The organism is Novosphingobium sp. NBM11 (assembly GCF_015390225.1).
Taxonomy (GTDB): Bacteria; Pseudomonadota; Alphaproteobacteria; order Sphingomonadales; family Sphingomonadaceae; genus Novosphingobium.
The window spans coordinates 451,751-567,093 of sequence record NZ_VUOG01000001.1; the positions used below are offsets into that span (position 1 = coordinate 451,751).

The following is a 115,343-nucleotide window of genomic DNA, read 5'->3' on the forward strand; positions in this document are numbered from 1 at the left end:
AGCACCTTCGACTTTGACCGGATGGTGGCCGATGCCGGCACCATGACCAGCGAAGGCATGGGCGATGCGCCAAGGTTTATAGCCTTTGCTTCGCTCTCGATGCCGCCGGCGGCGTTACGGGCAATGATCGACGACGTGGCCAAGGCCGGCGGCATCGTCGCCCTGCGCGGTCTGCCTGGCAACAGCGCCAAGGCTCTCACGGACGCATTGGCAAAAGTCGCAAAGCCCGGCGAGCAGCTGGACGGCGTCGGTATCGACCCGCGGCTTTTCCGTGCTTTCGGGATCGAGACCGTGCCCACCTATGTCGTCACCAGCAGCGACTTCGATCTGTGCGACGGGTTCGATTGTCGGACGCAGGTCCCGCCCCACGACCGGATGAGCGGCAATGTCAGCGCAGCCTACGCCCTTGAGACCTTCGCGCACGGCGGCGGCCCCGGCGCTTTGCTCGCGGCCCAGCACCTCGCCCGTCTTGAAAGGCAGGATCCATGAAACGACCAATCCTCTGTCGCGCAGGCGTGTTTGCGCTCCTGCTCACCCTCGCCGGACCGCTTCACGCCCAGACAACAACCGATGCTGCCAAGGCGGACGGCAAGGCATTCGGGCGAGACAAGGCGGCATCCGCGCAAAGTGCGGCAACCACAAACCCGGATGCCAGTCGCATCCCCAATTTCGGCGGCACACCAAGTCAGTCGGGCTATTTCGACGATCCCGACCGGATGAGCCGCGAAGCGGCGAGCCAGGCCACGACCAATACCGGTTACAGGGCCATGCGGGACTCCATGGACCGGCGGGCCCGGTTTGCGCCGCAGGATCTCGATGCGACGATCGCGCGCAGCAATGTGATCAGCGAAGATCCCCTCGCCTATACGAGCGGGATGGCGATTGGCGGCTCGCAGGGACGCTGCGTGCTCTTGCCGCCGGCCAGCGGAACCGCAGCACGCTACATGGCGACCTGCAACGTCGGCTACACCGCCAGCCAAGAAACCCGGACCTGCCCCGTGACATTGACCGCACGGGTCGAGCAACGCCAAGTCTACGGCTACTACTGCGTGGGCGGCAGCGGGGTCGACCCGACTTCGGTCTACAACTGCAACCGCTACCCCGCGCCGCAATGCACGGTCACGCAGTCCTATCCGATCAACCTGTGCGATCCCTACTTCGGGATCTACTGGGGCTGCAACTCTGGCGACCTCAGGGTTGACCTCGTCAGTTGTACCGCGCCGGTTGATGGCGCCACACCCTATACGGTGACGGGCGAGAACGTCGTAACCACCACGCGCGATGAGAGCCAATGCGCCGGCCTCGCGGCCGACAGCTCGTGCCAGCAAGACACCGAGACGTGCACCGACAGCGATCCGGTAACCCGCATTGTCGATGGCATCGCCGTGACGCAGCCTTGCTGGGCATGGAGCCGTAGTTACAGCTGCGCGCAGTTTACCGAGGCTCAGGACTGCCAGACACTTGAAGACACCCCGGGCTGCAAGCTTGTGCGCGAAGACTGTCTCGCTGGCGAGCCCTGCCGCACCTGGGAGCGGGTCTATGATTGCCCGGTTCCGGACCAGCCCGCGAACAGCAATCAGTTCATTTGCGATGGCGATGTCTACTGCATCGATGGCTCGTGCGAGACCATCCAGCGCGAAGCCAATGACGAGTTCAAGGACGCGGTTGTCGCGTTGAACGCGATGAATCAGGCCCGCCGCGAGTTCGATCCTGACAATCTAACCCTGTTCAAGGGGGCCCGCGAAAGCTGCTCGTCGAAGGTTTTCGGCATTCTCAACTGCTGCAAGGGCAAAGGCTTCCCGCTGATTCCGGGCATCCAGCTGCTCGTGGCGCTGGGCTGCAGCCGCGAGGAGATGCTGCTGCATCAGAAGGACGCGCAAGGTCTGTGCGCCTACGTCGGCACCTATTGCTCGTCCTCCTTCCTTGGCGTGTGCCTGACCAAGCGGAAGGTCTACTGCTGCTTCGAATCCAAGCTCTCACGGATCCTGCAAGAGCAAGGCCGCCAGCAGCTGAACAAGCCCTGGGGCAAGCCGAAGACTGAGCAATGCTCTGGGTTCACCATCGACGAGTTCGCCCGGCTCGACCTCAGTCGGATGGACTTCAGCGAAGTCTATGCCGAGTTCACCGACGCCGCCCGCTTGCCTGACGAACTGCAGGCCACCCAGGAAATCCAACAGAAGATCGAGGACTATTATGCCCGCGCACGCCAATAAGGCCGCGTGGCGGCTGCTTGCCGCCTGCGCGATTGCCAATGCCGCTTGCGGCCTTCCGCCCGCAAACGCGCAGATGACAACCACCCAGACCGATGCGCTGCCACGCGCCGAGACGGATGAGCGGCAGGACAGCTTCTACTGCGCGGAGCGCAGGCTTGGGTACTGGTTCTACTGCAATCGGCCCAAACCGCCGGAACAGAAGGCACCTGCGCCGGCGGCGAGCGCCACGAGCCAGCTTGACGCAATCACGGCGACCTTGCGGGAGCTCAAGGCCAAGGCGATCCTCGAGCCCACGCCTGCCAATGTGACGGCCTACATCCGGTTTCAGCGCGCCCAGCTCGACCGGGCTTCGCTCTTCAGCGACGTCTGGCAACGGGCGATCTGGCAGGATCCCGAACTCGACTACACGCTGCAGCGCCCGGTCTCGACGCTCGGCAAGCGCCAGTGGCAGGATTCGCGCAGCGCGGAGCGGAACGCGGCAATGGCCCAGCTCTCCGAGCGCTACGGTCTCTTCTACTTCTTCGCCCAGAGCTGCGGTGCCTGCGAGGTCATGTCGCCGATCGTGCAGAGCGTTGCTTCGACCTGGCACATCGCGGTGCGCGCAATTTCGACCGATGGCGGCCCATCGCGCCATTTCCCGAATTACACGGTCGAGACCAACCAGCGCACCCGCATGGGCCTGGAGCCCAAGATTACGCCTGCGGTCGTGCTCTGGGACGCGCAGACCGGCCGCCCCATCCCGATAGGCTACGGCGTGATGAGCGCCGACGAGCTTCAGGACCGGATTTACCTCCTCACATCGAAGGAAGCTGGACGTGACTACTAGGATGAAAAAGGCTGTCGCTGCGATCCTTGCAGCCACTCTTCCTCTCACCAGTGCATCGGCCGACGTTGGCAGTTCAATGGACTCGTTTCTGAACGACGTCGGAGGCGCAGCCAACATCAACGGGCCGACCGCGTTCCAGGGGCAGTCGGCTGGCTATTACAGCCTCGGCAATGTCTGGACGCGCTTTCCCCAGAAGACGACAAACATCGCCAACTTGCAGCTGCCGCGCGCCCGCGCAGGTTGCGGCGGCATCGATATCTTCGCCGGCTCGTTCAGCTTCATCAACGCGAGCGAGATCGTGGCAATGCTGAAGGCGGTCGCCAACAATGCGGTCGGCTTTGCCTTCAGCCTCGCGATCGACACGGTCTGCCCGGAATGCTCGAAAATTATGCAGGAGTTCAGCCAGAAGGCTCAGCTTATGAACAACCTCAACATCAACTCCTGCGAGATGGCTCAAGGATTGGTGGGCGGGATCTGGCCGAAGGGCGACCTTGCCGACAAGGCGGTCTGCGAAGCGATCGGCAACTCCGAGGGAATCTTCACCGACTATGCCGCGGCCAAGCACGGCTGCGGCACTAGGGGGCAGCGTTCGAGCACGACCGCGCAAGGCTCGGGCAAGTATGACGACGTCAATCCCGGCGTGCCGCGAAACTACACCTGGACGATCCTTAAGAAGTCGGCGTTCTTCTCGCCCGGAGGCCGCTTCGACAAAGAGCTCGCCGAATATGCCATGACGCTGCTGGGCACGATCATCTACGTGCCGCCCAAGGATGATGAACCGGGCAAGTTCGTGCCGATCGTCGGCGAAGCCTCGTCAACGCTCGTCACCTCGCTGCTCGATGGCACCACCAATGGCAATGTCCTGATCTTCGACTGCGACGAGACGGAGAAGTGCCTCAACCCAGGTTTCAAGTCGCTGAGCCTGCCCGCATCGAAAGCGCTGCGGCCGCGCGTCGCGGCGCTCATTGGCGGGATGGTTCAGGCGATCCGCGATGATACAGCGATCACCGAAGAGCAGAAGGAACTGCTGCAGGTCGCGTCGATCCCGCTCTACAAGATCCTGACCGTCCAGGCGGCCTATGGCCGCGGCATGCCGACCGACGACCGCGAGACCCTGGCCGAGATCGCCAGTGTCGACCTGCTGTTTGCCGTGCTCGACCGAATTGTCAGCGAGGCTGGCCGCTCAATGTCGAGCTTCATTGGGGCCGACGAAGCGAAGATCGCGATGTGGCAGAGCCAAGTCAATGTCGTGCGTCAGGCGCTGGCTGATCGGCAGGCCAACACGCATCTCAAGGTCAATGCGGTGCTGCAGATCATCGAGAAGACGGCGTTCATCGAGAACGTGCTGGCTGCCTCAATGTCTCCCGGCATGGCCGCATCGCTCGACTGGTCGCGCGGCGTCCAGAGCCGCGCCCTCACCCACTGACCGGGCCAACCACATCCAGGCGGGACAATAGACATGGTCGAGATTTTCACGGTCGGCGGCGGCGACTATCTGGTCAACGTCTTCCAGGCAGTCGCTGCCTGGACCGGCAATGGCGGCTACAAAAGCCTGCTCCAGGTGGTCATGGTGATGGGTCTTGGCCTTTCCGCCCTGACACTGGCATTCAACCAGGACTGGCGGGCGTGGATCAACTGGTTCCTGGGCGCCACGCTCATCTACTCCTGCCTGATGGTGCCGCGGCTCGATGTCCATGTGACCGACCGGCTCAATCCGAGCCTTGCGCCGGCCAATGTCAGCAATGTGCCGCTGGGCCTGGCTCTCATGGCGAGCTTTACCAGCCAGGTCGGCGATTATTTGACGGGCTCGGCCGAGGTGGTGTTCGGCCTGCCTGGCGATCTCAACTATTCAAAGAACGGCATGATCTACGGCGCGCGGCTCTACGATGCGACCCGGTCGTTGCGGATTTCCGATCCCGAGTTCGCCGCCAATCTCGATGAGCATTTCCGGCAGTGCGTGTTCTACGATGTCTTGCTCGGCCGCTACTCGATGAAGGAGCTGGCGGAGACGGGCGACATCTGGGCGACGATAGCCCCCGGCAGCCAGGCTCGCGCGCAACGGTTCCTGACACGCGATGCGACCACTGGCCAGGTGAGCTCGAACATCGTGACTTGCCGCGAGGCTTACGACACGCTCAATGCGCAGTGGGCCGGACTGGTCGATGCGATGGGTTCGGTATTCGGCCGACAGCTCTACCCCAACCAGACGGCCGCGCTAGCCAAAGCGAAGCTCTTCGCCGATCTGCCGGTCGCCTATCAGTACCTGACCGGGGTCTCGGCCAACGCGACCGAGATCTTCAAGTGCTGATTCCGACGATCCCGGCCGCCCATTCCGATCTGATCCCGGTCACTGTTCCGATATGATGCCGGCCGGGTGAAGCCAGATCGTGGGTAATTATTGGCATGCAGGTTTTGAGTGGGTCAAGCGGCTTGAGCGTGGAGATTTCGGCGCATGGATTCGCCGGAGAGTTCTAGGCGATGGGCGTTGTGAACGAGGCGATCGAGGATGGCATCGGCGTAGGTCGGGTCGCCGATCAGATTGAACCAGCTGGCTACTGGGAGCTGGCTGGTCACCAACGTTGATCGACGGCCGTAACGGTCTTCGAGGATTTCGAGCAGGTGATGACGGGCATTGCCGTCGAGCGGCTCAAGCCCCCAGTCGTCAAGGATGAGCAGGTCGACGCGCGCCAGGCTCTTCATTCGGGCCGCGATGCGGCCGTCACCCTTGGCCAGCGACAAGTCATCGATCAGGCGCGGTAGGCGGGTGTAGAGCACCGAGCGATTGTCCCGGCAAGCCTGGTGGCCGATTGCACAGGCAAGCCAACTTTTGCCGACGCCTGCTGGCCCGATAATCGCGCAGTTCTCGTGGGCGGCGATCCAGTTGCCCTTGAGCAGCATTTCGAACAACCGGCGGTCGAGCCCGCGCGCAGCGCGGTAATCGACGTCCTCGGGAACAGCGTGGTGCCGTAGCTTGGCGTGTCGCAGGCGCAGCGCGAGGCGCCGGTCGTTACGCCAGGTAGCCTCGTGATCGAGCAGCAACGCCAGCCATTCGGCGTGGTTCAGGCTGGCGGCATCGCCGTTGTTGTCGAGGTCGGCGAAGGCGTGCGCCATGCCGGTCAGGCCGAGCTGGTTCAATTGATCAAGGGTTGGGTGTCTGAGCATCATTGTTCCTCTCAATGGTAGTATTGGGAGCCCCGGATGTTGTCGTGCAGGATCGGCTCGCGCTCCGGGGCTTTGGACACGGGCACCTTGTCGAGCCCCTTTTCGAGGATCGATTTGACGGAAGGATAATTGCGCGCCTGGATCTCCAGAGCGCGGACCGCGGCGGCTTCAAGCCGATCGGCGCCGAAGCGCTTGGCCAAGCCGATGATGCCAAGGCACGAGCGGTATCCCTGTTCGGGATGCGGCCGATCGTTGATGATGCGCTCGACCAACAGCGACAGCATCGGCCCGATCCGGGCCGCCTCGTCGCGGATCTTCGCGGGCGTCCATTCCAGATAGCGCCGGTGGCTCGAGGGCATATGCTCGGGCACAGTCGTGTGCCGGCCATTTCCGCTGCCACGCATGTGAACGGCAATGCGCTCGCCGCCCAGGAAGATCTCGACAGTGCGTGCGGTAAAGCGGGCTTCTACCTCACGGCGGGCGAAGCGATGCGGCACCGAGTAGTGATGCTGCTCGAGCGCGATATGGTAGTCGAGCCCGACCCGGCAGCGCTTCCACTGGGCATGGACCCAGGGCTCGGCAGGCAGCGGTTTGAGGTTGGGCGCGTCAACCTCATCGAACAGTTCGCGCCGGGTCTTCTGGAACTGGCGTAGCACGCGCCGGTCGTTGAGATCGGCAAGGCACTCGGCAATGCCCGCATTGACCTCGGCCAGACTGTAGAAGATCCGGTTGCGCAGCCGGCCCAGCACCCATCTTTCGACGATGCCGACGCAAGCCTCCACTTTCGCCTTGTCTCTCGGCTTCCGGCTTCGTGTCGGGAGCACCGCCGTACCGTAATGGCGGGCGAGGTCGGTGTAGCTGCGGTTGACCATTGGATCGAAGTTGCAGGCCTTGATCACCGCGACCTTGGCATTGTCGGGCACCAGCAACCGCGGCACGCCGCCGAAGAACGCGAACGCGGCGTTGTGGGCCTCGGCCCAGTCAGCAAACTGCTCCGTCCAGGTCGCGCACGCGAACGACAGGCTCGAGCCGCCCAGCACCGCCACGAACAGATGCGCGGCGCGGATCTCGCCGGTCCGGCGGTTGATCACGACCGGGACAGTGTCGCCCGCGTAGTCGACGAACAGCTTCTCGCCGCCGGCATGGCTCTGGCGCATCACCAGCGACAACCGGCCTTCCCAGTTGCGGAACAGCTCGCACCAGCGACTGTACCGATAACCGTCGGGATGAGCGGCGATGTATTCTTCCCACAGGACCTGCAGCGTCACGTGCTTGCGCTTCAGCTCGCGTGCCACCACCGACCAGTCGGGCTCGGATTGCTTGCGTCTGCCCGGCTTTACCCCGGCAGGCCCATAAAGCCGGGCTTCCAGTTCCGCGTCGCTGATCTCGGCCGGAACCGGCCAGGAAAGCCCCGAGCGCTCGAAGCGGACCACCATGTCTCGCACCGTCGAGCGTGCAATGCCCATCATACGGGCCACCTCGCGCATCGGGACACAGCCTTCCCGGTGCAATCTCAATACTTCGCGCACATCGCGCATCTTCGGCCTCCTCGTCGGCATCCAGTCCTCCCGGCTCACACGCAGCCGCAAGGATGGCCCAACGATCAGGCTTCTCATCCCCCGGCAGGTGGCCGGGAATTAATCGGAATGCCGGCCGGGATCAGGTCGGAATGCCGGCCGGGATCAAATCGGAATGGTGGCCGGCATGACCTCGGAATCCGCATTCAAGCAGACGCTGACGATCAATGCGATGAGCCAGGCCATGCACTCGATGTCCGGCGGCAGCGGCGCGGGCAATGTCGACGTCTACGCCCAGACCCGAGCCGACATTCAGACCGAGCGGACCTATGGTTCGATTGCGAGCAACGCGATGAAGTGGGTCCCGCTCCTTAACGTCGTGCTGACGGTGCTGTTCTACGCCCTCTTCCCAGTGCTGTTTCCCCTATTCCTGCTTCCCAAGACGGGGCCGGTCGCACTCAAGGGCTATGTGACGGGCTTCTTCTATCTCGCGGCCTGGGGACCGCTGTTCGTCATCCTCCACATGATGCTGATGTACAAGGGCGCGGCTGACATGAGCGCGGTCACGGGCAGCAACGGCCTCAGCCTTGCTAGCTTCACTGGCATGGCAGACGTGAACAGCGATATTGGCCTGCTGGCAGGCTACCTCATCGCCTCGGTGCCGTTCCTCGCCGGCGGTGTAGCGAAGGGCGCGATGGCGATCTCGCACCATGCGACCAGCTACCTCAACCCGAGCCAGAACGCGGCGGAAGAAGCGGCCCGAGAGGCGAGCACCGGCAATGTCTCGCTCGGCAACACTAGCTTCGAAAACTCGAGTGTCCTCACCCGTCAGTTCGCCCAAGGCACTATTGCCCCAAGCTTCACCTATGGTGCACCGCAGACGCGAACGTTCAGCGACACCGGCTCGATGACAACAAGCTTCCCGGATGGCAGCTACGACCATATCCCGAACTCCAGTTATCCCTTTACGCCGACGCTGGGCCAGGAGTTCACATCGCGGCTTTCGACCATGGCGTCCCAAGCCCGCGCCAACAGTGAGACCTATGCTAATGTCGCAACGGAATCGACGACCAGCGCCGTCACGAAGTTCCGCGAGCTCAGGGACCAGTTCAGCCGAGGCGCATCCTTCGAGAGCGCGACCGGCACCTCGAACTCCGACAGCATCCAGACCGCATTCAGCGAGGTCGATCAGGCATCGACCAGTCTGCAGCGGCAATTCGGACTATCGCGCAGAGCAGCCGATGACATTTCAACGGCCTGGTTCCTCGGCGGCGAAGCCGGGGCAAAGGCCGGAATTTCAAATGGCGTGCTGTCTGGAAGCATCGGAGCGAAGGGCGGCGGGACACGTACATGGACCGACAGCGACATCGGCATCGCATCCGAAGACCGTTCCCGGATCTTTGGGAGCCTGTCCCAGATGTCTGACAGCCGCAATTGGTCGAGCACCCGCGATGGGTTCGTTCGCTCAGTGAGCACCTCGAGCAGCTCGTCGATCTCGACAACCGCAAGCGGCATGAATGCCTCTCTGACGGAAGCGCAGAGCTTCACTATCGAGGCTCGCCGAGCCGAGGAGCTTGCCAATCGTCTTGAGAGCCAGGCGTCGTTCTTTGAGGGCAACAGCGCTGCAGGCAATCTCAATCTGTCACAAGCCTACCGAGAATGGGGTCTCGCCGAGATCGAAAGCAACCGTGACTATTATGGCAACGCTCGGTTCGACGACGTCACTTTCCAGCTCAGTGCGGAAGGCCAAGCATTGCAGGCAAAATTCGTTGAAAGTTATGCCGAGCAGCTTCGCGACGGGATCGACGATCGCCTCGTACTCGCCCCCGGACTGCCCGTATCCCGACCGGCCATTTCAAGCCTGGGATCGGTGCGCGGCCGAGCACAGACCGGCGGCGGGGGTTCCGGTTCCGTACCACGTGTGGGTGCCGGCGACATCCATAAAGAGGTGCAAAGGGCTCAGGCGTCCGGTCGCCAGAAGATTGCCGGCTCTAGAGCACGTCTGGACGCGATCACCAAGGGAGCGCAAGGTGCCAGCGCCGAGGCAGCGGATGATGTGAAGGAGTGGTGACCTGCAACGGTCACCACAGGCCGAAGGACGCTCCAGCAAGAAACCCGAAAACTGCGCCAATAACGATGACGCCAATTATCGTCAGCTTTCGCCCCCATGGGTCGGCCCATGACTTCTTGATCCGATATTCCATCAGACGATTCTCGCGGAGCGCCTGATCAAGCTCCGACAGACCCTCCCAATTCCGGGAGGCAGGTCGGTTGCCAGGATCGATGTCAAAGTTGCTCATGATTGCATTCATCTCGCCGCTCCTTGGAACATAGCAGAAACGAGGACGGTAACCAGCAAAACATGCCCCGCTGCGGAGAGTGCGCAACCTCTCCTCCAATTCGTTCTAGGCCGTCACGTATCGGTGTCTTGATCGGGCAAGAGCAATATCTCGCTTCGGATGCCTGGACGGGTCATCATGTCCGCAACAGTCGGCAAACTTTGCGACATTGAATCAAGGAGATCAGCCTCGAGCGCCCGCATTTGCGAGATATCGATTTCAGGCGACTTCGGATTGTCCGAGCGACCTAACGTGTTCAATAGCTGAAGGACTTCCCAGTCTCGGAGAACATGGATCTGACCTGTTTTATCGCGCCAGGCACCTAGGATAATTTGGGTAACCGAGTGGTCCTGGCCAGTGACCTGATCCTCGACTGAGGCGACAAGCAATGGAGCGGGCAATCGCGTGCAGGTCGCCAGAGCCGATTGGAGGTTTTCCCCTTCCTTCAGCGCTCGATCGAAAAGCGTGTGCCCCACACCGACAAGACGGACTGGGCCTTCGCCATTGCCTAAGCGAGCATTGCGATCGAACAGCAGCCCCTTGTACCGATCCTGCATGGCGTAGTCTTCGTCGGCCCATTTCTCCGGCGTCAGAACGTCTAGACCATCGTCCCTCCGGAAAACGCGCCGCCCCTTCGATTCCATCATCATCGAGAAGAATCGTTCGAGATCCGGGAGATCAACCTGCGGAAGATTTCTTCCAACTTGGGCAAAGTCGAAGCGAGTGACATTGCCAAGCATGGTCTTGACCTTATCGACTAGGTCTTCTCCGCCAATCGTAGCAGATTCCCGGTCGAACCACCGATCGAGGCTTTCTCGCGGCTGGGTCTGGCCTGCAGCAAAAATCTTTTCAAAGGCGCTTGGACCAGTCATGCCAATGACGAGCTGGCTGATGTCTTCTCGCTCATCCATTGCCTCGTCCAAGGTGCGCTGGATTCGCTCGAGCTTGGCGTTCAGGAGGTCCCAAATGCGCGCCTCCACCGTGTCTGGGTTCCTCAGAATGAACACTTGAACCGGCCTTGTCTGACCGTAGCGCGACAGGCGGCCGACACGCTGATGAAGCCGCATGGGATTCCAGGGCATGTCGACATGAATGAGCGTCGCACAGCGCTCCTGAAGATCGATCCCTTCGCCCGCTGCCTCGGTTGAAACCAGAAAGCGGATCGTACCTTGGTTGAAAGCTTCCGCTGCCGCATCGCGCGACCAACTTTTCGGGCCCCGCGAACCGTCCGCCTTGGTGACTTCGTCCAAGCGTTCATCACCGTTGATGAAGCCGCAGCAACCGTGACCAAATCGAGCATGCAGGGCATCAACGACGAGAGCCTGGGTTGCTTTGTATTCGGTGAAGAGCAGCACTGGCTCGCCGGTGGGCAAATCGCTCTCGATGAGATCAACCAGTCGCTCGATCTTCCGCTCTTGCTGAATGGGTGCAGCCAACGCAAGCAGCTCATCCAGGCGAGCGATCTCGCCCTCCATCAGTTCGGCGAGCATCTTGCCCCACGCCTCTTCGTCAGCCCGCGCGCGATCGTCCAATGTCTCGTCGTCATCACCCTCCGATATGGACACAGAAGGCGTACGTGCCTGTTCAGCAACATCTGCGAGCTTGGCGCGGCGTTTGGTCAAGGCGCTTCGGATCGCAGCAATCGAACTCGCCGCAAGCTTCTGCAGCGCAATCAGCAAGAGCATTCTTGCCGACTGTGCCCGGCCATCGAGGGTCGATGCATATGCTCGCCCATCGATGATGAAGGCACTCAACGTTTCGTAGAATGCGCTTTCCGCAGCGCTAAAGGCGTACTCCCTTGTTTGCACTGTGACCGGCGTGAAAAGGCGGTTGCCTTTGAGATCGGTAACGGTCGCCTTGTTATTACGGATCATCACATCCGGAAGCTTGGCCAGTTGCTCGTCGATGTCGTGCTCAGGTCCGAACTGATCCGGATCGAGGAGGCTCAGCAATGACAGAAAGCCGAAGTCCTTGCCCCGATGTGGTGTGCCCGTGAACAGAAGAAGAGAACGAATTCTGTGCCGTTCCTCCAGCGCGCGAAGGAGCTGAAAGGAAAGGGTCTCTCCCGTGCGCTCATCCGCGTGCAAATGATGCGCCTCATCGACCACGACCGCGTCCCAAGGATCGGCCGCAAGAAACCGGCTACCTTCAGAGCGTCCGTCTGCAACTTCCCGGCGCAGCGTGTGGACCGACGCGACCACCATGTTTGCCGTATCCCAGAAATCCACAGCAGGTGTATCAACGGAGCGATCGTAGACCTGCAGGCGGATATCGAACATCTGCCGCAGGCGTTTCTGCCATTGGGGCACTAGCTTTGCTGGTGCCAATACCAGCAGGCGGCGAATTTGAGCCCGAGCAACCAGAGGCATGAGCACCAGACCGGCTTCGATCGTTTTGCCCAACCCCACGTCATCGGCCACCAACCAGCGGAACGGGAAAGTTCGATTAACCTTGTGACAAACCCAGAGTTGATGCGGGAGCAGCTGGACGCGTGATCGAGAAAACACCCCCCACTGATCGTTAACGGACCGGATTGCCATGGCGCTGGCCCGCATCAAAGTCTCGGCACTGTCGTCGAAAGTCCCGGTCGACAGCGCTTGATCTAGCGACCGAGCAAGCGTGAGTTCTGTGCGAAGAACCTGCTGGATCGTCGCGCCGAAACGCGCAACGACGAATTCTCCTGCATCGGCAATAACTTGCCCCAAGCCGTGGCGTGGGTGAGTGACTCTCGCGTCAGCGGCCAGTGTTTCAGGCATCGTCATCTTCTGCATCGTCCCAATTATTGTCTGGCCATTCGTCAACGTCTGCATCGTGAAGGATCGACACGAGGTCATCGCGGTGCTTGGCAAGTGTGATCACGTGCAATGGCAAATCACCATCGCCATCGAAATGAGCGGCTTCACCAATGCGACGCTCTACCGCTCCATACAGGGCACGTCCCTCGTCGATGCCACGCTCAAACTGGCCCATACCGAGCGTGTAAGCGAGGCGTCGGACGCGTTCCGCCGCACTCCAGCCATAAGGCATGATCTGCTCGAATTGTGCCTGAGAATAGATACCTTTGCGGCCCAATTCGCGCACAAGCCAGTTGGCGCCAATGCCAAGCGATCTTGCTAGAGGGGCAGCTTCAATGCCCATACGAGCGGCAACGTGAGAGAATGCCGGTCGCAAATGTCCGCGCAGGCTCACGTCACCCTCTTGGGCAACCACCGCAGGCAATTTGCGGAACAGTCTCTGGTAGCTTTCGAGATGCCGCGCGATCATGCATAGATCAGGAAGGCATCTGCGCCACATCAGGTAGTTTTCATCGGCATCTGGATCGCTCCAGGCTCGGAGGCGCTCGACAAAAGGCCTCAGCTCCTCGTCACAAGGGTCGATTGTCGCGAGTTCGTGCCACCAGCCATCTTGGATTGCCTTGGTAACAAACTGCCGGGATTGAGCCGGTTTAATCCTCCCCAGTGTCTGGAAGGTTGCGAGGGATAGCATGGTGAACCAGGCGGGCTTATCCCCGTCAGCGAGGGCTGCTGAGGAAAAATCTTCAGGATACACGGCTCGATCATAGGCAGCCCGCAAATCCTGGCATGATCTCCACGCTCTCCAGATTGCGGAGGCAGCACAATGTCGCGGCCAATTCCTCACCATCGAGGATATCTGAGATCGCACCGTCAGGGTGCCAGTTCGTATCTGACAGGCACAGCGCGGCCCCGGGACGCAGATGTGGAGTGCGCAGCGGAAGGAACAGCGCCATGCCCCGCTCCATGCCTAGCGCCGCTGCCTTATCGAGTAACATCTTGGCTTCGGTGGCAGAAAGCTGAGGCCAGTCGCGATGTGCCGCATTAGCTTCAGCAACCTGTTCCCATGGGTTCATAATCAGCGTTTGCGGTCGGCCTTCGCGATCCTCCACCCGGCCAAGCGCAATGAATGCGTCGCACAGATGATAGACTGATTTTTGTCCTAGACCGAACCGCCCCACTGCCGACCGTTCATCCGCTTTGCTCCCGCCGCTGGCGCGGGTGATCGCGTCCATATGCCGGGCAAGGACGGGACCATCATTTGCGATAATCAGCCCAGGGGTTCGCAACAGCGGGTTAGTCGCTTCATCGAACCCAGCGTGACCGGCCACGACCATCCGGCGAGCACCCGCGTCTTCGGCGTTCTGGAGCAGCTCCTTGAAGATCGTAAAGCCCGAGGCATACCCCTCCCGCAAAATCTGCTGTAGGCGAAGAATGTCGCTTTCAGCTGAATGCACCAAGCCACTAGCCTGTCTTATTCACCGCGGCGGGTGAGAGGGTTGGCGGGAGTGGCGTAAGCGATTGCTTTGCAGTAGGAAAATGGGTGTCTAGACCAGTCCTTCAGCGAGGCAATTTATGCCACGGACCACACCCGCCGGGAGCGATGATAGCGCACCGGGATTTTCGTTTCCAGCGGTTGGCGGCAAGAAGGTCACAACCGCGTTCGACGGTGGCCGGCTGACCTCTGACGGCGGCGTTCTGCTGCTGGCGCAGGCCGAGCGCGCGATGGGGATCTGCCGGCAGCTTGCTGCGTGCATCGCCGATCCGCGTGACCCGACGCGGGTGATCCATCGCCTCGATGACATTCTGCGTGCCCGTGTGTTCGCGATCACGTGTGGCTATGAGGACGCCGATGATCTCGATGCCCTGCGCGACGATCCGGGCTTCCGCCTGGCGCTGGGCAAGTTGCCGGGATCGGGCGCGGGGCTGGCCAGCCAACCGACGATGAGCCGCTGGGAGAATGCACCGACCACGCGTGAACTGGCCCGGATGATGGTCGCGATGATCGGCGTTTACTGTGCCAGCTATCCGGCCCCACCGGCGGCGGTGACGCTGGATATCGATGACACGTGTGATGTCGTGCACGGCTATCAGCAGCTCTCGTTCTGGAACGGACATCACGGTGAGCGCTGCTTCCTGCCGATCCATGTGTACGATACCGCGAGCGGGCGGCCGGTGGCGATGCTGCTGCGCACTGGCAAGACGCCGTCGGGTGCCGAAGGTGCCGGCCACATCCGGCGCCTGGTGCGTCATATCCGCCAGCACTGGCCCGATACCCACATCACCATCCGCGGCGATGGGCACTACGCCCGTCCCGAGATCATGGCGTTCTGCGAGGCGGCCGGGGTCGATTACGTGTTCGGCTTGCCGACCAACGCCGCGCTGCGGGCCGATCCGGCCATCGTTGCCGTCGCCGATGCCTGCGCGGTCAAGCGGGCCCAGGCCCAACATCCGGTCCTGCGCAACTATGTCGAGACCCGCTACGGCGCCAAAAGCTGGAAGAGCCAACGCCGCGTCGTCGCCCGGATTGAGGCCAGCACGCTGGGCATGGACATCCGCTATGTCGTCACCTCGCTGACAGAAGGCTCGCCCGAGCACATTTACGACACGCTCTATTGCGCGCGCGGCCAAGCCGAAAACCTGATCAAGCGCCACAAGACCCAGTTGGCCAGCGATCGCACCTCGTGCCGCTCGGCCAATGCCAACCAGATGCGCCTCATCCTGCATACCGCCGCCTACTGGCTGATGTGGCGCGTCCAGCAGGCCATCCCCAAGGCCACCTCTCTGGCCACTGCCGAGTTCGCAACGCTGCGCCTGCGGCTGCTCAAGGTCGCCGCCCGCGTCATCGAGACCGCCTCGCGCATCCGTGTCGCCTTCGCGTCAGCATGCCCCGACGCCGGCGTGTTCAAAGCCATCGCCACCAGTCTCCGGCCAGCGCCGACATAGCCAGCGCGGCTGTGCCGCACAAAGCCCGAGCCATCGCCCATCAACCTCGAAAAGCCATCGGTTTTGCTGCGGCGAAAAACGCCGCCGAAACCGCGCGCCCGGATCACGCGGCCACCGACACATCAAACCCGGCACGCCCCAGTGCAGCGGGCTCATGAATAAGCCGGGCTAGATTTGATCTCCATCTCGGCTCCGTTAGTTCCGAGTGCGTCAAAACCGGTCGCGCTTCCCTCGGTCACATGCCACACTTTGGCAACTTAGAACTTTGGTTCGGGATCACCCGCAGGACTGCTATTTTCAGCCTCCTCCCAGTCAGCGTACGTCCTACCATCCGACAGCCGCCATAGAATTCGGCCGTTAGCTGCAGCACCGGTCACAGTGGCAGCAGCGGCCGACACAGATGCAAAAATATAGTCTGATGTGAAGAGGAGGCCGTCGTTCTGTTCGACCAGAATGCCCTTAGCGAGTAGGTCGGAACGTAAGGAGGCAGTCCCCTTGGGAATTGTATTCGTAGTTTTTATCCGGGCAATAGATCCCTTCTTCACAACGAACTCGCTGCTGGCAGTGATCGACATTTGAGCAGCAAAGCCTTGTCCACGATACGCGAAAATAACATTTGAAGCGGATGGCGACGCCGGGATTTCCAATTTGTTACCATTGGTCAGGTCGCCCGAGACGACCTTGAACAGATCACAGCCGAGAGCACCAACCAGCGTCTTTGTCTGGTCGATGAACTCTTCCATGGCTGCCCGGTCCGGCAGCGGTAGCTTGCCGACCTCGCTTGCCTTCTGGGAATTAAGCAGGGTCCAACGTGGATTGAGCCCTGCATCCGCGATCAGCCTAGCTTCAACATAGCGGGCATGAGATTTGGTGAGGTTTTCGTCCTTACTGACCAAGACAATGGTCTCGGTCCAGAAGGGTTTGCTATCTACGCCTTTGTCATTACCGGCATGGTATTGCAGCCGATTGGCCACGCCCTCGGATTCGCCGATATAGGCCATGAGACGATCTGGCTGCGCCTCATCGAAGCCGAGCAGCAGGTAAACGCCCGGCCGAGCTAATTCAGGGAACGTGGCTCGAACCTGCTTCATCTGTAGTTTTCGGAACGCGATCGCCTGGATCGTCGACATTGATATCTGAGCAACCCGGATGCCATCTGGGTCGCCATCCAGGAGAAAGATGTTGATGGAGCGGGGCTTCACGATGGCCTACCGCTCGTCGGAGGAACACCTTGGACTACTAATTCCATCAGTTTCCCGTAGTCAGTAACCACATCGTACTTAACTCGAACTTCGGTAATCCGCCCGTTAATCTCATCAAAGAATTTTCGAGCACATTCGATCTTCGTCTTTTCGATTTCCCGCAGCTTCATCGAAGACATCGTGCCTTTGGTTTCCGCTACGAAGTAGATGTGTCGCACGTTGCCGGCTCTGAATGATATTGCCCAGTCCGGATTGTAATCGCCGACCGGGGTTGGAATCAGGAATCCGCGCGGGAGCTTGGCGTACACGACGACCTCGGTACTCGTGTCCAGCTCTTTAACGAATTCTCTTTCGACATCCGAATCCGTGATCGCATAGTCATAGACATGGTTCTTGAGTTTCGCAGAAGCGCGTGAGAAGTCCTGGCCGGTCTGGTTAGCAGTGAAGATGTCGACGTCGTAACGCTCCTCGACTTCGTCGTAGGCCAAGCGCTCAATGACCATGGCAGCCTTCTGCTCGGTAATGATACGCGAGGCTTCGGTGATGAAGTGTTCAGGGTTCATCTTGAACTGCCCGAATACCGCCGGCTCAGTCTGGCCAAGGATGGTTGCGGCGGTATCTCTGGTCAGCTGCGCGCTTTCGGCGACTTTTCCGACAAGGTCATATTTCACCAGTGAATGGATGGAGCCTCCCTGTTCGGTAGTCGTGGTCGTAACCGTGAAGCCATCGCCGGTGCGGAGCTGGTCGTCGGTCAGGCCGTCGTTCTGTTTGCCTTCCTGAATCGTGTATTGCAGCGGCGTAACGCGCAGTTGGCTGTCCAGCGCGTTCACGCACTTCCTGACAAGTTCCGAAGAATCGAACTCCACACGGTATACCGCTTTGCGATTGATCCGCGCCCACAGTTCCTGGAACTCCTTCTTATCGAAGTTCGCATTGAGCGGATTGGTCTTGGGCTTGCGGCCATCACCCACCTTGGGCAACTGCGCGTCGCTGAACACGCTGTCGATCAGCTGGAATACCTGATCCGCATAGGGTTTTAGCTCCTCCGGCAATTCCGCCAGCGCACCGGCGGCTTTGGCGTCGTGGTAGGTGCCTGCAATCTGGTCCGCATTGTCGGTGTAGTCATTCTTCACCAGATAGCGGTAAATTTGCTTCGCCATTGCGCCGGTCACCTCAACCGGGCCCTGCTCGGTGGTGATCGTCTTGCCCGTGAAATAGGCCTCGGTCGCCTGGCGCGGACGCGAGGACAAGGTCTCCGCGATCTCCCTCTGCAATCCTGCGACGAAATCTTTGTAGCTTTCGCTGGCCACCACGGTCAGCACGTTGATATCGTGGACCACGGCCGGGTGATCCATGCGGTCGCCATGCTGGTCGACACTCAACCGCAGTCCTCGACCGACTTCCTGACGGCGCGAAATGGTATTGTCGCTGTGCTTTAGCATGCACATGACAAAGACGTTCGGGTTATCCCACCCCTCGCGCAGCGCTGAGTGCGAGAAAATGAACCGGACGGGTTCGGCGAAGGAAAGCAGGCGCTCCTTGTCCTTCAGGATCAGGTCGTAGGCGTCCACGTCGTCAGAATCGACCGAGCGGGCCCCAACAGCTGGATCCTTGAGGCGGTTCGTCTTCTTGTCGATTGAGAAATAGCCATTGTGGGTCCTGGCCGGGTCTATGCCGGCAAGGTACTTCCGATACGCCTCATTATCGATGGCAAGCTCCGACAGGTACTCGGCCTTCAGCAACTCGTATTCTTCCTCGAAGACCCGGGCATATTCGCCTTTCTCATCGGCATGGTCGTAGTCCCGGTACTTCACCACCTCGTCGATAAAGAACAGCGACAGGACCTTGATGCCCTGGGCAAATAGCTGCTTTTCCTTGTCGAAATGCGCCTTGATCGTCTCGCGGATCTGGATGCGACGGATGTCGCGCTCAGACACATCGCCGTTGGCTTCGCCTGCATTCAGCACGATGCCGTTTGTGAACTCGACCGTGTCGATGTTGTAATCGATCTGGCTGATTGTAAACCCGCGATACTGATCCAGTTCGCCGGACTCGACGAACAGGTCGTCACGGAATTCCAGTCGCCGAATCTGGCGCTTAATCTCGCCGGACTTCAGCTTCACCTCGAGTTCGATGCGGGCGACCGGGGCCCTCTTCGAGATGTCGATCCCTTCGAGGTAGAGGTAGGCGTTGGTGCCAGCCAATCCGCGCGTCTGAATCCCGCGCACGGCTATCTTTTTCACCAGCTTCTGGTTGTATGCATCCAGCGCATCAAGGCGATGGATGCGGTTGTGCTGGGTTTTATGTGTCGCCGAATAGCGCAAGATCATCAGCGGCTTGAACTTCGGCAACGCTTCCATCGTTGCCGCACCTTCCATCTTCTGCGGCTCGTCCAGGATCAGGATCGGCCGGTTGGACGCGATGACGTCGATGGGTTTGCGCGACTGGAAGTCGTCCAACTCTTCATAGATGCGGCGGTTGTCTGCGCCGCGTGCGGCAAACGCCTGGATGTTGATCACCATGACGTTGATACCCGCATCGGAGGAGAAGCTCTCCAGCTCGTGCAGGCGTTTGGAATTGTAGATGAAGAACCGGGCTTTCTTGCCATAGGTCTCCGTGAAGTGATCGGCGGTAATCTGGAGAGACTTGTAAACGCCTTCACGGATGGCGATCGAGGGCACCATGATGATGAACTTCGACCAACCGTATCGCTTGTTCATCTCGAAAATGGTCTTGATGTAGCAGTAGGTCTTGCCGGTGCCGGTTTCCATCTCGACGTCGAGGTGCACGCGGGTCGCGGCCAGCGCGTCGCGTCGATAGGTCGCCGGTGTGGGCACGCGCTGATTGTGCCGGTCGAGCACCATGAACTCGTCCAGTCGCTGAGCGACAGGCAGGTTCTGGCGGCGTTGAACAGCCTGGATGTTTTCGAGGATCTGAGCCTCGCTCAGCGCGAAATCGGCGTTTTTGAACCCTTCCTCGAAAGCGGCCGCCTGTGCCTTCTGGCCAGGGTCGATGCGATAGGTCAGACCATCGACCTTCGGCTGGCCCGCGAAACAATCGACCACCGCTTCAACAGCATTGGTCTGGTAAGGCTGGACCTTGAATTTCAGCTTCATGGGTGCAGCCTCAGATTGCTTTGACGTCGGTTGACGGCGAGAGCTGGCGGAAGATCTGCTCAACGTTGATCTTCACCGCGTCCGAGACAAAGCCGTTGTCGCGGAAGACGACCCGCAAAGGCTCGCGCTTCGCCAACTCCTTGACCAGTTCCTCGGTCACGCCACGATCAAAACAGGCGACCAGGGCGTTGTCGTCGACGAAGAATACCGTCTTGTTTTGTACAGTTTCGCGGCGGATCGGCAGCGTCAGGTCAACGCCCCAGTCGACCAGAACCTGAAACAGCAGGTCTTCGGATGTGCGGTCTTCCTTAACATTATCGACCATGTCGAGCAGGTCGGACTGCTTCAACTCGTCAGGGCGGTAGTAGACGTCTTTCATGTTCGACGTATCCACCTTGAGCACTCGGAAGCCGACGTCGCGGTTCCAATCTGGGTGGCATTCGCCTTCGAGGACTTTCTTTCCGGCGCGACGGATGCGGTCCTTGCAAAGGTCAGCAATGGTCGAGTAGCCGGCCGCCCGAGCCAAGCTATCTTCGGCAGTATCTTCCGGAATTTGAACACTTATGCATTGGCGGTTTCCACCTTGCGTGGCGTTTGCGTAGAAAACTCCATGCGGTGTCGATCCAGAGCCTGCGAAAAAATCCATTATGATATCGTCGGGGCCGGAAAGATAATTCACTAAAAGGGAAATATCTTTATAATTCTTTGGGTTCTCAAAGACACGAGACCCGTCGAATAGCTGCTCAAACTCCAGTGTGGCGGTTTGGGCATAGCTATATCTTACGGAAGTTAAGACCTGATCATTGTTTTCAAATAGGTTTGTCCGTACTCGAGGAACTGTAGTTTCATCGGGTCCAAAAACAATACGGCCCTTATCGACCTCTTCGTCGAAGCGCTTTTTTGTTGGATACCGCCAACCGCTCTTGGGCAACTTGCACGGCTTACCTGTGAGCGGGTGCAGCACTTCGTATGTGGGTCCGCCTCCGCCCGGCCAGTTGATGTTACCATCATCCCGATATGGGCCTTTTTCATCTACCTTGGTAAAACGAGCTAACGGGAGTCTGGCGTCATCTTCCTCAAAGGTTCTGTAAAATTCTCTCAGGCCGGAGGAAATAGCGGCCCAGTCCTCCCCGTGCTCTTTCCGTAGATCGGAAAATAACTCCCTTACCTCTGCGACGCCTTCCTTCGGGGCTCGGAGTTTGATTTCGTGATCCTTAAGCTCTTGTACGGATTTGACATAAACGAGCATGTACTCGTGACCTACTGAAAAATATTTAGCATCATTCTTGCGATTGCGGTCCCAAACCAAAGCAGCGATGAAGTTTTCCTCTCCGAATATCTCGTCCATAATCCTCTTCAGGGAATGGCATTCGATATCATCGATGCTGACTGCAATGAATCCATCGTCCCGCAATAGATTTCGCGCGAGTTTTAACCGCGGATAAATCATCGACAGCCAGTCAGAGTGAAATCGGCCGTTGGACTCAAGATTCGCAACGAGCTTGTTTCCACCGCTGTCAGATTGCATCGATTTTTGGAAAAAAGTGCGCGTGTCTACTGAGAAGTCATCGTCGTAAACGAAGTCCCCACCAGTATTATAAGGAGGATCAATGTAGATAAACTTGACAGATCCCAAATACGGGACCTGAAGAAGTTTCAGGGCATCAAGATTGTCGCCCTCGACAAATAGATTTCGAGTTCGGTCGAAGTTGACACTATCGTTCGCGGTTGGACGAAGCGTTTTGGCAATCGGCGCATTCGCTGCGGCCAGAGACTCCCGTTTCCCTGGCCAGTCCAGCCGATACCGCTCCTGCGGGCCTTCCACGATCTGGTCGCTTAACTCCTGACGCAGCTGATCGAAATCCACGGCCAAACGCACCGCACCCGTCGCCTCGTCGCGCGCCTCGGTCACGCAGCCGGGGAACAGGACGCGAATCTTGGCGATGTTGTCCTGGCTCAGGTCGGGGCTATACATCTTCAGCTTATCCATGATCGTCCTCTTGGTATTTCGACGCAGCAGTGTTGGCGATCCCCGCTGTGAGCCTCTCCAGCTCCTGTTTGGCCGCGCGCAGCTCAGCATTTATCGTCACACGCTTGTTGAATTGCTTCTCGCGAGCCAGTAGCGCTTTAAATCGATCGACTTCGCGAGTTTTGGCTTTGATAGCCTCCGCCTGCGCGATGCGCGCTTCCAGCGAGATGGGTTCTTCCTGTGCGGTCGCACTGCCGGGAGTTGCCGGACTGTCGCCTGTGCCGGGGATCAGGCGGGCCGTCTGCCCCTCAACCAAAGAGCTCAGAAGCCGCTCATAAAGCGCCCCAAGGTTTAGCGCCACCGGCAAGGACGCTCGGGAGGCATCCTCGGGTAGCCAGTCACCCTCGAAATAGTCGCCCACCACCCAGCGCGAGCTGTCCGCCTCGCTAGGCGGCGTGGACAAATTTGAGCCAGTATCTGGCGGTGGCGAGATGGACCATGCCGAGGAAGCTGTTGGCAAGCTGGTCGTAGCGGGTGGCGATGGCGCGGTTGATTTTGAGATGGCCGAACATGCGCTCGATGCGGTTGCGCTGCTTGTAGAGCGTTCGATCATGCTCGATCTTGACGCGGCGGTTTGACCGGCCGGGGATGACGGCAGCAATCTTCCGCTCGGCAAGATCCGCACGAATGGCATCAGCGTCATACCCCTTGTCCGCCAACAAAGCGTCGGGCGTGCACTCGGGCAGATCGATCAAAGCATCATACGCCTTGCAGTCCGCTGCCTCGCCACCTGTTAGGTGGAAGGCAACTGGTCGTCCGAGGGCATCAGCCAAGCAGTGAAGCTTACTGGTGAACCCGCCCCGCGAGCGGCCAAGAGCGCGTCGATGAGTCCCCCTTTTCCGCCCGCTGCCGAAACGTGGGCGCGGACTGTTGTGCTATCGATGCTGTAGTGGCCGCTGTCAGCCATGATTTCGGCGAGCGTAACCGCAACGGTCTCCCAAACACCAGCCTCACTCCAGCGTCGAAACCGCCGATAGATCGTGTTCCAACTGCCGTATTTCGGTGGTACATCGCGCCACGGTGCGCCGCAACGGAGCCGCCAGAGTATGCCGTTGACGACAGAACGGTTCTGCTCCGGCCGCCTGCCTCGACCGCGATTTTCAGGCTCGATTGGCAACAAGCCCTTCAAAATTCGCCATTCTGCTTCGGTGAGATCGCCCCGGCTCAAATCTGCCTCCAAAAAGCAGGCTTGAATCAACGACTGGCCATCGCGTCAATCGCGTTCCCAAACACCATGCAGAAATCGGTGTTTTTACGGCCACCTCGCGATAGATTACGCCGCATGAGGAAAGTGACCCGACGGGATTGGCTTGCGCTATCTGCTCCGGCCGTTGTCAGTATTCTGGTGGCCTATTTTCATGGTCATCAGAAGGGATGGGGTGCTGGTATAGCTACCGGAGCAATCATGTTTTCGTTCGCCGTTTGGATATGGCGGCGACAAATCATCAAATATCCCGAAGACACTTGGAAAGCTCGCCTCTAGGCAATTTGTCCACGCCGCCTAGGACGCTTGTAGGCGGCGACCAGCTTGACGCGGTTGCCGTGGACCAACTCGAAGAGCAGCGGGAACGGGATGGCCTTGTCGATCGCGTGCAGCACATCATGGTCGAGCGTTGCCGTTCGCGCGGTGATGCGGAACACCTGAATTTCGGCCACTGACTTCGTGGCCGCCAGATTGACTGTCTCTGGCGCCAGCTTGTGTGACCAGACGATCTGATCAACCTCGCGGACGAAGAGGTCCTTCAGCGCCGTGTTGGCGCCAGCATGTTCGTAGATCTTGTTCTTGGGGATCACGCGTCCGAAAGCTGCAGCGCGAGGCCATTCGTAGAGGATCATGATCCCCTCTCGATGACCAGGAATGCGATTAGCTCGAAATCGTCGAGCCCCTTGATAGTGTGGGTGAGCGCCGTGGTCCGCCCGCCGCTGAACAGGCTGTCGATGTCCTTTTCTTCCTTCACCTCGATCATGGAGCGGATCGCGCTGGAGAGCAGGTCAGAGTAGCGGCCCATCTGGCGCCCATCATCGGTCCGCTCGTTGAAAACCCGGCAAACCTCCCGGATCGGCTCTACCTGTCCCTTACAACTGGTGCGGATCAGATCGAGCAGCCGTTTGACCTCGGTATGGTCGGCGACGATCTCGCCATCGTCACCGATATAGACCAGGTAGAATGGGTGGAGCCGGTTCTGCTGGTTCACATTCACGCTGTCATGGATGTTCTTCAAGGCGAAGATAACGCCCGAATGCAATCCAAGCTCTGGTTGTGCAGGGACGATGGCGTGCATTCCGAAGGGCACGCTCTCGAGGTCACCATACTCCTTGACGTAGTTTAGCAAGTCCATGCGGAAGTCATTCAGGCCGAGGTCGGTGATGGAAATGCCGGCCTTCACGTCCTCAAGTTCGATGACTTCTTCCTGCATCCGTTTCAGCTGTTCCTTGCGGTAGGCAATGTCGCTCGACTTGGCGGTCAGCACATTGTCGTCACCGGTCGCGGTGACGTCGGCGATCACCATCCGGTTTTCGACGCGCTCCTTGAGGTTGATATACTCGTCGAGTGTGATGTCCGGCCAATAGTTGACCAGCTGAATCTGGCTATTGGGTGAGCCGATGCGGTCGATCCGACCGAAGCGCTGGATGATGCGCACCGGGTTCCAGTGGATGTCATAATTGACCAGGAAATCGCAGTCCTGGAGGTTCTGGCCTTCCGAAATGCAGTCAGTGCCGATCAGGATGTCCAGCTCGCCCGGCTCATTGGGCAGAACAATAGCCTTGTCCTTTGAGCGAGGGGAAAACAGCGTCAGCACACCCTGAAAGTCGTAGGATTTCTTCAGGGTGGTCTTCGGTGAATCTGATCCGGTGACCTTGCCGACGTGCAGCCCCAGCTGCTGCGCGAAGGGCGCGAGATTGTCGTAGAGATAATTGGCGGTATCGGCGAAGGCTGTGAAGATCAGGACCTTGCGGTTACTGGCATTCAGCGGCGCTTCGACCTTCTGACCCATGAGCGAAAGCAGGTGCTGGAGCTTAGTGTCGTCCCCGGGTGTCACCTTATCCATCGACGCAATCAGGTCGTCGATCAGAACAAGGTCGGCAGCAAGGTCGTGCTTCCACGACGGCAAATCCATATCGCCAAGGCTGATCTGGACCTTCTTGCCGACGGTGAATTCATCCAGGCCGGCCAGATCGTCGTCTTCAGGATCAAAGGCACTCATCTCCGCGAGATGGTCGCTGACGCTGTCCGCGCGTCCAGTTCGCTCAAACTCTTCAATAGCGCTCAGCGTGCGAGAAATGTTGCTGCCGAGGGACCGCAGCGTCATTCGGAATGCCGCGACCGAACTCTCGAGGCGCTTCAGAAGATTGGTGGTCATCAGCGCCTGGAGACTGCGCTCCCGGTCTGCCTGGCGCAGTTTTCCGCGGCCGCCTTCGACCTGCGTGTCGTAGATTTCTTCGTATTTACGCAGACGGCTGGGAAGGATGTAGCTGATGGGCGCATAGACCGCGAGCTTGAGCACCGACAGCTGCGTGAAAATGTCGTTTAGCCCCATCACGTCCGGCTGCTGTGTAATCGGGCAATGGAACGATAGCGGCTTCCGGCGCTGCGGAAATTTGCCGATATCCTTCGTGTCGTAGAACGTCTCGATGTGCTTGCGGGACCGGGCAATGGTCACGGAATCGAGCAGTTCGAAGAAGTCGAAGTCCAGTGTCTTGAGGATTGACGCCGCGGTCCGCTCCTCGGGAGGCAGCGATGTCCATTCGTTGAAAGCTTTCTGAGCCCGGCGGAAGATCTCTTCAATGCTGGTGTCTGTCTTCAGGTTCTTGCTGAGGGCCTCGGACTGTCCCTCGTAGGCCAGCGCGAGCTGGTTTCGCAGATCGGTGAAGCGGTTGTTCACTGGCGTTGCCGACAGCATCAGGACCTTGGTCTTCACGCCCGCGCGGATGACCTTGTTCATCAGCTTTTGGTAGCGCGTCTCCCGATCCTTGAAGACGTCATTGTTCCGGAAGTTGTGAGACTCGTCGATGACGACCAGGTCGTAATTGCCCCAGTTCACCCGGTTCAACGGGATGCCGAAGGATTCCCCGGAGGTGCGGGACAGATCGGTGTGGCACAGGACATCGTAGTTGAACCGGTCCCTGGCGAAGATGTTGGTGGTCAGGTTGGTGTTGTAGTTGCGCCAGTTATCCGCGAGCTTCTTGGGGCAAAGCACCAGGACCGACCGGTTCCGCAGTTCATAATATTTGATCACTGCCAGCGCGGTGAAGGTTTTGCCGAGACCAACAGAGTCGGCCAGGATGCAGCCGTTGTAGGTCTCGAGCTTGTTGATGATGCCGGTCGCCGCATCCTTCTGATAATTGAAAAGCTTGTTCCAAACTACGCTATCCCGGTAACCGGTCAGGTCGTTCGGCAGGACATCTTCATCGACCTCCTCGAGGAAATCCCGGAAGATATTGTAGAGCATCATGAAGTAGATGCGCTCCGGCGCATTCTCCTGATACACGGACTCGATGTGGTCGCAGATGGCGGCTGTGACGTCCTGCAATTTCTCCGGGTCCGACCAGATCTGATCGAACAGCTGCAGGTACATCTGCGCATGGCTCGGGTCGTCGAAGCGCGTGACGAAATTCGAGACGGCATCGCCCTTCTGGTAACCCAGGTCGACCGCCGTGAAGCCGCTGATGGGCATGTAGGCCACTGCATCAGCAGCGCCCGCCACATGCATGAACTGCTGCATCGGCGCCTTTGGCCCGTTGGACCGGAACTTTGCCTTCTTGCGGATCCAGTCTGCGCATTCGCGCGCTACGGCACGCTGCGTCAGCTTGTTGCGAAGCTGGATCTCGAATTCGGTTCCATAAAGCCCGCTCTCCCGCCGAGCTTTCGGGATGAAGAACTCCCGTCGCTCCTTGGTGAGCCGATCGGTTGCACCGTTGGGAGTGAACGTAGGCGCGGTAAAAATGAACTGCAGGCTGTCGATCCTGGAGAGCTCGGACTTGAGCGCCTCGAAGGCAAAGATCGAGAAACAGGAGGCGGCGATCTTCACCCGCGACCCCTTGGTCAAGGTCTGCTTGAGGTCGTCACCCCACAGATGGGAATTGTTATCAATGATCTGCATAGATCGTCTCCCGATTTACCAGGACGATTTGCTGATCCTGTGGTGACCGGGCTGCTGGATCCGTGTCGAGGCCAAGGCGCTTCAGAGCATAGTAAAGGAGCGCCCGTCGAACCGGGATGGTCGCCACACCACCTTCCATACCGTAGTCGAGCTCGATCGCCTTGCGCTGACCAACGCTCAATTCGGGATGAGGCGCGATCTGCAGCTCAACCTGCTCTTCCCATTCGCTATCGCCGGAATGCTTAGCATCGGCCGGCTTCGATGAGCGCGTATCGGTGATGCGCGAGAGAACAAAGTCCTTGAAGGCGCTGTTGCGTGGGCAATGCGCGCGAGCATGCCATCTGAACCCGTCAAACACCAAGGCATGAGGTGCGATCCACCGCCAAGCAGGCTCGGGGGATGACATCGATTGGTAGAAGACCTCGATCGCCTCGTGCCGCTTGATCGCCGTCACCATCGCCCGCAAGATTTTGGGCGAGACACCCCGAGCAGGCGTCGGAGCGCAGGCAAAGCTTGGCACCCCCCCGATCCAACTGTCCTCGGCGGCAATGATGCCATCCGAAAGCGATCTGAGTTGGGAGAGATACTGGGCTGCGTCTGGCTGGTGGAACACGGGGCTGAAGGACGAGCTACGGACATAAGTCCTGGCGCTCTTGTCGTAGACCATGTTTGCTTCGGCTAGGCCGAGATATCTGTTCAGATCCGTCGATGCCTGATTGATCGAAACGCCGAAAACCTCGATCAGGTCACTGCGGTTGACATGGCCTTCCCAAAAGAGCCTGAATTCGATGAATTCGAGGCGGCTCTCAACTCCGCGCCTCAATCCCGATTCGCTGTCCATGCCCCGGTCCCCCAAGAAACTGGGCTAAACCAGTTTCTGTATGGGTAAGCGTAGTGGATGCTTGATGTCGAGGCAACGAGATTCGGAAATGTCCTTGCTGTTATGTTTGGTCGACCTACCCGCGGCTAACTGTCTCTGAGCTCGCCAGAAATTCCGAGACTTTCTGACAGGTTTTTCGGCGTGGCCTGCGCCCGTCCCTTAGGTCCTGAACGAAGCGAGGATCTGCCACGACGTGCCGACCGAAGGTGCTCGGCGACGTCCGTGTTTGCGCCAGATATGCCTCGATCTGCTCCAGAAGCTCCATGGCCGTAGACTCGCTTTACGCTTGCGTTCTTGATATGTTCTTACTAGGAAGGCTTCCTAGAGTCTAGGATCGATTTTCCTAGGCGCCCGCGATAGGACTGTCAGTCATGGACGACGCACGGAGAGCCCTGGACGAGCTCATTCAGAAGCGAGGCGTGAACTATTCCGCCGTGTCTCGCCTTTTGGGGCGCAATGCCGCTTACATCCAGCAGTACATTCGGCGCGGCAGCCCAAGGCAGCTGGACGAGCAGGATCGCTCGGTTCTGGCGCGATTTTTCGGGGTCGATGAGAAGATTCTCGGTGCCCCTGCCCGTCGGTCAGGCCCGGTCGTCGAACTGGTCCATGTGCCCTTGCTCAATGTCGAGGCATCAGCCGGCCACGGCGCTCTCGCGGAGATGGAAGCCAAATCCGCGCAATTTGGGTTCGACGAAAAGTGGCTACGCCGCCTGACCGCAAGCAAGGCATCAAGCCTTTCGATTATCGCCGTGCATGGGGACTCCATGGAGCCCACCCTGCACGATGGCGACGAAGTGATGGTCGATCTTGGGGATGGCCAGGCGCGCCTGAGAGACGGGATTTATGTCCTGCGAATGGACGACATGCTGAGCGTCAAGCGGATTGCCCTCGAACCGCAGGGCAAGCGCGCTTCGGTTCTGAGCGACAACCCGGCCTATCCGAGCTGGCGCGGTCTCGAGAAGCGGACGCTCAATATCGTCGGGCGGGTTCTTTGGTTCGGACGAGCACTCTAAGGGAGCCATATGATACTCGCCTTGCTTGCCGCCTCGATCGTCGCCTCCGGACAGACATTCACATGCACACCGACCCACGTCTGGGATGGCGATGGCCCGGTCTGGTGTGCGGAAGGTCCTCACCTTCGGATCGCCGGCATCGCTGCGCGGGAAATGGACGGCACCTGCCGGACCAATCAGCCCTGCCCCGCTGCCTCGGCGATTGAGCCGCGCGATGCGCTGGTACAGCTGATGGGCGGCGCTCGCGGAACGATCTCGACCGGTCATGTGGTGGTAAGGGGGCCGCGACTGACATGCCGCTCCGAGGGGGGCGCAGGCGGAAACAGGACCGCTGCCTGGTGCCGCCTGCCGTCAGGCGCTGATCTGTCATGCGCCATGATCAAGACCGGCACCGTGCTGCGCTGGGATCGCTACTGGAAAGGCCCGGCTTGCCGGTGAGCAGCAGCACGCATCTGACCGGCATCGTAGAACGCGCACCAAACGGACCAGTGCTGCGCACCGATGGTGGCGGGACCTGGGAGCTCGACAACACTCGCCAGGTACGCAAGCTTATCGGCTCTCGCGTCGAAGTGGTCGGGGAGCGTTTGGGGTTCAACGGGTTTACCTGCGAACAGATATGGCTGGCCGGCCAGCCTCGTCCGGCAGCATTCAAAATCCGCCTCGAATTCCTTCTTGTCGCCGCCTTCGTCGCCTATGGCCTCTTCGCGACGGTTAGCACGGTCGTGAGCGCGCTAGGCTGATGCTCAGCGACTGGGAACTCTGGGCCTGCGCCAACCATGTCTTGCAATCCCATGGGGACAAAGCATCCTTGCACGTCGCCGAACAGATTGGTGCTCTCGCACTTGCCGGCGACGAAGCAGGCATTCGAACATGGCAGGCTATCGCTGAGCGGATTGTCCAGCTGAGCTCCAACGCCTCTGACAAGCCACCGCATTAAGCGTCACCGACGAGACCGGCCAGGTCATCCGATTGGCGAGAGATCGCCGGGAAAGAGACAGGATTGCGCGCCTGCGCCGCCATGGCTGTCGCTTTCGATGGTGAAGCCGCGCATGCGTTCGACCAGATGACGAGCGAGATCGACCCTGGCGCTGCGTTGGGCGCGTGGATCATCGGCATTGAGACGCAAGAGCGTGTGCTCCGGCGCAACGGCCAGCGCAACTTCGAGGTGCGTGAGAAGGATATCGTCGGAGATTCGGGGCATGGGCCAATGAGAACAAATAAAGAACTTCCCGTCAACCGGCAGTGTGCGGACGCATTGGGACAGCAGGTCGCTAGATGCCAATCTCGAATGGCTTGGTGATCGACCGGTCAAGCTCTGGCGGCTTGCGTTCCGGTGCAAGATCGACACGATCTTTGGCCTGCCCTTTGGACGCAGCGTCGCGGAGGAGATCGACCGTTTCCAGCGCCGAGCGCTTCATACCGGCATTGCGCTCGACCGCGGCTTCAAGCTTGCCAGCATTGTCGACATAGAGGGTGAGGCCATCGCGGAGCCGTGTGATCGTGACCAGAAACGTCTGCTGGTTGGCCAGATTGCGCTCGCGGCTATCCATGACTGCAATTCCGCGATCGGAGGTTAGCCCCTGCGCCATATGGGCATTGAGCGCGTAGGCGAGATCGAGACGTCGAAGCATTGGATCGTCGCGTTCGAGTCTGTGCTCTGCGCCCAAGGATGTCTTCACCACGACAGCCTCTTTTTCGACTGCGACAATCCGGGCCTGGTCGGCATTGAGCAGGCCGCGCTGGTGATCGGTCTCGGTCCACCGGATCTTGTCGCCGGTGTAAATGTCGAGAGCGCGGACTTCGAATAGGCGCAGCGGATCCTGTTCACCTTGCGGCCTTATCTGACCAGGACGAAACTCGAACTGGCAGCCGCGCTCGTTCTCCAGCGTGACCCGCTCGCGAGGCACATCAGTTCCGACCACCCGGTACTCGCCTGCTGCAAGGCCCTGGCTCCGCTGACGCCGCGCGACCTCGACCACCATGCCGGGAGCATAGGTGCTCGCGTATCGAAGCTCCTCGCGGGTGACGTTAATGCGCGACAGGGTCTGGAGCCGCATGGTTTGAGGACCAAGCTCCCCGTTCGCTTTAAGGCCGGTCTGCACAGCATCGTTCACGGCGGTGCGCAAGTTTCGGCCTGAGGCATAGATTGCAGTTGCCTCACGCTCGGCTGACGAGAGCGACAACCAAGCCGCAGCGGCCTCGACAGCAGCATCATTCCCCACCTCGCTCACCTGGGATCCCAAATGGCGCATGGCATCCTCAATGCGCCCTTCTTGCGCCGCCTGTTGAGCTTCGCGCAGGCCTTCGCTGCGTGCGCGAAGATTGGTGCTCATGACGGCCGTCTCGATCCCGGCCTGCTGCATCACATCGAACGGCTTGCCGGCATCAACTGCGCCAAGCTGCTTGCGGTCGCCGATGCTCGCAAAGCGGCCGAGTTCGAGCAGGTTGGCGAGGCGCACCAGCTTTTCCTTGTCGGCATTGCCGACCATGGAGGCTTCGTCGAGCAGCACGACACTGCCGCGCATATCGGCCCGGGCCTCGGCGAGGCGGTCCGCATCGGCCCCTTCGAGGAGATCGCGGTGCTGCGCGAGAAACCGCGACACCGTCATCGATGGAATGCCCGTATCGCGTTCAAGCATCTGGACCAGCGTGTTTTGCACCGCGAGCCCGAGCACGGCCCTTCCCTCCTCGCGCAGAATGTCCGCGACGGGCTTGAGGACCGTGCTCTTGCCCGCTCCTGCGACGCCCTGGATGGCAACGATGCGGTTGTTTGATCCAAGCAGCAACCGCCCCGCACCTTCCTGTCCAGCGTTCAAGGTGAGCCCGTACTTGATCTGGGAGAGTGCCTGCAGGCGGGTCCCAGCAAGGTCGGGAGAGACAATCGCCGGAGCGGCGCCGCGCCCGTCTTCAACCCCTGCGATGATGCGCTGTTCGAGGCTGATCGCGTCGCGTGTCGTGAGCAGTTCCCGGTCAGCACCCCTGCCCTTCGCGAGCTGCCCCTGGCGGAGCAGCTGGTCGACGCGCTGCTCAATGTCTGCAAGCGATGTGGGGAGCGCAAAACCAAGTGCAGTGCGGTAGATCTCGGTGCGTGTGAATGCCGCTTCCCGTTCGCCCAGATGCCGGACAGCCGAGGCTACCGCATGAATTGCGGCGACTTGCTCAACGCTGCGATTGGTCAGCCGGGCAGGTATCAGCGGATCACCTTCCCGCAGGCCCAGACGCTCGGCAAAGGAGGTCGCGAGGGCCTGAGCATGGCGGACAAGCCCGCACATCGTTGACCGCAAGCCAGCCACATTACCAAGATCCTGTGCGCTGCGTCCGTTGGCTCTGGCAATGACGGTGGCGGGATCGAAGCCAAGCCTGGCAGACGCATCCTGCCACTGCTGCCGCAGCGCGTCGCGATCCTCGATCCGCCCCTTGTCGGCCCGGGTCATGAGGTTTGCTGCGTTGCGCGCGGCCAGCCCTTTGCCTTCCATGGTCGCCAGTCAATCCAGAATTTCCGCACGCCGTGAACTGAAGGCATCGCGCACGCCCTTGGGCACCCCTACAGCCTCGAAATTGCCGTGCTTGCCGAACTCTCCAACCTCGTAACCGAGCTTCTCCACACCCAGACGAAACCGCGCCATTGTCATAGCATTGAGCAAGGTGTTGTGCTGCCAGAGCTTGTCATTGCGCAGCGCCCGCCATTTGCCGTCAGGCCCCTGGGTCACATTGGCAACGACCGCATGGAAATGCGCATTGGGTTCCTGGTTGCGGTTGGTGTCATGCTGGAAGAGCGCGATCGCAAGGTTTCCGGTTTGGACGGCACGCTCCCGGCCGCGAACTTCCATCCGGGTCTCGGCGAGGTTCTTCTCGGCCCAGCGCAGGGTTTCCCGAACGGCCGCGGCGTAGGCATCGAGGATCCGTTTATCGCCGCCCACCAGAGCAAGGACCGACCAGCTTTTCGGCATCGAAAAGGTGAGGTCGGTCCCCGCCCGGTGCGCCCGATTGTCACTGCCAAACCGGCTACCATCCGGCAGCATTCCTTTAAGGACTGCCTCGAACTGCCGCGCATCCACGGCCCCAGCCAGCCCCAGGGTGGCAGCGCCTTTACCCAGCCATTCGCCGGAGCGATCAGCGTCTGCGCGCGTGTAGTAATTGTCGGCAGCAAAGTAATTGGCCGCGCCGCCGGCGGTGCGGACATTGGCTACCGATAGCATCGCTTGTCCCCCGAGGCTGCGGCAATCGGCGACATGATCACATCTCCATGTCGCCGAGGTCGGGACCCGGAATTGGCGGCGGTTCCTGCTCGCGCAGCCCATCCTCGAGCATCAGCTTGCGCGCTACTGCATCGCTGGGTCGTACGCTCTTGGGACCATCCTGCTTGCCGTCTTGCAGCGGATTTGCGTCCGGTGTTCCGGCTCTAGCAGTACCATTGGGAGTAGCCGGCGGCTCCTGCGTCGAGGTGGCCTCGCCGGTAGGCAAGAGCGGGCGAGCGGAGGGCCCAGCCTTTCTCGGCCTTGCATCAGTTCGGGTTTTCGAACCCTCCCGGTTGGCGCTGCCCACCTTTTCTTTCCCGGATCGGGCTGCTCGCTCCTGTTGCTTCGGCGTCTTACCCGATGTGCTTTCAACGGCCTGATGCAAGTCCTTTGCGGGCTCTTCGGGCTTCTGCCTCGGCCCGGATTGCTGCCCCTTGTCGAGAGCAAGTTCTCCCTGCTTGGGCACGACCGGCTTCCCTGCCCCGTCGTCGTTGGCCGAGGGATGCTCATTGCCCACCGATGCAGCGGATGGCTCAGACTGCTCCGCCGGCGGCCGGGGCTCAACGACGCGTGCCTTTGGCCCTTCCTTCACTCTTGCGATGAAGGTCTCCGCCCGCTTGGGACGGTCGACGGGAGTGAGCTTGACGGGCGCAGCAGGGAAACCATCGGGGAACTTGATGTACCCGGACAAGCGCGGCAGGTTCATGAGCTGGTCGGGCAGCAAAAGCGGTTCAATGTGCTTGCGCGGGGTCAGGCTGACCGCATCACGGGCGTTGTTGTAGCCGTAGGTATAGCCCTCCTCCATGTCCCGGACCTGGCGATGTCCAATGAAGTCAGAGCACCAGGTTGCCGTTTCGCGATCGGCAGTTCCGAGGATCAGTTTCGTCCGAGCCAGCGATGCCAGCGTCATCGCCATGTTCTCGCCGTAGACTTCTTTGAGCTTGGCATAGGCGTGAAGGCCAAGGACAATCGCGCCGCCGAAATTGCGGGCCGTCTGCAAGCCCTTTTCGAGGGCTGGCAGGCGATGCAATGCGCCCAGTTCATCAACGAAGAACCAGCACTTGAGATCGCGCGTGCGAGGCATCGTCATCAGCGTGTTCATCGCGGTGTCGAGCCAGAGTGTGAGCAGCTGCGCGCAAACACTCATGTCGACATAGCGGGCCGAAATGAACAGGATCGAGCCTTCGCTTCGGGTGCTATCGGCTCCGTCCTCAATCCACTCGCGGACCGAGAAACGAGGGCCTGCAGTCGGTAGCAGCTTGAGCGCCTTGGCGTTGACGTTGAAGACGGCCCGGATCGATTCCGCCATGCGCGCGGCTTCCGGCGCGGTTAGCGGATCGGCGATCGTTCCGCGCATCATGGCATGCACGCGCGACAGGTCCGCGGTCATCAGCTCGCGCGCCAGGGCATCATTGGTTGCCCTGCCCTCCGCCACGAGCTTGAGGCAAAATTCGACAAACAGGGCGCGGGCAGCGATCACCCAGAACTGGGCTTCCCCGCCCCCGTCATGGGGCACGAGGGCATCGGCAGCGGCCCAGAATTCGCCTTCGGTGCGGCATTCGTCGAAGAGACTCCACTGGGGGCAGCGCGCATCGAGCGGGTTCAAAATGATGTCGCAATGGGCGGCATGGAAGTGCTCGATGAAAGCACCGGTCAGATCGAAAACCACGCAGCGCTGGCCCTTGGCTCTTGCCTCCGCGATCATGTCCGAGATCGCCACGGTCTTGCCCATGCCGGTGGTGCCAATGAGCATCGCGTGGCTCTGTTCAAGGCGCCACGGATAAGTCACCGTGGCGATATGCGATGGCCGGTAGGGAAAGACCCGGGCGATCTCTCGCGGCAGGCTGAGCCGCCACTTCCAGCCCATCGCGGAATCGAGCTCACGGGTGCGCTCGCGCCGGTTGTGGTTTGTCAGTTCATCGACGAGCTCGGGAAGCGTGACAAGCATGGCGCCGCGCTCGTGTTTGCGTTCCTTGGAACGACCACCGAACCGCTCGGCGAACCAGTAGAAGACGGCAAAGGCAGGGACCAGCAGGAACCCCGATCGCCACAAGGCACTGGTCAGAAGATCTGTCAGCTTTTCCCACGCATGGACAACCGGTGGGTAGTGGTCGAGCTGGGCAATCGGAAACTGAATGGATGCGCCGAAGGCGGTTTCCAGCGTGATACGCTTGGCGGGATCGAACTCCATGAAACCGTACATGGCGGCATAAATCCGCATCCAGACAAGGTAGACTTCGTGGTCGGTGAGCCCTGCCGAAATGGTCCACCAGGATGTCCATGAGATCACGAGCGCGGCAACGATCAAGGGACCCTTGAGACCTGCCGCGAACATGAAGCTGAAGTGTCCGAGCAGCTGGCTGCCGCGCGTGAAATTGACGAGGTTACGCTTCATCGGAACCTCCCTCGCCGGTAGCGGTGGTGAGGCCGAGCTCTTTGCATTTGCGCACGTAAGCTTGGTGTGCCCGACCGCGCAAAGCGTGGTCGGGGTGCCCTGCCAGTAGCGCATCCACACCGACCATGAGGAACACCGAGCGGCGGGAAATGCGTTCAATGGAAGCGTCGAGCCGGCAGGCAAGATCGTCCTCGGCGCAGGCATTGGCGAGCAAGGCACGAACCCATTCGCTCATGCTGATCCCCTTGGCCTTGGCAGCCTTGCGGATCAGCGAACTAAGCTCGCTGGAGATGTAAACCTGGAGACAGATTGGCCGTGTCATGCACGGACTCCTTGTGGTCAGGAGCCCGGTTCACACTGCGAAAGGCAAGGTCGACACTAAGTCAGATTCAAGAACATGTCAAGAACATCATAAGCGGCGGAATTCCGCCATTCGCATCCCATCTTGGGTCAAATCCACGTAAGTCCTCTCGCCCACGTCATTTTTGACGGAGAAGCTGCCATTTCAGGATTCTCCCCATAACGCTCTATATTTCCGAGGGTTACTATCCAGTTTTCCTGCGATTCGTCGCGTACGGTGTGCCCAAGTGTCCCCAACTGCGAGGAGAGGAACCAGCTATTGATCCTGTAACGGATGATGCGTTTAGCGATCCCCATTCCCAGGGTCCTCGCCAGGTGGCCGATCCGCGGATCGCGATAGGCACAGACGGGATCGACGCCTATGATGCAGCCAGTATTCCGGGCAGAAAGGAGGCGCCGCATGGGCCAGGTCACATTGAGTGCAACACCGAAGGGCAACGGCTTCCAAGCGACAGTCACTTACCCGAACGGGGTGTCGATCAGTTCTTCCGAGGCTTTCCCGACTCAGGCAGAAGCCATTGAGGCCGCAGCGATGAAGGTTCTGGGTATGCCGGAACGGCTCGCCGATCTCGACCGTCCCGATACCCCCGACTGACGCTGGTAACCTGCCTCTCCGTACCGGCCGAGGGATGCCGAAACGGTCTACGAGCAAAAAGAAAGGAGGAAGCCCTGACGGACTTCCTCCCAAACCGGCGAGTCAGAATTCATCGCTGAGACGGCCCGGCACAGTATCGATGACACGGTCCAGCATGGCCTTGGGCAAGGCGCCGTAGTCGCCTTCATCCACCGCGATATAGCCTGCCTCGTCATCGGTCAGGACGTACTGTGTGAAGTAGCTGTGAAGGGACCGGGCATGGGCCTGATCCAGGGCAGCAACGAAGGCTGCCTGATCGGCGGCGGGACCAGCAGCGGCAATGTTCAGTGAAGCGTACATGATCTTTCCTCCTGATGTTCGATGCGTCGCATCAGGAGCTGCGAAGGATGTGGGTGACGGGCTGGGTCAGGGACCGCGATAGCGGCCGCGAAGCGGCGATGGGGGCAACGATTTTTGCCGGGCTTGCCCGGTAAAAATGGTGGGGCCCCGTCGTCCTTGACGCAGCCCCAAAGCCCGCATCACACTTGGTCTTTCTGCGAGAGAGACCTCTCCAACGCCTGCCCCACAAAACATTTTCCTACATGCGCCCGCAGTGCCAAGATCGGCAGCGGAGGGGACCAACGGCCAGCAAGAAGGAAGCACTATGGCCAGGTCCAAACCTACTGCCCGCGATGCCTTGAAGAAGCTGCGTGAACAGCGTGCCCAACTCGAGAACGAGGAGGCGCGTCTCCGCGAAGAAGCAGCGACCGAACTCGGAAAGCTGCTGATCGAGTGCGGCGCGGAGACGATCGATCCGGCGCAGTTGCGCCAGATCGTTCGCGCATCGATGGCGCTCGGGATCGAGGAAACGCTGAAGCGGATTGCTCCCGCGTAAAACCCATCCGGCGGCGGCAAGGGGTTCGATGCCCCGCGCCGCCGCATCGCCGGCGTACAAAAGAAAAGGCCCCGATGGCGTCTGCCACCGGGGCCTTGTCGTGAGGCAAGGACATTCAGTCCTCATCGATATCGGGAGCACCTTCGTTGCTGCCGGAGCGGCCCTTGGTGAGGAAGTCGACCTTGTCGGCGATGATCTCGCAGCCGTAGCGCTTGGTGCCGCTCTGATCTTCCCACTGGGTGTAGTGGATGCGGCCTTCGACCGTCACGAGCTGGCCCTTGGTGCAGTACTTGGCGACATTCTGGCCGAGGCCATTGAAGCAGGTGATCCGGTGGAATTCGCTGTCCTTGGCGGTGTAGCCGTTTTCGTCCTTGTAGGTCTTGCCATCCTTGCGGGCGGGACGGTCGGTCACGACCGAGATCGAGGTGATGCTGGTTCCACCCTGGGTGGTGCGGGTTTCGGGGTCGCGAGCGATGCGGCCAACGAGGATAACGAGATTGGTCATGGGCTTTCTCCTGATCGAGCAATCCGGGGCCATCCCGGCTGCAAAACCCGAGCAGAAGCGCCCCGCGGCGAAGCGCACCGAAGGGAAACCCGGAACTGGTTCGGGTGGTGCGGGCAGTCGGGCACGCAGCATCGCGCCGAAAAGTGGGAACCGGTTTTCGGCACCAGCGATGCGCAAAATCGTGCCCGGCAACTCGGCCGGACCTGATCCGGGTTGCGCGTCTCGACGGGGGGTGATTCAGGGACAGGTTTGCATCGAAGCCGGGTGGAGCTGGATGCCTAGAACAGGTTTGCCCTGCCTCGTTTTTCATCCGGTCTTGGCGGGATCATCCCTGCCCGACCTTCCAACGGAGAACCCCTTCCTAGATCACGATACTGACCGATCCTCCAACCGGTGGCTCACTCCTGGACGAAACTGCTTCACCGGAGAGAGGCATATCGATCGTCACCCCTTCAGCGCCGTCCAGAGGGTTGCCTCGAAGCATCCAGGCCTGCGGCGTGATCAAGCGCGCCCAGTCCGCAAAGGAGGGGATCGAACCCAGGTCTTCGCGTACGTGCTGTTCGCCGACCAGACGCACCGGAACGACCCGGCCATCGGCATTGACGAGGGTCACGCCGAAGAGTGTTTCGAGCATGAATATCCCCTCGGCATGGTGCCGCAGCGCGCGGTGCCGTGGGTCTGCCAGGATTGCCTTGGACTGGTCGAACCACTGGTGCAGCGGGAGATAGTCATCGACCGTGCCGCCCCATTTCCGGACCGACGAGAGGGCGTGGTAGTAGCAGTGGGCCATGCCAGGTCTCCTAGAGCTCGGTCGAGTGATCATCGGTCGCAATGAAGCGCAGACTGCAATCCAGCACGAACGTCGCCTCAGCCACATCGATCACGAGTTGGCCGCAGGCACCGTCATTAATCTCCCAGCCCGGATGGTGACGTTCGAGCGCCAGGTAGGTCAGCTGTTCGAGTGCTTGCCCGAGTGATTGCGGCTCTCCGGAACCGGTACGATCAACGCTGTCTGCTTCGCCTTCCTTGAGGGAGACTTCCGGGCACGGAATCGCAGTGCCGGCTTCATCGAGGCACGCGCATTCTTCAATGGCACCGCTGTCGCCGCATCCGTCGAAACGGATCTCGACCCGAGCAATCTCAGCGTCCTGCAAGCGCGGAAGAATGGCGACCTTGAGCTGCTGGATTTCTTCGGCCACTTGCACTTGCCGCTCGGCCTGGCGAACGGCAAAGTCGGCCGTCACAGCCTCGATATCGATCATGGAATGCCTCCTGGTAACTGAAGCCAACGGCAATTTGCTGGCTCCCATCGACAGGCGCGCGCCTTTCCTCTAACGGACGACGCCAGCGCCGACCCGGCGCTGGCGCGAGGACCGGCATGACCTCAGTCAGTGCCTGCCGAAGTGCTCTTCGGATTGGTGCCAAGGGGCCCGCGACGATCGACCACAGTGATCCGCCGGGCCTTGGCTTCGATGACCAGACGTTCGAGCACGCCATTGCCCGGAAAGGCGATGACATAGCGCGGATCGAGGGAGAGCATCCGCTCGTTGCGCTTGAAGCCGGCACGGGCGCCCAGCCGCATGTCGAGCGAGAACGTGACCTGCGGGATGCCGCGGCGTTCGGCCCAGCTCGATGCCAGGCGGTCGACGCCCTTGGTGTCGCCGCCATGGATGAGCACCATGTCGGGCACGCGGTCGCGGACCTTGTCGAGGGTGGCCCAGACGTTGTTGCCGAAGGTCAGTGCATCGTCTTCGGTCGCATGACGGGTGCGCCCGCCAGCGAAGACGACCGGGGTTCCTTCGGGCACGGCTGCACGGCGTTTGGCCTCTGCAAGGGCGCGCAGGAAATCGCGACCTTCGACGAGCGCAGAAGTCATCATGGCGCTGTGATTGAAGCGCGAACTGGAGACCGGCTTCCACGATGACCCGAACTCGTTGAGGTACAGGGCTGCTGCGACCTCGCGCATCTCTTCAAGCGCCAGCATCGCACTTTCGGCGCACTGCGCCCGCTCGACCTGGGTCTCAAGGTCATGGGTGTGAACCTCGGATCCATCGGCCGTAGCAATTAGCGCGCGGACCTCGTCGGTCGCCCGGTCAAGGGCCGTCGATTTGCGTTCCGCCGAGCGGTGGAAGATGTTGACGAAGGCCCAGCCAAGATCCTCGGCGTCGGCTTCAAGAGCGGTCCCGGACACCATGGCGAAAAGATCGGACCAGACTGCTTCGAGGGTTTGGACAACAGCCTCCCGGACCGGGAAATCGCTGGTCGATACGGGAGCGGGTCCAATCGAGAAGCCGGCGAGATCGAGCCCGGCGAGTTGATCGGCGAATGACGTGTGCATGGGGTGTCCTCCTGACTGGCGTGAGGCCGACGCACCCTTTCATGGCTGCGCCAGCGAGAGCCCGTCAGGGCCAGCATTCAGGCAGGGTTGCGCACCCGTGAGGGGAAACCCGGCTTGGCGGGCTGGCGCGGGCAGGCCTTGAGCCCTAAGGGCCAAGGCCCACACGGGCCCGACCAAGCCGGGTTGCGCAAGACTGGCGGCTGGCCCAGGGCCTCTCTCGCATGGCACCAGGCCATGGGCGGTCGGAACAGATCCATTGGCAGGGGTGCGCCCTATGCCTCATCCATGCACCGCCCCGGCTCGGCTCAAGCCGCTCGCTTGGCGTAGACACCCTCTCCGTTCGACATATGCCCGAGACAGTCATGTTCGCCGAACATGGCATCGAAGCGGGCTGCGATCTGGGACAGCCAGCGCTGTGCCCGCGGTGAGCGGGCCGTGCGCCAATCAGCGTCCCAGTAGGCGCCGTCATCGCGCTCGACGATCCAGACGGCCACCAGCCCGCCGTAGACCGATACGCCGAAATCTGCGTAGGCATTGCGCATGAGGATCCGGTCTTCTCGGCCGCGCCATCCGTCATGCGGGATCAGCGACGGGAAGGCTTGGGCGGCCCGCTCGCACAGATCGGCACGCAGCCATTCATACTCAAATTCCCAGTCGTCCTCGGCTTCGACCTCGAGAACCGTGAATGCGACGATTGCGCCGCTGGGATAGCTGACCGATCGGCCCATGGCATCCTCCCTCAGGCCGCGAGCGCCGCGTCGTCTGACGCGTCGTCAAACTGGTCAGGGGTGACCCTCCCGCCGAGCTTGAGCAGCAGGCTCGCGGCTTCTTCGGCCTTGGCTGCAGCGGTTAGGATGGCGCGGTCATCGTCCTTCAGCAGCTTGAGCCAGTGCTCGATATAGCTGGCGTGATTGTCGAGATGCGTGACCGGCAGACCCAGCTCGGCGCCCAGCATGGCGCTGGAGAGTTCGGCGACATATCCTGACAGTCCAGCGCTAATGTGAATTCCAGCGCCATTTTTGCGAACCTGTTTCACGCCGCCATCTCCTCGGCCTGGGGCTGCTGGGCATGCATCCAATCGGCTGCGGCCTGGGCCTTGCTGGCGGCTGTGAAAATGGCACGTGGGTCATCCTTGAACACGCGCAGCCAGGACGCGACGTAGGCGGCGTGATCGGGCCGTGGGTGATGGGCGATGCCGAGATCGGCGAGTACGAACGATGCGGTTAGCTCGGCGCAAATCTCCTCGATCGCAAGGCTGTCGCGCTTAAACCGTTCGGCAAAGTTGCGGTCGAGCCGATGCTTTGCGCCAGTCGCGTGACCACATTCGTGGGCGAGCGTGGCGTAGTAGTGATCGAAACCGTTAAACAGGCTGGCCGGAGGCATCGTGACGCGATCCGCAGTCGGCTCGTAATAGGCCTCGCAGCCCTGATGGCGCAGGTTGACGGGGATGGCGGCGAAGAAGGCGTCGAGCTCGGCCTCGCGGCCTTCCGGCTCGACCAGTTCCAACGTCGCGGCCGGATGAAAGCGCTCGGGCAGACCTTCGACCTGATCGGCATTGAAGACCGGATAGGCCTTGAGCACCCGGCGGGCTTCGTCGGTCTTTTCGCCGGTATCCGGCGCTTCCACCTCTTTGGTGTAGCTCTTGTAGAAAATCGCGATGGTCGACTTCTCGCCCTTGCGGACCTGGGCTCCGAGCGACTTTGCCTGGTTGTAGGTCATCCAGAATGGCGAGGCGTAGCCGCACATGTCGGCGACCATCCACAACCAGAACACGTTCATGCCCCGGTACGGAATCCCGCACGCCCGCAAGGGCCGGGAGACCGGGACACCGCGCCACGGCTTGATCCACGGCTTCGTGCCTGCTTCCAGACGAGCGATGATTTCCTGGGTGATGCGCGTGGCGGGCGACACGCCGCTGCCCTGCCGCTTGCGATAGGCCATGATGGTTCTCCTGATTGAGGCATCTGGACAGTCGGCGACGGGTTCGCCGGTCAGTGCCACAGGTTCCCGAGCCCCCTCTGCTCTGCTTCCAAAAAGGAAGCGGCCCTCCGGCGGAAGCCGAAGGACCGCTTCTCGAGGTGCGAGTGGCCTTGCCTGTCAGGAGGAGGTCAGGCGGCCAGCTCGCGGGGGGGATGAATTTCGCCGTCGACAACAACCTCAGCGTCAGCTGCTTCGATCTCGGCTTCCCCAACCTCCGGTGCAGTGCAAGCGAAGCACATGACCTCGGGCACCCAGGCCAGAGCCTTTTCGCGGACCTCGACCTCGGTGATGTAGGTGCCGGCGAAGACGCGCTCGGCGCTCATCGCCAGGTCACCCTTCTTGACCGACGCAAAGCGCGAGGAGAGCTCGAGACCGCCGACATCGGTCAGCGCATCGAGGATCACCTGCTTCGACACCCGATCAAAGTAGTTGGCCGCCGTCGGGCGCCACCACTGCGCCATGTCGATGCCGACCAGGCTTCCGAGATGATCTTGGAATGGCAGCTGACGCTCACCGGCCATGTTGAGGCTCGCCTCGAGCGACCGGGCAACGACATAGCCAAGCCAGGCCGCGCGGCTGTCATCGGGCAGCGCCCGAAACAGATCGAAGCGGGAGATCGCATCGTCACCAGCGCGCCAGCTTTCGTCGAGACTGGAGCGGAACTCGGCAAGCCCGCTGCTCGCCGGAGCATCCTTGGCTTCGAAGCCGATGATCGGGCCTGCCGGAACAGGCGCGCGCAGCGTGCTCGCAGCCCGCGCCCGCCAGTCGTGGGTATCGGCATCGGCAAGCGTGAAGACCATGATGTCGAGCGCCAGACCGGGGTCAGATGCAACGTGCAGTGCCAGGACATCCCGGCGCTGCATCGCGAGCTCGTCAACCAGGCGCTTGGACAAGGTCGTCCGGCGCTTGTCCGAACCTTCCTCGCCAGCAACTACTTCGATCCGATCGTCGGCTTCGACGGGTTCAGCCTGACGCTCGCCGTAGAACACCGGCTGGAGAACCGGCGTGCCATCGCGGGAGAGCACCAGCACCATTCCTGCCTCGGCTTTGAGCTCGGGCGCGATAACCGGCGGTCGGGCCCGGATTTCCTGGCACTCGCGTTCGATGGCCTCGATTGCCGCTTCGGCCGCAGCCACAGCCTCCTCGGCACTGTCCTCGTCTTCGAGGATCGCCGCATGTTCGTCATAGGAGGTATCGAGTTCGTCGAGCCTTGCCAATTCGGCTTCGGTCAGCGGTGCCGGTTCGGCGTGAAGCCGGACGAACCCTTCGACCAGATCGTGGCTGGCATAGGGATCGAGCGTGGGCTTGACCCAGGCAAGACCCTGCTCGGCGGCGAGAGCTTTCGCTTGCTCTTCCATTTTCGCGGCGGCGAGGTTCTCGAGCAGCGCGACATCGACCCAAGATTCGCTGTTGTCGTCATCGAACAGTTCGCGCTCGATCCGGCCACCGGCAGCGACGTAGGCGTCGCGGCCTACAAGTCGGGCCCGGGGATCGCTGCCCCGGACAGTCCCGGAGAGGACCATGCGCCGGATGCTGTCGGGATTGGGCGCGTAGTAGGCCGAGGAAACCTGCTCGAAGACACGGGCCTGGATGTCCTGATCAGAAATGGCGCCGAAGGCTTTGGCAATGTCGAGGGTGATTTGGCCAGATGCCAGTGCCTCGAACACAACGGGCGCGAGCGTCGCGAGACGCAGACGGCCCTCGACGAAGCGGACAGTCAGACCGAAGCGGCGAGCAACGTCCTCGACAGTCGCACCGCCTGCGACAAGCGCGGCAAAGGCCTGGGCTTCATCAGCAGGGTTCATGGCCAAGCGGTGGAAATTCTCCGCGAGGCTGGTCTCGACCGCGGCTTCGGCACTGTCTTCGAGCACGAGGCACGTGACTTCGTGATCGCGGGCAAGGAGCTTTTCGTCCGCGAGCGCCAGCATCGCGCGGCGGCGGCGTTCGCCAGCTTCGACCTCGAACTTGCCCTTCCCCGCGGGCCGGACAATGAGATTCTGCAATAGTCCATGGGCTGCGATGCTGGCTTTGAGCTCGGCATCGGCAGCTGGATCACTGTGACGGCGGACATTACGGGGCGACTGAACGAGCTTGTTCAGTGGAATCGACTTGATCATGTGACACGCTCCTGATGTGAGCCCGGCACATCGACTATCGACGCCCAACTGGCTCAATCAGGGCAAAGCCCACTCCCCTCTATTGCGTTCGCAGCAAATCTCCCAATTGCAGCGGGCTATGACGAATGACCATGGTTGGGACAATGCTGCCGTTCGACGTGCGCCGCTCAAACGGCAGACTTCGCCGCAACCCGCCTTAGCTAGCGTGAGATGGGGCGGATGGGGGTCTGGGGCAAAAGGTTTCCGGCTCAGGTGTCAACACCGGGACAAAAAACGGGCCAGGCTGTCAAGACCGGTCGACAGCGAGCACTGGCGCACTTCGGTGATTACCTCTGCGGTCGGGGATCCCCGAGTCCGAAGGCATACTCGCTAATCAGCGAGCCGCAGACACCGTTATTCCCGCTACATCATCTAGTGGAAGCTATGCACCACAATCATTGCTGGCGACGTCACCGACACGCTGGATCTGGCTTTGCCCCATACCACCTGCCCCCACGAGTTGCACAGTGGCAAGTGGTATGGCTAGCCGCTCATCCTTTAGGTTTCAGCGTCAATGGAAGGCCGGCGAACATTATGACTGCCTCTTCAACCACTGCCGCTATTTCCTGATTGATGCGGCCCGCAACATCGCGAAACCTTCTGGCAAGGGCGTTGTCGGGTACAATGCCCAGACCCACTTCGTTGGCGACCAGAATGACCGGCCCCCGTGCGGCTGAAAGCGAGCGCGCCAGTCCTTCCGTAGCGGTAGCAGTATCGCGTTCCGCTAGCATCAGGTTCGAAGCCCACAACGTCAGGCAATCGACCAGCACCACCGTTTCCGGCGTGCTATATGCCGTGATTGCCACCGCCAGGTCCAGCGGTGCCTCGACAGTTGACCAGCGCGGACCGCGATCGGCGCGGTGCAGCGCGATTCGTTCGCGCATCTCATCATCGAAGGCCTGGGCTGTCGCCAGATAGACCAGTTTACCTGTCAGGGTCTCTGCCCGGCATTGGGCAAAGCGGCTTTTGCCCGAACGAGCTCCGCCCAGCACCAGCAAATGGGGCAAGGCACTGCTCATGCACTGTCTCTCGCTGGGACGGAGGCGGGGCGTTCCGCCATCGCCAGCGCCACCAGCGCGTCGATATCGAGATCCTCCTCCAGCGCGACTGCGATCTCGTCAAGCGCCGCCTCGACGGTGAAGCCATAGTCCACGCCCCCGGCTTCTACATCCATGCGCGACAGTAGTGCCCGGCGCAGCTCCGCATCGGCCAGCAGGCCGTGGACATAGGAACCAAACACCGTTCCGCCTGCATTAATCGCGCCATCGCAGCGTCCATCGGAAAGCAGGGCGAAGGGCCGCTGCGTGTCCGGCCCGCTGGTTTGCCCCATGTGCATTTCATACCCCTGAAAAGGCGCGTCCATCGCCAGCCCGCTGACCGGGCGCAACGCCTTGTGGGCGTGCAAGGTTGATTCGACATCAAGCAGGCCAAGGCCGCTGGCAGCGCTGGCCGGACCTTCAATCCCATCGGGATCTGCGATACTTTTGCCGAGCATTTGGTAACCACCGCAAATCCCAAGGATCAGCCCGCCACGCCGGTGATGCGCCAGAATATCGATGTCCCAGCCTTCGTCGCGCAAAGCGGCCATATCGGCAATGGTCGCCTTTGATCCGGGCAGGATGATGAGCGCGGCTTCTGCCGGAATCGGCTGACCGGGCGGAACCATGTGCAGTTCTACCTCGTGTTCGAGCTTCAGCGGATCAAGATCATCGAAATTGGAAATGCGCGGCAGGATCGGACAGGCGATCATGGTGCGCCCCCCTGCGCGCATCTTGCCGCGTTCCAGTACCACGGCATCCTCGCTTGGCAGACGCGCGGTGGCCCCCAGCCACGGGACAACACCTAAACCCCGCCAGCCTGACAAGCTTTCGATCTGGGCATAGCCATCGGCGAACAAGGCGGGATCGCCCCGGAACTTATTGATGATGAAGCCCTGGATCATCGCCGCGTCGGCCGGGTCGATAATCGTTTTCGTGCCAACGATGGCGGCAATTACTCCGCCGCGATCAATATCGCCCACCAGCACGACTGGCACGCCTGCCGCGCGCGCAAATCCCATGTTGGCAATGTCGCCTGCGCGCAGGTTGATTTCCGCAGGAGATCCTGCGCCTTCGACCACGACGATGTCGCAGGCCTGACGGAGCCGCTCATAGCTGGCCAGAACTTCGCCCAGCAAAGCGCCCCGTGCCTGCCGGAAATTGCCCGCGCCCAATGTGCCTCGCACCCGGCCATGCACTATCAGTTGCGATGTGCGATCCGCCTGCGGTTTCAGCAGCACCGGATTCATGTCGGTATGCGGCTCCACCTTGCAGGCGATCGCTTGCAAGGCCTGCGCCCGGCCGATCTCGCCGCCATCGCTGGTGACGGCAGCATTGTTCGACATGTTCTGCGGCTTGAACGGCAAGACCCGCAAACCCCGCTGCACCAAGGCGCGACACAGCCCCGCCACCAGCACGGATTTGCCCACATCAGAGCCGGTGCCCTGAAGCATTATAGCGCCCATGCTGCACCTCCTGCAATTCCGGCCGCTATCAACCACAGGCACAGACATGCACGGGCGTAGATGCCCAATCCGCGCTGAATATCCTCTGCCCGGGCCGGGCGGTCTCCCTCCCCAATCCAGAGCTTGTCCGAAAGAATCCCGTCATAAGCGATTGGCCCCGCCAGACGCAGCCCCAGCGCCCCGGCCATCGCGGCCTCGGGCCAGCCCGCATTGGGCGAGGCGTGCCTGGACGCATCGCGCCATACTATCCGCCAGCCACCCCCGCCGCACAGGCAGATCAGCAATCCCGCGAGACGCGCTGGCGCGAGATTCATCGCATCGTCGGTGCGGGCCGCAGCCCAGCCATAGGCGCGCCATCGCTCCTCGCGGTGCCCAATCATGCTGTCGGCGGTGTTGATCGCCTTATAGGCCCAGATACCGGGCAGCCCCAGCACCAGCAGCCAGAACAACGGCGCGACCACCCCGTCGCAGAAACTTTCCGCCAGACTCTCGATCGCCGCTCGGGCAACACCCGCTTCATCAAGCGCCGCCGTATCACGGCCAACGATCATGCCGACTGCGGCGCGCGCGCTGGGCATATCCTGCCGCTCCAGCGCATCGGCAACGGGGCGCACGTGGTCGTACAGGCTGCGCTGCGCCAGACCCGGCCAGGCCAGCACAGCGATCAGGGGCCAGGCCCAAGGCCCGGCGATTGCCACGAGCAGACTTTGCAGCACCCAGCCCGCACCGCCCGCCACACCCAGCAGGAGCAGGACGGTGACCGCCCCGGCCATGCGCCGCTGTCCATCGGACCGCGAGGGGACATTCCAGCGCCGTTCCAGCGCGGCGATAATCCGCGCAAAGATGCCCACAGGATGGCCGATCCGGCGATACAGCGGCTGAGGCCAGCCCACTGCCGCGTCGAGCACCAAGGCCAGGAAAGCAGTCAGATCAATCATCAGCCAGCGCCGCATCAAGGCGATCCAGCGCCTCTCGGTCGGCGGGCAGGCCCAGGCGCAGCCAGCGCGGATCGTAATCGAACGGCCGCGTCAGGATGGCATGGCGCGCAAGGCGTTCGAACAGCGCGGCGGCATTGTCCGTTTCGATCAGCCGGAACAGCGGGCAGGCACCTATCGCGCTGAAACCTCGCCGCGCCAGCACCGCGTCCAGCGCATCCGCCTGTTCAAGCAAGGCCATCCGCATGGCGGCTGTCCAGTCCACATCCTGATATGCCGCCGTGCCGATGGCCAGCGCCGCTGCCGATAGCGGCCAACTGCCCAACCGCTGCCGATATTGCGCGATCAGCGCGCGCGGTCCCAGCACAAAGCCGAGCCGCACCCCGGCCAGCCCGAAGAATTTGCCGAACGAGCGGAAGATGATCAGCCGCTGTTCGTCCTGCACATGGGCGGCAAGGCTGCTGTGCGGGGCGGCATCGGCAAAGGCTTCGTCCACGACCAGCCACGCTGCGCTGTCGCGCCGCGCCTCCAGCCAGCCCAGCAGCGTCGCGGGCGGGGTGATCTGCCCATCGGGGTTGTTGGGATTGGCGATGATGAGGGTCGCTTCCTCTGTCCCCGCCAATTCGGTCAGGGCTACGGGACGGCTGCGGGGAATCATCTCGCCATGGGTGCGATAGCTGGGCTGGGCATGGATAGCGGGGCCGGGCAGGATATCGCCAAGCATGCGCAAGCCGATCTCCGTGCCCGGAACAGCGCAGACATGGGCAGGGTCCGCGCCGAAACAGGCGGCGGCGGCGGCCTCCAGATCGTTCAGCGCGCCGGTGTCGGGCAGCGCCTGCCAGTCCACTGCCAGATTGTCCGCGCCGGGCCAGCCATGCGGATTGATGCCGGTGGACAGGTCGATCCACGGCGCCTTGCCCATGCCGAACTGCGCCATGGCATCGGCCAACCTGCCGCCGTGAAAACTAAAACTGTTCATGTCGTGTGTATCCATAGGCCCGTGATTGCCACGCTCAGCAGCAAGCCGGTTTCGATCAACTCGATGCCTGCACCATGGCCATCGCCGGAAATCCCGCCCAACGCGCGGCGCACGTGCCTCCCCCACCACAGAACGAGCAATGGTGTGACAAGCAGCGCCGGAGTGAACCACGCCGCCGCTGCCAGCGCGGCCGCCCAGCCCGCAAGATCGATCGCGCCGATGGCGGAACGGAATCGAGCCGCCAGCCCCTGATGCAGCGGCATCAGCCACCATGTCCACACCAGCGGGCCGATGCGCGCGGCAAACGGCACCAGTACCAGCGCGCCAAACGCCCGTGCATCCACCAGCATATCCAGCAGCACCAACTTGCTCAGCAGTTGGAGCACAATCGCGACAACGCCGAAGCTGCCGACATGGGGATCGGCCAGAACGGCCAGCAGCCGCTCGCGATCTTTATGCGCCGCGCCGCTGGCATCGGCGAGGTCGGCCAGGCCATCAAGGTGCAGCGCGCCGGTCACGCCCACCCAGACGATCAGTGCGGCTAATGTGCCCAGCCGGTGATCGACCAGCGCGCCTGCCCATGCGGCTCCCGCAACCGCTGCACCAATAACCAGGCCTACAGCGGGAAACCAGCGCATCGACCGGGCAAACGCGGCATCATCCACGACTATTGTCCGCAGTGGAGTTGGCATAGGCAGCCGCGTCAGGAATTGCAGGGCGATGATGAAGCCCCTCACGGATAAAGCCCCGCGATCTGTGCCGTGGGGGTTGCTCCGGGCCAGACGCGCAACGTCAGCAGGCAATTGTAGGGCAGGTCAACGGCCCACGTCTGGTGCATGTCAAACCCGCACAACACCGCCAGCGCCGCCCGCATCGCGCCAGCGTGCGTGACGATCAGCGTTGGCCGCGCGGCCAGATCGTCAATGGCAGCGGACACACGCTCCACCAGCGCCGACCAGCGTTCTCCACCGGGCGGCGCATGGCCATCGGGATCGTCCCAAAACCGCGCCAGCGCCGCGCCTTCGACATCGCCCGGCGCCATCCCGTCCCATGCGCCAAAGTCCAGCTCGCGCCAGCGCGGATCGATTGACAGCGGCACATCGGTCGCCAGCCCAATGGCCTCGCCCGCCAAACGCGCCCGTGACAGGTCGGACGCGATCAGCACTTCCGCCGCCAGATCCCGCGCCTGATCGGCGCAGGCCGCGATATCGGCGGCCGTAGGCGGCGCATCGGTGCGGCCGATCAGCCGCCCCGCGCCTTCCGGTTCGCCATGGCGCAAGAGGTAAAGTGGAAAGCTGCTCACAAGCCGTCTGCCACCCCGGCCTCGGCAAATGTCGCCATACCATTGTGCGTGGCCAGCGCTGCCCGGATTACCGACACCGCCAGTGCGGCGCCGCTGCCTTCGCCCAATCGCATCCCCAGCGAAAGCAGGGGATCAAGGCCCAAATGCCCCAGCAGTCGGATATGCCCCGGTTCAGCCGAACAATGGCCCGCCAGGCAATGATCGGTGATCGCCGGAACGGCGGCGGCCAGCGGCGCCAGCGCGGCGCAGCTGATGAACCCGTCCAGCACCACCGGAATACGCAGACGGCGCGCCTCCAGCACGGCCCCGGCAATCGCGGCGATTTCGCGCCCGCCCAACCGGCGCAGGATTTCAAACGGGGTGTCCGGCGCATTGGCATGACAGGCCAGTGCCTGTTCCACCACCGCCACTTTGCGCGCGATTCCGCCCGCATCAACCCCGGTGCCCGGCCCGACCCATTGCGCGGGCGTGCCGCCATAACTGCGCGCGCAGAGCGCGGCGGCGGCGGTCGAATTGCCAATGCCCATTTCGCCGACGACCAGCAGGTGCAGCCCCGGCTCCACCACCGCCGCTCCGGCAGAAAGTGCAGCAAGGCACTCTGTCTCGTCCATTGCCGCAGCGACAGTGAAGTCCGCCGTGGGCCGGTCGAGATCGAGTGCAACCACCCGCAGATCCAGTCCGGCCGCCCCGGCCAGTGCGTTGATCGCCGCGCCGCCAGCAGTGAAATTGCCGACCATCGCGGCGGTCACGCTGGCGGGAAAGGAGCTGACCCCGTGGACGACGAAGCCATGATTCCCGGCAAAGATCGCCGCGCGACCCTGTTCGATCACCGGCTGCGCCGTGCCCTGCCATCCGGCCAGAAACACGGCGATGTCTTCCAGACGCCCTAGCGATCCGGCTGGCTTGGTCAGACTGGTCTGCCGCGCGCGCGCAGCGGCGATGGCGTCCGCATCAGCGATTGGCATATCTGCAAGGGCTGCTTCAAACGCGGCCAGCGTGGCAAACCGGCTCATTCCGCGACGAAGCCCGGCGGCGGGGTGCGCGTGATGAAATGGCCCTTCACGCCTTGCGGCCATTGCTTGAACGGCACCCGGCCATGCTCGCTGGCGGCATAGTGGACCGCATAGTCCAGAATGGCGGTAGCGGCGTCCTCGTCCGGGGCGAAGCGGCCCAGCACATAGCCGACCTTGCCCGGCGCGCGCAGGTGGATGGTGCAGAAATCGGTGCAGGCAAACAGGCAGGCCATTTCCTGCACGGCAACCCCGGCATAGCGCGCGTCGCTCTGCTGAACCGAGCGCAGCGCGGCAACAAGTTGCGCGCCGCCGCGCGTTCCGGCGGCGTCCTCACGCGCATCGGCACTGTGGCGGCAGGTGTTGCAGGCCACGATAGCGGGGCCGTCCTCCACGGGTATCAGCATGGTTTTCTGGTCCTTTGATTGATAATCATCGTTCGAACACCCGGTCGGCCCACGGTTCACGCGGCTGCCAGCCGCGCTGTTCCAGTTCGGGGGTGTCGGAAATATCGGCTGGGTAGCCGATGCACAGCAGCGCGATCAGCGACCAGGTGGCGGGAACGTCCAGCAGGGCATGGACCGCCGGGGGATCGACAATCGACACCCAGCCAAGGCCAAGTCCGCGCAACCGTGCCGCCAGCCACAGATTGTGGATCGCCAGCACGCAGGAATAGCGCAACATTTCGGGCATGGTGGCAATGCCAAGGCCGTGCCCCGCCTCGGGCTGTTCGTCACAGAACACCGCGATCAGTTCGGGCGCCTCACGCAGGCCGTGCAGCTTGAGCGACAAGTAGTGATCGTGCCGCTCCTGCCCGGCATAACGCTCTGCCGCATGGGCGCTTTGCCCGTCGACATGGGCGGCCAGCGCCTTGCAGATGTCCGGCGTCCGTATGCGCACGAACCGCCACGGCTGGGCATTGCCGACCGATGGCGCCAGCGCGGCGCAGGCCAGCAGCGCGCGCATGTCCGCTTCCGCCACAGCGCGGCGATCGAATTGCCGCACATCGCGCCGCCAGCGCAGCAATTGCGTGAATTGCTCCGCAAATTCCGCGTCGAACACAGGCGGGGCGTCGCTCAGAATTCGATCCCCGCCTGCGCCTTCACGCCCGAACGGAAGGGGTGCTTCACCATGGTCATCTCGGTGACAAGGTCCGCCACCTCGATCAGCGCGTCGGGCGCGTTGCGACCCGTAACGATCACATGCTTCATGGCATCGCGCGCGGTCAGCACCGCCACCACTTCATCGACCGGCAGATAGTCATACCGCAGCACGATGTTCAGTTCGTCGGCCAGCACCATGTGATAGCTGGGGTCGGCGATCATGCGCTTGACCTCGTCCCAGCCGGCGCGGGCGGCCGCGATATCGCGCGTGCGGTCCTGTGTGTCCCAGGTAAATCCCTCGCCCATCGGCTTGAATTCGACATTGTCCGGAAAGGCATCGAACACGGCCTTTTCACCCGTTTTCATCGCCCCTTTGACGAACTGGACCACCCCCACTTTCATGCCGTGGCCAATGGCGCGAACCACCATGCCCAGCGCCGCGCTGGTTTTGCCCTTGCCCTTGCCGGTGTGGACGATCAGCAGGCCCTGTTCGCGGGTCTTGCTGGCCATGATCTTGGCCTGCGCGGTCTGCTTCTTGCGCATCTTTTCGGCGTGGCGGGCATCGCCGCCTGCAACTTCTACTTGGTTTTCAGGTTCCATCGGCCAATTCCCTTCGCATGAGATAGACATCCATGATCCAGCCATGGCGCGCGCGCAGTTCCGCCCGGCGCAACGCGATCCGGGGACCGGCTTGCGCCAGGGGGCCCTGTTCCAGCGCCTCGTGCGCCATGCCCAGATAAGCGCCCCACCAGATGGTGATGCCTTGCGGTTGCAGCCCCTCGAACGCGCCGCCGCTATCGAGCATGACGACAATCGTGTCGGCTCCGGCAGGCCAGCCATGGGCGCGCAGCAGCCGCCCGGTGGTGATCGTCACCGGGCCGGCCAGCGGGTTCAACGGCATGGCATGGGCGGCGGTCAACGCCTGAAGGCTGGTGATGCCCGGCACCACCCGCACGGTGATTTCAACGCCCGCGCTGCTCAGCCGATCGGCAATGCGCAAGGTGCTGTCATACAGCGAGGGGTCGCCCCAGACGAGCAGCGCCAGTGTGCCGCCACCGGGCAAATGCTGGGTGATCTGCGCCTGCCACGCATCCGCGATGGCATCATGCCAGGCATTGACGTCATCCAGATAAGTGGCCCCATTACCGCGCACTGGCCCACCTCTTACTGGCAGGTCAAATTCCACAATCCGCGTTGGCCCCGTCAGAACCTGCGCGCAGATCTCCCGGCGCAGGTCGATCAGGTCGGACTTGGCCTGCCCCTTGCGCGGCAACAGGATCAGGTCAGCTTGGTTCATCGCCGCCACGGCCTGCGCTGTCAGGTGATCGGGGTTGCCCGTGCCGATGCCGATCAGGTGGAGGTCGATCATTGGGCTTCTCGGCACGAAGCGGGCGCGATCATGTGGAAATAGCTGCCGGTGACATGGCCGCGATGCGATCCGCTTTCGGCCACCGCCGCGCCTTCGGCATCGGTCACAAGCGCCAGCGGCGCGTCGCTTTGTTCAACGATGGTGGAATAGTGGAACTCGTGCCCGCGCAGTCTGGTCCCGGCGGCAAGGCCCGATATCGGCACCAGCAGTTCGGCATGGCGATAGCCAAGGTGCATCTTGCGCTGGGCATGGCTGGTGACCAGCCCCAGCAGCCCGGCCATCCGGTGCCGTTCACCACTCTTGTCGATCAACCCCTGCCCCAGCACCATATAGCCGCCGCATTCGCCGTGAACGGGCCGCGTTTCGGCATGGCGGCGTAGGCCGGACAGGAATGTCGTGGCGGCGGCGATGGTCCCGGCGTGCAATTCGGGATAGCCGCCAGGCAGCCACACCAGATCGGCATGGGCGGCGGGCGCCTGATCGGCCAGTGGCGAAAACGGCAGGATCTCCGCCCCGGCGCGCCGCCAGCCTTCGATCAGATGCGGGTAGACGAACGAAAAGGCGGGATCGCGCGCCATGGCGATCCGCTGGGCCGGAGGGGCGGGCAGCTTGCCGCCGTCGGCTTGTGGTGCGGCACCAGCGGCAAGGCGAATAGCGTCAAGATCGACATGGGCGCGCAGGAACGCTGCAAACTCGGCAATCGCGCGATCAAGATCGGGATGCTCCACCGCCTGAACCAGCCCCAGATGGCGTTCGGGCAGGGTCAGGTCGCCGCGCCTTGGCAGGGCGCCCAGCACGGGGATGCCCACCGCCTCCATCCCCTTGCGGACCAGCCGTTCATGGCGCGGACTGGCCACGCGGTTCAGGATCACCCCGGCAAATGGCAGCCCCGGATCAAGGCTGCTGAACCCCAGCGCGGTGGCGGCGGCGGACTGCGCCTGCCCCGACACATCCAGCACCAGCACGATCGGCCAGCCCATCCGGCGCGCCATGTCGGCGCTGGCACCATTGCCCGACGCACCCTTGCTGGCCACGCCGTCAAACAGTCCCATCGACCCTTCGGCCAGCACCATGTCCGCACCCCCGACCTGCGCCGCAATGCCAGCGATCAGATCGTCCTCCATCGCCCAGCTATCGAGATTGAACGACGGCCTGCCACTGGCCGCGCGGTGAAACGCGGGGTCGATATAGTCCGGCCCGCTCTTGAACGGCTGCACAGCCAGCCCGTCTTCGGTCAGGGCGCGCAGCAGGCCCAGCATCACCGTGGTCTTGCCTGTGCCCGATGCGGGGGCGGCGATCATCAATCCCGGAGTCTGGTGGCGCGCGCTCATTCGACCGCACCGGCAAAGCGTGACGTGGCATCCTGCGGACGATAGCGGCGGTCATAACCGGGCGCGTAAAGGCTGCTTTCGGCAAAATCCTGTGCTGCCAGCACCCGCCCGACAAGGATCAAGGCGGTGCGCTCCATACTGCCCGCCACGGCCTGCTCGATCGTGTCGAGCGTGGCCCGGACAATCCGCTGATCGGGCCAACTGGCGCGCCAGACCACGGTGACGGGGCAATCTGCGCCATAGGCCGGCGTCAGGTCCGCCACCACTTGCGCCAGATTGTGGACCGACAGGTGAATGGCCAGCGTCGCGCCGGTCATGGCAAAATTGGTCAGGCTTTCGGCGGGCGGCATGGTGCTGGCGCGGCCCGGCGTGCGGGTCAGCACCAGCGATTGCGACAGCGCGGGCAGCGTCAGTTCTGCCTCCAGCGCAGCGGCGGCGGCGGCGAACGCCGGGACACCGGGCGTCACGGTAAAGGGAATGTCCAGCGCGCGCAGGCGGCGCAATTGCTCGCCCATCGCCGACCAGACCGAAAGATCGCCCGAATGCAGCCGCGCCACATCGTGCCCAGCGGCGTGGGCGGCGGCGATCTCGGCCATGATCTGGTCCAATTCCAGCGGCGCGGTGTTCACGATCCGCGCGCCCGGCGGGCAGTGATCCAGCACGGCCACCGGGATCAGCGACCCGGCATAAAGGCACACCGGGCACTCTGCGATCAGGTCGCGTCCACGCAAGGTCAAAAGGTCGGGCGCGCCGGGACCGGCGCCGATGAAATGGACGGTCATGTTGGGATTTCCTGAAGGTTGACGCTGGCAGCAATGGCGCACGTCGCCATGCGATCGGGGGAGATGTGGCGCGGCGACAGCAGGCGCGCACCCGCGCCAGCAGCGGCAAGCGCGGACGCTTCGGCAACGCTGCCGACGTGACGAGCGTTCAGGCTGGCGATGGAGCGCGTGGGGGTGGAAACGGCGGCCAGTGCATCGGACGCCACGCCCATCAGCGGCAGGTCCAGCACTTCGGCCAGCGGCACCAGCGCCGCAAGCTTGTCATGCGCCGCAGCCAGATGGGTGACCGGCGGCTGCCCCTGCCCCGCCAGCGCGAACGCGGCGCGCAGCGAACACAGGCTGACGCCCGACCGAAAGCCGAAGCCCGCGACAATCACAGCACCGCGCTCCATTGCACCACCGGATAGCGCGCGCGCCAGCCGTGGCGGCTGCCCAGCGGCGCGGCGTCGGCCAGTTCGATGCGCAGGAGGCTCCCGCCCGTCTGGCCATGCCACCGGGCAAGCAGCGCTTCTGATTCCAGCGTCACCGCATTGGCTACCAGCCGCGTTCCGGCGGGCAAACGCGCCCACAGCGCGTCCAGCAAAGCATCGGACAATCCACCGCCGATGAACACCGCATCGGGCGATGGTCCCGGTGGCAAGGTATCCGGCACCGTCCCGACGACCACCTTCAGCCGGTCAACGCCCAGCGCAGCGGCGTTGGCCCGCACACGGTCCGCGCGCACCGGATCCGCCTCTATCGCGCAGGCCCGGTTGGCCGGGTGGGCCAGCAGCCATTCGATCCCGATCGATCCCGATCCCGCGCCAATATCCCACAGCAGCTCACCCGCACACGGGGCCAGCGCCGATAGCGTCAGCGCGCGTACCGGACGCTTGGTCAACTGCCCGTCGGACGCAAACCAGTGATCCGGTCGGCCCGCCGTCAGCGGCAAGGACGGGCCATGCCCGGCACACTCGATCCCGGCCGCTACCGGATGGGCGATGTCGGTGAAAGACAGCCCCTCGGCGCGCGCGGTGCGAACCCGTTCGCGCGGCCCGCCCAGCGCTTCCATCACATGCAACGCTGACGCGCCAAAGCCTTGGCCGGTCAGATAGTCCGCCAGCGCGGCCACCGCCGCGCCATCGCGCAACAGTGCAATGACGCGCCGCCCTGGTGCCAGGTGGGGCTTGAGCCGATCTAACGGCGCGGCATGGAGGCCAAGACAGGCCACATCCTGAACCGGCCAGCCCAGCCGCGCAACCGCCAGCGTGAAGGTGGAAGGCGCGGGGATCGCAACCCATTCGCCCGGATCAAGCAGGCTCGCCACACTGCTTCCCGCCCCGAACCAGAACGGATCGCCCGATGCCAGCATCACCACCCGCTGCCCGCGATGTTGCATCAGCAGGGCAATGCCATCGGCAAAGGGTACTGGCCATTCGATCATGGTACAGGTAATCGCGGGCAGCAGCGACAGGTGCCGTGCCGGTCCCATGACCAGTCCGGCCTGCGCCAGCGCCGTGCCGGCGGCGGCGGAAAGGCCGTCCGGCCCGTCCTCGCCAATGCCGATGATCGTCAACCACGCTTCAGGAGCCATATCAGCCATGCCCAACGTCCTCCTGCTGGGCGGCACGACAGAGGCCAGCGCGCTTGCCCGCCTGCTTGGCGCGCGGGGCATTGCGACGACGCTCAGCTATGCCGGACGGACCGAAAACCCCCGCGCTCAACCGGTGCCGGTGCGTGTCGGCGGGTTCGGCGGTGTGGCGGGGCTGGCCGATTATCTGCGCCACCACCGCGTGACTCATCTGGTGGACGCGACCCACCCCTTTGCCGCAACGATGAGCAGCCATGCCGTGGAGGCGGCCCGTCTGGCCGGAGTGCCTCATGTAGCGCTGACCCGCCGGGCGTGGCAATCGGTCGCCGGAGACCGCTGGACCCGCGTTGCCAGCATCGACGGTGCGGTGGCAGCGCTGGCAGGCCCGACCCGCCGCATCATGCTGGCGCTGGGCCGGATGCATGTGGCAGCCTTCGCTGCCCAGCCGCAGCATCATTATCTGTTGCGCTTTGTCGATGCGCCAGACCAGCCGCCGGGCTTGCCCCATCACACCCTGATCGTCGATCGCGGGCCGTTCACCGCAACAGGCGACAGCGCATTGATGGAGGCGCACGCCATCGATCTGGTGGTGTGCAAGAACGCTGGCGGGCAAGGCGCTGAGGCCAAGCTGATCGCGGCGCGGTATCTGGGCTTGCCGGTCCTGATGATTGATCGCCCCGTCGTTCCGGACCGGGCCGAATGCTATCGCCCTGAAGATGTGCTGGTGTGGCTGGGTCATGATGCCGAACCCAAGGCCGAGCGGGGCGTATAGAGGATGGGGCTAGGCTTTCGCGCACTTGGGCGTTCGATGATCCGCGTCAGGCTTGATCCGACGATCACCATGGTCCGCATGTCGGCCATGTCTGCACGGGCCTGACCCAGCGGTACGATCCGCAATTGCTCGTCCGGCGTCGATACGGCGCGGGCGAACAGGATCGGGCGATCCGGGCCGCACACTTCGCGCAGCAGGTCCAGTACACGTTCGAAACCTTCGGGCCGGGCTTTTGACCTCGGGTTGTAGAAGGCCATAGCAAAGTCCGCCTCTGCCGCCAGCCGCAACCGTTTTTCGATCAAATTCCACGGCTTGAGATTGTCCGACAGGTTGATCGCGCAAAAATCATGACCCAGCGGCGCCCCCGCCCGCGCGCTGGCGACCAGCATCGCGGTGATGCCGGGCAGCACCCGGATGTCGAGATCGCGCCAGTGGGCCGGGCCTGCCTCCAGCGCCTCGAACACGGCGGCGGCCATCGCGAAAACGCCCGGATCGCCCGATGATACCACCACCACGCGCCGCCCCTGCGCCGCGAGGTCCAGCGCATGGGCGGCCCGGGCCAGCTCCACCCGGTTATCGGACGGATGCAGTGTCAGCCCGGCGCGCGGGGCGATCCGGGCGACATAGGGAATATAGCCGATGACATCGCTTGCCCCGGCCAGAGCGGCGGTGACTTCGGGCGTAATCAGCGCCTCGTCGCCCGGCCCTAGACCGGCGATGGCCAGCCAGCCGCTCATGGCCCCGGCACTCATGGCCGGCGCCCCTGGCCGTGAATCAGCAGGATCGAGAAATAGGGCGTGACCGTTTCGGCCTCGATCAGCCGCGTGACCCGCTGACCTGGCATGGCGGCATGTTCGACCAGCCATGCCGCATCCTCGCGCCCGGCAGCGGCCACCGCGCGGCGCAGTTTGGGCAGGTTGCGCCCGATCTTCATCACCACCAGCGCATCTGTATCGCGGATGCGTCGCACCAGTTCATCCTCGGGCAGGGTCGCCATCGCGATGGTCAGCACATCGTCGCCCCAGGTGATCGGGATGCCGGTTGCGTTCCACGCCCCGGCCATGCCGGTGATACCCGGCACCACTGCCACCGGAACCGTGCCCGCCAGCCGGGTGTGCAAATGCATGAACGAACCGTAGAAAAACGGATCGCCCTCACACAGCACGACCACGTCTTCGCCTGCCTGCGCCAGCATGACCAATCGCTGCGTGCATTCGGCATAGAAAGCGGAAAGACAGTCGTTGTAGCGCGGGTCGGATAACGGAATCTCGGTCGTCACCGGATATTCCATCGGGATTTCGATCACGTCGGGGCGGAGCATTCCTTCAACAATCCGCCGCGCCTGACCCGGCCGCCCGGCCTTGCGGAAATAGGCCACGTGGCGGGCGCCGCGCACCAGCCGGTCGGTGCGAACGCTCAACAGATCGGGCGCACCCGGACCCAAACCCACGCCGTGGATCGTCCCGCAGGAAAGGGCCGCGCTCATTCGTTGCCGCTCGCCAAAGCGTTGATCGCAGCAACCGTGATCGCGCTGCCGCCCAGCCGCCCTTCAACGATGCAGCACGGCACCGGCGGCGCGGCCCATAACGCGGCCTTGGATTCCGCCGCGCCGACAAAGCCCACCGGACAGCCGATGATCGCCGCAGGGCGCGGGCAATCGGGATCTTCCAGCATATTCAGCAGATGGAACAGCGCGGTTGGCGCGTTGCCGATGGCCACCACCGCGCCTGCCAGATGCGGCCGCCACAGTTCCAGTGCGGCGGCAGAGCGGGTGTTACCCATTGCCCGCGCCATGTCGGGCACTTGCGGCGCATTCAGGGTGCAGATGATCTGATTATCAGCAGGCAGCCGCGCACGGGTGATCCCTTCGGACACCATCCGCGCATCGCACAGCACCGGCGCGCCAGCGGCCAGCGCCGCCCGCGCCGCACTGGCAAAGCCGGGTGAGAAGCGGATATGCGCGGCAAGGTCCACCATCCCGGCGGCGTGGATCATGCGCACCGCCACCGGTTCCTCATCAGCGGAAAAGGGCGCCAGATCGGCTTCGGCGCGGATCGTGGCGAAAGACTGGCGATAGATGGCCGCGCCATCGGTTTCATAGATATGGGGCATCAAGCGGCTCCGAAATGGGCGAGAAGCTCGGCTGGGCTGAGCGCAGAGCGAACTGGCAACGCACCGGCGGGTGCGTTCAGGGAAAGATCGAACAGGCCATCGCGGCCGGTCAGCGTGACATCGGCGGCGCGCTGGCGGGCGCAGCCCTTGGCACAGCCCGAAACATGCAGCCGCCCGGCGACATGCGGTGCAAGGCGGCGGGCAAGATCGCGGGTTTCAACCGAGGCCTGCGGGCAGCAGGGCGCGCCGGGGCAAGCATCGACATGCAGCAGCGGGTCGGCAGGATTATCGATCAGCCCACCGGCGCAAACGGCAGGCGCGCCTTCCACCAGCAGCACACGCCACGGCGTGATCCGCACCGCTGCGGCGGGCGATGCTTCCACCATCCCGGCCAGTATCCGCGCCTCTATCCGGCCAAACGGCAAGCCATAGGCCCAACTCCCATCACGGAGGCCCAGATCATGAAGGCCCGGCACGATGCAAGCAGCCGACGGCGCGGGCAGAATGTCGCCACAGGCCCATTCGGGCAGGACCAGCCGGTGTCGCGCCATGCGCCCCGCTTTCGCGCCGCCGCTGGCCGCAAACCAGTGGGCGAGCGCGATCAGCGCGTCCACTTCCCTGCCAGCAGCAACCGCCATACCGGTGGCGCGGCCATCGGCGCGCAGGATCAGACCGCCATCGCCGCCGCGCTCAATGCGGAAATCGCCCGCCTCGCCACCCAGAATGCAGGTCTGACCGGCATCGATGGCAAAGCACACTTTACCGGGCAGATCGGGCAACTCATCCAGCCGGGTCAGCAATGCGCCCGCAATGCGGTGGCTGTCATCACCGGCGCGCCAATCCGGCGCGACCAGAATGTTGCGCCGCTGTTCGATGACAGGGTCAGGGTCCACCAGATCCAGCACAAGCAACCGGTCGAGCAGCGCCTGCCAGCCAGTTTCAGGCACCCCGCGAAGCTGGAGATTGGCGCGGGCGGTCATGTCGATCAGGCCATTGCCGTGCACCACGGCGGCATCGCACAGGCCCAGCACTTGCGCCCGCGTCAGGCGGCCAAGCCGAGGCTTTACCCGCACCAGCAGCCCGTCGCCCGCCATCATCGGGTGCCAGGCATCGGGGCACCAGCCCTTCACCGCAAAACTGCTCATGCCCTGTCCTCAAGCCTTGGCAGGCTGGCGAGGATGGAATTGCGCCGGGTCTGCCACAGCCCGGCGGCATGGAGCGCGGCAAAGCGGGCTTCCATCGCCGCCAGCGCAGCCGGATTCTCGCGTTCAAGAAATGCGCGAACATCGGTCTGGCCCAGTGTCGCGTCGTGATAAAGGTCGAACAGATGCGGCGGTACGCTGCCTGAAAGGTGCGCAAAGGCACCCATATGGTCCAGCGTCGCGGCCAGTTCTGCCCCCCCGCGAAAGCCGTGCCGCATCATGCCCGCCACCCAGCCTGGGTGCGCCGCGCGGGCGCGGACCACGCGGGCGATCTCTTCGGTCAGGGTGCGCGCAACGGTGCGCCCCGGATCGCGATTGTCGAGGTGGTAGAGCGCCGCCGAACCACCGATCAGCGCCTTGGCAGCGGCAAAGCCCGCCTCGTGCGCGGCATAATCGGCGGCCAGCAGCAGATCGGTTTCGGGCAAGTCCTGAAGATGGACAAAGGCGTCCGCTCCTTCAACACGCTGGCGCAGGCCGTCAGGATCGGCAAAGGTTCCGATCGCATCGGAGGCTGCGTCAAACGCATGGTCCGATGCCGCCAGCCATGCCTCACCAGCAGCGCGCCGGGCCGCTTCAGTATAGACCTCGGCTGCATCGCCAAGACCCAGTCCATAGCTGCCGGGGGCCGGGCCATAGACGCGCGGTGCCGCAGCCTGCCCTGCAAACGGGTTCCAGTCCGCCGGTTCATCGCGCAAACACAGCGCGCGCACCGCTTGGCCAAACAGTATCGGCAGCGCAGGAAAGGCATCGCGGAACAGGCCGGAAATCCGCAACGTCACATCGATACGCGGCCGGTCCAGCAGCGCCAGCGGCAGGATTTCGATGCCTGTTACCCGTTCGGACGCGGTGTCCCACAGCGGCTTTGCGCCCAGCAGGTGCAGCGCCATGGCGAATTCCTCGCCCGCCGTGCGCATCGTGGCCGATCCCCACAGATCGAGCACCAGCCCGCGCGGATAATCGCCGTGATCCTGCAGATGCCGCCGGATCAGCTCCTCTGCCAGTGTCACCCCTTGGGCATGGGCCGCGCGTGAAGGCACGGCGCGCGGGTCTATCGCATAAAGGTTTCGCCCGGTTGGCAGCACATCGCTGCGCCCGCGAAAGGGGGAGCCGGAGGGACCGGGCGGAACGCGGCGTCCGTCGAGTGCCGCCAGCAATCCGGCCCGCTCGGCTGCGCCCTGATCTCCCCGCCCGAACACATGCAGCCCGCCACCGAACTGGCTGTCCTTTACATCGCAAACGAAGCGGTCGATCCGGGTGATCGCCTCGACCAGCGTGGCCGCGTCATCAAGGCCCAGTTCCGCCTCAAGTCCCAGCACGCGCGCTTCGTCGCGGATGTTCACTTGCAGACGGTCGCGGCGGGCCGGGTCCAGCCCGCCAGCGTTGGAGAATTCATCCAGCAGCGCCTCGATCCGGGCCAGCCCCGCACCGCTTTGCGTTTGCACCAGTGGCGGGGGAACGTGCCCGATCGTAACCGCGCTGATCCGGCGCTTGGCCTGCGCCGCTTCGCCGGGATCGTTGACGATGAACGGATAGATCACCGGCATCGCGCCGGTCAGCGCCTCGGGCCAGCAAGCATCGGACAGCGCGACTGATTTGCCCGGCAGCCATTCCAGTGTGCCATGTGCGCCGACATGCACCAGCGCGTCCACGCTTCGCTGGCGCAGCCACAGGTAGAACGCCACATAGCCATGGCGCGGGCAGCGGGACAGGTCGTGATAGTCGCCGTCGCGATGGGCGCGCTCGCCGCGTTCGGGCTGCAAGGCTACCAGCGCGTTGCCGATGGGCAGCGCGGCAAAACGGAACGCGCCATCGGCGGCGGCAGCATCGGCTTCCGGCTCGCCCCATGCGGCGAAAAGTTCAGCGCGCAGGGTATCGGGCAGTGCTGCCAACGCCTTGCGGTACTCTGCCAGCGGCCAGTGCTGATGTGTGCATTCAAGGAGCGCTGCCAGTCCGGCCTGCGCGTCAGTGGCATATCCCGCCTCGGCCAGATCGGCCAGGATCGCCTCGGCAGAAGCCAGCGCATCCAGCCCCACGGCGTGGGCGATCTGGTATGCCTTGCCGGGATAAGTCGACAGGACCAGCGCAACCCGCCGCTCGGCAACCGGCGTTTGGGCAAGTGCGATCCAGCCCGCTACCCGCGCGGTGATCGCTTCGATCCGGCCGGCATCGGCGCGATGGATGGTACGGGCAAAGCCAAGCGCGGGATCGCGCGTCCCCGCCTCCTTGAAGCTGGCGATGCCTGCAAACACCCGCCCGTCAATTTCGGGCAGCACCACATGCATGGCAATGTCTGCGGGGGAAAGCCCGCGCGACGCCGCCGCCCATCCCGCGCGCCCGGACGTGGCCAGCGCCAGCTGAAACACGGGAACGCCCGCGCCATCAAGCGGGGTGGCGCCGTCCTCGCCCCGCGCGGAAAAAGCGGTAGCGTTGATGATCGCTACCGGGCCAAGTCCGCGCACCCAGCGGTCCACCTGTTCGCGCACCTGCGGGGCTTTCAGCGAGGGGACGAAGATCGACAATGCATCGAAACCGCGCTGCTCGAACGCGGTATGCAGGGCGGCAAACGGGTCCAGATCGTGGGCGGTCAGGTAAGAACGATAGAACACGATCAGGACCAGCGGCCTTGCCGGATCGCGCACAAAGGCTTCAGGATCGACCACGCCAAAGCCGGGATGCCAGCCTCCCGCCATCGGCAGCGGATCGCATGTCCGGGCGGGGGCATCAATCAGCCCCGCCAGCTGCGACAGCGCGGCAAGCGCCGCCTGCGCCGCCCCTGCACCGCCAGCATCGCACCACTGCGCAAGTTCGCGCAATGCAGGCACCGGCACGGTCGAAACCGCATCCAGCCGCGCGTCCTCCCAGCCGTCGCCGGGCAGCACGGCCAGGGCGATGCCGCGCGACCGGGCCAGCGCCTCGACCTGTTGCAGCCCGTAGCTCCAATAGGGCGTGCCGCCGATCAGCCGGATCAGGATCGCCTTTGCACCCGAAAGTGTCCGCTCGACATACGTGTCGACCGACAGCGGATGCATCAGCGCCGCCAGATTGGCGAGCCGCAGCGAAGGGAACGCCACATCGCCCGCGCGGGCCTGATGCCATGCCGCCGCGAATGCGCCCAGGTCGCTGTCCGAAAAGGACAGGACCACCAGATCCGCAGGCTCTTGCCCCAGATCCTGCGGGACGGCGGTTTCCTCCATCCCGTGCGTTTCGCGGAAAATGACGTGCATGGCCCGCGCCTTACGCCAGCAGCACCGCGCGAATGGCGTCTGCATCGACATGATCGTGCTCGGCAATGGCGACCAGCGTGGTGCGGCGCGGCTCGTCAGGCCGCCACGGGCGGTCGTACTGGTGGCGCACCCGCGCGCCTACCGCCTGCACCAGCAGCCGCATCGGCTTGCCCGCAACGGCGGCATAGCCCTTCACGCGCAGGATATGGTGATCGCGCGCCAGCGTTTCGATCCGCGCCACAAGCACTGCCGGATCGGCGATCTCGCCCCATGCGATGACGGTGCTGTCAAAGTCGTCGTGCTCGTGGTCGTCATCTCCATCATGGTGCGATGGGCGCGCGGCGATGTCGTCCTCGGCAGCGGCATCAAGGCCCAGAATCACGCGCGGATCGACCACGCCTTCGGTCAGTTCGATCACCGGAACCGGGCGACTAAGCTCCGCCGCGATGATCGCGCGCGCTGCGGCGACACCTTCCGGACCTGCCAGATCAACCTTGGTCAGCAGAATCATGTCGGCGCAGGCAAGCTGGTCCTCGAACACTTCCGAAAGCGGCGTCTCATGATCGATGCTGGGATCGGCGGCGCGCTGGGCGTCAAGCGCGGCCACATCGGGCGCGAACCGGCCTGCCGCCACCGCTTCGGCATCGGCCAGCGCCAGCACACCGTCCACGGTGATCCGGCTACGAATCGCGGGCCAGTCAAACGCCTTGAGCAGCGGCTTGGGCAAGGCCAGACCCGATGTCTCGATCAGGATGTGATCCGGGCGCGGATCAAGCGCCAGCAGCTTTTCCACCGTGGGGATGAAGTCATCCGCCACGGTGCAGCAGATGCAGCCATTGGCCAGTTCTACGATGTTTTCCGCCGGGCAATCCGGAATGGCGCAAGATTCCAGAATCTGGCCATCCACGCCCAGCGAGCCGAATTCGTTGACCACCACCGCCAGCCTGCGCCCGCCCGCATTGCGGATCAAATGGCTGATGAGCGTGGTTTTCCCCGCGCCCAGAAAGCCCGTAATGATGGTGACAGGCACCTTTGACAGGTCGGCCACAAGCAATTCCTCCGCGCGCCAGAGCGACAAACGGCGGGGCTTGCCGGACAAGTCCGGTCGGCGCATCGCAACGGGCAGGCGCGATGAAGCACCCGTTACCACGCGGCCGTGCAGCCCCAGCCGCACAGCTTCGTCGCTCAGACGGAGAGTTACCGTGCCGTGACCATCCCCTGGATCAGGCAAGAGCGACCGGTGCGCCGGCAGGTCTCCTGGCTCGCGGGTCACAGCTTGATGCACGCCTTCCCAGACTTTGCGCCAAAGCGCTGTCCAGTGGCAGCTCCTGTGTTCAGGAGCATGTGCATCGCGCTATCCGCTTACAGTTGCAGGGACAGCCACGGATTTGGGAGCAAGCTCCCGCACCGCATTCCCGATTAAGCCCCTTGCGGGGCACCGGCGCGATCATTGAAGGGCGGGTTGCCCCGGTCCTTCGCCGCGCGCTCTAGACGAAAATGCCAGCCAAGCCAATTGAAGTTGTTGCTTCATCCTCTTTACGCCATCGCCTTATCTCGGATGGGTTGGCTGCCAGGCGCTCGATCGCATCGCAGGGATAAGTCCAGAGCGTTATTTCGGTTACGCCTTTTCTGATCCTGGAAGCCCCCGATAGGGCCAAGCGGCCGTCCTTGGCCCACCGTGTTCGCTCGCGGGACGTGATGCAGAGAATATCCTCGACCTGCCGTTGACTGACAGGCTTGCACGCTATCCGGAAAAGCCGTTTCCGTATGGCATCGACGAGATCTTCCGCAGCCTGCCTTGAATTCGGATCAAAGACACAACTTTTTCTGGATTTAACGAATGTTCCGTTGGAACGAGCCATCAGCATCCGGATCGCCGCGTCGCGCTCGCCGTGATGTACGCGAAGCCCGAGCGGCATTCGGACATCAAGATCGATTGAGACGGTGCAGGACTGGTCATCGTGGCTGAGTATGACGCAACGATCCACGCAGTGACGGTCAGGCAACGACCGAAACCTCGATTTCATCGAACCGCTTCCAGCGATAGATCGCGTAACTCGCCAGCCAGCAGAACACGAAAAGACCGATGATGGCGAAGCCCAGACCATTGAAATTTTCGCCCAGTTCAGCGGCGACCCGCCATGGCCTACCCGTAAGGGCCAGCTTGTCGCCAATCAGGGCCAGCGTTTCGATTCCACCAATGACAATCGCCACGATGGCCGAGATCAGGGTAATGGTGATGTTGTAGTAGAGCTTGCGGATCGGCTTCACGAAGGCCCATTCATAAGCGCCCAGCATCACCACGCCGTCCGCCGTATCGATGAGGGCCATACCGACCGCGAACAGGGCGGGCAGGACCAGGATTGTCCCGATCGACAGGCCATCGGCGGCCTGGCTGGCCGACATGCCCAGAATGGCAACTTCGGTTGCTGTATCGAACCCAAGCCCGAACAGAAACCCCAGCGGGGCCATATGCCAGCTTTTGTTCACGAGGCGGAACATCGGCCTGAACAGTCTGGAAAGCAGACCGCGCCCACCCAATAGCAGATCAAGATCGTCCTCGGCATAGCTGCCGCCTGCACGAACATGGGCAAAAGTCCGCCAGACAGAGCGCAGGATGACCAGGTTCATGCCGGCGATCGTGAACAGGAAAAGCGCGGAAATCACGGTTGCAATCACGCCACCGATTTCCTTGAAAGCGCCAAACTGCGACAGCGCGCTGGCCGTCACCGCAATGATGATCGATGCTATGGCAATGATTCCGGAATGCCCGATCGCGAACCAGAATCCGACCGAAACCGGACGCTGCCCGTCCTGCATCAGCTTGCGGGTCACATTGTCGATCGCCGCAATATGATCGGCATCAACCGCGTGACGCAGGCCCAGCCCCCAGGCAAGCACGGCGGTGCCGAGCATCAACGGCTGTGCATGAAACAGGCTGAATGCCCAGACCCAGACGCCAATGTTGGCGGCGATCAATCCGGCAAACAAGGCACCAATTCGTCGGCGCAGAGACAGGGACGGCAGTGTCTTCGTGAGGGGCATGATTGGCTCGGCGATTGAGGAATGAACAAACGAAGGACGGTGCCGCAGACGTGCCGCAGCGCCGCCCATCAAGGGATTTCGCTAGAAATTGACCTTTGCGCCAATCCTCACAGTTCGAGGCTCGACCACGCGGCTCAACCGGCCTTCCACCGGAGCACCTGCATCAAAGGCGGGGATGTAGGACTCGTAATAATAGGCGATGTCCTTGTCTCGGCTGTCGAAGATGTTCAGCACTTCTCCAAATATCTCGACCTTCTTGCCCTTCCACGCGGCCCGGGCATTCATGACCGTGCTGCCCCGATCCCGGACACTGTTGTCCTCGACAAGCGGAGAAGGTCCAAGGTGGCGCACCCGAATGCTGGCTTCCCAGGGATCAAGAATGATGGCGGCACCTGCTGAAGCCGCGTTCTCGAATGCATTGGGGATGTGATCGCCATTGTCGAAGCGCGCATGGCTGGCGGTATAGTTTCCATCAAGCGCAAGCCAAGGGAACGGCCGCCAGAAGGCGACGATTTCATAGCCATGACGCCCACTGGCACCCGACGGTTCAACAGCATTGGAATCGCCAATGAAACGAAGTTCGCTGCCGACATGCAGCCACCAGTAAGTCGCGGTTAACGTGACCCCTGAGAATTGAATGCGTCCTCCCAGTTCCTTGCCAATGCCGCGAACCAGAACGGGAACAGGCGTGTCCCTGTTGACCGCACCCCGAACATCATTGGAATGGAATCCACGGCCCCAGTTGGCGTAGAGTTCAAGATGCGGCGTAACCTGATAGGCGATTGACGCCTTGGGAGAGAGAATCGACGCTGAGCCACTGCCTTCGCCCAGCGACGCCGCAACAGAATCTCGTGCACGCACGGAATAGTGATAATAGTCCCCGCGAAGACCACCTGTCACACGCAGTCCCGCCAAGGGTTTCCAAGCGACTTCGCCGTAGAGCGCGGAAGACAATTCCCCGACCCGGTAGTGCCCGAGTGACGCAAGAAATGCGCGGGCAGCCGTTCGATCGACACCAACATTCCCGACGGCGTCGTATCTGTTTTCGGTGCCAAGGCTCACAGCCAGACTGTCAGCGATTTCCCAATGTTTTTGTGCGGACAGCCCGAGGACCCAACGCCGGTCGAACTGCTTGATCTGCGCGCTTGTGCTATCCGGATCGGTGTAAGTGGGGTTCGAGAACATCGACCAGTCATAAAACTGGGCATAGACATTGGCGCGCCATGTCGGTTGCTTGACCGCGATGTTAGCCACCAGGCGCGTCGTCTCACCCCGCGCGGAAGGATCTGGAGAGCAGAACACATCCGCACACAACGCCGTGCCGATAATGCGCTCGGGGATTTGCTCGGTTGGGTGCCATGTCGCCCGGTAGGCATGGAGAGATGCCTCCAATGTGCCCGCACCGGTCGGCATCCTATATTTCGCGAACCCCGAGTAGTGGCGCAGACGTTCAGGTTCCTGCCACGGTCCGTCATAGGTCTTGGCCTGGGCGACAAGCGTGAGGTCTCCAGCACCCAGGTCGTGCAATGTTCCGCCCGCAGCGACGCTGCGCCAACCATATGATCCAGCCTCGGCCGATGCCCATGGCCGGTCATAACCCTTGATGGTCGTCATATAGGCTGCTCCCGCCAGAGCGAAATCACCGCCATCGGCGCGGTAGGGCCCTTTACGAAAATCCTCCCGGCCCACGATCTCCGGAATGAGCCCGTTGAGGTCGAGATAGCCATGACCATGTCCGTGGGTACGAAAGTTCATCTGCACATCATCGATATAAGTACTGAAGTCAGACCCATGGTCGAGGTTGAAACCGCGCAGGAAATACTGGTTGGCTTTGCCGCTCCCCGAATGCTGGGCTGCAACCAGCCCCGGCACCGCTTCCAGCAGTTCGGCCACGCGGAGAAGAGGCCGCACGAGGAGATCGGCCCCTCCGACGCTTCCTTCGCTCGCTGATTTGGCAGTGCCGATCATGGCCTCACCGCGACCGAAAACCACAATGTCGTTGCCTGCCACGACTGCATCCGCGCTTGTTTGCGATCCCTTTTCAGAGGTTTCGGCAAAGGCCGGTGTTCCGATACAGATCAGCGGAAGTGCGCTGCTGGTAGTAATGGTCTTGATCACGAAATAGTCCCCCGGCGTCTTGCGACGTGGCCGGGGCATACCCGCGCGAACGGGCGACACGCGCGGCGACCGGACGCCATGGGTGGCCGACGCACGTCTCCGATGCGACCCCAGCCGCTCGTTCGTCGCTCAGACGGAGTTCACCGTGCCGCAGCCATCCTCTGGACCAAGGCAAGAGCGACCAGACGCCGGCAGGTCTCCTGGCTCACGGGTCACAGCTTGATGCACGCCTTCCCAGACCTCGCATGATTTAGCGTCCGGCCCAGTGGCTGCCCCTTCAAATGAGGAGCGATGTACATCGCGCTATCCGCTTACAGTTGCAGAGACAGCCACGGATTTGGAAGCAAGCTTCCGCACCGCATTCCCGATTAAGCCCCTTGCGGGGGGCACCGGCGCGATCAATGAAAGCCGGAATGATCCGGTTCTCGATCCCTCGTCTAACTGAAGTGATCGGAAAAGCCAATAACGCTTGGAGTAGGGATTGAATCAACGATTACTGCATCCCGCGCCACCATTGCCATTGGCACGGCCAGAGCGCACCAACCGCGCGCACTCGATTTGAATGGCGGGTTTTCACTGAACCTATCGTTGGCCATCGGACTCCTGTACGACCGGAAGTGGTCGGCTGGTGCCTCGAGGTAATCATGCTTATCAGGCGCCAGAGCGTTCTTCGGACGGCCACTCTGGCCATCGGAGAATGATCATGGAGATGCCTGAAACCGAACCCACCGCCACAAAGCGCCAAGTCTGGAATGCCGGACGAACCGTCGGTGCGAAGCGCGCGCTGAAACCGAAGCAAATTTGGGAGATCCGATTCTACCTCAATCAGCACCGCCGCTTGCGAGATCGGGCGCTATTTGACTTGGCGATCGACAGCAAGCTTCGGGGCTGCGACCTCGTGCAGATGAAGATCGGCGACATCGTCAGCGGCGGGCAGATCCGAACGCGTGCGATCGTGATGCAGCAGAAAACAGGTCGGCCTGTTCAGTTCGAACTGCTCTCAGACACCCGGGGCAGCCTGCTGGCTTGGCTTGAGCGGCGGGGCGGCACGGTCGACGACTATGTCTTTCCCAGCCGGGTTGATCATAATGGGCATCTCAGCACCCGCCAGTACGCCCGGCTCGTCGATGAATGGGTGACAGGGGTTGGTCTGATGCGAAGCGACTATGGCACGCACTCCCTTCGCCGAACGAAGGCATCGATCATCTACAGGGCGACCGGTAACCTTCGTGCCGTCCAGATCCTTCTCGGTTATAGCAAGATCGAGAACACAGTGCGCTATCTCGGGATCGACGTGGAAGACGCGCTTGCCCTTGCGGAGAATACCGAAATCTGACCGGTTGGCTCCTCGCCTCCCGCGAGGGGCCACTTCACCGCGCTTTGGGACAAAACCGCCGTTTCAGCGCGCATCCGTGGGTGTCAGGTTTCGGATAAACCGGCCGTTCGCGAACCGTAGGAGATCGGGCAGGGAACGAGCAAGGCTGGCCGATTCCAGAATGGCTGCTTGACGGCAGTCGACTCTGGGAAGCTGCCATACCCCAAGCAAGAAAGCCGGTCGGAAGGATGTCCGACAACATAGCAAGATCACGGATACGCTCCATGGCGCGGTCGCGATCGGGGAATTCGAGCAGATTGAAGTCGGTATGGGGCACTAGGCAATATTTGGCTTGGCCACCGATCGAGCCGCCCGTGTCGACATGGCCATAGGCGCCGCCGGCTCGCGACGGATTGCATCCTCTTGGTGCAATCCTGTTTGGCCGGAGACATTGAACGTTGTCACCGATCAGATCCGCGGCATAATGCCGAGCCGTCCGCCGCTTCGGATCGGGGTCGACAGGACCATGACGGCCAGGCACATTGCCACGGCGGCCGCTGGAATGCCCGCCATGGCGAGGACAAGCCCCGTGCCGTCAACGCGATAGTCCACCAGAAAAAGCCACGCCGCGACCGTCAAGCTGGCGACCGCCAGCCCGAATTTCGAAATCGCCGTCAACAGCGCAAATGCGGAGGCGGGCGCGGTCGGACGCTCGGCGGAAACCCGATCCGCGAAGCTCGCCCACAAAAGCGTGGCAATGCCTCCATTGGCCGCGCCGAACAGGAATGCGAAGGCCGCCTGCGCATAATAGCCGGCGGTCTCGGCAAGCGTGAAGGCGATCGCCCCGGCGCCCAGAAGGACGAACGCCACGCAGAGCGTACGGAGGTGGCCCATCCGACGCAATGCGATCAGCCAGAATGGCTGCGCCACGGTAAGGCCGACTGAGACGGCGATGATGATCGTCCCTCCCTGGCCCTGCCAGCGATAGGCGACATAATAGGGTTCGAGCTTGCCGAACACCGATGTCGCTATCGATACCAGAAACATCAGCAGGAGCAGCGGGATCAGGCCGATGCCGGTGCCCGAAGCGGACGATGCGGCGGGAACCGCGCAGTCGGCGCCAGGACGTGGCCGCAGTCGCGTCAGATACCAGGCCGAGCCGATGGCGACCACGGACATCCCCAGCGTCACTAGCGCAAAACGGCCGCTTCCGTTCTGACTCCCGCCGCTGACCAGCCAGGCGAGCGCGGTGGCGACCGCGATGGAGGCCATACCACTACAGGACAGCCGCAATGCAGCCAGCCGCGCGCGCTCCCTGGCATTGCGCGTGGCGAGACCCAGCGTGGCGTTCTGTGGAATGTCATAGAGCGCATAGGCAATACGAAAGAGGGTCGCGAGCAGCACCGCCCAGATCAGCCGCCATGCCTCGGGCAGCAGATCCGCGGCGAAGAGAGGCGTTATCACCGCCGCGCTCGCGCAAGCCCCGATGAACTGCAACCGGCAGGCGCGGGCAAGTGTGAACGAGGCGCCGCGCAATTTCCAGCCGATGGCGAGGTCGATCAGCGCGCTCAGCACCAGTCCACCGGCCAGCAGGCCCCCCATCCATGCGGCGGGCAGCCCTGCGCGCTCGGTCAGGAAGAAGGCGAAGACCAGCTCGCTTGAATACCAGAAAAGGCTCTTTCCGAAATGCGCCACGCCATAGGGCCACAGCGCCGCCTGGCTTTCGGTAAGCGCTTCCCGATGCAAAACTTTCAAATTCCGGCGCACGCGGGCTCGCTAGCGCCGATATGCGTCAGCGATGTGACGCCTCGCCTGAATGCTGGCGCGCGATAAATTCCTTGAGCATTTCCGGTGCGTCGGTCTGGATCATCGAGAAACCATCGCTGAGCAGGCGGCCCCAGATGCGGTCCGGATCGCTCATGGCTTGGGCATCGCCATCGCCCAACGTGTTCGTCCAGAGCCTTACGCCCGCCTTGCGTGCCTCGTTTCGCAGCGCCGCAAGGGAAACGCCGTCGAGCCGGGGCGTGCCGAAGGCAACGGGACGGCGGCCGCCCGCAAGCTGTTGCCGGGCGAGCGCCACCATCTCGGACGGAGTTCCGCTGACTTTCGACAATATGGGCATGAACGGCACGCGATCATAAGGGGAGATGGCCGCCAGCGGCGGGGAGCCTGACCCGGCCCTCGTTTTCAGGATGGCATCGTTCGCCGCGCCCAGGCGCAAAGCTTCGTCGATCGCTTCGCCATAGATCGCTTCCTGTATATCCAGGTTGAACAGGATGCGGCCCTGTCCATGGGACAACATGTCGGCAAGGGTCGGCACCTGCTGGGCGGTCACCGCCGCAGCCGCGCCGCCCATGCCGTCGCGCAGGTGCAATCGCCTGATCTCGGCAAGCGTCATGTCAGCGACCTTGCCGGTGCCGTCCGTGGTCCGGTCGACCGTCGCATCGTGCATGATGACGAGATAGCCGTCGCGGGTGCGACGGACATCGGTTTCCATGACGTCGATTCCCATGGCGATGCAATGGTCGAGCGCAAGCAGAGAATTTTCCGGCGCGCCCGGCAATCCATGCTTCACGCCTGAGCGATGGCAGCCGCGATGGGCAACTACCATGGCGCCGCTTTCAGCGTTCGCCAGCCGTTGCCGGGGACTTTGCGCAAGCGCGCGGTCTGCCGCGCCCGTCCCGATGCAGAGCGATGTGACAAGGGCAATGGCCCATAGCCGGCGGGAAGTGGTGGCGATCGGTCCAGTCATATTAACGGATCATCCTGTGACGGCCAAGTTCGGTCATGCGCTCGATAAGGTCTTTTGGCCGGTCGGTCTGGATGATGCTGACTCCGCTGTTGATGAAAGCATCATAGCTTGCACCGCGATCCGCCGCCGCCGCGCGATCGGGACCGCCAATGACGTTGACCATGCCTCTCACCCCACGCCGATCCAGCCCTTCAATCAACTCGCGCGAAAGATAGGCCGGTGTCAGGTGAACGAAATGCGGGCTGGCCTGCTTCAGATAATAATCCAGTTCTTCGCGAGACTGGGCCAGCCGCACTGTTTCGCCGCCACGCCATTGCGCCTGCATATTATCAAGCCACGGCGCATCGTCGGCATAGAAAAGGGCATGGCGGATGCCCGCCTGCCGCAGAATCGCCGCCACCTCAGGAGCGCGATCGACCTTGAGGTGAAGATCGACCACGATCTTGTCCCGCGCGATCCGCAGCACGGATTTCAGCGTCGGCACCCGATAGGCCGTCGGCTTGCCATCGGGACCGAGCAGGCGCAACCGTTCGATTTCCGCGAACGTCATGCTTTCCACTTCGCCGTGGCCGTTCGTCGTCCGGTCAATCTTCGGATCATGCATCAGAATGGCGACATTGTCCCGGGTAAAGCGGACATCAATCTCGACAATGTCGACGCCAAGTTCAATCGCGCGGCGAATGGCGGCGGCCGAGTTTTCCGGCACCTCTACATGGGCGCCGCGGTGCGCGACAACGAAGGATCGGGCGCCGGGCGGAGCCATCAGTGCTGTCCAGATGTCATCCGAGCGATGGGCCAGCGCGGGCTGGCCGATCGACAGGGCGGCGGCAATGACGGATACCGCGAAAAGGGATTTGCGCATATCTTGTGCTTTCGTCAGAATTTGTAGGATGCGCCGGCGAAGAATGACCGGCCATTGTCGATCACATCGCGGGTCACGGCACCGCCGGGGCCGAAATAGCGTGTGGGACGATCGTTTCCGACATTCTTCGCGGTGACCATGAATGTGAGATTCTTCCTCACGCGATAGGAAGCCTGGAGGTCCACGATGTTCGCAGCGCCTAGATAACGGTCGTTGGCGGCAAAGTCCGTGCCGACCACCGCAAGCTGACGGCCGGTGTAGTTATAGGCCGCCTTCGCGCTGAACCGGCCAATGCTGTAGAACAGGCTGGCGTTGAACACGGTATCGGCCTGCTCCAGCAGGGAATTAAGCTGGCGATAGGTGCCGTTGTTCATGAGAATGCTGGTGGGATTGGTCTTGAGCAGCGTGACGTTGGTCGAGAAACCCAGCCCCCTGAGCGGCGAAGACAGCGAGCCGAGGCTCGACACCACGAGGCCCAGTTCCAGTCCTTCCACACGCGCCTTGTCGAGGTTACGCGCCTGGCTCACGGTAACAAGGGTGGGAACGCCGCCGATGTCGAGCGTATCTTCCGACACAGACCGGAAGATTTCATTGGCGATATCCTTTCGAAACAGCGCGGCCGAGAAGATGCTGTCGCTGGCGAAATACCATTCGAACGAAAGATCATAATTGTCGGCCAGACGGGCCTTGAGATCGGCATTGCCCCTGGCGACCGACAAGCCCATCGGCGTGCGGGTGATCGTAGCGGGCGTAGCGAGGTCATCATAATTGGGACGCCCGATGGCGCGTGCATAGGCCGCCCTGAGCTTCACATTGCCGGTAACGTCATAGCTGGCGTTGAACGACGGCAGCAGATTGCCATAGCTGCTGCTGCGCTGGGCCAGAGCATATTGCGCGGGTGTGGTGTAAGCCGATCGCGTATAGGATGAACTTTTGAAATCGGTCAGTTCATAGCGCAAGCCGGCGGTCATGCGCAGCCGGTCGCCCCGCCATGTCGTCATGAAATAACCGGAATAGACGTTCTCCTTCACGCCGTAATTACCGCTGATATTGTTGTCCGCCGTGGCAGCGAGCAGGGCGTAATTCCCCTTGTTGGCCTGAAAATAGGCTTCCGCAGCGTTCTGATCGACCAGCATCATCGTATAGGCCGGATCGATAAAGGGCGAGAAGCTGTTGCCGCGGATCTGCGTGCTCAATAGCGGCGCAAGCGCCGTGGAGACCGGCTGATAATAGCTTTCGGTGTGATCGTAATTCCGGTCAAGCAGCCGGAATTGGGTGCCCGCCTTGAAGCCCAGCCCCTGGTCCTGCGCGGACATATTATGTCCGTAGTCCAGGCCCACGGTCGTCGCCTTTTCAATGTTGCGATTCAGGCCATAGCCGTAAAGCGTCTGCCGATAGCGGGACGGGTCGGTCGCGGCAGCATTGCGCGGCGCCAATATCGGAAAATCCGATTGGTTGTAGCTATAGTCATAGCCGAACAGGCTCGAGGCGCTGCCGCCTGTGTAGATGCTTTCCACATTGGCGCTGCTGAACCTTCCCACGCCATAACTGGCGCGAAAATTGATCTCGTCGCGCTCGGTCGGCTGGAGATCGAGCGTGCCGGTGACATAGCGGATCTGGCGTCGCTGGAAATATCTGTCATATTGCACCGTGCCGGTGCCGGACTGGGCCGTGCCGCTCGTTGCTGTCACATTCGTAAGATTGCCCGATGCCGCCAGGACATTGTCGTTGCGGTCCTCGTCATTCTTGTGCGTGAACTGAGCTGCCGAGATGGTGGCGGCAATGCCGTTGTGGTTGTTGAATTCCAGCTTCCCGAACAAGCCGAGGCGGTCGCGCAGATTGTCGTAGACATAATAGTCGCGCCGCAACGGTCCGGCATTGGCGCTGGCGATGCTGGGCGAATTGAGCGCGAGGCGCGCGCCAGCGGCATCATAATAGCCGTAGGAGGCAGCGGTCGGATCCGTCGACGAAGAGTCTCGGCGGAAATAACTGCCCCCGACGACCAGGCCGAACTGGTCTTCATTGCCGAAGCGGGTGGTTAGCAATGCATCGATTTTGCCGGACGGCGTGCGGTTGCTGTAACGGCGACCATTTTGATAATCGCCATAATCCACCCGGATCGAACCGAACAGGCGATCATGATCGAAGGCGCTGGGCGTGCGATAGTTGATCTGGCCACCGATGGCATTGCCGTCCATGTCGGGTGTCAACGATTTGGTAACCGTGATCTGGCTGGCAATGGTGGAGGGCAGCACGTCAAGCGACACGCTGCGGCGTCCCACCTCGGTCGAAGGCAGGGCAATACCATCACGGACGACGAGCGTATAGGCCGAGTTAAGCCCTCGAATGCCGACGAACTGATCTTCGCCCCGCTGATTGTTCTGAACCAGAGAGATGCCGGGGATGCGCCGCATGGCTTCGCCGAAACCGAAATCGGGCAGCGAGCCGACCTCGGACGCGGACACGACGTCCGCGATCCGCGGATTGGCGCGTTTGGCCTGAATGGCGGCACGATTCACATAGCGTTCGCCCGTGACGACGATATCGCCGTCATTCCCCTTCGCCTCCACATTATCCGGCAATCCGGTCTCACCCGGCTGAGGTGTGACCTGAGCCTGTGCAGCCGAAGCCGTAGCGATGGCGATCAGGCCCGCAGCCCAATAGTTTCGCCTGTTTGATCCCTGTTTCATCTGGAGAAGCCCCTGCATCTTTGTCCTGTTGGCAGCGGCATATCCACACCCAAAGTGTAGAATATATGACATTTCCACACATTTGGTGTGATAAAGAAAAACTCTATTTTAATATAATGAAATCAAACAATATTTTATATAGAGATGAAGGCCTACCATTGTTTGGCGCGGGCGCTCCTTAGCATTGCGAGCCGAATCAAGCCGCAGTATTGAAGCAGTGATGTCAAAAAAATACAGCTTGGAACGGGAGCATCGCTGCCCCGACAGCGACTGGATCGCACGGGGATGCGGCGAACCGAAGCGGTGGAGATGGACGGCGAAAGCCTCGCCGTTCTGCGGGATAGAAGTGCAACCGCTCGATCAACGCGCTGGCCAACACTTCTGGTAGTCGTCCGCCAAGGATAATCATGCCCGGGTCCACCGCAGACCCGATGCCGTTGACGATCAGGGTGAGCGAGCGTTCCGCTTCCTGGAGCCAGGTCGAGACCCCAGCCCATGATGGATCGAAAGCGTCCAGAAACGCCTGCAAGGTCGGATAGGATATTCCCGCCTCGGCCTTGACGATCTGCATCAATTTGCCCAGCGATGGGGAGACATAATCGGGCGGCAGCATGCCACCGAATTCACCGGCGTTGCCGCTGACGCCGCGAACCGCTCCCCCATTGCGGATCAGACCTCCGCCGAAGCCGGCAGCAAAGTGCAAATAGGCAAAGTCATCGACTTCACGACCATAGCCGAGCAAGGATTCTCCCACTGCGGCGGCCGTACCATCATTTTCCACCCACACAGGGATACCGAGCGCATCCTTGAACACGCGGCCTATTTCGACGAATGCCCAATCATCCAGGGCGGGCGGATTGACCTGACTGCCGTCAACGACGAAATAGCCCGTAATCCCGATTCCCAACCCGGCCAGCGCAGTCAGCGCATGCCCTTGTTCAGCCAAACTGGCAATGAAGCTGCTGGCCATTTCCAGCACATCGCAAGGACTTGGAGACTCAACGCCGATCGCGCTCTCGCAGATCACCTCACCGCACAGGTTTATGGCGACCAGCTTCACACCATCCGCCATGATCGACAAGCCAAGCGAGAATGCGGCATCCGGATTGAGGTTGATGATCGGGCTGGGCTGGCCCCGACCGTTGCGGACAATCTCGCCGATCCTGATGAGGTCGCGTTTTGCAAGGCGGTCGATGATACGCGACACTGATTGTTGCGTGAAGGATGATGCTTTCGTCAATTCAGCGCGTGTTGCACCTATATGACGTTGAATGAGGCTCATTACCAATCGGTCACCGGATGTTTCCAGACCCTGCATCATATCTCCGGTTTCGTCCCGCATTCCGTCCCGTGCCCTTTGCATATTACGTTAATCGATGCCAAATGATTGTCGGACGCTGCAAAGGCCGATCGTCCGGCCCTCGTACCAACACCATCATTCAGAAGAGCTAATTGCCAGAGCTGCTGGTCGGGGCCAACTGGAATGACCTGTTCCGGCGTAAGCTGACCTTCCTGCATCGGCATCCGAACGGCAAGAGTTGGTCGGTCCTTGCCATTTTAGCGGCGAGGCCGGCAGCTTCGGTGGACGCGCTGGACGCCGAACACTATCCTAAGCCGCCATGTTCCACCTCCACTGCACCAAGAAACTGCTAGATCGGATCAAACCCGAGATCGCTGAGCCCGGACAAAGCGACACCGCCCTGGGCAATTGGTATGCCACGGTGCTATTCTGGAAACCGCAAGTCGCTTTGCTGGTTTCTGAGCGTACGCTGCTTCCCGTTCTTATGCCGCTGGCCCCAGCGGCCACGCTTGCTCGAAGATTCCCTGGCCAACTCGCGCTCGTCTTGAGAGAGCACGGAGTGCCGTCCGAATTCATTGCCCAGGAAGTCTGGCGGATGGACAAGGTCCAGTACGCAAAAACTGCGAACCGGAGCGTCGTGGGCATCCTCAATGAGTTCGTTCGACAAGCCGAGTTCTGGCTGGCCGCTTATGCCTATGAAAGGGGCGACGATGACGACCTCCTGGCGATTTCCGCCAAGCTAGCAGAGACACCATGTAGTCCGCTGTACACGGGCCCGATTTCGCCGGACAAAGCCCTTCACGAACTCGTAAAGGCTGGTGTGCAGGCATGAGCCTGCTGGCCGTCAACTGCGATCGGAGATCCTACAGCACTCGGACGGAAACCCAGCCCATGCGGTCAGACAGGATCGGGCGGCAGATCGACGATCCGGAAAACAGCCCCTGTTCCAGCATCACGGACGAGGTCAACGCGCGCGCCATCCCAATGATAGTCGAGGTGCCGTCCCTGAAGGGGGATTGACGCGCAGTCAGGGTAGAAGAGCGCGACGCATTCTCCATCTGGATGCCGGATGCTCGGGTAGACAATTCCGTCCGATCCCGCGCTCTGGAGGTGCCGCGCGAGCGCTTGAGATGCGGCATAGGCGTCGGAATCGAGCGCCTGAACCGGCTCGCCTGCCAGAGGACGAAGATCATGCAGTTCTGCATCGACGGACATGACGATTTCCCGGAACTGCGAAGTCCAGCCAGGTGCTTGCCTAGTCCGTGCCATGAAGCGGGCATGGTGGTGGATCGTCTCGAACAGCGCGGTCTCGAACCGGTCCCCAACATAGAGCACGCCGTAGCTGCCATCGGTAAACCGGCTTGGCCGGTCGGTGCTGACATGGGTGAATGGCGCCATGAGGTAGGAGGCCCCGTTACCGCCGACGCGGCGATCGACAGGTACGAGGTCGAGATTGCCAATCGTCGCCATGATGCGGGGATTGGTCTTCTGCTCTGCCGAGATCAGTAGCGGCCAGTCGGCAGGATCAGCGATGTCTTCGAACAGGTCGATCGGCGGAAAGGCACTGCGGATGATCCTGACAGCGCCCTTCCACTCAACTCGAGAAACTGGGATATCTGCCGCTTCGCTCACCAGCCACCGCGCTCGGCGTCAAGATAGCGACGCACCCGCATGATGTCGGTGAGTTCGCCTCCAAGCATCACGTCAAGAGCACTGCCGCCACCGAACACGTCGTTGTTCGCCCTGATCCATCCATAACCACGGGCCGCTTCCGAGAAGATGATCCGAAGCGCCTTATGGATGCCCATAAGGTTGGACAGACGAGCACGCCCATCACGCGAAATGCGCCCGGGACCTTCCGCCTTCCATCGGCGATAGGAGCGCACCGGCATGTCGAGCAGGGTTGCCGCCTGCTCGTCGGTCAGTTCCCATTTGCCAAACAGATTGAGGACTGCCCGGAACATGGCAGATGCCTCGTCCTGGGTAATCGGATCGGGCCGGAAGGCGGTAACGGCAGTATCAACGGGTTGCAGAGCCAGCATGGCATTTCTCCATATGGCATCATATATTCTGAATAATGCCATTTGGCAAGTGGCTACGCCGATGATGCCAGTTTCGCAATCACGCTCGCTGCGCCATCGATCGGCACGAAGAGCCGTGTCTGGTAGCGGATGATCTCGGTAAAGCAGCCTTGGGCCTTGTACCAGTCGAGACGGGCTACGCTCCAACCGTTCAGCTCAATTCGCTGTGAGCCGTTGACCAGGCTGCGTTTGACCACGAGCTTCTCGCGGCCCGCGAATTCCATGGCGCGGCCCGTCGCCAGGACGGTCTGGACAATGTCGTCGGCGGAAAGCGTCTGTTCCCGTTCGAGACCCAGCGCCCGGCACAGTTCGGGCACGCAATGGACGGGAACTTCACGGCCTAGCAGCGAACGACCATCCGCCGCCAAGATGCGGCTCACCCTCACGAAATCCGAAGGAAGCTTGTCCCAGACCGGCAACAGGAGGCCCGTCGCAAGATAGAGGTGCTCGCGCCTGTGGCTGGTTTGCGCCTCCGCGACCTCGGTTGACCAGGCATCGCGGAAGGCGTCGATGGCAATATCCTCCCAGCTGCTCTCGGCCAATTGATCCTCGGTGATGTGACTGCGCTTGAGCGGGCGCAGCAATTCGAAGCGGGTCACGCGCGTGCCGTCATCGGCAAGAATGCTGCGAGCAGGCACCAGCAATGCGACCCGTTCTGAACGGGCATTCCGCACAGGCCGCTGCCGCTGCCCAGCAATGCCATGAAGCTCCTCGAGCTGCTTGAGCGTGAACGGCTTCAAGGCTCTGGCAATTTCCAGTTCCAGCAGATGGGTGGTTGCGCCAGAGGCCGGATCGGTGCGCAGCAGCGTGTCGGACAGGACCGTGAAGTCCTCGACCGCGATGGTCTCAAGGCCGAGATCGAGTGTGCCGGCCTGCCGGGCGGCACCGATGCGCGCCTCGACCAATCCCATGAACTCATCGAAGATCGCATTCTGCAGGGCGATGGGAAGCGCAAGGATGCGATTGAGCCACCGCTGGATCGAAGGCAGGTCATCTACCATTGAACCGTCAGGCCCTTCGATCCGGATACCCGTCAGTTCCTGAAAACGCCCGAGACTGACCGCTTCAAGCTTGCCGGTGAACAACAGCCCGAACCAGCGATGGAGCGCCTCCTTCGCGTAGATGCTTTCGAGATTGTCGGCCGGATCAAACAGGTTCTGGCCGCCGGTCTGGCGCTGCCCGCGCGTCAGAGCGCCAAGACTGTCCAATCGGCGCGCGATCGTCGAGATGAAGCGGCGCTCGCCGCGCACGTCGGTGGTCACCGGCCTGAACAGCGGGGCCGATGCCTGGTTGGTGCGATTGGTCCGGCCAAGCCCCTGGATTGCGGCGTCGGCCCGCCAGCCCGGCTCGAGCAGAAAGTGGACGCGGCGGGCCTGGTTCTTCGCCGCCAGATCGGCATGATAGCTGCGCCCCGTTCCCCCGGCGTCGGAAAACACCAGGATCCGCTTGGCGCCGTCCATGAATGCCTGCGTTTCAGCCACGTTGGCACGCGGCGACCGGGATTGCAGCTTCTGACGACCATCGCGGCCGATGATAAGCCGGCGCGACCGGCCGGTCACCTCCGCCACCTGGTCGACGCCGAAGCGTTCGATGATGGCATCGAGTGCTGTGGCGATCGGCGGCAAGGCGCAAAGCTGCTCAATCATCCGGTCGCGCGCCACAAGCGCCGAGCGGCACAGCACCGGTGCGCCTTGCTCATCGCTCATGGGCTCGGACCGCGGATTGCCGTTTTCGTCGGTAAACACCGCCATCAGGCGAACAGGAAAGCTCTTGGCGAGATAGTCGATCACATATTCTTTGCAGTCGCAGTTTATGTCGAGCGTGGCGGCGGGAGGCGCAGGTTTCCTTCGGTTTTCCATGAATTCACTCCAGATAATTACAGTTCCTTCGACCTCAACAAGTCGAAGGAACCAACATGCGATCAAGATCATCATTGCCGTTTCGAGCGGCCCCGCTCCGGGTCGAAGACCCGCCCAGTCACGGCACCCTTCTCACCACATTCCTCTCCTCTCTGTCGCTCGACGAGAAGTCAGGCTGTGCGGTTCTGTATGGCGCGGCGGTCCGCCATTTCCTGCATTGGCTGGGCCTGCATAGGATCGCCATCCGCACGATTGACGATCGGGCTGTCCGGCGGTTCGAGAAGCATCGGTGCCGGTGTCACCGGTATTCGGCGCAGCAGCCAGTATATAAGGCGGACATTGCAGCGCGAGTCAGACGCTTCGTCCGCTTCCTGGAAGATCAAGGCTACGTCGAAGTCGACGACGGGATCGACGATCTGCCACGGCACCTCGCCGACTATTCCGATGCGATCGATCGCCTGCAACTTGCCGAGGGACCGGCACAGGCCTATCGGTCCGAGGCCGAGCATTTCGTGGCCTGGCTTCGCATGGCGCGGCGCCAACGGATCGATATCGATGACACGATCATCGACCACTATGCAGCGCATGATTGCCGATGCCCGGTCTGGCGCAAGCGGGGCAAGCTGGTCGCAACGGGCACCAAGCGGCGGCGGCGATGCGCACGGCACTTCGTCGAGTTCCTGCGAGGCCGGGGCGCCATCCCATCGGTTGAACCGGTGGCGGACGATGACCCGCACATGTCGGCTTACTTGGCATGGCTCAAGCAACACGGCGGCGCCACGGACGAGACGATCCGGCGCTACCGGACCGATATCAGACGGCTCATGCCAATGCTGGGCGAGCCTTCGCAATGGGATGCCGCCGGACTCAGGAGCGCATTCCAACGACGAAGCAAGGAGACGCCGGGGTCGGCATCGCTGCTCGTCACGATAATGAGGAGCTGCATCCGGTTTCTGGTCGTGCGTGGCGAGTGCCGGCCGGCATTGTTGCATGCAGTTCCATCAGTACAGCGCTACCGCCTTTCGACGCTGCCGCGCCACGTCGACCCGGCAACGATCGAGAGGATCATTGCGGCCTGTCCGACAGATCGTCCGGTGGAAGTCCGGGACAAGGCCATCATTCTCCTGCTCGCCAGGCTCGGCCTGCGGGCTGCCGATATTCAGAACATGCGTCTCGACGACATCGACTGGCGATCCGGCCACCTGACGGTCAAGGGCAAGACGCGTCGCCCGGACCGCCTGCCATTGCCGCAGGATGTTGGCGACGCGATCCTGGCATATCTTGCGGCAGCCCGCCCGAAGGCCGCCGAAGAGCATCTGTTCCTGCGTGCACAAGCACCGTTTCGGCCATTCCGCTCGTCCGCTGAGATAGCGGGCATCGTCGCTCGTACGCGCGACCGCGGTGGGATCGAAGGAGTGCCGACCGGGTCGCACATATTCCGGCATTCGCTTGCCACCAACCTGCTGCGCGCGGGCGCAGGCCTGGAGTCCGTCGGGACCATCCTGCGTCACAGCTCGCCCGAGACCACTGCCATCTACGCCAAGGTCGATCTGCCGATGCTCATGAAGATCGCGCAGCCCTGGCCGGGAGAACAGTCATGCTGAACATCCACATTTCCAGATACGTGGCGCTGCATCGCAGCCTCGGGCTGAAGTTCTCTGAACAGGAACGCATGCTGCGCCTGTACGCCGCCTACGCCGGGGGTTTCGGCGATCGGCACACTCAGGTCCAGCGCATCTACGACTGGTGCCATACGTCGAGCTCACAATATGTGGCCCGCCGGAGGTTCGACACCGCACGTAACTTCAGCCTTTTCGCTCACGCCGAAGATTCAGGCCACGAAGTTCCGCCTGCCGGCGTCTTCGGTCGGGGCAAGCGGCCACGCCCGACGCCGACCATCATTGAGCCGGACCAGGTGCGGGCGATCATGACTGCTGCATTGGACGTTCCACCCCAAGGCACGATCAGCCCACACACGTACCATTACCTGTTCGGGCTGCTGGCGGCGACAGGTCTCCGGATTTCCGAGGCCCTCGCATTACAATGCAAAGATCTGGTCGAGGATGGCCTGATCGTCCGCAACGGCAAGTTTGGCAAGCAGCGGCTGATTGCCTTGCAGCCATCGACGCGCCAAGCACTCGAAGCCTATCTCGCCCTCCGCGAGAAGCACGCGGCCAGGGGCAACGACCTGTTCGTCACTATCCGGGGACGGGCACCGCACAAGGTGCGCGCCCACGTCGTGTTCGTCAGATTGGCCCGGCAGCTCGGATATCGTGGACCAACCGGTACGGCGGGCATGCGACTCCACGATCTGCGGCACACCTTCGCTGTCCGTTCCCTTGAGTCCTGCCCACCTGACAGGGAGGCCATCGCTCACCACATGGCCGGTCTCAGTGTCTATCTGGGACACGCGTCGGTCGCCAACACGTACTGGTATCTCGAGGCCACTCCGGTGCTGCTGCGCGACATTGCGGCTGCGAGCGAGCAGCTTTACCGGGGAGAGGCGGCATGACGGCGCTCGCTCCGCATCTCTCGGCATACCTGCGTGAGCATCTGCCACGCGAACGTGCTGTCAGCCCGCACACAGTGAAGACTTATGCGAACTGCTTCGTCCTCCTCGTTCAGTTCGCTGCCGATCGGCTGAAGCGTCGGCCGACCGATCTTGAGATCGAGGATCTCGGCCCCGACATGATCATGGCTTTCCTGGACCATGTCGAGACCGGGCGCGGCAGCTGTGTGCGGACCCGCAATGGCAGGCTCGCCGCGATCCGGTCCTTCTTCCGCTACATCGAGTATCGGATTCCGGCCTGCCTGGATCTGGCCCTCCGCGTCAGATCGATCCCGACCAAGAAGACCGACAAGGCGCTGATCGACTACCTCGACCGGGCCGAGATCAAGGCTTTGCTCGATGCCCCGGATCCCCGGACACGCCTTGGCACCCGCGATCGCGCGATGCTGCATCTGGCCTATGCCGGCGGGCTGAGAGTGTCGGAACTCGTAACGCTGCAGCTGCGCGATTTCCCGGACCGCTCCCTGTCCACCGTGCACATCATGGGCAAGGGTCGGCGTGAACGGGTCCTGCCGCTCTGGAAAGAGACCCAGTTCGTATTGCGCGCGTGGCTTGCGATACGGCCCGACGCGCAAGCTGCCGAGATATTCCTCAATGCCAACGGGCAGCCCATGACCCGCGACGGATTTGCGTTCCGTTTGGCCGAGCACGTCAAGACCGCGGCAACGAAGCAGCCGTCGATCCTTGGCAAGCGGGTTACGCCGCACGTGCTGCGGCATTCCTGTGCGATGCACACGCTCGCGGCGACCGGGGACATTCGCAAGGTTGCATTGTGGCTCGGCCACGCCAGCATCCAGAGCACCGAGACCTATTTGCGCGCCGATCCCGAAGAGAAACTGCAAATCCTCGCGGCTCACGGCGCACCCGCCATCAGGCCCGGGCGCTTCAAGCCGCAAAGCGACGATCTACTATCAATGCTTCAGGAAATACGTGCAGGAGGTCATGTCAAAATTTGACACAGGTCCGCATCGCAGTTCGAAGCGCCAGTGGCGCTCCCGCCAACAAAGCTTCGCCTTCGAGGCGGCCGTTGATGCGTAGCATAACCGAACCGTTTTGACGGAGAAGCATCGGAATGAGTTGGGAACCAGTGAGGTTGGCCTGCCAAAACGTGCTCTGAGCGTTCGCGCGGCCGGTCGGAATGTCAATTAATCGACCAGCAAAATTCCATGTAACCGTAACGCGCGGCACCGTCGCGGGCTTGTTAAGGAGCATGGCCATCATGGGGCGGTTGCCTTCACAAAACAGGCTAAACGACTTGATGTTTGGCGAAGCAGCTACATCGACATAGGCCATTGGGGCGCGTCCTTGGACCGGCACGACCTCCCAAGCAGTCCCAGGCAGCGGCACTGCGTCCTCAGGTGGGCTGTCCATAAGCAGGCGAGCAATGTCCTGGGGCACGGGCAAGCGGCCTCCTTGAGGCGCATAGACCGTCAACTTTCCCTTTTCCCAAAGGCCAATTTGAACAGCACGGCGATTTGCATCAAGCAAAACATAGGCTTGCTCTACACCGCCTTGATGCGGCGTATTTCCCGTAACCCAATAGAGAGATCCTTGTCGTTGGAGACCGGATATCGCCGAAAGATTGCTGGCCAGCAGGTCTATTTTGCGGCCCAAACGCGAACGTATCGCGTCAGCTATCGGACCACTTGTCAAAAGATCTATTCCGTTGGGATCGGAATCACTTTGGAATTTTCCTATGGAACTCGCAAGATTGGTCCAGGCTAGCGGCGTCGGTTTTCCCAAGACTGGCCTTGCTTGCAGAGGTGCTTTTGAAGCAGCAGATGCCGGCCCAGACCCCTTGCACAAGAGCAGTGGGGATTGCGACACGAGCGCTGACTTGAACGGATCCAGGCGCTGTCCAGGCGCGACGTCTGCTTCAAGGCGGACTACGCCTCGCTTTTCGTCGTCATTGACCGTCAAGATCACGCGTCCGAAATCGTTGGCATTGACAGGAAAAGGAAAAAAGACCGCGCTAACCTGTCTTATTCACCGCGGCGGGTGAGAGGGTTGGCGGGAGTGGCGTAAGCGATTGCTTTGCAGTAGGAAAATGGGTGTCTAGACCAGTCCTTCAGCGAGGCAATTTATGCCACGGACCACACCCGCCGGGAGCGATGATAGCGCACCGGGATTTTCGTTTCCAGCGGTTGGCGGCAAGAAGGTCACAACCGCGTTCGACGGTGGCCGGCTGACCTCTGACGGCGGCGTTCTGCTGCTGGCGCAGGCCGAGCGCGCGATGGGGATCTGCCGGCAGCTTGCTGCGTGCATCGCCGATCCGCGTGACCCGACGCGGGTGATCCATCGCCTCGATGACATTCTGCGTGCCCGTGTGTTCGCGATCACGTGTGGCTATGAGGACGCCGATGATCTCGATGCCCTGCGCGACGATCCGGGCTTCCGCCTGGCGCTGGGCAAGTTGCCGGGATCGGGCGCGGGGCTGGCCAGCCAACCGACGATGAGCCGCTGGGAGAATGCACCGACCACGCGTGAACTGGCCCGGATGATGGTCGCGATGATCGGCGTTTACTGTGCCAGCTATCCGGCCCCACCGGCGGCGGTGACGCTGGATATCGATGACACGTGTGATGTCGTGCACGGCTATCAGCAGCTCTCGTTCTGGAACGGACATCACGGTGAGCGCTGCTTCCTGCCGATCCATGTGTACGATACCGCGAGCGGGCGGCCGGTGGCGATGCTGCTGCGCACTGGCAAGACGCCGTCGGGTGCCGAAGGTGCCGGCCACATCCGGCGCCTGGTGCGTCATATCCGCCAGCACTGGCCCGATACCCACATCACCATCCGCGGCGATGGGCACTACGCCCGTCCCGAGATCATGGCGTTCTGCGAGGCGGCCGGGGTCGATTACGTGTTCGGCTTGCCGACCAACGCCGCGCTGCGGGCCGATCCGGCCATCGTTGCCGTCGCCGATGCCTGCGCGGTCAAGCGGGCCCAGGCCCAACATCCGGTCCTGCGCAACTATGTCGAGACCCGCTACGGCGCCAAAAGCTGGAAGAGCCAACGCCGCGTCGTCGCCCGGATTGAGGCCAGCACGCTGGGCATGGACATCCGCTATGTCGTCACCTCGCTGACAGAAGGCTCGCCCGAGCACATTTACGACACGCTCTATTGCGCGCGCGGCCAAGCCGAAAACCTGATCAAGCGCCACAAGACCCAGTTGGCCAGCGATCGCACCTCGTGCCGCTCGGCCAATGCCAACCAGATGCGCCTCATCCTGCATACCGCCGCCTACTGGCTGATGTGGCGCGTCCAGCAGGCCATCCCCAAGGCCACCTCTCTGGCCACTGCCGAGTTCGCAACGCTGCGCCTGCGGCTGCTCAAGGTCGCCGCCCGCGTCATCGAGACCGCCTCGCGCATCCGTGTCGCCTTCGCGTCAGCATGCCCCGACGCCGGCGTGTTCAAAGCCATCGCCACCAGTCTCCGGCCAGCGCCGACATAGCCAGCGCGGCTGTGCCGCACAAAGCCCGAGCCATCGCCCATCAACCTCGAAAAGCCATCGGTTTTGCTGCGGCGAAAAACGCCGCCGAAACCGCGCGCCCGGATCACGCGGCCACCGACACATCAAACCCGGCACGCCCCAGTGCAGCGGGCTCATGAATAAGCCGGGCTAATGCCTTCATAGGTCGGGCCAAGAAACGAAGCCGCGTACTCAAACCGGGTGCTTTTTACAGTCTGACCAGACGCTTTGAAAGTAAAACCGGTTTCGTTGATCTCAAGGCTCGCCCCTCGAGAGCAATCGCCACGCGGCGCATACGAGCCATAGCTTCCTTCGAGATCCATGCCCTTCAATGACGTCAATGTCACTGCGCCCGCGACGCCGGGCAAGCCCAGAAAAATCCCTGCGAGAAAAACGGTAATGGAGCGCTTGGGCAGTTTGCTCGGCATGGCAGATCTCCATGGCGGACAGCCTTGCATTGGGACCTCGATTGAAAGCGACGAACGACTGCCTCCGGGATTCTCTACAACCTGCACCATTCCAGCGGTGCCGACAATCCTAACGGCCCCAGCATTCAACCTTTTCAGGCAATTATCTGGAGTGAAATCATGGAAAACCGAAGAAAACCTGCGCCTCCCGCCGCCACGCTCGACATAAACTGCGACTGCAAAGAATACGTGTAATGTTGAGCTCAACATTACACATATTCCCGCGGGGACAGGTCGATCTCCAGAGCTTCGCGTTCCTCGTTCGATAGGTCCGCAAGTCGACGGTCGAGCATGGCTTCTGCCGTCGAGACCAGTTGCACGACCACGGCCTGCCCTTCGGCAATCGTCGTATCGATCGCGGGCAGCAGGCTTGGGAGCTTCATCGATAAAAGCAGCTGCGCGAAGAAGCGCTGTTCTGTCTCATCGCGAGGTGTATCATTTGCGGTAATAGATTGATAAATCACAAGGATTCCCTGTCCGGGCTAAGAGGGCGCATTATTAGGCCGCGCTCTGCTCGGAGGGGCTTCTCTCTCTGGCCGCAGCAGCCTCGTTGATGACCGGCAGCACTCTCCCTCTGGCCACCGGGAAGCGGGGGCCGTGATGGGCCAAGTGGGATCAGGCCGGGTTGTCGGGGTCTTCAGGCCGCAAGCGAACCGGACGCCGTGCGTCCACGAGCTGCCGAAGCAACCCGGCGTTCTGTTTTTCCGCGCGCTCCAACCGGCTCTCCGCCTCGCGGGCGCGTCGAAGCAGACCTGCATTTTCGGTCGCCAAGGATGCGAGCTGGCTTTCAAGATCGCGGATCTTCATGGCATCCGTGCGAGCGGCATCCTCCCGCTTTTCGCGAACGGCGGTGCGCGCGGCAGATATCGCGCGGATGTCTTCGAGTATGTCGGTATGGCCGACGTAGAGAACATTGCGCCCGACGCCGGCTTCGCGTGCGACCGCAGCGGCGGTGATGGGCGCCGAAGATGTGCTGGAGGATAGCGCCTCGAGGGCAGCGCGCAGCTTGGCCTTTGTCCGAGCGTGGCGACGCTGCTGCGGTGTCGGGGCTTCAACCTCCCCCATCGGCAAGGTCCGTTTCATCGAGCATCGCAAGGAGGCGTTTGCACTCGTCGGCGCGCGACATCGCCAGCGTTCGGCTCTCCAGGTCGAGGTCGCTCCTTTCGAGAAGGGCAAGGTTCCTGCTCAACCGTCCCGCCCATATCGGCCGATGCTTTTCGGTGATGACGAAGTTGGCGCAGGTGACACAGACGCTCTGGGTGCGAAGCACGGGATTGGGTTCGCGCTCGGACCCAAGGCACGCCGAGGTTTCTCGCCGATAGAGGCAGTAACCCCAGTCGCAGACGCCAAGGCGCATATCGGTTTCGGCCAGAAGTTGCGTAATGTAGGCGTCAAGGTCGCCACCCTGAGTGCGACCGCGGAACGGGGAGCGCTCCGCGAGCATCTTGCCGGCCTTTCCCGCGAGCCGGGGGGCGACCAGAAGATCCTCAAGCGCCGTGCGCGTATCGGCCATGACCTGGTCATCGATCAGCTCCGCCAGATCGAAGTCGGTGCCGACGTAGCTGCGGTCCGTCATGGCGCGGGTGATGTGACCAAGGTGTTTGCTGAGCGCCGCCAGCGCCGTACGATCGCGGCGGCCGACGAACCGCGCGAACGTCTTGCGCCCTTGATGCGAGGTCACACGCCAGCGCTCGCCTTCATGTTCCGGCAGATCTAGCATCGGGATGAAGCTCTTGTTCAACCGCATATTCACGGCAGCGATGCTGACCGTGTGGATAGGCAAGGCCGATGCTCGCAATGCGGTGCCGGGTTTCTCCTGCACCAGCCACAGTTGCCGCCCACCATGGATTGCCCGCCAGAGCGCGGATAGCTGATCAAGGACAGCGATGGCTCGGACGACAGGATCGGGAACCACCCATCGGTGCGCAAGCCCCTCGGGACCCGGCGCGCCTTTGCGGATGGCCCCTGTCAGATAGGCATAGGCCTCACCGTCGTCCCCCTCATGCCACTCGATGCAGCCTGTTTCGAGGGCGAGGATCTCCGATGCTCGGGCACCCACCAGATATGCGATGACGATGAAGCAGGCGTCATAGAGCCTAAGGATACGATCGTTCAGCCCGTCGATGGGCCTGTGGGTCAGTGTCTCGGGCCGGCCTGGACACATCTCTATGGGCGGCTGCGATCGGAGATAAGCCGAGGCTCGGTATGTTTGTGCGTCATACGTGCCCCCCTGCTGCTTGGCTTCATCATAGATTGCCTGCGCCGCTTCGCGCATTTCGATGATCTGGTCAGCGGGCTCGCCGATCAGATGGAGCGCAGCAGATATCAGCGGGACCGCGACCGCATCCGGCGTATGCGGCTTCTTCGTCCCGTCGTGCCAGGTGCCGAGGCGTGTGAGCATTGGCAACGGTTGCGGCGGAGCTTCCGCCAGCTTGAAGCGCTGCTCATAGAAGGCTCTGATGATCCTGTGGTAGTTGCGTACGGTGCTATAGGAGAGCCCGCGTTCGCCGAAGTCGTAGAACAAGCGCTCGATTGCCCGGCGGTCAAGCCCGGCCCAGCTTTCAACCCGGTTTGCCACCATCCACTGAAGGACGACACGCAGATAATCTGCATAGCGGGCAAGAGTATGGAGCGCGACCGCTTTGCGGCCGTCAGGTGGATCGGCATGCAGCGACCAGATGAGCTGCTTGGCCGGCTGTCGTAGTCGACGCCATTTATCCTCGTTGAACCGGCTACCGTCCGGCATCCTGAACGACCAGTCGATCCTGAAGGCATGATCCCGATGGCCCGGCACATCACGGGCGAGTTGCCACTGATCGTCGGCAAAGTCCGATTCCGGGGATACGCGGACCGGAAGGCCGGGCGTTGCCGCGATCTGTGGAACGATGTTCATTCGATATCCGGTAATGCGGGAAGGCTGTCGGCGAGCTGTTCGGCATCCTTGTGCAGTTTTGCCGGGAACGCAGGCAGCAGATCCTGCTCAAGAACGCGCAGGCTCGGGGCGTAGAAGATATTCCACCTCTCGGCATCGATCCGATCCCGGGATGCCAGTAAATGGCGGTGAGCCTGAACAACGCGCGCGCAATGGTCGATATCGAGCGGAACGATCAGGCCAGGACATGTAAGACAACCACCCAGGTGCCGACAGACACGCTTGCCGCCCGCGCCATCGCTCTCGACCGGCATCATGCAGCGGTGCCCGAACAAGGCCGTCACGGCGCCTGGACCGGGCAGCGACGTATCACCTTCTTCCGGTTCCGGCGTCATGACCCAGGCGACCATCATCCGCTGGAGGCGGACAATGGTCTCGCGCTCAAGCCGACGCGCTGCCGGTCCTTCCACATAGGCGTCGGTCGTCACCGGGTCGCGATGATTGAGGATGGCGGCCGTCGCCAGGAGATCGCCACCCGAGGCCAGGTAATGCTGTGTCGCGACACTCCCTCTCAACTGGCCCGGTGAGAAGCGAGGCAAGGATCGCCGAGGGCGATCGGGATGATCGAGATTCCATTTGGCGATCCTCCGGTTAGCTCCCTTTATGAACCGATCGAGACGGCCGAGGAGTGTGCTGAACGAGATCAGCCCGGCAGGACTGCCATGCTGCCTTTGTGGTGCGCCCGTCAGATAATATACGAGGAAGAGACGTTCGCGATGCTGGTCAGGAACGTGGAGCACGAGGGGCGCCGTCATCGCCAACAGCATTTCAATGAGGCGCGGCGCGGAGCGCGGCCGTCGAACATCGAACGAGCGGCGCTGCATCTTCGGATTGGGCGCGGTCTTGTGCTTTAGCCACTCGACCAGCACCCGGTTGTCGTCGATCGGGTGAGCGACAAGACAGTCGCGGCGGATCTCGCGAAGCGGGTCCGGGTTGGCGGCGAGCTGGATAGCCAGGGCGATATAGAACGGAACGACCGTTCGCGTGGTCAGGTGATAATGCTCCGCGATGCCGCTGCGCCAGCCCCAGCGCAGAAGCCGGCTGTGCGGCACGCGAGCTTCCTTCAACTGGTTCCAGGTCGGCGCAAGACCTCCTGTCAGGCGATGAAGCCGCCAGATCGCGCTGTCCAGGCTCTCCCCGCGTTCGGCACGCGCAGGCGCCTCTGCCGCAGCGATAATCACCTGTCCCCGCTGGAACGTCGCCCATGCGGCATCGATCTCTTCGTAACAGGCCATGAGGATGGCCTGCAGATCCTCCTTCGACAGTCGCGCCTTGGAGTCATGGTGGCGACTGCCGGGAACCGGATTGTAAGGGATCGCGAGAGGCGAACCGAAGAGGTGCGGATCAGCCTGCTCGGCACGCTCGAGTAGCGGACGGATCAATGCCAACTGCGTGGCTATCGTCGGCCGCTTGAGCCGTTTTCCTGCCTCGTCGGGTCGGGCGAGGAAGGCCAGATAACGCTTCATCGTGCCGGCATTCACCTGAGCGGCGCTGGTCACGCCCTCGCTCGCGAGGAACCCGGCGAAGCGGCGCAGCGCACGCCATCGGGTCGGGCGCGTGCGAACCGTTGTCCCTGCATCGTTCAGGCGGAAGGCGGCCATCAGCGGACCCACCATATCTGGTGGTAGAGACAGCGTGGCGGGGTCGAAGCGCTGCACGCTGCCATCGCGAGCATCGCGGAAGATGACGATCTCTGTCGAGGCGACGGGATCGGATGTCGCTGTCGGGCGCCGGATACGCCGATCGAGTTTCCGGCTATTCGGCATCGGGAATGAGTTCGCCGTAAAGCCATGCAAGGCTCTCGGAGAGATCGCGTTCGTGGACCTCGACACACCGCAGATAAATGGCGGTCGTCGCGATCGAGCGATGACCCATCAGCACTTGCAGGACCTTCAACGGATTGAGATCGGGGTTGTCGCGCGCCTGCTGCTGAAGGCGCGCCAGCATCACCATCGCGAACGTGTGCCTCAGCCAGTGGAAGCTGCCCTTGAGCTTGGCGTCGGCGAAGCCTTTGGCGAACAGCGCCGTGAGCCGTTTCGGCGATAGAGCCGTCCCGTGGGTCGTGAGGAGAAGATTGGCAGGTGGCTGATAGCGCCGGTCGCGGGCACGGGCGCGGCGGACAACGCGCGCGCGGTCCTCGCCCGCATACCAGTCGGTGCGGTCGATCAAGCGGATCGGCGGATAGACCGTGCGGGGGCGGTCCCCCTTGGTGATGCGCAGCGGGATGCCGACGAGCGGCTGATCTTCGGCGGATAGCTGATGGCTGTCGGGCACCATGTCGAGGGTCATCCCGCAGATTTCCTTGCGACGAAGCCCCGCTGTAAGAGCCCACTCGGCCGCAAGGTGCGGCGTAGGACCAAGGTGCGCGAAGAGCCGATCGAGTTCGGCGGCACGCAGCGGTCGCGGCAGCTTCTCGGGCTGCGACAGCGTCAGCATATTGGTCGCCGCAAGACGAGGACCATGCCCTTCTTCCTTGAAGGTCACGATGACGCGCTCGCGCCGCCGGAAGGGAAGCTCGCCGATCAGCCCCTCCTCCAGCGCCCATTCATAGAAGCGGCAGACGCTCATTACGCGCGCATTGATCGTCGCCCGCTCATAGGCCCTGTCCGTGTGCGAACTCGGGTTTGCGATCATGCGGTCGCGATATGCGCCGATGACGCCTTCATCGACCGATTGCCAGTCAAGATCGGACTGCTCGAGCGTGTCGAACCAGTCGTAGATGTGTTCGGCGTAAGTTCGCACCGTATCTGGCGCGCAGCCGCGAAGCGAGGCGTGCTCCAGCAGCCACGCAAAGGCCGGTTCGATGATCGCCATCCTGGCATCGAACAGGATCGGGAACCCGAGAGGTATTCCCGGCACGCCGGCGACAGCGCGGATAATTGAGACCATGGCGCGCGTCTCCTCCGCTCATGAGGATCGAGAACCACTATAGCAGAATGAAGACACTATAAGGTCGCGCGTGCGATGCGTAGATCACTATTCAGGGTAGTTAGCGCGCCTCATGATGCCATGAGCGGGCGATAGTCAGCGTCGCCACCCATTTCCTCGGCCCAGATGGCCATCCTAAAATCGTCCAGCGTGAGGCCGCATTCTTCCAGCATCTGCGCGGCCAGCAACGGATATTCCGCAATCGCATCCGCAAAGTCATCACGATGGCCGTAATAGTGGTCGTGCCAGCCCCACCGATCGTCTTCCTGCTTCGAGGGATCGCGCTCGATCACCAGCAAGGAAGCATCGAGGCGTAGCATCGCGGCAAGCAACTTCTCGCAATGATCGACGTCGAGCGTTTCCCTGGGGCCGTGCTGCCCCTGATAGCCCACCGACAGGTTGGTACATTCGGGTATAAGGCCCGCATATTCGTTGGTGTCGGTATAGACGCCCGTGTCGTCGGGTCTGTAGCGGAAGCCCGGGTTCAGGCCGTTGAGCGCGGACGCCAGGCTAATCGCAAAAGCGTCCGAGCATGTCCGCCCGTAGCTTTGATGCGTGATGACGTCGCCCGAGCCGGCACGGTCGAAGGCGATGGCCGCATCGATATCCTTCAACAGGTCCGGCGTATGGCGCTGGATCCAGCGGGAACCGAGGCAGCCTTGCTCCTCGCCGCGATGGAACAGGTAAAGGCCGGGCCGGCCTGCCGCGATCATGTTGAGCATGATCCAGACACCAGCACCATCATCGGCGCCAAGCGACATCCCGGCCTTGCCGTTGCACAAGCCCGCGATTCCGAGCTGGTCGATGCCCACGTCCTGCTGTCCGCCGCGCGCCGCCACCGTGTCGACGTGGCAGCTCCACATCACGTGAGGCTGGTCGCCGATAGCGATCATCCGATTGCCGAAGGCGTCGGCCGTCATGCCGGGAACCCGGTCGAGATACTCCCGGCAGAAGGCGCGTTCGATCGCGCTGTCATGAGGCCGGGCCCACGACAGGATTTCGAGCAGGCCGGTGCGGCCCGCGACATCATGGTAGATCATGGGATCAGGCTCCTGCGAGGGAAGCGGCTGCCGCCAAGTGCGGCGCCGTCATCGCGATGGCGGGAAGGAAGTTTTCGGGGGTGCAAGGCGACTGATCGAGACCACCTTGCGAACAAGCAGCATCGCCCGGCTCACGGACATCGTGCCGAAGTTCTTCGAGGCGGCGCCGCTCTGCCTCGTCCCGCTCGCGCTTCAGCCGCGCCTCTCGGGCTCGCTCTCCAGCGGCTTGCCATTTGGCAACCTCCGCATGGATCGCCGCCATTTCTTCGTGGAACTGCCGGTAAGCAAGGATATGGGCATTGGCGAGAGCGGCATCGTCATCGTCGAACGGCTCGGGAAGCTGATCCTCCGACAGCCATTCACCGTGATATTCGGTGAGATCCTCTATGTGGAACCATTCGGCGGAACCATCGCATTGGCGACAGCAGCCGCTGACCCACCATTCGCAGCGATCTTCGAGATAGACGGCGCCAAAATCCCCCGCATCCTCTTCAAGGACAGTATGCGAGGCATTGTCGGCATAGACGGTGACGAAGGTCTCGACGTCGCTATAGGAACGCTCGTTGTGGTCGCAGAAGGTCGTATGGTTGTTATAGCAACTGTAGCACCACTCTTCAGATGAGCCGTCGGCGTAATAGACCTCGTCATGCGACCTGGTGTCGTCGTCGCAGCGCGGACAGTACCAAGGGCTATGACCCAGCCCATTGGTGTTCTCGGACGAGATGCTCCCGCGGCCGACAACGAGGTATTTGCCATCGTCGGCGAGGTCGTCGCCTGCATCGATATACGGGACGACGAAGTTGTCATCATCCTCGATCCGCCGAACGCGGGCGCCGTTCAGACCGCCCTCGGTGTAGCCGGCGTTCTCGAGGAGCAGCCTCAGACGCGAGACGTCGCCATAAATGCTCGTGTAGATCTTGCGGCTCGGCCAGACGATGCTGCGGGCCTTCGCATCTTCGCGGGAACCGATATAGGCGAGCGCCGTGTCCGGACCGGCATAGACCCGGACAGGATGGCATGAACTTTCGAAGTCGCTCGCCTCATGGGCCATGCAGCTGCTGGGACCGCCGACATAGACGTCTTCGATTTCGTCGGCGTCCTGGGTGATCTTGAGGGTATCTTCCTCCAACTGCACCGACAGCCTGGCGCACCAACCCTCGATCGCATTGTTGTCGAGATGGTCGGAGAAGAAGCGATTGAGGTAGCGACCGGGCGACATCACCAGCTGGCGGTCGATCTGCCCCTTCGCTGCGTTTTCGGTGAACGCGATCTTCCCCGCCTGCTCGGTGGAGACGTGGCAAAAATGCTCGTCATGCCGTGCCTGATACCAGGGCTCGTCGTGCCAGGGGGTCTGCGCGTAAGTGCCGTCGGCAAAACGCAGCTTCTCGCGGACCTGCCAGTCGATATCGTCCGCACACGATCCGGCGACCGCTATGCGAAGTTGGGATTCGGGCGAGCGTTGGAGCAGTCGTTGCCGAGCAGCCTCGGCATCTTCGAACGATGGCCAGAGATATTGCTGGTCACCGGTCGGCGCCAAGCAGAACTCGATCGTTATCGGCCGCCACTCGGTAGCCGAGTGCGGATACAGGATTTGGAACTGTGCCATGGGCGTGACTCCACGCAGCCGCGCGCGGTCGCGCGGGCTGGATTGATTGATTGAGATTGCGGGTGGTTCAGCGCGGGAGCGGCAGTACGACCTTGACTAAGACGCCGGCGGCGCTCCCTCGGTTCGCCTCAGGCGGCTAAGCGATGGCTTCCATGCGTCGCTGCGCGACGCGAGGGACGGGCCGACCACCGCCAGCTCTTTGGGTTAGCGCGGCGGTCGGCCCGCCCCTCATCGCGACCAAAGGAGACAGTCTCTCGGAGAGGACCTAAGCGCTGCTTGGTTCCCTCGAAGATCGACAGCGCCGCGGACTTGGCACCGGAGTTGAGCGTCCCCCCGGTTTCACCGTCGACGATCCGTGTGGCTTCCAGTGCTTCGCTCAGGTTGGCGTGAATGATCGCTTATCGCGAGGTCGCGGTAATGCGCAGGAACGCGGCGAACGCCCGTAATACCGGGGAACATTTCGCCACGTCCTTCACATTATTTCATAGGGTGTCGAGCCACTCTATCAGACTGGCATCCCGTTTCCACGACGGTGGCACGTTGCTCGCCACTGGCGCACCCACTTGTTCCAGCGCCTTGCGCTTGGTCTCCAGATTGGCCTGTGCGTAGTGGTTGGTGGTATCGAGGCTGACGTGCCCCAGCCAACTGCGGATGACGGTGATGTCCACCCCGGCCGCGACAAGGTGGACGGCGGTCGCGTGCCGGAAGCTGTGCGGAGTCACATTCTTGGTCAGAAGCGACGGCACGGACTTGGCAGCTTCTTCTACATAGGCGGCAAGTTTGAACCGCACTCCCGAAGCCCCCAGCGGCTTACCGTATCGATTGACGAAGATCCGCTCGTCTGGCGCACGCGGGTGGCGTTCCAGCAACTTCCTGAGCAACGTCACAGTTTCCGGCCAGAGTGGGCAGATCCGTTCCTTGCGTCCCTTGCCATAGAGGCGCGCGCAGTACGGCGCATCGAACCGGATCGCGTTGGAACACAGATCGAGGGCCTCCTGGATGCGCGCGCCGCTGTTGTACAGGAATGAGAGCAACACATGGTCGCGCATCCCTACGAGGGTCGTCCGGTCGGGCCGGGCGAGGATCGCCTCGACCTCGCTCGGCTCGAGATAGCAAGGTGCTGATGTCGGTTCCCGCTTGAGCGGGACGGTCAGGACCTCGGTACATTGCGCGACGTATTCAGGATCTTTGTCTGCCACGAAGCTGAAGAAGCTGCGGATCGCGGCAAGACGGCAGTTGCGTGTGCCGATCGTGCCCCCGCGCTCATGCTCGGCATGGTGAAGGAACGCGCGAACCTCTCCGGCCGAGATGTCGGCCAGTTTGATCCGCGCGACGCCGCAGCCATTTCGCTCCGCGATGAACCGCAGGAGCAGCCGCCAGGTGTCGCGATAGGATCGGATCGTATGGATCGAAGCACTGCGTTGCTCGGCCAACCATTCCTGGAAGAACGCCCGCAACAACGCGGGGAACGGATTGCCCTTGGTCATGGCCGCACCTCCATGGTGAGGCATCGGGCACCGACGGCACGGAACCGCTCGCTTGCTTCCTGCAGCAGGTCCTGCGTGACAGTGATATAAACCAGCGTGGAGTGGATGTCCCGGTGGCCCATGTAGGTGGATAGGAAGCGCAGTTTGTCCTGCGGATTGACGCCAGATCGATACCATTGGAGGATTCGGTTCACGACCATCGAATGGCGCAGGTCATGAACGCGCGGCCCCGTCCGCCCGGATGGGGGCTTGAACCCGGCGCGGCGCATGACCTTGGTGATCATCGTTGAGACCGACACCGGGGTATAGCGATCATTGAAGTGCTCGTGCCAGAAGAGCCCGGATTGGGGATTCTGCGGCGCACCAGCGCACCGCCTTTCATCGATATAGTTGCGTAACTCGGCCACGACGCTTGCGTTCAGCGGCAAGATTCTGGTCTTGTAGAACTTCGTTTCCCGGATCGTGATTGTGCCCGATTGAAGGTCAACATCGCCCAGATCGAGCCCAGCGAGTTCGCCGCGGCGCAGTCCGGCACAATAGGCCAGGACCACCATGGTGTAGAGAACCATCGGCCGCAGCGGCGCATCCGGTGACGGATAGGACCGGGCAGTGTCGAGCATCTGCTGAACGTCGGACGGGCTAAAGATATGGGGCCGCCGATGTTCACGTGCTACTTCCCGCTCCAGCCGGGCGTTGAAGCGTTTCGGTGGGATGCTGGGATCAAGGCGATACCGTGCCTTGGTCAGGAGGCGCCCGAGCTTCTGGCATTCAGCCGCGTGATTGCGGGTTGGTTTGGCCGCTTCCCAGCGCGCCAGCATTGTTTCAAGCGACGCTCCGGCAAGTTCGGGATTCGCCTGAAGGAACCGATCGAACCGTAACAGCCAGTGAGCCTGCGTCTCATACTGGTAGCCTCGGCTGCGCATCAACGCGACATGATCGCGCATGAAGTTGCCAAGAACGCTGCCGTAGGGCGCAGGCCGTCGCAATGCGGAAAGGGCCTCGTCGGGATTGGCCGAAGCCAGCGCCCGCCAGATCGGCTTGTTCTGTTTGACGTTGTACTGAGTGCGCAACAAGGCGATGGGGTTGTTGGCGATCAGCCCGATTTCAACGAGGTGGTCGAGGAAGCGGTCGACAATGCAGACCTGGTTCAGCAAAGCCGAGAGTCGCCAACGCTTTTCCATGTCCTTCAGCCAAGCCTCCAGCATTGGTCGATCTACTGCTGTATGCCGCAGAGCGGCTTCCTCAAAGCTGCGGAGGAACCAGCGATAGGTGGGTCTGCTTGCCGGCCGGAACTGCGATATTTCCAAGAAGGCGTCGATGACGGTGTGTTCGGGATCGTGCCAGGCGCTCATGACAGCACCTCCGATCCGGGCACTTCGAGCGCCACGGCTCGGAGATCGGCCAGCTTGAGATAGGCGTTGGTGGATTCGGTGGATCGATGCCCGAGTACGTCGCCGATGATCTTTTGCGGAACCGACGCCCGCAGCAACTCGACCGCCCGCGCGTGGCGGAACACATGCGGCCCTCGTTTTCCTGGCAGCTCGACGCCTGCAGTTGCCAACCGCCCGCGGATCATGCCGTACAGGTTCGTCATTGCGATATAGGGTGCGCAGGATCGGACGAAGATTTCCCGCACATCAACCTGGGGGCGACCAAGGCGCAGATAATCGAGCAGCGCCTCACCAACCGGCGCCATAAGCGGCATGTAGGAGTAAGCATTGGTCTTCGTGTGACGGATGCGCAGGGATTCTTCGCGCCAGTTTACGTCCTCAAGCCGAAGGCGGCAGATCTCGCCTTGTCTCAGACCGTATGTGGCAAGCATTTGAAGGATCGCATAATCGCGCAGACCCCGCGGCGATCCGTCCTCCTTCGTCGCGGCCAACAATGCGGCGATTTGGCTTTTATCCAGCGTGGAGGGCACATCTTCGTAGGCATAGAGCATAGGGCCGATGATGTGAGGTGTGAGATCGGACGGGATGCGCCCCGTCCGGTGGAGATAGCGGACCACCGAGCGGAGCCGCTCAGCGACATCGGCCAATGATTTGCGCCGTAAGCCAGGCGCGCGCACGTCCATGTAGAGATCGACGTCCACGATACTCAAAGCTTCGAGGCTGGCAGCACCGCCGCGGTCGAACTGCCATCGCAGGAAGTTTCGCGCCTCCCACATCAGCGCCTCAATGGACGCGCTTGCCAAGCCGCGCTCCTCACGCAGCCATGCCTCGTATTCGAGGCAAATTCCATGTCGATGCACGGCGTCGGGGCCGATCATCTCTGCATCCGGTGGCCATTTGCCTTGAGCAAGCCGAAGTAACTTGGCGATTACGGCGCGTGGCAACATATGCCATCGCGCACTGGGAGGTCGGCCGTACTGGACCTCAAAATCCTGAACCGCATAGCAAAAATACTGATCGACCTGTGCCGGCGTCACCGTCTCGACCGGCATGTCGCACTCGGCCAGATAATCGAGGAATGCGCGGGCGTAGAGACGGTGGTTCGCCACGACCACGGGGTTGTAATTCTGGATTTCGAGAAAATTCGTGATTTTGGCGATCAACTCGTCGTGCAACTTCAACATGCTTGCCTCCTCAGCTGGTCCAGGGACCGCCGAGGTTCGCAACCAGTATAATGCGCAGCAACTGCGCCCACTATCACGGGAATTCGGTGGCTACGCCGCGTTCCTGCGCATTACCGCGACCTCGCGATAAGCGATCTTATGCGCAGCTGCGCATAAGATCGTCCAGGCCTCAGCATAGGCATCGTAGACCGCGATCTGATCCTCGGTCAGGCAATGCTCGAGAATTTCATATTCTACGCCGGCGAATGAAAGGGCCCGGGCCGTGTAGAGGCCGAGTGATTTAAGATCCCGCGCGACCAGTTCCATCGCTGCAATTCCGCCATCGCGAATGTCGGCAACGAACGCCTCGCGATTGGCAAACGCGGTCTCCGGACCCCAGAGCCCGAGGCGCGTCGCATAGGCGAGGTTGTTGACGTCGGATGCTCCGGTGGCCGAGGCGTAGAGCACCCTTGCTCGGGGCAAGAGGTTCTGCAGGCGCACCCCGGCAACGCCTTGCTCCGATCCTTTGACCTTGCCCCGCGATCCTTCCCCGCCGGCAGCATTGGCCATGGCGTGCGCTTCGTCGAACACGATCACGCCGTCGAAATCTTCACCTGCCCAGGCGAGGATCTGATCAAGCCGCGTTGCGTCGTTGCGGCCCGAGCGGAGCGTCGGATAGGTCACGAAGAGGATCCCGTCGCGCATGGCGATGGGCGTGCCCAGTTTCCAGGACGACAGGGGCTGGATGTCGATCGGGAGACCGCCAAGGGCGGCCCAGTCGCGGCGCGCGTCTTCGAGCAGCGCCTCGTTCTTCGAAATCCAGATATGGCGGCGTTCGCCGCGCACCCAGCGATCGAGAATGACGCTCGCGACCTGGCGGCCCTTACCAGCGCCGGTGCCATCCCCGAGGAAATAGCCTTGCCGGTAGACGTGACCTTCCGCCGACGCCTTGAGCGAACAGCCCTTGTCCTCCTGTTCGAATCGGCCGGGAAGGTCGCGCGCATGCGCACTCGCGGCATAGATCAGGGTCTCCGCCTGGGCAGCAGACAGAAGCCCCTTGGGAACCAGTCCATCCGGAAGCTGCGGCACCGCCTCTGGCTTGGGTGCCGAGATCGAACCCATGGCAACGGACTCAACCAGCGCCGTCGGATGCTCGGCCGCGCCATGGATCACGATCCTGCTCGGTCGATAGGGCAGATAGTGGCCGACTTGGATCCCAAGCGGCGCAGGGATTTCAAGCGCCTCGTAGGTCAGAGCGCCGATGGCCATCGACGCTGCAGGCGTGATCCTCGCCGGGGCCGGAAGCAGTCTGCGCGGGCCGGCTACCAAACGGAACGGCGCACGAGCCGGGAGGATTGATTGTTCAGAGGCTACCTGACTGCTGCCTCGAGCAGGCAAGGCATTGATTAGATCGACCAGCTGGGGGAAGTCGTTCGTGCGAATAGCGACAGGCTCATTGGCGCCTTCCACCTTATCGAGAACCAGCAGCCGCGCGGTGATCCCGGTGCCGCTCTTGATGAAAGCGCGTTCGACCGCGGCATTGAGCCGCAGAGCCACTGGCCCCTTCAGCCCCACCAGAAACCTGGTGCAATCGAACCATTCAGGCATGATCGCAACCAGCCGCCCGCCCGGGGCAAGCCTGTTCCAGGCCGAGCGCAGATGCCTCCCCCCGGTGCGACCATCGTGGCCCCGCTCGATCCCATGAGAATATGGCGGGTTCATCAGCACGACGCTGGGTGCGATGGCCGGATCGAGCAATTCGTCGATGAGCTCGGCATCATGCCCGGTCACGCGGGCAGCCGGAAACAGAGCGCTCAGGCAGTCGCGGCGCAGCGGCGAGATTTCGTTCAAGGCAAGGCGTGTGCCGGCCTTGGAGGCCCAGACCGCGAGCATCCCTGTTCCGGCCGACGGTTCTAGCACGAGCTCGTCTGCGACGAGCGCGCAAGCCCGGGCAGCAAGCCAGGCAAGGCGGGGCGGCGTTGCAAACTGCTGCCATTCGATCTGCTCTTCACTGCGATTGGTCTGGGTCGAAATTCGGGCCTCGAGGGAACAGAAGAACCGGTCTGCTTCCTCGATCCGGGCCGAGAGTCGGATCGGATCCGATGCTTGCAGGTATTGAACTTGCGCAAGTTCGATCGCGGCGTGAGCATCGCGAACTGACCATCGCCCCAGAGCATCGCTCCCTCCAAAGTGCGCAGTCATGATGCGGCTGATGTCGCTGCGTGAGAGCGTGCGGCCTGCCGCCAACTCAGAAGCCATGGTCTGGGCCGCCATCGCAACAACGGGCGGTGATGGTTCATCGAAGTCAAAGGCAAGAGACGAATTGGACATGGGAACCTCCTGACGAGGTCCTGCGGCTGGCAGGCCTCAATCAGCCAAAGGCCCCCTCCCCTCTGCCCAACGGATCAGATTTACGGGCAAGCCGGGACTTCAATTCATCGTTCCAGTCAAAACCGGGCGAGGCTGGTGCTTGTGAGTGGATGACACGATTAGGCGCAGCATATGCCCTCAGCGCTCGCTCCTCTGCGAGAGCGCCCCCGGCGTCATTGTCGATGAACAGATAGAGCTCACGCACGCTTTCCGGGATCGCAACAAGGCCGAAGCGCTCGTTCCCGAGTGTTGCCCAGCATGGGACCCCGAAGAGCTGCATTGCTGACAGGGCGCTCTCGATACCTTCGGCAAGGCCCAGGCGCCCCTGCTTTGCAGGCGCAAGCCTGACGGCACCGCAGCCGAGGCTGCCAAGTGCACGCTTGGGCCGCTCAAAGCGTGCCAACTTGCTGCCTCCGATGTCGAGAAAAGTCCTGTGTACTGCGATGATTCCAATGTCGGTTGTGACTGCGGCCAGCATCGCGGGGAGAAATTGGGCGGCGCCGCGCGGCCCGAGCGGCGTGCGCGCCAGGTAACGGAGTTGATCGGCTGCGGGCAGAAGACCGCGCTGCGCAAGGTATCGTGCGACAGGGCTGTCGGAGATCGCCGTAGCCGATTGCCACAAGCGCCGTGCATTGGGGCTGAAATCGCCATGACTTTGCCGCTCGATGCTCCTGGCGTCTGCGCCGTTGAAAAGGTCGCGGCTGCGAACGCCCTGGCGATCCAGTGCCGCAATGACATCCTCATTCGGACATCCCGCGAAGCAATGAAACAGGATGGCTTTGCGCCCCAGGGTTACACTCAGCGATGGAGTACGATCGTCGTGAGCGGGGCAGCAGCACATGCCTTTGCCCCTACGCCATGTACCCTGAAGGCTTTCGACGATGGTGCGGGCGCGGCGTTCGAGTTGATGAGCATTGTTTAACGGGGGCATCGTCCTACTCCGGTTGCGGTGCCCGCCCCGTGCAGCCTCCGCTCTGCAACAGCGCCAAACCATTTTCCTACGTCATATGTTCTTTATATGTTCTCACTCGATTCGGCTATACAAGGATCGAGAAATGACAATGAAAGCTATCTTGATCGCAGGCATCGCGATCACCTCTGCTATCCCCGCCAGAGCCCAGGATTTGCCTGCGCCAGCCACAATCGAAGTGCCCGCCAGCCACACCGAAGGGTTTCGGATTGCTGAAACATCGAACGGCTTCCAGCTGGTCGAACATGGGCTCTGGCGATCTGCCCAAGACGACCCGGCACTTGTTATGACTGGGCCGCAAAATGCTCGGGTCAACCTGCCCTACAGATACGAGCCAAAGGCCCAACCTGGCCCATCCGGCTTCAGGCGAGCAAGCTACCTGCCCCACATCTATGCGGCGGAAGCGAAGTATTCACTGCCCGCAGGCCTGCTCGATGCACTCGTTTGGACGGAATCTCGCTACAACCCTTTGGCCGTCAGTCCGGCAGGCGCCGCGGGGCTTGGGCAGCTGATGCCCGCAACGGCAAAGGACCTCGGGGTCTTCAATCGCTTCGATCCAATGGCTAACATTTTCGGCACTGCGCGGTATCTGCGGCAGATGCTCGACAAGTTCGGCGTGGTTCACCTCGCGGTGGCTGCCTACAATGCTGGTCCAGGGGCGGTCGAACGCGCAGGCGGCATTCCCCGCAATGGCGAGACGCCTGGATATGTCCGCGAAGTCCTTCGCCATTGGCGCTTCTAGAGATCGGCTCGAAATGGCTGGAGCAAGGTCCATAGTCCTGCGTTTTCTGGCTGGGTGTTTTTTTAGCGGATTCAATCCCCTCTGAGATTAACCGTCTTTGGCCTCGGCTGGGTACTTGGCTGCGATCTGCATTACCTCCTTACCCCACAACGCCAGCGCCTCGCGTTTCTCGTTGGTATACTGGTGACGGTGATAGACCCCAGCGACGCCAGCCATAGCTGATCCTGACTGGTGATTGAGGACCGCCTCAGAAACGACCAAGGGTATGCCAAGACGCTGGAGACCGGTTGCCACCGTCCGTCGAATATCATGCATTGTGAAGTGACCGGCCTCATAACCGAGCTTCTCGTCCACGCTTGCCCTGATCCGCTTCCACGCCTTCGATAGTCCGCTGACGCTGTTCGTATTGGTGACCTTCGATGCTAACAGGATCTGGGATTGCTTGTGGGCCTCGTCGGGGTCGATGCCAGCCGCCATGAATATCTCGGTGATGACTGCCAGGGCTTGCGCGGATAGCGGCACCACATTCGCCTTGCCGTTTTTCGCTCGGTCGCCCGGAACTGTCCAGACTTTCGCCTTGAAATCAAACTCGTCGCACGCTGCATCGAGCACCTCGCCCCGGCGCTGAGCCGTAAGGACAAGCATCTGCACAAGATGACCGAATGGATAGCCATCCTCGACGGCAGACTGCCATAGTGCCGCTAGCTCGCGGTCGCTCAGTACACGATCTCGAGGTTCATTCCGCTTCGGGCGCCACGCATCCCGGCAGGGGTTGGCTGGCATATGCTCGAGTCTGGTGAGCGCCCACGTGTAGAAGGTCGAAAGATGGCGATACACGATGCGCGCCATCGTCAGGGTTTCCTTGCCCCGCTCGAACGCAATCTTCTCAACGAAGCGGCTCACGTCACTTCGGGTAATGGAGTCCGCGAGCCGGTCTCCAATCTCCGGCTCAATGTACTTTCGGAAGACCCGATCGAACTCCCTCGCGCTCCGTTTTTTGCCCTCGATCTGCTGAGCAAGGTACGTCTCGTAGAGCTCCGCGACTGTCCCGACGCCTTTTGATCCCTTCCTTTTTGCGCCCGCTTTTCTGGCGATGCTCTTGCCCTGCTCGACATCAACAAGCAGATCGCGCGCCTTCTTGCGGGCGTGGGCCAGGGTGAAACCCGGACCATGGCGTCCGATCGTCACATTCAACCACTTGCCCTGAACCCGCTTGCGCAGAATGTACGTCTTGATACCACTGGCACCCATGCGGAGCCTAAGGCCGGGGACGATACCATCGGCGAGCTCAATCTGACCCGCAGCCGGCGCCTTCAGTCCTGCGATCTTAGCCCGGCTTATTCACCGCGTTGGGCCGAGAGGGTTGGCGGGAGTGGCATAAGCCTCTGATCTGAATTAGGAACTGGGTGTCTAAGCCGAACCTGCCGCAGGGCAGAAGATGCCACAGGCCACCCCGCCATGACCGACGATACTGCAAACCCATTCCGATTCCCAGCAGTGCGCAGCCGGAAAGTCACAGCCGCCTTTGATGGTGGTCGGCTGACCTCGGACGGCGGCGTCCTGCTACTGGCACAGGCTGAGCGCGCGATGGGCATCTGCCGTCGGCTTGCCGCTTGCATAGCCGACCCGCGTGACCCTGGCCGGGTGATCCATGCGCTGCCCGACATCCTGCGCGCCCGGGTGTTCGCGATCGCTTGCGGATACGAGGATGCCGACGATCTCGACGCCCTTCGCGACGATCCCGGCTTCCGCCTGGCGCTGGGCAAGCTGCCGGGCTCCGGTGCCGGGCTTGCGAGCCAACCCACGATGAGCCGCTGGGAGAACGCGCCGACCACGCGCGAACTGGCGAAGTTGATGGCCGCCATGATCGATATCTACTGCGCCAGCTATCCCACTTCGCCGGCGGCGGTGACGTTGGATATCGATGACACCTGCGATGTCGTCCACGGCTATCAGCAGCTCTCGTTCTGGAACGGGCACCATGGCGAGCGCTGCTTCCTGCCGATCCACGTCTACGACACCGCCAGTGGCCGGCCGGTGGCGATGCTGCTTCGCACCGGCAAGACGCCATCTGGCGCCGAAGCTGCTGGCCACATCCGGCGTCTGGTGCGTCACATCCGCCGGCACTGGCCCGATACCCACCTCACCATCCGCGGTGACGGGCACTATGGCCGCCCCGAGGTCATGGCGTTCTGCGAGGCGTACGGCATCGATTACGTGTTCGGCCTGCCAACCAACGCTGCGCTGCGGGCCGATCCCGCCATCGTCGCCGTCGCCGATACCTGCGCGGTCAAGCGGGCCGAGGAGCAGCGTGTGATCCTGCGAAACTATGCCGAGACCCGCTACGGCGCCAAAAGCTGGAAGGGCCAGCGCCGCGTCGTCGCCCGGATCGAGGCCAGCACGCTGGGCATGGACATCCGCTATGTCGTCACTTCGCTGACCCAAGGCTCGGCCGAGCACATCTACGACACGCTCTACTGTGCCCGCGGCCAGGCCGAAAACCTGATCAAGCGGCACAAGACCCAGCTCGCCAGCGATCGCACCTCGTGCCGCTCGGCCAATGCCAACCAGATGCGCCTCATTCTGCACACCGCCGCCTACTGGCTCCTGTGGCGGATCCAGCAAGAAATCCCAAAATCTGCCGCGCTTGCCGTCGCCGAGTTCGCAACGATCCGCCTCCGGTTGCTCAAGGTCGCCGCCCGCGTCATTGAATCCGCAACGCGCATCCGCATCGCCTTCGCGTCAGCATGCCCCGATGCCGCCACGTTCAAGGCCGTCGCCACCAACCTTCGGCCTGCTCCTACATAGCCCGCGCGGCCGTGCCGCCGAACCGCAAGCCCCCCTCCATTAACCCCGAAAAGCCCATCGATCCCACCGCGGTGAAAAACACCGCCAGAGGCGCTCGTCCGGATCACATCACCGAAAACGCATCGCCACCCAACAAGCCCGGAACCTCAGTCTCATGAATAGGCCGGGTTAGCGTCCGTCAAACCTACTTTGTTCGCCATATATACCCGCTACCTTAGGTAGCTTTTTGTAGTGGATACTGGCGAACATTTCAAGAACAATGCGGACTCTGAATCGCAGAATTCCGCCATTTTCGGACACATGCGGACATGCTAGGACCCTCTGATCATGGCTCTTAATCAGCGGGTCCTAGGTTCGAGCCCTAGTGCGTCCACCATTTTTCTCCATAAAATGATCAATTCATTCGACACAGGCCACGTTCCGGTGTGGTCGTGCTTCGCCGTCAATACCGACTCAGCCAGTTCCCGGAAACACCCCAAAGGGCGTAATATAGGGCGCCGACAGCGCTCAGGCTCCGCCTGAACGCAAAACACCGGTCTGACCAGGATACTGGGCTTTAGGGTTCTGCCGCCACCAGAACTCAATCGCCACGGGGATACTCCACTTCTTCGCCAAACGGTCAATTTCTTTCCATGCATCGGAGGCTGACTGCCCCTGAATGGAAATTCCTAGTTCGGCGTGGTACTTGAAGCCCTCATCCTCGTAGCGTTCAACCTTGGCGGGGATCTGCAACTCGCGGACAAGTCGCTCGCCTTCCACACCCTTTGCCTTTAGCTGTGCGATCATCGTTAGTAGCAGAGATGCCCAGCGAGGGCTGTGAACCGCCTTTCCATTGACGGTCGCCGATAGTGGCTTCGTAAACGAGAGGCCTGGCGCGGCACCGAACTCCATAGCGCCTCCGCTAGTGGTGGTCACCGCATCTGCGGGTTCGTTGTCCCGCTCCATGCCAAGGCGCTCCATCGCTTCCCGAACAATATGATCGATCGTGTCACTTGGTGTCTTCGTTCTGAACCACGTCTTGAGCGTGCTCAGGTCAGCGAACGTTGCATCATTCAATCTAACGACCGGCATCATTTTCGCCTCCGTCCAACTCAATAGAGATTATGTTACATATCCTCAAATGCCACGCAAGGATTTTATGTTACATATTCTCAGGCAAGTTTCTGGCACTCGAGCGAACTGGAACTGTGCGGCGATGAACTGCTCCTCGTCCACGCGACCTTTCCAAGGATAGTGTCAACAAAGGTGAAGCGGCAGAAACTGCGCGGGGCTCCATCTCGTTGCTCGTCCCGCCTTGGCACAGGCCGGGAAGCCAACGTTAACGGTTGGCAGAGCATGGCCGCGAACCATCCCTCCCGCGAAAGCGCCTGGAGAGAAATCATCACAAATATTTGCTCAAGCGTGATTTTTGCCTCCTCCGCGAAGCAAGGCGGGCCAGTTGGGCATGTGCAGGCAATCATCCGGCAGGCATTATCCGCGCCATGCCCCTTGACGTGACCCCCAGCTTTCCCCCAGCTGGGATTAGAGCCGGGCGGTTGTTTTGCGCATAAGCGCGGTTGAAGCAATGGGCTGCGTAGCGGAGCCCGTAGGGCGTAGCGAAGCAGGCCATTGCTTATCCAGTTCAGCGGCGAACGCCGCCGGTGTTGCGTAACCGAGAGACGAGTGTGGTCGCTCCCGATTGTAGTCTTCGACCCAGGCCGCGATCTCGACACGGGCATGGGCCATGCTCAAGAACAGCGTCTCGTTGAGCAGTTCGTCGCGCATGCGGCCATTGAAGCTCTCGACATAGCCATTCTGCATCGGCCTTCCGGGCGCGATGTAATGCCACTCCACGCCGACCTCGCCGCACCATGCCAGCACAGCGTTGCTGGTGAGCTCGGTGCCATTGTCGCTGACGATCATGCCTGGCTTGCCGCGCTGTTCGATCAGTGCGGTCAGCTCGCGAACGACACGGCGACCAGAGATCGAGGTGTCCGGCACCGCTGCCAGGCACTCCCGGGTCACGTCATCGACCACGTTGAGCACCCGGAACCGTCTTCCCGAAGCCATCTGGTCGTGAACAAAGTCCAGGCTCCAGCGCTGGTTCGGCAGCGCCAGAACCGGAGCAGGTGCCCTTGTGCCAACAGCACGCCTGCGGCTTCGTCGTCGCCTCACTGCCAGCCCTTCTTCCTTGTAGAGCCTCTGGGTCTTCTTGCGGTTGATCATGATCCCCTCCCGGCGCAGCAGGATATGCAGACGGCGATAGCCGAACCGGCGACGCTGGTTGGCCAGCTCGCGCAGCTTCTCGCGAAGCTCGGCATCATCGTCCCGGGTGGAACGGTAACGCACGCTTTTGCGATCAGCATCGATAACACGGCACGCCCGCCGCTCGCTCATCCCGTGGCACACCTGGAGATGAGCAACAGCTTCCCGCTGCGCGGCGGGCATCAGAACTTTTTTGCCAGAAGATCCTTCAGAGCAGCCTTGTCCAGCATCGCATCGGCCAGCAGCCGCTTGAGCTTGGCGTTCTCGCTCTCGAGCTCCTTCAGTCGGCGGGCATCGGACACTTCCATCCCGCCATACTTCGACTTCCAGTTGTAGATCGTCGCTTCAGATACACCGTGCCGACGGGCCAGGTCAGCGGTCTTGGCTCCCGCCTCCGCTTCCTTCAGCACCCCGATAATCTGCTCTTCTGAAAACCTCGTACGCTTCATCGTCTGTCCTTCCTTCAAGGCCAGACTCTAATCGCTCGTGGAGGAAAATCAGGGGGTCACGTCACCCTCCCCTCCGAAACGGCCCTTATTCGCCGCCCGCAAGTTTACCACGCCTTAAGGCTGACCCTCTAATCTGAGCCTGCATTACTGGGCTCGGAGAATGGGGAATGGTCCGCGGTTGGACAATCAGACGGTGGCGCGCCGCGTTTCGCGCGGCGGTTCTGCGCGATGTGCGCGGGGCAACCGCGCTGGAGTTCGCGCTGGTAGCGCCCGTCCTGATCGCGATGATCGTCGCCATCTTCGAGATCGCGGTGATGTATTTCGCGCAGCAGGGCCTGGAAACCGCCACCGAAACATCCGCCCGCCTCATCCTGACCGGGCAGGCGCAGCAGAACTTCACCGGGGTCAAGGACGCGCAGGGCAACGTCACCAAGACGCCGCAGCAGCAGTTCAAGGAGGCCGCCTGCGCTTCCCTGCCCACGTTCCTGCAGTGCAGCCGGCTCTATGTCGACGTGACCAACGTCACCAATTTCTCGTCGGCCAACACCGCGTTGCCGACCTTCACCTATGATTCCAACGGCAACATCACCAATACCTTCGCCTATACCCCGGGGACGCAGGGCGCGGTGGTGGTGGTGCGGCTGATCTACAACTGGCCCACGCTGGCCGGCCCGCTGGGCTTCGACCTGTCCAACCGCCCCGGTTCGCAGCGCATGCTGCTGGCAACCTCGGTCATGAAGACGGAGGGTTACTGATGCGCCCGATGCCGCTCCTGCGCCGCCTGAGCGCTACGGCACGCCGCCTTGCCCGCGATGCGCGCGGCGTGGCGCTGGTGGAATTCGCCATCTGCCTGCCGGTGCTGATCCTGCTGTATCTGGGCGCCTACGTGATCAGCGACGCGATCACCTGCAACCGCAAGGTCACGCGGTCCGCCCGCGCGGTGACCGATCTCGTCTCGCGCTATGGCGCCGTGTCCTCGGCCGACCTGCAGACGATCATGGGATCGAGCGCGATGGTGCTCAGCCCGTATGACAACAGCATCGCCCAGATCCGCGTGAGCGAGGTGCAGGTCGTCGATGCCAACACCGCCAAGGTGGTGTGGAGCAAATCGACCACCAACTGGACACCGCTGACGGTGGGCAATTCGGTTACGCTGACCACCAACCTGGTGCCCCAGGCGATGCTGCCCGACAAGACGGTGACACCGAACAAGCCCGGCGCCTATTTTCTGATGGGCGAGGTTTCGTATCCCTACACGCCGCAATTCGGCCTGGGATTCATCTCCACGATCACCATGAACGATCGGATTTTCATGCTTCCGCGCCTGTCCGATCAGATTCCCCTCCAGTGATGAGGCTGCCCCCCATGCGACTGTTCCATTCGCTGCGCGAAACCGCGCGCCGGCTGCGCGATGACAGCCAGGGCAACGTGCTCATCATGATGGCCGCGCTGCTGATCCCGATGCTGTTCGCCGTGGGTATGGGCATCGACTATGGCCGCGCGCAAACGCAGCAGACGCGCATGAACGCGGCGGCGGACGCGGCGGCGCTGGCCGGAACCAACGCCACGCTGATGCAGCAATCGACCGATACCGCGCTGGCGGCCGCCCGCCAGATCTTCATTTCGCAGGTCAGCGGGCTGCAGGACATCCAGTTCAACGCCTCCACCGATCTCACCGTCAGCCTGGTCGATACCGGCGCGCTCAACAGCGGCCGCACGATCGTGGTGAGCTACACCGCGAAATCGGTGAACCTGTTCGGCGGCATCCTGGGCTATGCCACGCTGCCCATCGCCGGGTCCTCGACCGCCAACGCGGCGCAGGCCCCGCACATCAACTTCTTCCTGACGATGGACAAATCGCCATCGATGCTGCTGCCCTCGACCTCGAGCGGCCTTACCTCCATCCGCACTGCCACCGGCTGCGCCTTCGCGTGCCACGCGCAGGACCCGCGTGCCGACGGCATCAACATCAAGACATCCAACAGCCGTGACGTATTCCTGGACGGGAATTACTACAATTCGGGCAATACCGGGTACAAGACCTGGTATCAGATCGACAGTTCCAAGAACCTGTACGATCAAAACGGCACCAAGATCGGAACATCCGTTTCGGTAGCCAGCAACAGGTTCTCGTTTACGTACAAGAATCTCAGCAACCAGTCGAAATCCATCACCGGGTTTTATGCCGACGGTTACTGGCTGACGCACAACTATACCACGCTCTATCCCACCGCATCCCCCATCCCGCTGCGCATCGGCGCCGAGACGCTGGCGGCACAGGACCTCATTCCCTTCGCGCAGAACATGGCGACGAAGAACAACGTTACCTACAAGATGCAGGTATTCAGCTTCGACTGGACGCATCCGGGCTATTCGACACCGGTCACCACCCACACCTCGATGACGGACGTCCAGAACATGACGACGTCCAACATCCCCGATCTCGATAGCACGACCGACTTCTGGTACGCCAACGGCAAGCCGACATCGTCGACCAACATCAACGACAAGGCGACCGAGTTCAACAATATGCTTACCGCAATGAACTCGACGATGCCCAATCCGGGCGACGGGACCACGACTGCCAAACCGCAGGAAGTGTTGTTCATCATCACCGACGGCGTGACCGACGAGCAGATCGGATCAAGCCGCTGGAACCGTGAGCTGACGACCGCGCACTTCACCAACTGCACCGCCATCAAGAACCGCGGCATCAAGATCGCAATCCTCTACACGGAATACCTGCCCGATGCGCTGACAGGGGATTCCTGGTCGCAATCCAATGTCGCCCCCTATCTGACCAACGTGCTGCCGGCGCTCCAGAAGTGCGCCTCCGCAGCGCGCGACGGAACGCCGCTGGTCTATACGGTATCGACCGACCAGAGCATTTCCGACGCGCTGACCGCGCTGTTCGCGCTGACCATCCAGAGCGCGCACCTGGTGAAATAATCCGACCGATCGGAGCCGGCGTTCGCCGCTGTGACAAGCAGCGATCGCCGGTGCAATCGGGCCGGCGTCGCTCCTCAGGGCAACCGTTCCACCACCGGCATCGGCCAATCGCCGGACAGCGCTTCGGGCTTCGGGCTGTAGAGCCGCAGGTTCATGTCGAACGGCCCGCGCGGCACCGGCAGCCAGTTGGAGCGCTTGTCCGCTCCCGGATCATCCGCCTGGAGATAGAGGTCGAGCGAGCCGTCGGTGTTGAAGGACAGCTTGTCGCGATCGCCGATGGCATAGCGGTCGATCGCGTTCGGATCGGTATAGCTTTCCTTGTTGTAAGCCGTCAGCGACCAGAACGCGCGGACCGGCGGCAACTGGCCGGCCTTGAAATGCACGACATAGCGGTTGGCCCCGTCCAGCGGCTTGCCATCCTTGTCGGCCGCCGCGCGCGGGTAGATGGCGTCGACCGGATGGTTGGCACCCAGACCAGTCAGAGCCACCGCCGCGCGCTGATCGTAATCGACGCCATAGGAGCCGATCGAGGTCGTCATCGTGCGCCAGCCATCGCGCTGCCGTCCGGCCTGTCCGACATAGCGGAGCAGATTGGCCGGCCCTTGCGCCTTGGCCTGGGTCAGGGCCTGCTGCACGGACGGCACAAGACCAGCGAAGCGGAACCCCTGCCCGGCCCGCAGGCCCACCATGCCCAGCCGCGCCAACTGGGGCTGGTCGTTGAAGTGCGGCGGATTGTCCACCATCAGCCGCATCGCCGTTTCGTAGAATTCCGCCGCGCTCATCGCGTTGACGATGGCCACGGGCGATTTGTCCGCCGGAACGGGCACATCAGCCGCGCGCGCAGGTCCCTTCGCGCCGGGGTTGAGCTGGGCCAGCGCGAACGCCTGCTGGATACGGTGCACGAAGGGATAGTCGGCAGGGCCGTTCGTCTGCACCCGGCCGATGATCCAGACATAGCGCG

The 115,343-nt window shown here is 62.2% G+C and carries 99 protein-coding genes, 4 pseudogenes and 2 riboswitches (2 of these 105 running past the window's edge); of the genes and pseudogenes, 25 read left to right on the forward strand and 78 right to left on the reverse strand.

The genetic code is table 11. From position 1 onward, the window contains the following. The 5 genes and pseudogenes from trbC to F1640_RS02235 form a co-directional block, all read left to right on the forward strand. Window positions 1-489: the 3' portion of a type-F conjugative transfer system pilin assembly protein TrbC gene (gene trbC, locus F1640_RS02215; RefSeq protein WP_309229176.1), read on the forward strand. Its footprint begins 327 nt before the window's first position; 489 of the gene's 816 nt are visible here — the last part of the coding sequence; the start codon falls outside the window, past its left edge; its stop codon occupies window positions 487-489. Continuing rightward, complete coding sequence (locus tag F1640_RS02220) at window positions 486-2,213, forward strand: conjugal transfer protein TraN (RefSeq protein ID WP_194917522.1); 1,728 nt, start codon at window positions 486-488, stop codon at window positions 2,211-2,213. Before trbC ends, F1640_RS02220 begins: the two co-directional genes overlap by 4 nt. Then, window positions 2,194-3,039, forward strand: a complete 846-nt coding sequence (locus F1640_RS02225; RefSeq protein WP_194917525.1) for a conjugal transfer protein TraF — start codon at window positions 2,194-2,196, stop codon at window positions 3,037-3,039. Before F1640_RS02220 ends, F1640_RS02225 begins: the two co-directional genes overlap by 20 nt. 1 nt (window position 3,040) lies before the next feature. After that, on the forward strand, window positions 3,041-4,465 hold the full coding sequence (locus F1640_RS02230; RefSeq protein ID WP_194917527.1) for a conjugal transfer protein TraH: 1,425 nt from the start codon (window positions 3,041-3,043) through the stop codon (window positions 4,463-4,465). A gap of 33 nt (window positions 4,466-4,498) precedes the next feature. Continuing rightward, window positions 4,499-5,341, forward strand: a pseudogene (locus F1640_RS02235) (conjugal transfer protein TraG N-terminal domain-containing protein); the annotation flags it as partial. Window positions 5,342-5,460: 119 nt separating this feature from the next. On the opposite strand, the gene istB reads toward F1640_RS02235, so the two are convergent. Next, the gene (gene istB / locus F1640_RS02240) at window positions 5,461-6,201 is read right to left on the reverse strand and encodes an IS21-like element helper ATPase IstB (RefSeq protein ID WP_194921074.1); all 741 of its coding nucleotides are present in this window, start codon (window positions 6,199-6,201) and stop codon (window positions 5,461-5,463) included. Window positions 6,202-6,212: 11 nt separating this feature from the next. Next, window positions 6,213-7,739, reverse strand: coding sequence for an IS21 family transposase (gene istA, locus F1640_RS02245; RefSeq protein ID WP_194917528.1), 1,527 nt, complete (start codon window positions 7,737-7,739; stop codon window positions 6,213-6,215). A gap of 172 nt (window positions 7,740-7,911) precedes the next feature. Here istA and F1640_RS02250 point away from each other — a divergent pair. Next, window positions 7,912-9,789 (forward strand): annotated as a pseudogene (locus F1640_RS02250) (conjugal transfer protein TraG N-terminal domain-containing protein); the annotation flags it as partial. Between the two features lie 10 nt (window positions 9,790-9,799). Here the strand turns inward: F1640_RS02250 and F1640_RS02255 are convergent. From F1640_RS02255 to F1640_RS02270, 4 genes are all read right to left on the reverse strand, one after another. Then, window positions 9,800-10,030, reverse strand: a complete 231-nt coding sequence (locus F1640_RS02255) for a hypothetical protein (RefSeq protein WP_194917530.1) — start codon at window positions 10,028-10,030, stop codon at window positions 9,800-9,802. A gap of 101 nt (window positions 10,031-10,131) precedes the next feature. Further along, complete coding sequence (locus tag F1640_RS02260) at window positions 10,132-12,867, reverse strand: DEAD/DEAH box helicase (protein WP_194917532.1); 2,736 nt, start codon at window positions 12,865-12,867, stop codon at window positions 10,132-10,134. Next, window positions 12,806-13,606, reverse strand: coding sequence for a hypothetical protein (locus F1640_RS02265; RefSeq protein ID WP_194917534.1), 801 nt, complete (start codon window positions 13,604-13,606; stop codon window positions 12,806-12,808). Before F1640_RS02265 ends, F1640_RS02260 begins: the two co-directional genes overlap by 62 nt. Window positions 13,607-13,613: 7 nt before the next feature. Beyond that, window positions 13,614-14,306, reverse strand: coding sequence for a sacsin N-terminal ATP-binding-like domain-containing protein (locus F1640_RS02270; RefSeq protein WP_375336196.1), 693 nt, complete (start codon window positions 14,304-14,306; stop codon window positions 13,614-13,616). Between the two features lie 118 nt (window positions 14,307-14,424). On the opposite strand from F1640_RS02270, the gene F1640_RS02275 reads away from it, so the two are divergent. Then, window positions 14,425-15,795 (forward strand): IS1380 family transposase, encoded by a 1,371-nt coding sequence (locus F1640_RS02275; RefSeq protein WP_066763960.1) that lies wholly within the window; start codon window positions 14,425-14,427, stop codon window positions 15,793-15,795. A 257-nt stretch (window positions 15,796-16,052) separates the two neighbouring features. Here the strand turns inward: F1640_RS02275 and F1640_RS25760 are convergent, their stop codons facing one another. The 8 genes from F1640_RS25760 to F1640_RS02315 form a co-directional block, all read right to left on the reverse strand. Continuing rightward, window positions 16,053-16,997, reverse strand: coding sequence for a GIY-YIG nuclease family protein (locus F1640_RS25760; protein ID WP_194917539.1), 945 nt, complete (start codon window positions 16,995-16,997; stop codon window positions 16,053-16,055). Next, on the reverse strand, window positions 16,994-20,113 hold the full coding sequence (locus F1640_RS02285; RefSeq protein WP_194917541.1) for a type III restriction-modification system endonuclease: 3,120 nt from the start codon (window positions 20,111-20,113) through the stop codon (window positions 16,994-16,996). Before F1640_RS02285 ends, F1640_RS25760 begins: the two co-directional genes overlap by 4 nt. Window positions 20,114-20,123: 10 nt before the next feature. Next, window positions 20,124-22,103: a site-specific DNA-methyltransferase gene (locus tag F1640_RS02290; protein WP_194917544.1), complete on the reverse strand. Its 1,980-nt coding sequence runs from the start codon at window positions 22,101-22,103 to the stop codon at window positions 20,124-20,126. After that, on the reverse strand, window positions 22,096-22,602 hold the full coding sequence (locus tag F1640_RS02295; protein WP_255530170.1) for a DUF4391 domain-containing protein: 507 nt from the start codon (window positions 22,600-22,602) through the stop codon (window positions 22,096-22,098). The genes F1640_RS02290 and F1640_RS02295 overlap by 8 nt, the downstream gene beginning before the upstream one ends. Next, window positions 22,529-23,310 (reverse strand): IS5 family transposase gene (locus F1640_RS02300; RefSeq protein WP_202804794.1). Its coding sequence is split into 2 segments (ribosomal slippage): window positions 22,529-22,986 and window positions 22,986-23,310, totalling 783 coding nucleotides; the frame shifts between segments, so codons are not numbered across the junction. The genes F1640_RS02295 and F1640_RS02300 overlap by 74 nt, the downstream gene beginning before the upstream one ends. A 311-nt stretch (window positions 23,311-23,621) precedes the next feature. Next, a complete protein-coding gene (locus F1640_RS02305; protein ID WP_194917546.1) occupies window positions 23,622-23,978 on the reverse strand; it encodes a DUF4391 domain-containing protein in 357 nt (118 codons plus the stop codon). Beyond that, on the reverse strand, window positions 23,975-27,244 hold the full coding sequence (locus F1640_RS02310; protein ID WP_194917548.1) for a helicase-related protein: 3,270 nt from the start codon (window positions 27,242-27,244) through the stop codon (window positions 23,975-23,977). Before F1640_RS02310 ends, F1640_RS02305 begins: the two co-directional genes overlap by 4 nt. Continuing rightward, window positions 27,231-28,085 carry a WYL domain-containing protein gene (locus tag F1640_RS02315; protein WP_194917550.1) on the reverse strand — a complete coding sequence of 285 codons (855 nt, stop codon included), beginning with the start codon at window positions 28,083-28,085 and terminating at the stop codon, window positions 27,231-27,233. Before F1640_RS02315 ends, F1640_RS02310 begins: the two co-directional genes overlap by 14 nt. A gap of 410 nt (window positions 28,086-28,495) precedes the next feature. Here F1640_RS02315 and F1640_RS02320 point away from each other — a divergent pair, with 410 nt between their 5' ends. The 4 genes from F1640_RS02320 to F1640_RS25060 are packed head-to-tail and all read left to right on the forward strand — an operon-like array spanning window position 28,496 to window position 30,074. After that, window positions 28,496-29,137 (forward strand): S24 family peptidase, encoded by a 642-nt coding sequence (locus F1640_RS02320; protein WP_066120132.1) that lies wholly within the window; start codon window positions 28,496-28,498, stop codon window positions 29,135-29,137. A 12-nt stretch (window positions 29,138-29,149) separates the two neighbouring features. Continuing rightward, entirely contained in the window at window positions 29,150-29,575 is a 426-nt protein-coding gene (locus F1640_RS02325) for a thermonuclease family protein (RefSeq protein ID WP_194921077.1), read from the forward strand. After that, window positions 29,572-29,877: a DUF5818 domain-containing protein gene (locus F1640_RS02330; protein WP_194917552.1), complete on the forward strand. Its 306-nt coding sequence runs from the start codon at window positions 29,572-29,574 to the stop codon at window positions 29,875-29,877. The genes F1640_RS02325 and F1640_RS02330 overlap by 4 nt, the downstream gene beginning before the upstream one ends. Then, on the forward strand, window positions 29,877-30,074 hold the full coding sequence (locus tag F1640_RS25060) for a DUF6961 family protein (RefSeq protein WP_255530171.1): 198 nt from the start codon (window positions 29,877-29,879) through the stop codon (window positions 30,072-30,074). Before F1640_RS02330 ends, F1640_RS25060 begins: the two co-directional genes overlap by 1 nt. A 24-nt stretch (window positions 30,075-30,098) precedes the next feature. On the opposite strand, the gene F1640_RS02335 is transcribed toward F1640_RS25060, so the two are convergent. The 4 genes and pseudogenes from F1640_RS02335 to F1640_RS02350 form a co-directional block, all read right to left on the reverse strand. Next, window positions 30,099-30,419, reverse strand: a complete 321-nt coding sequence (locus F1640_RS02335) for a hypothetical protein (protein ID WP_255530173.1) — start codon at window positions 30,417-30,419, stop codon at window positions 30,099-30,101. Further along, a pseudogene (mobF, locus tag F1640_RS02340) lies at window positions 30,409-33,336 on the reverse strand (MobF family relaxase). The gene F1640_RS02335 and the pseudogene mobF overlap by 11 nt, the downstream one beginning before the upstream one ends. A gap of 37 nt (window positions 33,337-33,373) precedes the next feature. After that, window positions 33,374-35,770 carry a type IV secretion system DNA-binding domain-containing protein gene (locus F1640_RS02345; protein ID WP_194917554.1) on the reverse strand — a complete coding sequence of 799 codons (2,397 nt, stop codon included), beginning with the start codon at window positions 35,768-35,770 and terminating at the stop codon, window positions 33,374-33,376. Next, window positions 35,760-36,092, reverse strand: a complete 333-nt coding sequence (locus F1640_RS02350) for a hypothetical protein (RefSeq protein WP_194917556.1) — start codon at window positions 36,090-36,092, stop codon at window positions 35,760-35,762. Before F1640_RS02350 ends, F1640_RS02345 begins: the two co-directional genes overlap by 11 nt. A gap of 438 nt (window positions 36,093-36,530) precedes the next feature. On the opposite strand from F1640_RS02350, the gene F1640_RS02355 reads away from it, so the two are divergent. After that, window positions 36,531-36,725, forward strand: a complete 195-nt coding sequence (locus F1640_RS02355) for a hypothetical protein (RefSeq protein ID WP_039338501.1) — start codon at window positions 36,531-36,533, stop codon at window positions 36,723-36,725. Window positions 36,726-36,827: 102 nt separating this feature from the next. Here F1640_RS02355 and F1640_RS02360 read toward each other — a convergent pair whose 3' ends face one another. Next, window positions 36,828-37,064 (reverse strand): hypothetical protein, encoded by a 237-nt coding sequence (locus F1640_RS02360; protein ID WP_030092316.1) that lies wholly within the window; start codon window positions 37,062-37,064, stop codon window positions 36,828-36,830. 304 nt (window positions 37,065-37,368) lie between these two features. Here F1640_RS02360 and F1640_RS02365 point away from each other — a divergent pair, with 304 nt between their 5' ends. Next, window positions 37,369-37,599 (forward strand): DUF6437 family protein, encoded by a 231-nt coding sequence (locus tag F1640_RS02365; RefSeq protein ID WP_039338502.1) that lies wholly within the window; start codon window positions 37,369-37,371, stop codon window positions 37,597-37,599. 115 nt (window positions 37,600-37,714) lie between these two features. On the opposite strand, the gene F1640_RS02370 is transcribed toward F1640_RS02365, so the two are convergent. The 23 genes from F1640_RS02370 to F1640_RS02480 form a co-directional block, all read right to left on the reverse strand. Beyond that, on the reverse strand, window positions 37,715-38,104 hold the full coding sequence (locus tag F1640_RS02370; protein WP_007688363.1) for a single-stranded DNA-binding protein: 390 nt from the start codon (window positions 38,102-38,104) through the stop codon (window positions 37,715-37,717). Window positions 38,105-38,465: 361 nt separating this feature from the next. Then, a complete protein-coding gene (locus F1640_RS02375; RefSeq protein WP_194917558.1) occupies window positions 38,466-38,894 on the reverse strand; it encodes a DUF6915 family protein in 429 nt (142 codons plus the stop codon). Between the two features lie 10 nt (window positions 38,895-38,904). After that, window positions 38,905-39,366 carry a DUF6878 family protein gene (locus F1640_RS02380; RefSeq protein WP_194917560.1) on the reverse strand — a complete coding sequence of 154 codons (462 nt, stop codon included), beginning with the start codon at window positions 39,364-39,366 and terminating at the stop codon, window positions 38,905-38,907. Window positions 39,367-39,488: 122 nt separating this feature from the next. Then, a complete protein-coding gene (locus tag F1640_RS02385) occupies window positions 39,489-40,442 on the reverse strand; it encodes a DUF2493 domain-containing protein (protein ID WP_194917561.1) in 954 nt (317 codons plus the stop codon). A 305-nt stretch (window positions 40,443-40,747) separates the two neighbouring features. Then, window positions 40,748-41,170, reverse strand: a complete 423-nt coding sequence (locus tag F1640_RS02390; protein ID WP_194917563.1) for a hypothetical protein — start codon at window positions 41,168-41,170, stop codon at window positions 40,748-40,750. Between the two features lie 11 nt (window positions 41,171-41,181). After that, the gene (locus tag F1640_RS02395; RefSeq protein WP_194917565.1) at window positions 41,182-41,478 is read right to left on the reverse strand and encodes a zincin-like metallopeptidase domain-containing protein; all 297 of its coding nucleotides are present in this window, start codon (window positions 41,476-41,478) and stop codon (window positions 41,182-41,184) included. Then, entirely contained in the window at window positions 41,475-42,383 is a 909-nt protein-coding gene (locus F1640_RS02400; protein ID WP_194917567.1) for an ArdC family protein, read from the reverse strand. Before F1640_RS02400 ends, F1640_RS02395 begins: the two co-directional genes overlap by 4 nt. Window positions 42,384-42,550: 167 nt before the next feature. Then, entirely contained in the window at window positions 42,551-44,539 is a 1,989-nt protein-coding gene (locus F1640_RS02405) for a ParB/RepB/Spo0J family partition protein (protein WP_073977034.1), read from the reverse strand. Between the two features lie 530 nt (window positions 44,540-45,069). Then, complete coding sequence (gene cobU, locus F1640_RS02410; RefSeq protein ID WP_073977033.1) at window positions 45,070-45,597, reverse strand: bifunctional adenosylcobinamide kinase/adenosylcobinamide-phosphate guanylyltransferase; 528 nt, start codon at window positions 45,595-45,597, stop codon at window positions 45,070-45,072. Continuing rightward, entirely contained in the window at window positions 45,594-47,081 is a 1,488-nt protein-coding gene (locus tag F1640_RS02415) for a cobyric acid synthase (protein ID WP_066653776.1), read from the reverse strand. The genes cobU and F1640_RS02415 overlap by 4 nt, the downstream gene beginning before the upstream one ends. Then, entirely contained in the window at window positions 47,069-48,019 is a 951-nt protein-coding gene (gene cbiB / locus F1640_RS02420) for an adenosylcobinamide-phosphate synthase CbiB (protein ID WP_066653886.1), read from the reverse strand. The genes F1640_RS02415 and cbiB overlap by 13 nt, the downstream gene beginning before the upstream one ends. Further along, window positions 48,012-48,995, reverse strand: coding sequence for a threonine-phosphate decarboxylase CobD (cobD, locus tag F1640_RS02425; protein WP_073977036.1), 984 nt, complete (start codon window positions 48,993-48,995; stop codon window positions 48,012-48,014). Before cobD ends, cbiB begins: the two co-directional genes overlap by 8 nt. Then, on the reverse strand, window positions 48,992-49,732 hold the full coding sequence (locus F1640_RS02430; RefSeq protein ID WP_066653778.1) for an adenosylcobinamide-GDP ribazoletransferase: 741 nt from the start codon (window positions 49,730-49,732) through the stop codon (window positions 48,992-48,994). Before F1640_RS02430 ends, cobD begins: the two co-directional genes overlap by 4 nt. Further along, window positions 49,729-50,298, reverse strand: a complete 570-nt coding sequence (locus F1640_RS02435; protein ID WP_194917570.1) for a histidine phosphatase family protein — start codon at window positions 50,296-50,298, stop codon at window positions 49,729-49,731. The genes F1640_RS02430 and F1640_RS02435 overlap by 4 nt, the downstream gene beginning before the upstream one ends. Then, a complete protein-coding gene (gene cobT / locus F1640_RS02440; protein WP_066653783.1) occupies window positions 50,295-51,311 on the reverse strand; it encodes a nicotinate-nucleotide--dimethylbenzimidazole phosphoribosyltransferase in 1,017 nt (338 codons plus the stop codon). The genes F1640_RS02435 and cobT overlap by 4 nt, the downstream gene beginning before the upstream one ends. Beyond that, a complete protein-coding gene (locus F1640_RS02445) occupies window positions 51,308-51,715 on the reverse strand; it encodes a DUF1636 domain-containing protein (RefSeq protein WP_066653785.1) in 408 nt (135 codons plus the stop codon). Before F1640_RS02445 ends, cobT begins: the two co-directional genes overlap by 4 nt. Before the next feature lie 25 nt (window positions 51,716-51,740). Continuing rightward, on the reverse strand, window positions 51,741-52,370 hold the full coding sequence (bluB, locus tag F1640_RS02450; RefSeq protein WP_124810531.1) for a 5,6-dimethylbenzimidazole synthase: 630 nt from the start codon (window positions 52,368-52,370) through the stop codon (window positions 51,741-51,743). Window positions 52,371-52,384: 14 nt separating this feature from the next. Beyond that, window positions 52,385-53,011 (reverse strand): cob(I)yrinic acid a,c-diamide adenosyltransferase, encoded by a 627-nt coding sequence (cobO, locus tag F1640_RS02455; protein ID WP_066653789.1) that lies wholly within the window; start codon window positions 53,009-53,011, stop codon window positions 52,385-52,387. After that, window positions 53,001-53,780 (reverse strand): precorrin-6A synthase (deacetylating), encoded by a 780-nt coding sequence (gene cobF, locus F1640_RS02460; protein WP_066653792.1) that lies wholly within the window; start codon window positions 53,778-53,780, stop codon window positions 53,001-53,003. The genes cobO and cobF overlap by 11 nt, the downstream gene beginning before the upstream one ends. Continuing rightward, on the reverse strand, window positions 53,777-55,111 hold the full coding sequence (locus tag F1640_RS02465) for a cobyrinate a,c-diamide synthase (RefSeq protein ID WP_073977032.1): 1,335 nt from the start codon (window positions 55,109-55,111) through the stop codon (window positions 53,777-53,779). The genes cobF and F1640_RS02465 overlap by 4 nt, the downstream gene beginning before the upstream one ends. Then, window positions 55,108-55,893 (reverse strand): precorrin-4 C(11)-methyltransferase, encoded by a 786-nt coding sequence (gene cobM, locus F1640_RS02470; protein WP_073977031.1) that lies wholly within the window; start codon window positions 55,891-55,893, stop codon window positions 55,108-55,110. The genes F1640_RS02465 and cobM overlap by 4 nt, the downstream gene beginning before the upstream one ends. After that, entirely contained in the window at window positions 55,890-56,270 is a 381-nt protein-coding gene (locus F1640_RS02475; RefSeq protein ID WP_066653889.1) for a cobalamin biosynthesis protein, read from the reverse strand. Before F1640_RS02475 ends, cobM begins: the two co-directional genes overlap by 4 nt. Further along, a complete protein-coding gene (locus F1640_RS02480) occupies window positions 56,267-57,475 on the reverse strand; it encodes a bifunctional cobalt-precorrin-7 (C(5))-methyltransferase/cobalt-precorrin-6B (C(15))-methyltransferase (protein ID WP_066673515.1) in 1,209 nt (402 codons plus the stop codon). Before F1640_RS02480 ends, F1640_RS02475 begins: the two co-directional genes overlap by 4 nt. On the opposite strand from F1640_RS02480, the gene F1640_RS02485 reads away from it, so the two are divergent. Continuing rightward, complete coding sequence (locus tag F1640_RS02485) at window positions 57,474-58,235, forward strand: cobalt-precorrin-6A reductase (protein ID WP_066653801.1); 762 nt, start codon at window positions 57,474-57,476, stop codon at window positions 58,233-58,235. The genes F1640_RS02480 and F1640_RS02485 overlap by 2 nt on opposite strands. On the opposite strand, the gene cobJ is transcribed toward F1640_RS02485, so the two are convergent. The 9 genes from cobJ to F1640_RS02530 form a co-directional block, all read right to left on the reverse strand. Further along, window positions 58,199-58,972, reverse strand: a complete 774-nt coding sequence (gene cobJ, locus F1640_RS02490; RefSeq protein ID WP_124810533.1) for a precorrin-3B C(17)-methyltransferase — start codon at window positions 58,970-58,972, stop codon at window positions 58,199-58,201. The genes F1640_RS02485 and cobJ overlap by 37 nt on opposite strands. 11 nt (window positions 58,973-58,983) lie before the next feature. After that, window positions 58,984-59,721, reverse strand: a complete 738-nt coding sequence (cobI, locus tag F1640_RS02495; protein WP_053556447.1) for a precorrin-2 C(20)-methyltransferase — start codon at window positions 59,719-59,721, stop codon at window positions 58,984-58,986. Beyond that, entirely contained in the window at window positions 59,718-60,347 is a 630-nt protein-coding gene (locus F1640_RS02500) for a precorrin-8X methylmutase (RefSeq protein ID WP_066653804.1), read from the reverse strand. The genes cobI and F1640_RS02500 overlap by 4 nt, the downstream gene beginning before the upstream one ends. Further along, window positions 60,347-61,492 carry a cobalamin biosynthesis protein CobG gene (locus tag F1640_RS02505; protein WP_073977030.1) on the reverse strand — a complete coding sequence of 382 codons (1,146 nt, stop codon included), beginning with the start codon at window positions 61,490-61,492 and terminating at the stop codon, window positions 60,347-60,349. The genes F1640_RS02500 and F1640_RS02505 overlap by 1 nt, the downstream gene beginning before the upstream one ends. After that, a complete protein-coding gene (gene cobN, locus F1640_RS02510; protein WP_073977029.1) occupies window positions 61,489-64,773 on the reverse strand; it encodes a cobaltochelatase subunit CobN in 3,285 nt (1,094 codons plus the stop codon). The genes F1640_RS02505 and cobN overlap by 4 nt, the downstream gene beginning before the upstream one ends. 10 nt (window positions 64,774-64,783) lie before the next feature. Next, the gene (gene cobW, locus F1640_RS02515) at window positions 64,784-65,821 is read right to left on the reverse strand and encodes a cobalamin biosynthesis protein CobW (RefSeq protein ID WP_073977035.1); all 1,038 of its coding nucleotides are present in this window, start codon (window positions 65,819-65,821) and stop codon (window positions 64,784-64,786) included. A 181-nt stretch (window positions 65,822-66,002) separates the two neighbouring features. Continuing rightward, window positions 66,003-66,231: riboswitch (cobalamin riboswitch) on the reverse strand. 29 nt (window positions 66,232-66,260) lie between these two features. Then, entirely contained in the window at window positions 66,261-66,779 is a 519-nt protein-coding gene (locus F1640_RS02520) for a hypothetical protein (RefSeq protein WP_194917572.1), read from the reverse strand. Continuing rightward, window positions 66,772-67,818, reverse strand: a complete 1,047-nt coding sequence (locus F1640_RS02525) for a HoxN/HupN/NixA family nickel/cobalt transporter (RefSeq protein WP_073977028.1) — start codon at window positions 67,816-67,818, stop codon at window positions 66,772-66,774. Before F1640_RS02525 ends, F1640_RS02520 begins: the two co-directional genes overlap by 8 nt. A gap of 81 nt (window positions 67,819-67,899) precedes the next feature. Beyond that, complete coding sequence (locus tag F1640_RS02530) at window positions 67,900-69,975, reverse strand: TonB-dependent receptor domain-containing protein (protein ID WP_073977027.1); 2,076 nt, start codon at window positions 69,973-69,975, stop codon at window positions 67,900-67,902. A gap of 133 nt (window positions 69,976-70,108) precedes the next feature. Further along, a riboswitch (cobalamin riboswitch) is annotated at window positions 70,109-70,345 on the reverse strand. A 294-nt stretch (window positions 70,346-70,639) separates the two neighbouring features. On the opposite strand from F1640_RS02530, the gene F1640_RS02535 reads away from it, so the two are divergent. Then, on the forward strand, window positions 70,640-71,272 hold the full coding sequence (locus F1640_RS02535; protein WP_194917574.1) for a tyrosine-type recombinase/integrase: 633 nt from the start codon (window positions 70,640-70,642) through the stop codon (window positions 71,270-71,272). A gap of 211 nt (window positions 71,273-71,483) precedes the next feature. On the opposite strand, the pseudogene F1640_RS25950 reads toward F1640_RS02535, so the two are convergent. From F1640_RS25950 to F1640_RS02560, 6 genes and pseudogenes are all read right to left on the reverse strand, one after another. Then, a pseudogene (locus tag F1640_RS25950) lies at window positions 71,484-71,666 on the reverse strand (formaldehyde dehydrogenase, glutathione-independent); the annotation flags it as partial. A 53-nt stretch (window positions 71,667-71,719) separates the two neighbouring features. Beyond that, on the reverse strand, window positions 71,720-73,018 hold the full coding sequence (locus F1640_RS02540) for an MFS transporter (protein WP_081096413.1): 1,299 nt from the start codon (window positions 73,016-73,018) through the stop codon (window positions 71,720-71,722). Window positions 73,019-73,043: 25 nt separating this feature from the next. Continuing rightward, complete coding sequence (locus F1640_RS02545; RefSeq protein ID WP_081096414.1) at window positions 73,044-74,003, reverse strand: glycerophosphodiester phosphodiesterase family protein; 960 nt, start codon at window positions 74,001-74,003, stop codon at window positions 73,044-73,046. Between the two features lies 1 nt (window position 74,004). Next, a complete protein-coding gene (locus F1640_RS02550; protein WP_073977048.1) occupies window positions 74,005-74,865 on the reverse strand; it encodes a glycerophosphodiester phosphodiesterase family protein in 861 nt (286 codons plus the stop codon). A 14-nt stretch (window positions 74,866-74,879) separates the two neighbouring features. Next, window positions 74,880-77,627 (reverse strand): TonB-dependent receptor, encoded by a 2,748-nt coding sequence (locus tag F1640_RS02555; RefSeq protein ID WP_081096415.1) that lies wholly within the window; start codon window positions 77,625-77,627, stop codon window positions 74,880-74,882. A gap of 151 nt (window positions 77,628-77,778) precedes the next feature. Continuing rightward, complete coding sequence (locus tag F1640_RS02560) at window positions 77,779-78,876, reverse strand: ROK family transcriptional regulator (RefSeq protein ID WP_161601899.1); 1,098 nt, start codon at window positions 78,874-78,876, stop codon at window positions 77,779-77,781. A 298-nt stretch (window positions 78,877-79,174) separates the two neighbouring features. Here F1640_RS02560 and F1640_RS02565 point away from each other — a divergent pair, with 298 nt between their 5' ends. Continuing rightward, window positions 79,175-79,687 carry a DUF6933 domain-containing protein gene (locus F1640_RS02565; RefSeq protein WP_036527722.1) on the forward strand — a complete coding sequence of 171 codons (513 nt, stop codon included), beginning with the start codon at window positions 79,175-79,177 and terminating at the stop codon, window positions 79,685-79,687. Window positions 79,688-79,752: 65 nt separating this feature from the next. Here the strand turns inward: F1640_RS02565 and F1640_RS02570 are convergent, their stop codons facing one another. From F1640_RS02570 to F1640_RS02580, 3 genes are read right to left on the reverse strand one after another with little or no spacing between them, the layout of a single operon-like run. Further along, window positions 79,753-80,487 (reverse strand): RES family NAD+ phosphorylase, encoded by a 735-nt coding sequence (locus F1640_RS02570; protein WP_073977370.1) that lies wholly within the window; start codon window positions 80,485-80,487, stop codon window positions 79,753-79,755. After that, complete coding sequence (locus F1640_RS02575) at window positions 80,484-80,897, reverse strand: MbcA/ParS/Xre antitoxin family protein (protein WP_073977369.1); 414 nt, start codon at window positions 80,895-80,897, stop codon at window positions 80,484-80,486. The genes F1640_RS02570 and F1640_RS02575 overlap by 4 nt, the downstream gene beginning before the upstream one ends. 53 nt (window positions 80,898-80,950) lie before the next feature. Next, a complete protein-coding gene (locus F1640_RS02580; protein ID WP_255530440.1) occupies window positions 80,951-82,642 on the reverse strand; it encodes a strawberry notch C-terminal domain-containing protein in 1,692 nt (563 codons plus the stop codon). A 209-nt stretch (window positions 82,643-82,851) separates the two neighbouring features. Between F1640_RS02580 and F1640_RS02585 the strand changes: the two genes are divergently transcribed. The 3 genes from F1640_RS02585 to F1640_RS02595 are packed head-to-tail and all read left to right on the forward strand — an operon-like array spanning window position 82,852 to window position 86,320. Next, window positions 82,852-84,399: a tyrosine-type recombinase/integrase gene (locus F1640_RS02585; RefSeq protein WP_194917580.1), complete on the forward strand. Its 1,548-nt coding sequence runs from the start codon at window positions 82,852-82,854 to the stop codon at window positions 84,397-84,399. Beyond that, on the forward strand, window positions 84,393-85,307 hold the full coding sequence (locus tag F1640_RS02590) for a tyrosine-type recombinase/integrase (protein ID WP_019053427.1): 915 nt from the start codon (window positions 84,393-84,395) through the stop codon (window positions 85,305-85,307). The genes F1640_RS02585 and F1640_RS02590 overlap by 7 nt, the downstream gene beginning before the upstream one ends. Beyond that, window positions 85,304-86,320 carry a tyrosine-type recombinase/integrase gene (locus F1640_RS02595; protein WP_019053426.1) on the forward strand — a complete coding sequence of 339 codons (1,017 nt, stop codon included), beginning with the start codon at window positions 85,304-85,306 and terminating at the stop codon, window positions 86,318-86,320. The genes F1640_RS02590 and F1640_RS02595 overlap by 4 nt, the downstream gene beginning before the upstream one ends. On the opposite strand, the gene F1640_RS02600 is transcribed toward F1640_RS02595, so the two are convergent. Then, window positions 86,310-87,290 (reverse strand): hypothetical protein, encoded by a 981-nt coding sequence (locus F1640_RS02600; protein ID WP_255530178.1) that lies wholly within the window; start codon window positions 87,288-87,290, stop codon window positions 86,310-86,312. The genes F1640_RS02595 and F1640_RS02600 overlap by 11 nt on opposite strands. Window positions 87,291-87,447: 157 nt before the next feature. Between F1640_RS02600 and F1640_RS02605 the strand changes: the two genes are divergently transcribed. Then, window positions 87,448-88,818, forward strand: a complete 1,371-nt coding sequence (locus tag F1640_RS02605; RefSeq protein ID WP_066763960.1) for an IS1380 family transposase — start codon at window positions 87,448-87,450, stop codon at window positions 88,816-88,818. A 152-nt stretch (window positions 88,819-88,970) separates the two neighbouring features. Here the strand turns inward: F1640_RS02605 and F1640_RS25065 are convergent, their stop codons facing one another. The 13 genes from F1640_RS25065 to F1640_RS02670 form a co-directional block, all read right to left on the reverse strand. Further along, entirely contained in the window at window positions 88,971-89,264 is a 294-nt protein-coding gene (locus F1640_RS25065) for a hypothetical protein (RefSeq protein ID WP_255530179.1), read from the reverse strand. Window positions 89,265-89,512: 248 nt separating this feature from the next. Next, on the reverse strand, window positions 89,513-89,767 hold the full coding sequence (locus tag F1640_RS02615; RefSeq protein WP_194917582.1) for a hypothetical protein: 255 nt from the start codon (window positions 89,765-89,767) through the stop codon (window positions 89,513-89,515). Between the two features lie 151 nt (window positions 89,768-89,918). Continuing rightward, entirely contained in the window at window positions 89,919-90,386 is a 468-nt protein-coding gene (locus F1640_RS02620; protein WP_139139449.1) for a hypothetical protein, read from the reverse strand. Further along, window positions 90,355-92,196 (reverse strand): hypothetical protein, encoded by a 1,842-nt coding sequence (locus F1640_RS02625; protein WP_070158095.1) that lies wholly within the window; start codon window positions 92,194-92,196, stop codon window positions 90,355-90,357. The genes F1640_RS02620 and F1640_RS02625 overlap by 32 nt, the downstream gene beginning before the upstream one ends. After that, window positions 92,193-94,001, reverse strand: coding sequence for a hypothetical protein (locus tag F1640_RS02630; RefSeq protein ID WP_070158094.1), 1,809 nt, complete (start codon window positions 93,999-94,001; stop codon window positions 92,193-92,195). The genes F1640_RS02625 and F1640_RS02630 overlap by 4 nt, the downstream gene beginning before the upstream one ends. Next, window positions 93,991-95,124: a tyrosine-type recombinase/integrase gene (locus tag F1640_RS02635; RefSeq protein ID WP_070158093.1), complete on the reverse strand. Its 1,134-nt coding sequence runs from the start codon at window positions 95,122-95,124 to the stop codon at window positions 93,991-93,993. Before F1640_RS02635 ends, F1640_RS02630 begins: the two co-directional genes overlap by 11 nt. A gap of 110 nt (window positions 95,125-95,234) precedes the next feature. After that, the gene (locus F1640_RS02640) at window positions 95,235-96,203 is read right to left on the reverse strand and encodes a M28 family peptidase (protein ID WP_070158092.1); all 969 of its coding nucleotides are present in this window, start codon (window positions 96,201-96,203) and stop codon (window positions 95,235-95,237) included. 4 nt (window positions 96,204-96,207) lie between these two features. Continuing rightward, a complete protein-coding gene (locus F1640_RS02645; protein WP_070158091.1) occupies window positions 96,208-97,809 on the reverse strand; it encodes a hypothetical protein in 1,602 nt (533 codons plus the stop codon). Window positions 97,810-98,291: 482 nt separating this feature from the next. Beyond that, complete coding sequence (locus F1640_RS02650) at window positions 98,292-99,296, reverse strand: tyrosine-type recombinase/integrase (RefSeq protein ID WP_194917584.1); 1,005 nt, start codon at window positions 99,294-99,296, stop codon at window positions 98,292-98,294. Beyond that, on the reverse strand, window positions 99,293-100,648 hold the full coding sequence (locus F1640_RS02655; RefSeq protein WP_194917586.1) for a tyrosine-type recombinase/integrase: 1,356 nt from the start codon (window positions 100,646-100,648) through the stop codon (window positions 99,293-99,295). The genes F1640_RS02650 and F1640_RS02655 overlap by 4 nt, the downstream gene beginning before the upstream one ends. Then, window positions 100,645-101,871 carry a site-specific integrase gene (locus F1640_RS02660; protein ID WP_194917588.1) on the reverse strand — a complete coding sequence of 409 codons (1,227 nt, stop codon included), beginning with the start codon at window positions 101,869-101,871 and terminating at the stop codon, window positions 100,645-100,647. Before F1640_RS02660 ends, F1640_RS02655 begins: the two co-directional genes overlap by 4 nt. A gap of 90 nt (window positions 101,872-101,961) precedes the next feature. Next, on the reverse strand, window positions 101,962-104,181 hold the full coding sequence (locus F1640_RS02665) for a strawberry notch-like NTP hydrolase domain-containing protein (protein ID WP_194917590.1): 2,220 nt from the start codon (window positions 104,179-104,181) through the stop codon (window positions 101,962-101,964). Between the two features lie 40 nt (window positions 104,182-104,221). Then, window positions 104,222-105,151, reverse strand: a complete 930-nt coding sequence (locus F1640_RS02670; RefSeq protein ID WP_073977367.1) for a toprim domain-containing protein — start codon at window positions 105,149-105,151, stop codon at window positions 104,222-104,224. Window positions 105,152-105,275: 124 nt separating this feature from the next. Between F1640_RS02670 and F1640_RS02675 the strand changes: the two genes are divergently transcribed. After that, a complete protein-coding gene (locus F1640_RS02675; RefSeq protein ID WP_073977371.1) occupies window positions 105,276-105,932 on the forward strand; it encodes a lytic transglycosylase domain-containing protein in 657 nt (218 codons plus the stop codon). Window positions 105,933-106,019: 87 nt separating this feature from the next. Here the strand turns inward: F1640_RS02675 and F1640_RS02680 are convergent, their stop codons facing one another. Further along, window positions 106,020-107,273 (reverse strand): site-specific integrase, encoded by a 1,254-nt coding sequence (locus tag F1640_RS02680; protein ID WP_194921082.1) that lies wholly within the window; start codon window positions 107,271-107,273, stop codon window positions 106,020-106,022. A gap of 117 nt (window positions 107,274-107,390) precedes the next feature. On the opposite strand from F1640_RS02680, the gene F1640_RS02685 reads away from it, so the two are divergent. Continuing rightward, complete coding sequence (locus tag F1640_RS02685; protein ID WP_194917264.1) at window positions 107,391-108,740, forward strand: IS1380 family transposase; 1,350 nt, start codon at window positions 107,391-107,393, stop codon at window positions 108,738-108,740. A gap of 507 nt (window positions 108,741-109,247) precedes the next feature. Here the strand turns inward: F1640_RS02685 and F1640_RS02690 are convergent. Next, a complete protein-coding gene (locus F1640_RS02690) occupies window positions 109,248-109,814 on the reverse strand; it encodes a T4SS efffector SepA family protein (protein ID WP_194917592.1) in 567 nt (188 codons plus the stop codon). Window positions 109,815-110,261: 447 nt separating this feature from the next. Further along, window positions 110,262-111,433 (reverse strand): IS3 family transposase gene (locus F1640_RS02695; RefSeq protein WP_194917595.1). Its coding sequence is split into 2 segments (ribosomal slippage): window positions 110,262-111,181 and window positions 111,181-111,433, totalling 1,173 coding nucleotides; the frame shifts between segments, so codons are not numbered across the junction. 167 nt (window positions 111,434-111,600) lie between these two features. On the opposite strand from F1640_RS02695, the gene F1640_RS02700 reads away from it, so the two are divergent. From F1640_RS02700 to F1640_RS02710, 3 genes are read left to right on the forward strand one after another with little or no spacing between them, the layout of a single operon-like run. Further along, complete coding sequence (locus F1640_RS02700; RefSeq protein WP_125956206.1) at window positions 111,601-112,188, forward strand: TadE/TadG family type IV pilus assembly protein; 588 nt, start codon at window positions 111,601-111,603, stop codon at window positions 112,186-112,188. Further along, window positions 112,188-112,784, forward strand: a complete 597-nt coding sequence (locus F1640_RS02705) for a TadE/TadG family type IV pilus assembly protein (RefSeq protein WP_194917597.1) — start codon at window positions 112,188-112,190, stop codon at window positions 112,782-112,784. The genes F1640_RS02700 and F1640_RS02705 overlap by 1 nt, the downstream gene beginning before the upstream one ends. Window positions 112,785-112,798: 14 nt before the next feature. Continuing rightward, on the forward strand, window positions 112,799-114,382 hold the full coding sequence (locus F1640_RS02710; RefSeq protein WP_190287205.1) for a TadE/TadG family type IV pilus assembly protein: 1,584 nt from the start codon (window positions 112,799-112,801) through the stop codon (window positions 114,380-114,382). A gap of 74 nt (window positions 114,383-114,456) precedes the next feature. Here F1640_RS02710 and F1640_RS02715 read toward each other — a convergent pair whose 3' ends face one another. Next, window positions 114,457-115,343, reverse strand: the 3' portion of a protein-coding gene (locus F1640_RS02715) for a DUF1254 domain-containing protein (RefSeq protein ID WP_206694610.1). It continues 145 nt past the right edge of the window; only the last 887 of its 1,032 coding nucleotides appear in the window; its start codon lies beyond the right edge, outside the window — the gene reads right to left on this strand; it ends in the stop codon at window positions 114,457-114,459.

Excerpts from the sequence above, each read along its gene's own strand:
- F1640_RS02220 (WP_194917522.1), top strand. The coding sequence starts at position 486 with ATGAAACGACCAATCCTCTGTCGCGCAGGCGTGTTTGCGCTCCTGCTC.
- F1640_RS02225 (WP_194917525.1), top strand. The coding sequence starts at position 2,194 with ATGCCCGCGCACGCCAATAAGGCCGCGTGGCGGCTGCTTGCCGCCTGC.
- F1640_RS02230 (WP_194917527.1), top strand. The coding sequence starts at position 3,041 with ATGAAAAAGGCTGTCGCTGCGATCCTTGCAGCCACTCTTCCTCTCACC.
- istB (WP_194921074.1), bottom strand. The coding sequence starts at position 6,201 with ATGCTCAGACACCCAACCCTTGATCAATTGAACCAGCTCGGCCTGACC.
- istA (WP_194917528.1), bottom strand. The coding sequence starts at position 7,739 with ATGCGCGATGTGCGCGAAGTATTGAGATTGCACCGGGAAGGCTGTGTC.
- F1640_RS02255 (WP_194917530.1), bottom strand. The coding sequence starts at position 10,030 with ATGAATGCAATCATGAGCAACTTTGACATCGATCCTGGCAACCGACCT.
- F1640_RS02260 (WP_194917532.1), bottom strand. The coding sequence starts at position 12,867 with ATGCAGACGTTGACGAATGGCCAGACAATAATTGGGACGATGCAGAAG.
- F1640_RS02275 (WP_066763960.1), top strand. The coding sequence starts at position 14,425 with ATGCCACGGACCACACCCGCCGGGAGCGATGATAGCGCACCGGGATTT.
- F1640_RS02285 (WP_194917541.1), bottom strand. The coding sequence starts at position 20,113 with ATGAAGCTGAAATTCAAGGTCCAGCCTTACCAGACCAATGCTGTTGAA.
- F1640_RS02290 (WP_194917544.1), bottom strand. The coding sequence starts at position 22,103 with ATGGATAAGCTGAAGATGTATAGCCCCGACCTGAGCCAGGACAACATC.
- F1640_RS02305 (WP_194917546.1), bottom strand. The coding sequence starts at position 23,978 with ATGATCCTCTACGAATGGCCTCGCGCTGCAGCTTTCGGACGCGTGATC.
- F1640_RS02310 (WP_194917548.1), bottom strand. The coding sequence starts at position 27,244 with ATGCAGATCATTGATAACAATTCCCATCTGTGGGGTGACGACCTCAAG.
- F1640_RS02315 (WP_194917550.1), bottom strand. The coding sequence starts at position 28,085 with ATGGACAGCGAATCGGGATTGAGGCGCGGAGTTGAGAGCCGCCTCGAA.
- F1640_RS02320 (WP_066120132.1), top strand. The coding sequence starts at position 28,496 with ATGGACGACGCACGGAGAGCCCTGGACGAGCTCATTCAGAAGCGAGGC.
- F1640_RS25060 (WP_255530171.1), top strand. The coding sequence starts at position 29,877 with ATGCTCAGCGACTGGGAACTCTGGGCCTGCGCCAACCATGTCTTGCAA.
- F1640_RS02345 (WP_194917554.1), bottom strand. The coding sequence starts at position 35,770 with ATGAAGCGTAACCTCGTCAATTTCACGCGCGGCAGCCAGCTGCTCGGA.
- F1640_RS02350 (WP_194917556.1), bottom strand. The coding sequence starts at position 36,092 with ATGACACGGCCAATCTGTCTCCAGGTTTACATCTCCAGCGAGCTTAGT.
- F1640_RS02355 (WP_039338501.1), top strand. The coding sequence starts at position 36,531 with ATGGGCCAGGTCACATTGAGTGCAACACCGAAGGGCAACGGCTTCCAA.
- F1640_RS02360 (WP_030092316.1), bottom strand. The coding sequence starts at position 37,064 with ATGTACGCTTCACTGAACATTGCCGCTGCTGGTCCCGCCGCCGATCAG.
- F1640_RS02365 (WP_039338502.1), top strand. The coding sequence starts at position 37,369 with ATGGCCAGGTCCAAACCTACTGCCCGCGATGCCTTGAAGAAGCTGCGT.
- F1640_RS02370 (WP_007688363.1), bottom strand. The coding sequence starts at position 38,104 with ATGACCAATCTCGTTATCCTCGTTGGCCGCATCGCTCGCGACCCCGAA.
- F1640_RS02375 (WP_194917558.1), bottom strand. The coding sequence starts at position 38,894 with ATGGCCCACTGCTACTACCACGCCCTCTCGTCGGTCCGGAAATGGGGC.
- F1640_RS02380 (WP_194917560.1), bottom strand. The coding sequence starts at position 39,366 with ATGATCGATATCGAGGCTGTGACGGCCGACTTTGCCGTTCGCCAGGCC.
- F1640_RS02385 (WP_194917561.1), bottom strand. The coding sequence starts at position 40,442 with ATGCACACGTCATTCGCCGATCAACTCGCCGGGCTCGATCTCGCCGGC.
- F1640_RS02390 (WP_194917563.1), bottom strand. The coding sequence starts at position 41,170 with ATGGGCCGATCGGTCAGCTATCCCAGCGGCGCAATCGTCGCATTCACG.
- F1640_RS02400 (WP_194917567.1), bottom strand. The coding sequence starts at position 42,383 with ATGGCCTATCGCAAGCGGCAGGGCAGCGGCGTGTCGCCCGCCACGCGC.
- F1640_RS02405 (WP_073977034.1), bottom strand. The coding sequence starts at position 44,539 with ATGATCAAGTCGATTCCACTGAACAAGCTCGTTCAGTCGCCCCGTAAT.
- cobU (WP_073977033.1), bottom strand. The coding sequence starts at position 45,597 with ATGAGCAGTGCCTTGCCCCATTTGCTGGTGCTGGGCGGAGCTCGTTCG.
- F1640_RS02415 (WP_066653776.1), bottom strand. The coding sequence starts at position 47,081 with ATGGGCGCTATAATGCTTCAGGGCACCGGCTCTGATGTGGGCAAATCC.
- cbiB (WP_066653886.1), bottom strand. The coding sequence starts at position 48,019 with ATGATTGATCTGACTGCTTTCCTGGCCTTGGTGCTCGACGCGGCAGTG.
- cobD (WP_073977036.1), bottom strand. The coding sequence starts at position 48,995 with ATGAACAGTTTTAGTTTTCACGGCGGCAGGTTGGCCGATGCCATGGCG.
- cobT (WP_066653783.1), bottom strand. The coding sequence starts at position 51,311 with ATGAGCCGGTTTGCCACGCTGGCCGCGTTTGAAGCAGCCCTTGCAGAT.
- F1640_RS02445 (WP_066653785.1), bottom strand. The coding sequence starts at position 51,715 with ATGCTGATACCCGTGGAGGACGGCCCCGCTATCGTGGCCTGCAACACC.
- cobO (WP_066653789.1), bottom strand. The coding sequence starts at position 53,011 with ATGGAACCTGAAAACCAAGTAGAAGTTGCAGGCGGCGATGCCCGCCAC.
- cobF (WP_066653792.1), bottom strand. The coding sequence starts at position 53,780 with ATGATCGACCTCCACCTGATCGGCATCGGCACGGGCAACCCCGATCAC.
- F1640_RS02465 (WP_073977032.1), bottom strand. The coding sequence starts at position 55,111 with ATGAGCGCGCGCCACCAGACTCCGGGATTGATGATCGCCGCCCCCGCA.
- cobM (WP_073977031.1), bottom strand. The coding sequence starts at position 55,893 with ATGACCGTCCATTTCATCGGCGCCGGTCCCGGCGCGCCCGACCTTTTG.
- F1640_RS02485 (WP_066653801.1), top strand. The coding sequence starts at position 57,474 with ATGCCCAACGTCCTCCTGCTGGGCGGCACGACAGAGGCCAGCGCGCTT.
- F1640_RS02480 (WP_066673515.1), bottom strand. The coding sequence starts at position 57,475 with ATGGCTGATATGGCTCCTGAAGCGTGGTTGACGATCATCGGCATTGGC.
- cobJ (WP_124810533.1), bottom strand. The coding sequence starts at position 58,972 with ATGAGCGGCTGGCTGGCCATCGCCGGTCTAGGGCCGGGCGACGAGGCG.
- cobI (WP_053556447.1), bottom strand. The coding sequence starts at position 59,721 with ATGAGCGCGGCCCTTTCCTGCGGGACGATCCACGGCGTGGGTTTGGGT.
- F1640_RS02500 (WP_066653804.1), bottom strand. The coding sequence starts at position 60,347 with ATGCCCCATATCTATGAAACCGATGGCGCGGCCATCTATCGCCAGTCT.
- F1640_RS02505 (WP_073977030.1), bottom strand. The coding sequence starts at position 61,492 with ATGAGCAGTTTTGCGGTGAAGGGCTGGTGCCCCGATGCCTGGCACCCG.
- cobN (WP_073977029.1), bottom strand. The coding sequence starts at position 64,773 with ATGCACGTCATTTTCCGCGAAACGCACGGGATGGAGGAAACCGCCGTC.
- F1640_RS02525 (WP_073977028.1), bottom strand. The coding sequence starts at position 67,818 with ATGCCCCTCACGAAGACACTGCCGTCCCTGTCTCTGCGCCGACGAATT.
- F1640_RS02530 (WP_073977027.1), bottom strand. The coding sequence starts at position 69,975 with ATGCCCCGGCCACGTCGCAAGACGCCGGGGGACTATTTCGTGATCAAG.
- F1640_RS02535 (WP_194917574.1), top strand. The coding sequence starts at position 70,640 with ATGGAGATGCCTGAAACCGAACCCACCGCCACAAAGCGCCAAGTCTGG.
- F1640_RS02545 (WP_081096414.1), bottom strand. The coding sequence starts at position 74,003 with ATGACTGGACCGATCGCCACCACTTCCCGCCGGCTATGGGCCATTGCC.
- F1640_RS02550 (WP_073977048.1), bottom strand. The coding sequence starts at position 74,865 with ATGCGCAAATCCCTTTTCGCGGTATCCGTCATTGCCGCCGCCCTGTCG.
- F1640_RS02555 (WP_081096415.1), bottom strand. The coding sequence starts at position 77,627 with ATGTCATATATTCTACACTTTGGGTGTGGATATGCCGCTGCCAACAGG.
- F1640_RS02560 (WP_161601899.1), bottom strand. The coding sequence starts at position 78,876 with ATGATGCAGGGTCTGGAAACATCCGGTGACCGATTGGTAATGAGCCTC.
- F1640_RS02565 (WP_036527722.1), top strand. The coding sequence starts at position 79,175 with ATGTTCCACCTCCACTGCACCAAGAAACTGCTAGATCGGATCAAACCC.
- F1640_RS02575 (WP_073977369.1), bottom strand. The coding sequence starts at position 80,897 with ATGCTGGCTCTGCAACCCGTTGATACTGCCGTTACCGCCTTCCGGCCC.
- F1640_RS02580 (WP_255530440.1), bottom strand. The coding sequence starts at position 82,642 with ATGAGCGATGAGCAAGGCGCACCGGTGCTGTGCCGCTCGGCGCTTGTG.
- F1640_RS02585 (WP_194917580.1), top strand. The coding sequence starts at position 82,852 with ATGCGATCAAGATCATCATTGCCGTTTCGAGCGGCCCCGCTCCGGGTC.
- F1640_RS02590 (WP_019053427.1), top strand. The coding sequence starts at position 84,393 with ATGCTGAACATCCACATTTCCAGATACGTGGCGCTGCATCGCAGCCTC.
- F1640_RS02595 (WP_019053426.1), top strand. The coding sequence starts at position 85,304 with ATGACGGCGCTCGCTCCGCATCTCTCGGCATACCTGCGTGAGCATCTG.
- F1640_RS02605 (WP_066763960.1), top strand. The coding sequence starts at position 87,448 with ATGCCACGGACCACACCCGCCGGGAGCGATGATAGCGCACCGGGATTT.
- F1640_RS25065 (WP_255530179.1), bottom strand. The coding sequence starts at position 89,264 with ATGCCGAGCAAACTGCCCAAGCGCTCCATTACCGTTTTTCTCGCAGGG.
- F1640_RS02620 (WP_139139449.1), bottom strand. The coding sequence starts at position 90,386 with ATGAAACGGACCTTGCCGATGGGGGAGGTTGAAGCCCCGACACCGCAG.
- F1640_RS02625 (WP_070158095.1), bottom strand. The coding sequence starts at position 92,196 with ATGAACATCGTTCCACAGATCGCGGCAACGCCCGGCCTTCCGGTCCGC.
- F1640_RS02630 (WP_070158094.1), bottom strand. The coding sequence starts at position 94,001 with ATGCCGAATAGCCGGAAACTCGATCGGCGTATCCGGCGCCCGACAGCG.
- F1640_RS02635 (WP_070158093.1), bottom strand. The coding sequence starts at position 95,124 with ATGGTCTCAATTATCCGCGCTGTCGCCGGCGTGCCGGGAATACCTCTC.
- F1640_RS02640 (WP_070158092.1), bottom strand. The coding sequence starts at position 96,203 with ATGATCTACCATGATGTCGCGGGCCGCACCGGCCTGCTCGAAATCCTG.
- F1640_RS02645 (WP_070158091.1), bottom strand. The coding sequence starts at position 97,809 with ATGGCACAGTTCCAAATCCTGTATCCGCACTCGGCTACCGAGTGGCGG.
- F1640_RS02650 (WP_194917584.1), bottom strand. The coding sequence starts at position 99,296 with ATGACCAAGGGCAATCCGTTCCCCGCGTTGTTGCGGGCGTTCTTCCAG.
- F1640_RS02655 (WP_194917586.1), bottom strand. The coding sequence starts at position 100,648 with ATGAGCGCCTGGCACGATCCCGAACACACCGTCATCGACGCCTTCTTG.
- F1640_RS02660 (WP_194917588.1), bottom strand. The coding sequence starts at position 101,871 with ATGTTGAAGTTGCACGACGAGTTGATCGCCAAAATCACGAATTTTCTC.
- F1640_RS02665 (WP_194917590.1), bottom strand. The coding sequence starts at position 104,181 with ATGTCCAATTCGTCTCTTGCCTTTGACTTCGATGAACCATCACCGCCC.
- F1640_RS02670 (WP_073977367.1), bottom strand. The coding sequence starts at position 105,151 with ATGCCCCCGTTAAACAATGCTCATCAACTCGAACGCCGCGCCCGCACC.
- F1640_RS02675 (WP_073977371.1), top strand. The coding sequence starts at position 105,276 with ATGACAATGAAAGCTATCTTGATCGCAGGCATCGCGATCACCTCTGCT.
- F1640_RS02685 (WP_194917264.1), top strand. The coding sequence starts at position 107,391 with ATGACCGACGATACTGCAAACCCATTCCGATTCCCAGCAGTGCGCAGC.
- F1640_RS02690 (WP_194917592.1), bottom strand. The coding sequence starts at position 109,814 with ATGATGCCGGTCGTTAGATTGAATGATGCAACGTTCGCTGACCTGAGC.
- F1640_RS02700 (WP_125956206.1), top strand. The coding sequence starts at position 111,601 with ATGGTCCGCGGTTGGACAATCAGACGGTGGCGCGCCGCGTTTCGCGCG.
- F1640_RS02705 (WP_194917597.1), top strand. The coding sequence starts at position 112,188 with ATGCGCCCGATGCCGCTCCTGCGCCGCCTGAGCGCTACGGCACGCCGC.
- F1640_RS02710 (WP_190287205.1), top strand. The coding sequence starts at position 112,799 with ATGCGACTGTTCCATTCGCTGCGCGAAACCGCGCGCCGGCTGCGCGAT.